The 115,343-nt window shown below is 72.3% G+C and carries 92 protein-coding genes (1 of these 92 cut by a window edge); 59 read left to right on the plus strand and 33 right to left on the minus strand.

Features of this window, described 5'->3' with window-relative positions; translation table 11 throughout:
- The 9 genes from ACIPWA_RS00510 to ACIPWA_RS00550 form a co-directional block, all read right to left on the minus strand.
- Window positions 1-362, minus strand: the start of a protein-coding gene (locus tag ACIPWA_RS00510) for a dihydrodipicolinate synthase family protein (RefSeq protein ID WP_400287662.1). 793 nt of this gene lie to the left of the window's left edge; the window shows 362 of its 1,155 coding nt (coding positions 1-362); it begins with the start codon at window positions 360-362; its stop codon lies off the left edge, out of view.
- Window positions 362-1,468, minus strand: a complete 1,107-nt coding sequence (locus tag ACIPWA_RS00515) for an NAD-dependent epimerase/dehydratase family protein (protein ID WP_400287664.1) — start codon at window positions 1,466-1,468, stop codon at window positions 362-364. The genes ACIPWA_RS00510 and ACIPWA_RS00515 overlap by 1 nt, the downstream gene beginning before the upstream one ends.
- A gap of 5 nt (window positions 1,469-1,473) precedes the next feature.
- Window positions 1,474-2,406, minus strand: a complete 933-nt coding sequence (locus ACIPWA_RS00520; protein ID WP_231907789.1) for a carbohydrate ABC transporter permease — start codon at window positions 2,404-2,406, stop codon at window positions 1,474-1,476.
- Window positions 2,403-3,407, minus strand: a complete 1,005-nt coding sequence (locus ACIPWA_RS00525; RefSeq protein ID WP_225220737.1) for a carbohydrate ABC transporter permease — start codon at window positions 3,405-3,407, stop codon at window positions 2,403-2,405. Before ACIPWA_RS00525 ends, ACIPWA_RS00520 begins: the two co-directional genes overlap by 4 nt.
- A 78-nt stretch (window positions 3,408-3,485) precedes the next feature.
- Complete coding sequence (locus ACIPWA_RS00530) at window positions 3,486-4,757, minus strand: ABC transporter substrate-binding protein (protein WP_354509394.1); 1,272 nt, start codon at window positions 4,755-4,757, stop codon at window positions 3,486-3,488.
- A 156-nt stretch (window positions 4,758-4,913) separates the two neighbouring features.
- Window positions 4,914-6,221, minus strand: a complete 1,308-nt coding sequence (locus ACIPWA_RS00535; RefSeq protein WP_400287668.1) for a Gfo/Idh/MocA family protein — start codon at window positions 6,219-6,221, stop codon at window positions 4,914-4,916.
- Between the two features lie 744 nt (window positions 6,222-6,965).
- Window positions 6,966-9,227: a peptidase C14 gene (locus tag ACIPWA_RS00540; RefSeq protein ID WP_400287670.1), complete on the minus strand. Its 2,262-nt coding sequence runs from the start codon at window positions 9,225-9,227 to the stop codon at window positions 6,966-6,968.
- Window positions 9,228-9,289: 62 nt separating this feature from the next.
- Window positions 9,290-11,569 (minus strand): peptidase C14, encoded by a 2,280-nt coding sequence (locus tag ACIPWA_RS00545; protein ID WP_400287672.1) that lies wholly within the window; start codon window positions 11,567-11,569, stop codon window positions 9,290-9,292.
- 412 nt (window positions 11,570-11,981) lie between these two features.
- Complete coding sequence (locus ACIPWA_RS00550) at window positions 11,982-13,043, minus strand: GNAT family N-acetyltransferase (protein WP_400287674.1); 1,062 nt, start codon at window positions 13,041-13,043, stop codon at window positions 11,982-11,984.
- 286 nt (window positions 13,044-13,329) lie between these two features.
- On the opposite strand from ACIPWA_RS00550, the gene ACIPWA_RS00555 reads away from it, so the two are divergent.
- Window positions 13,330-13,881, plus strand: a complete 552-nt coding sequence (locus ACIPWA_RS00555; RefSeq protein ID WP_400287676.1) for a hypothetical protein — start codon at window positions 13,330-13,332, stop codon at window positions 13,879-13,881.
- Window positions 13,878-14,369, plus strand: coding sequence for a hypothetical protein (locus tag ACIPWA_RS00560; RefSeq protein ID WP_400287679.1), 492 nt, complete (start codon window positions 13,878-13,880; stop codon window positions 14,367-14,369). The genes ACIPWA_RS00555 and ACIPWA_RS00560 overlap by 4 nt, the downstream gene beginning before the upstream one ends.
- 19 nt (window positions 14,370-14,388) lie before the next feature.
- Here the strand turns inward: ACIPWA_RS00560 and ACIPWA_RS00565 are convergent, their stop codons facing one another.
- Window positions 14,389-15,117: a GntR family transcriptional regulator gene (locus ACIPWA_RS00565; protein ID WP_068709127.1), complete on the minus strand. Its 729-nt coding sequence runs from the start codon at window positions 15,115-15,117 to the stop codon at window positions 14,389-14,391.
- Between the two features lie 220 nt (window positions 15,118-15,337).
- Here ACIPWA_RS00565 and ACIPWA_RS00570 point away from each other — a divergent pair, with 220 nt between their 5' ends.
- From ACIPWA_RS00570 to ACIPWA_RS00610, 9 genes are all read left to right on the plus strand, one after another.
- Window positions 15,338-17,086, plus strand: coding sequence for a hypothetical protein (locus ACIPWA_RS00570; protein ID WP_400287681.1), 1,749 nt, complete (start codon window positions 15,338-15,340; stop codon window positions 17,084-17,086).
- Complete coding sequence (locus ACIPWA_RS00575) at window positions 17,083-17,901, plus strand: SDR family NAD(P)-dependent oxidoreductase (RefSeq protein WP_400287683.1); 819 nt, start codon at window positions 17,083-17,085, stop codon at window positions 17,899-17,901. Before ACIPWA_RS00570 ends, ACIPWA_RS00575 begins: the two co-directional genes overlap by 4 nt.
- On the plus strand, window positions 17,898-19,346 hold the full coding sequence (locus ACIPWA_RS00580; RefSeq protein ID WP_400287685.1) for an enolase C-terminal domain-like protein: 1,449 nt from the start codon (window positions 17,898-17,900) through the stop codon (window positions 19,344-19,346). The genes ACIPWA_RS00575 and ACIPWA_RS00580 overlap by 4 nt, the downstream gene beginning before the upstream one ends.
- Complete coding sequence (locus ACIPWA_RS00585) at window positions 19,343-20,215, plus strand: SDR family NAD(P)-dependent oxidoreductase (protein WP_068709133.1); 873 nt, start codon at window positions 19,343-19,345, stop codon at window positions 20,213-20,215. The genes ACIPWA_RS00580 and ACIPWA_RS00585 overlap by 4 nt, the downstream gene beginning before the upstream one ends.
- A gap of 83 nt (window positions 20,216-20,298) precedes the next feature.
- Complete coding sequence (locus ACIPWA_RS00590) at window positions 20,299-20,631, plus strand: ArsR/SmtB family transcription factor (protein ID WP_056649628.1); 333 nt, start codon at window positions 20,299-20,301, stop codon at window positions 20,629-20,631.
- Window positions 20,628-21,380, plus strand: a complete 753-nt coding sequence (locus ACIPWA_RS00595; protein WP_068709174.1) for a cation efflux transmembrane domain-containing protein — start codon at window positions 20,628-20,630, stop codon at window positions 21,378-21,380. The genes ACIPWA_RS00590 and ACIPWA_RS00595 overlap by 4 nt, the downstream gene beginning before the upstream one ends.
- A gap of 111 nt (window positions 21,381-21,491) precedes the next feature.
- Window positions 21,492-21,989, plus strand: a complete 498-nt coding sequence (locus tag ACIPWA_RS00600) for a DUF1269 domain-containing protein (protein ID WP_068623844.1) — start codon at window positions 21,492-21,494, stop codon at window positions 21,987-21,989.
- 142 nt (window positions 21,990-22,131) lie between these two features.
- Complete coding sequence (locus ACIPWA_RS00605) at window positions 22,132-22,752, plus strand: hypothetical protein (RefSeq protein ID WP_400287689.1); 621 nt, start codon at window positions 22,132-22,134, stop codon at window positions 22,750-22,752.
- A gap of 21 nt (window positions 22,753-22,773) precedes the next feature.
- Window positions 22,774-23,853, plus strand: coding sequence for a fatty acid desaturase family protein (locus ACIPWA_RS00610; protein WP_139107612.1), 1,080 nt, complete (start codon window positions 22,774-22,776; stop codon window positions 23,851-23,853).
- A gap of 63 nt (window positions 23,854-23,916) precedes the next feature.
- Here the strand turns inward: ACIPWA_RS00610 and ACIPWA_RS00615 are convergent, their stop codons facing one another.
- The 5 genes from ACIPWA_RS00615 to ACIPWA_RS00635 form a co-directional block, all read right to left on the minus strand.
- Window positions 23,917-24,585 carry a response regulator gene (locus ACIPWA_RS00615; RefSeq protein WP_068623714.1) on the minus strand — a complete coding sequence of 223 codons (669 nt, stop codon included), beginning with the start codon at window positions 24,583-24,585 and terminating at the stop codon, window positions 23,917-23,919.
- Complete coding sequence (locus ACIPWA_RS00620) at window positions 24,582-25,823, minus strand: sensor histidine kinase (protein WP_400287692.1); 1,242 nt, start codon at window positions 25,821-25,823, stop codon at window positions 24,582-24,584. The genes ACIPWA_RS00615 and ACIPWA_RS00620 overlap by 4 nt, the downstream gene beginning before the upstream one ends.
- 7 nt (window positions 25,824-25,830) lie before the next feature.
- Window positions 25,831-26,418, minus strand: a complete 588-nt coding sequence (locus ACIPWA_RS00625) for a hypothetical protein (RefSeq protein ID WP_400287694.1) — start codon at window positions 26,416-26,418, stop codon at window positions 25,831-25,833.
- A 202-nt stretch (window positions 26,419-26,620) separates the two neighbouring features.
- On the minus strand, window positions 26,621-26,974 hold the full coding sequence (locus ACIPWA_RS00630) for a nuclear transport factor 2 family protein (protein WP_068709141.1): 354 nt from the start codon (window positions 26,972-26,974) through the stop codon (window positions 26,621-26,623).
- Between the two features lie 154 nt (window positions 26,975-27,128).
- Window positions 27,129-27,896 (minus strand): SDR family NAD(P)-dependent oxidoreductase, encoded by a 768-nt coding sequence (locus ACIPWA_RS00635; protein WP_068623721.1) that lies wholly within the window; start codon window positions 27,894-27,896, stop codon window positions 27,129-27,131.
- 90 nt (window positions 27,897-27,986) lie between these two features.
- Between ACIPWA_RS00635 and ACIPWA_RS00640 the strand changes: the two genes are divergently transcribed.
- Window positions 27,987-28,991, plus strand: coding sequence for a C-terminal binding protein (locus ACIPWA_RS00640; protein WP_400287696.1), 1,005 nt, complete (start codon window positions 27,987-27,989; stop codon window positions 28,989-28,991).
- 50 nt (window positions 28,992-29,041) lie between these two features.
- Window positions 29,042-29,899: a fumarylacetoacetate hydrolase family protein gene (locus ACIPWA_RS00645; RefSeq protein ID WP_400288429.1), complete on the plus strand. Its 858-nt coding sequence runs from the start codon at window positions 29,042-29,044 to the stop codon at window positions 29,897-29,899.
- 122 nt (window positions 29,900-30,021) lie between these two features.
- Here ACIPWA_RS00645 and ACIPWA_RS00650 read toward each other — a convergent pair whose 3' ends face one another.
- On the minus strand, window positions 30,022-30,891 hold the full coding sequence (locus ACIPWA_RS00650) for an SMP-30/gluconolactonase/LRE family protein (RefSeq protein ID WP_400287698.1): 870 nt from the start codon (window positions 30,889-30,891) through the stop codon (window positions 30,022-30,024).
- A 321-nt stretch (window positions 30,892-31,212) separates the two neighbouring features.
- Between ACIPWA_RS00650 and trpS the strand changes: the two genes are divergently transcribed.
- Window positions 31,213-32,355, plus strand: coding sequence for a tryptophan--tRNA ligase (trpS, locus tag ACIPWA_RS00655; RefSeq protein WP_400287700.1), 1,143 nt, complete (start codon window positions 31,213-31,215; stop codon window positions 32,353-32,355).
- A 196-nt stretch (window positions 32,356-32,551) separates the two neighbouring features.
- On the opposite strand, the gene ACIPWA_RS00660 is transcribed toward trpS, so the two are convergent.
- Window positions 32,552-34,507, minus strand: coding sequence for a phosphoenolpyruvate carboxykinase (GTP) (locus tag ACIPWA_RS00660; RefSeq protein ID WP_400287702.1), 1,956 nt, complete (start codon window positions 34,505-34,507; stop codon window positions 32,552-32,554).
- A gap of 137 nt (window positions 34,508-34,644) precedes the next feature.
- Here ACIPWA_RS00660 and ACIPWA_RS00665 point away from each other — a divergent pair, with 137 nt between their 5' ends.
- Window positions 34,645-36,144, plus strand: a complete 1,500-nt coding sequence (locus ACIPWA_RS00665) for a helix-turn-helix domain-containing protein (RefSeq protein WP_400287704.1) — start codon at window positions 34,645-34,647, stop codon at window positions 36,142-36,144.
- 79 nt (window positions 36,145-36,223) lie between these two features.
- Here ACIPWA_RS00665 and ACIPWA_RS00670 read toward each other — a convergent pair whose 3' ends face one another.
- On the minus strand, window positions 36,224-37,522 hold the full coding sequence (locus ACIPWA_RS00670; RefSeq protein WP_400287706.1) for an alpha/beta fold hydrolase: 1,299 nt from the start codon (window positions 37,520-37,522) through the stop codon (window positions 36,224-36,226).
- A 95-nt stretch (window positions 37,523-37,617) separates the two neighbouring features.
- On the opposite strand from ACIPWA_RS00670, the gene ACIPWA_RS00675 reads away from it, so the two are divergent.
- Window positions 37,618-38,010, plus strand: a complete 393-nt coding sequence (locus ACIPWA_RS00675) for a hypothetical protein (RefSeq protein WP_400287708.1) — start codon at window positions 37,618-37,620, stop codon at window positions 38,008-38,010.
- A 60-nt stretch (window positions 38,011-38,070) separates the two neighbouring features.
- On the opposite strand, the gene glpK is transcribed toward ACIPWA_RS00675, so the two are convergent.
- The 3 genes from glpK to ACIPWA_RS00690 form a co-directional block, all read right to left on the minus strand.
- Window positions 38,071-39,588, minus strand: a complete 1,518-nt coding sequence (gene glpK, locus ACIPWA_RS00680) for a glycerol kinase GlpK (protein WP_056649659.1) — start codon at window positions 39,586-39,588, stop codon at window positions 38,071-38,073.
- A gap of 142 nt (window positions 39,589-39,730) precedes the next feature.
- Complete coding sequence (locus tag ACIPWA_RS00685; protein ID WP_068623731.1) at window positions 39,731-40,492, minus strand: MIP/aquaporin family protein; 762 nt, start codon at window positions 40,490-40,492, stop codon at window positions 39,731-39,733.
- Between the two features lie 212 nt (window positions 40,493-40,704).
- Window positions 40,705-42,453 carry a glycerol-3-phosphate dehydrogenase/oxidase gene (locus ACIPWA_RS00690; RefSeq protein ID WP_068623733.1) on the minus strand — a complete coding sequence of 583 codons (1,749 nt, stop codon included), beginning with the start codon at window positions 42,451-42,453 and terminating at the stop codon, window positions 40,705-40,707.
- A 240-nt stretch (window positions 42,454-42,693) separates the two neighbouring features.
- On the opposite strand from ACIPWA_RS00690, the gene ACIPWA_RS00695 reads away from it, so the two are divergent.
- A complete protein-coding gene (locus ACIPWA_RS00695) occupies window positions 42,694-43,698 on the plus strand; it encodes a sugar-binding transcriptional regulator (protein WP_056649669.1) in 1,005 nt (334 codons plus the stop codon).
- 37 nt (window positions 43,699-43,735) lie between these two features.
- On the plus strand, window positions 43,736-44,263 hold the full coding sequence (locus ACIPWA_RS00700) for an amino-acid N-acetyltransferase (RefSeq protein ID WP_056763127.1): 528 nt from the start codon (window positions 43,736-43,738) through the stop codon (window positions 44,261-44,263).
- 51 nt (window positions 44,264-44,314) lie between these two features.
- Here ACIPWA_RS00700 and ACIPWA_RS00705 read toward each other — a convergent pair whose 3' ends face one another.
- Window positions 44,315-45,271: an HhH-GPD family protein gene (locus tag ACIPWA_RS00705; protein ID WP_400287712.1), complete on the minus strand. Its 957-nt coding sequence runs from the start codon at window positions 45,269-45,271 to the stop codon at window positions 44,315-44,317.
- Between the two features lie 122 nt (window positions 45,272-45,393).
- On the opposite strand from ACIPWA_RS00705, the gene ACIPWA_RS00710 reads away from it, so the two are divergent.
- Window positions 45,394-46,242: a hypothetical protein gene (locus ACIPWA_RS00710; RefSeq protein WP_400287714.1), complete on the plus strand. Its 849-nt coding sequence runs from the start codon at window positions 45,394-45,396 to the stop codon at window positions 46,240-46,242.
- 419 nt (window positions 46,243-46,661) lie between these two features.
- Here the strand turns inward: ACIPWA_RS00710 and disA are convergent, their stop codons facing one another.
- Window positions 46,662-47,747 (minus strand): DNA integrity scanning diadenylate cyclase DisA, encoded by a 1,086-nt coding sequence (gene disA / locus ACIPWA_RS00715; protein WP_056649680.1) that lies wholly within the window; start codon window positions 47,745-47,747, stop codon window positions 46,662-46,664.
- Between the two features lie 76 nt (window positions 47,748-47,823).
- Window positions 47,824-49,320 carry a DNA repair protein RadA gene (radA, locus tag ACIPWA_RS00720; RefSeq protein ID WP_056650016.1) on the minus strand — a complete coding sequence of 499 codons (1,497 nt, stop codon included), beginning with the start codon at window positions 49,318-49,320 and terminating at the stop codon, window positions 47,824-47,826.
- Window positions 49,321-49,440: 120 nt separating this feature from the next.
- Here radA and ACIPWA_RS00725 point away from each other — a divergent pair, with 120 nt between their 5' ends.
- The 22 genes from ACIPWA_RS00725 (at window position 49,441) to ACIPWA_RS00830 (ending at window position 90,873) form a co-directional block, all read left to right on the plus strand.
- Entirely contained in the window at window positions 49,441-49,995 is a 555-nt protein-coding gene (locus ACIPWA_RS00725; RefSeq protein ID WP_400287717.1) for a potassium channel family protein, read from the plus strand.
- Window positions 49,996-50,238: 243 nt separating this feature from the next.
- Entirely contained in the window at window positions 50,239-54,807 is a 4,569-nt protein-coding gene (locus ACIPWA_RS00730; RefSeq protein ID WP_400287719.1) for an Ig-like domain-containing protein, read from the plus strand.
- Between the two features lie 195 nt (window positions 54,808-55,002).
- Window positions 55,003-58,245 (plus strand): family 43 glycosylhydrolase, encoded by a 3,243-nt coding sequence (locus ACIPWA_RS00735; protein WP_400287721.1) that lies wholly within the window; start codon window positions 55,003-55,005, stop codon window positions 58,243-58,245.
- Window positions 58,246-58,368: 123 nt separating this feature from the next.
- Window positions 58,369-59,058: a hypothetical protein gene (locus ACIPWA_RS00740; protein ID WP_400287723.1), complete on the plus strand. Its 690-nt coding sequence runs from the start codon at window positions 58,369-58,371 to the stop codon at window positions 59,056-59,058.
- 125 nt (window positions 59,059-59,183) lie between these two features.
- Entirely contained in the window at window positions 59,184-60,041 is an 858-nt protein-coding gene (gene proC, locus ACIPWA_RS00745) for a pyrroline-5-carboxylate reductase (RefSeq protein WP_068623749.1), read from the plus strand.
- A complete protein-coding gene (locus ACIPWA_RS00750; protein ID WP_400287726.1) occupies window positions 60,038-61,108 on the plus strand; it encodes a LacI family DNA-binding transcriptional regulator in 1,071 nt (356 codons plus the stop codon). Before proC ends, ACIPWA_RS00750 begins: the two co-directional genes overlap by 4 nt.
- 164 nt (window positions 61,109-61,272) lie before the next feature.
- Window positions 61,273-62,886: a xylulokinase gene (locus ACIPWA_RS00755; protein ID WP_400288431.1), complete on the plus strand. Its 1,614-nt coding sequence runs from the start codon at window positions 61,273-61,275 to the stop codon at window positions 62,884-62,886.
- A gap of 22 nt (window positions 62,887-62,908) precedes the next feature.
- Window positions 62,909-63,739, plus strand: a complete 831-nt coding sequence (locus tag ACIPWA_RS00760; RefSeq protein ID WP_400287728.1) for an L-ribulose-5-phosphate 4-epimerase — start codon at window positions 62,909-62,911, stop codon at window positions 63,737-63,739.
- Between the two features lie 93 nt (window positions 63,740-63,832).
- Entirely contained in the window at window positions 63,833-65,341 is a 1,509-nt protein-coding gene (gene araA, locus ACIPWA_RS00765) for an L-arabinose isomerase (RefSeq protein ID WP_400287729.1), read from the plus strand.
- Window positions 65,342-65,897: 556 nt separating this feature from the next.
- Window positions 65,898-66,887: an ABC transporter substrate-binding protein gene (locus ACIPWA_RS00770; RefSeq protein WP_056649699.1), complete on the plus strand. Its 990-nt coding sequence runs from the start codon at window positions 65,898-65,900 to the stop codon at window positions 66,885-66,887.
- Between the two features lie 148 nt (window positions 66,888-67,035).
- Window positions 67,036-68,574 (plus strand): sugar ABC transporter ATP-binding protein, encoded by a 1,539-nt coding sequence (locus ACIPWA_RS00775; RefSeq protein ID WP_068707522.1) that lies wholly within the window; start codon window positions 67,036-67,038, stop codon window positions 68,572-68,574.
- Window positions 68,571-69,713: an ABC transporter permease gene (locus ACIPWA_RS00780; protein ID WP_082848774.1), complete on the plus strand. Its 1,143-nt coding sequence runs from the start codon at window positions 68,571-68,573 to the stop codon at window positions 69,711-69,713. Before ACIPWA_RS00775 ends, ACIPWA_RS00780 begins: the two co-directional genes overlap by 4 nt.
- A complete protein-coding gene (locus ACIPWA_RS00785) occupies window positions 69,710-70,819 on the plus strand; it encodes an ABC transporter permease subunit (protein WP_231907654.1) in 1,110 nt (369 codons plus the stop codon). The genes ACIPWA_RS00780 and ACIPWA_RS00785 overlap by 4 nt, the downstream gene beginning before the upstream one ends.
- Window positions 70,820-71,080: 261 nt before the next feature.
- The gene (locus tag ACIPWA_RS00790) at window positions 71,081-74,977 is read left to right on the plus strand and encodes an alpha-L-arabinofuranosidase C-terminal domain-containing protein (protein WP_400287733.1); all 3,897 of its coding nucleotides are present in this window, start codon (window positions 71,081-71,083) and stop codon (window positions 74,975-74,977) included.
- A gap of 334 nt (window positions 74,978-75,311) precedes the next feature.
- The gene (locus tag ACIPWA_RS00795) at window positions 75,312-80,189 is read left to right on the plus strand and encodes a family 43 glycosylhydrolase (RefSeq protein WP_400287735.1); all 4,878 of its coding nucleotides are present in this window, start codon (window positions 75,312-75,314) and stop codon (window positions 80,187-80,189) included.
- 145 nt (window positions 80,190-80,334) lie between these two features.
- On the plus strand, window positions 80,335-83,130 hold the full coding sequence (locus ACIPWA_RS00800; protein WP_400287737.1) for an immunoglobulin-like domain-containing protein: 2,796 nt from the start codon (window positions 80,335-80,337) through the stop codon (window positions 83,128-83,130).
- Window positions 83,131-83,300: 170 nt separating this feature from the next.
- Window positions 83,301-85,577 carry a glycoside hydrolase family 127 protein gene (locus ACIPWA_RS00805; protein WP_400287739.1) on the plus strand — a complete coding sequence of 759 codons (2,277 nt, stop codon included), beginning with the start codon at window positions 83,301-83,303 and terminating at the stop codon, window positions 85,575-85,577.
- 89 nt (window positions 85,578-85,666) lie between these two features.
- A complete protein-coding gene (locus ACIPWA_RS00810; protein ID WP_400287741.1) occupies window positions 85,667-87,631 on the plus strand; it encodes an Ig-like domain-containing protein in 1,965 nt (654 codons plus the stop codon).
- Window positions 87,632-87,849: 218 nt separating this feature from the next.
- Window positions 87,850-88,503 (plus strand): TetR/AcrR family transcriptional regulator, encoded by a 654-nt coding sequence (locus tag ACIPWA_RS00815; protein ID WP_400287743.1) that lies wholly within the window; start codon window positions 87,850-87,852, stop codon window positions 88,501-88,503.
- Complete coding sequence (locus tag ACIPWA_RS00820; RefSeq protein WP_068623769.1) at window positions 88,490-89,266, plus strand: ABC transporter ATP-binding protein; 777 nt, start codon at window positions 88,490-88,492, stop codon at window positions 89,264-89,266. Before ACIPWA_RS00815 ends, ACIPWA_RS00820 begins: the two co-directional genes overlap by 14 nt.
- A gap of 95 nt (window positions 89,267-89,361) precedes the next feature.
- Complete coding sequence (locus ACIPWA_RS00825; RefSeq protein WP_354509501.1) at window positions 89,362-90,093, plus strand: ABC transporter permease; 732 nt, start codon at window positions 89,362-89,364, stop codon at window positions 90,091-90,093.
- A 195-nt stretch (window positions 90,094-90,288) separates the two neighbouring features.
- Window positions 90,289-90,873, plus strand: a complete 585-nt coding sequence (locus tag ACIPWA_RS00830) for a hypothetical protein (protein WP_400287745.1) — start codon at window positions 90,289-90,291, stop codon at window positions 90,871-90,873.
- Window positions 90,874-91,044: 171 nt separating this feature from the next.
- Here ACIPWA_RS00830 and ACIPWA_RS00835 read toward each other — a convergent pair whose 3' ends face one another.
- Window positions 91,045-91,716, minus strand: a complete 672-nt coding sequence (locus tag ACIPWA_RS00835; RefSeq protein WP_056649726.1) for a potassium channel family protein — start codon at window positions 91,714-91,716, stop codon at window positions 91,045-91,047.
- A 72-nt stretch (window positions 91,717-91,788) separates the two neighbouring features.
- The gene (locus ACIPWA_RS00840; RefSeq protein WP_056649729.1) at window positions 91,789-93,165 is read right to left on the minus strand and encodes a TrkH family potassium uptake protein; all 1,377 of its coding nucleotides are present in this window, start codon (window positions 93,163-93,165) and stop codon (window positions 91,789-91,791) included.
- Window positions 93,166-93,438: 273 nt separating this feature from the next.
- Between ACIPWA_RS00840 and ACIPWA_RS00845 the strand changes: the two genes are divergently transcribed.
- Both ACIPWA_RS00845 and ACIPWA_RS00850 read left to right on the plus strand, forming a co-directional pair.
- Window positions 93,439-94,635 (plus strand): acetoin utilization protein AcuC, encoded by a 1,197-nt coding sequence (locus tag ACIPWA_RS00845; RefSeq protein WP_248948275.1) that lies wholly within the window; start codon window positions 93,439-93,441, stop codon window positions 94,633-94,635.
- 221 nt (window positions 94,636-94,856) lie between these two features.
- Window positions 94,857-94,955 (plus strand): 30S ribosomal protein bS22, encoded by a 99-nt coding sequence (locus ACIPWA_RS00850; RefSeq protein ID WP_003792170.1) that lies wholly within the window; start codon window positions 94,857-94,859, stop codon window positions 94,953-94,955.
- A 155-nt stretch (window positions 94,956-95,110) separates the two neighbouring features.
- Here the strand turns inward: ACIPWA_RS00850 and ACIPWA_RS00855 are convergent, their stop codons facing one another.
- Window positions 95,111-95,920 (minus strand): HAD family hydrolase, encoded by an 810-nt coding sequence (locus tag ACIPWA_RS00855; protein WP_056649733.1) that lies wholly within the window; start codon window positions 95,918-95,920, stop codon window positions 95,111-95,113.
- Between the two features lie 105 nt (window positions 95,921-96,025).
- Here ACIPWA_RS00855 and ACIPWA_RS00860 point away from each other — a divergent pair, with 105 nt between their 5' ends.
- Both ACIPWA_RS00860 and ACIPWA_RS00865 read left to right on the plus strand, forming a co-directional pair.
- Window positions 96,026-96,394 (plus strand): glutaredoxin family protein, encoded by a 369-nt coding sequence (locus ACIPWA_RS00860; RefSeq protein WP_400287749.1) that lies wholly within the window; start codon window positions 96,026-96,028, stop codon window positions 96,392-96,394.
- Window positions 96,395-96,489: 95 nt separating this feature from the next.
- The gene (locus ACIPWA_RS00865; RefSeq protein ID WP_400287751.1) at window positions 96,490-97,194 is read left to right on the plus strand and encodes a redox-sensing transcriptional repressor Rex; all 705 of its coding nucleotides are present in this window, start codon (window positions 96,490-96,492) and stop codon (window positions 97,192-97,194) included.
- Between the two features lie 162 nt (window positions 97,195-97,356).
- On the opposite strand, the gene ACIPWA_RS00870 is transcribed toward ACIPWA_RS00865, so the two are convergent.
- Window positions 97,357-97,908, minus strand: coding sequence for a YceI family protein (locus tag ACIPWA_RS00870; RefSeq protein WP_056649743.1), 552 nt, complete (start codon window positions 97,906-97,908; stop codon window positions 97,357-97,359).
- A 215-nt stretch (window positions 97,909-98,123) separates the two neighbouring features.
- Between ACIPWA_RS00870 and ACIPWA_RS00875 the strand changes: the two genes are divergently transcribed.
- The 7 genes from ACIPWA_RS00875 to ACIPWA_RS00905 all read left to right on the plus strand — a co-directional run bounded on the left by ACIPWA_RS00875 (window position 98,124) and on the right by ACIPWA_RS00905 (window position 105,271).
- Window positions 98,124-98,630, plus strand: a complete 507-nt coding sequence (locus ACIPWA_RS00875; protein WP_068623779.1) for a MarR family winged helix-turn-helix transcriptional regulator — start codon at window positions 98,124-98,126, stop codon at window positions 98,628-98,630.
- Window positions 98,631-98,722: 92 nt separating this feature from the next.
- On the plus strand, window positions 98,723-99,412 hold the full coding sequence (locus ACIPWA_RS00880; RefSeq protein ID WP_056649749.1) for a histidine phosphatase family protein: 690 nt from the start codon (window positions 98,723-98,725) through the stop codon (window positions 99,410-99,412).
- A 52-nt stretch (window positions 99,413-99,464) separates the two neighbouring features.
- The gene (locus ACIPWA_RS00885; protein WP_400287754.1) at window positions 99,465-100,109 is read left to right on the plus strand and encodes a TlpA family protein disulfide reductase; all 645 of its coding nucleotides are present in this window, start codon (window positions 99,465-99,467) and stop codon (window positions 100,107-100,109) included.
- Window positions 100,110-100,178: 69 nt separating this feature from the next.
- Window positions 100,179-100,952 carry a cytochrome c biogenesis CcdA family protein gene (locus tag ACIPWA_RS00890; protein WP_400288434.1) on the plus strand — a complete coding sequence of 258 codons (774 nt, stop codon included), beginning with the start codon at window positions 100,179-100,181 and terminating at the stop codon, window positions 100,950-100,952.
- A complete protein-coding gene (gene resB / locus ACIPWA_RS00895) occupies window positions 100,952-102,862 on the plus strand; it encodes a cytochrome c biogenesis protein ResB (RefSeq protein WP_400287756.1) in 1,911 nt (636 codons plus the stop codon). The genes ACIPWA_RS00890 and resB overlap by 1 nt, the downstream gene beginning before the upstream one ends.
- Window positions 102,859-103,824, plus strand: a complete 966-nt coding sequence (ccsB, locus tag ACIPWA_RS00900) for a c-type cytochrome biogenesis protein CcsB (protein WP_068623782.1) — start codon at window positions 102,859-102,861, stop codon at window positions 103,822-103,824. The genes resB and ccsB overlap by 4 nt, the downstream gene beginning before the upstream one ends.
- A gap of 151 nt (window positions 103,825-103,975) precedes the next feature.
- Window positions 103,976-105,271: an LCP family protein gene (locus ACIPWA_RS00905; RefSeq protein ID WP_400287758.1), complete on the plus strand. Its 1,296-nt coding sequence runs from the start codon at window positions 103,976-103,978 to the stop codon at window positions 105,269-105,271.
- Between the two features lie 47 nt (window positions 105,272-105,318).
- On the opposite strand, the gene ACIPWA_RS00910 is transcribed toward ACIPWA_RS00905, so the two are convergent.
- A complete protein-coding gene (locus tag ACIPWA_RS00910; RefSeq protein ID WP_400287760.1) occupies window positions 105,319-105,819 on the minus strand; it encodes a PLD nuclease N-terminal domain-containing protein in 501 nt (166 codons plus the stop codon).
- Between the two features lie 141 nt (window positions 105,820-105,960).
- Between ACIPWA_RS00910 and ACIPWA_RS00915 the strand changes: the two genes are divergently transcribed.
- Window positions 105,961-106,263 (plus strand): DUF4229 domain-containing protein, encoded by a 303-nt coding sequence (locus ACIPWA_RS00915; RefSeq protein ID WP_400287762.1) that lies wholly within the window; start codon window positions 105,961-105,963, stop codon window positions 106,261-106,263.
- Here ACIPWA_RS00915 and ACIPWA_RS00920 read toward each other — a convergent pair.
- Both ACIPWA_RS00920 and ACIPWA_RS00925 read right to left on the minus strand, forming a co-directional pair.
- On the minus strand, window positions 106,260-107,129 hold the full coding sequence (locus tag ACIPWA_RS00920) for a 1,4-dihydroxy-2-naphthoate polyprenyltransferase (RefSeq protein WP_056649771.1): 870 nt from the start codon (window positions 107,127-107,129) through the stop codon (window positions 106,260-106,262). The genes ACIPWA_RS00915 and ACIPWA_RS00920 overlap by 4 nt on opposite strands.
- A 10-nt stretch (window positions 107,130-107,139) precedes the next feature.
- Window positions 107,140-108,372, minus strand: coding sequence for an AMP-binding protein (locus ACIPWA_RS00925; RefSeq protein WP_400287765.1), 1,233 nt, complete (start codon window positions 108,370-108,372; stop codon window positions 107,140-107,142).
- Between the two features lie 70 nt (window positions 108,373-108,442).
- Here ACIPWA_RS00925 and ACIPWA_RS00930 point away from each other — a divergent pair, with 70 nt between their 5' ends.
- A complete protein-coding gene (locus ACIPWA_RS00930; protein ID WP_400287767.1) occupies window positions 108,443-109,516 on the plus strand; it encodes a DUF3048 domain-containing protein in 1,074 nt (357 codons plus the stop codon).
- On the opposite strand, the gene ACIPWA_RS00935 is transcribed toward ACIPWA_RS00930, so the two are convergent.
- The gene (locus ACIPWA_RS00935) at window positions 109,509-110,180 is read right to left on the minus strand and encodes an RBBP9/YdeN family alpha/beta hydrolase (protein ID WP_400287769.1); all 672 of its coding nucleotides are present in this window, start codon (window positions 110,178-110,180) and stop codon (window positions 109,509-109,511) included. The two genes, ACIPWA_RS00930 and ACIPWA_RS00935, sit on opposite strands and share 8 nt — an antisense overlap.
- Before the next feature lie 174 nt (window positions 110,181-110,354).
- Between ACIPWA_RS00935 and ACIPWA_RS00940 the strand changes: the two genes are divergently transcribed.
- Entirely contained in the window at window positions 110,355-110,603 is a 249-nt protein-coding gene (locus tag ACIPWA_RS00940; protein WP_056649781.1) for a hypothetical protein, read from the plus strand.
- Window positions 110,604-110,652: 49 nt separating this feature from the next.
- Here the strand turns inward: ACIPWA_RS00940 and ACIPWA_RS00945 are convergent, their stop codons facing one another.
- Window positions 110,653-111,618, minus strand: coding sequence for a 1,4-dihydroxy-2-naphthoyl-CoA synthase (locus ACIPWA_RS00945; protein ID WP_400287771.1), 966 nt, complete (start codon window positions 111,616-111,618; stop codon window positions 110,653-110,655).
- 54 nt (window positions 111,619-111,672) lie between these two features.
- Here ACIPWA_RS00945 and ACIPWA_RS00950 point away from each other — a divergent pair, with 54 nt between their 5' ends.
- From ACIPWA_RS00950 to menD, 4 genes are all read left to right on the plus strand, one after another.
- The gene (locus ACIPWA_RS00950) at window positions 111,673-111,813 is read left to right on the plus strand and encodes a hypothetical protein (protein ID WP_157257542.1); all 141 of its coding nucleotides are present in this window, start codon (window positions 111,673-111,675) and stop codon (window positions 111,811-111,813) included.
- Window positions 111,813-112,421 (plus strand): TetR/AcrR family transcriptional regulator, encoded by a 609-nt coding sequence (locus ACIPWA_RS00955; RefSeq protein WP_082618361.1) that lies wholly within the window; start codon window positions 111,813-111,815, stop codon window positions 112,419-112,421. The genes ACIPWA_RS00950 and ACIPWA_RS00955 overlap by 1 nt, the downstream gene beginning before the upstream one ends.
- 112 nt (window positions 112,422-112,533) lie before the next feature.
- Window positions 112,534-113,529, plus strand: a complete 996-nt coding sequence (locus ACIPWA_RS00960; protein ID WP_400287774.1) for an o-succinylbenzoate synthase — start codon at window positions 112,534-112,536, stop codon at window positions 113,527-113,529.
- Window positions 113,526-115,343 carry a 2-succinyl-5-enolpyruvyl-6-hydroxy-3-cyclohexene-1-carboxylic-acid synthase gene (gene menD, locus ACIPWA_RS00965; protein ID WP_400287776.1) on the plus strand — a complete coding sequence of 606 codons (1,818 nt, stop codon included), beginning with the start codon at window positions 113,526-113,528 and terminating at the stop codon, window positions 115,341-115,343. The genes ACIPWA_RS00960 and menD overlap by 4 nt, the downstream gene beginning before the upstream one ends.

Consider the following 115,343-nt stretch of genomic DNA (forward strand, 5'->3'; position numbering starts at 1 on the left):
TGGGCCTCGGCCACGGCCTGGGCCGTCGGTCCCGAGGCTCCGGCGACCTGGACGAGCGGGCGCGGGCCGGTGACCGAGGATCCCGCGGGCGCGTTCCCGCCCGTCGTCTCGCGCGAGACCTCGGCCGCCATCTCGAGCACGGGCCGGTACAGCCCGACGTCGCGGATCTCGAACTGCGTCGTGTGCACGCCCACGGCCACACCGCCGGCCCCGGCCGCGTGGTAGTACCGCGTCAGGGCGCGCTGGCGGCGTTCGTCGAACCGGCGGTCGGCGGTCAGCGCGAGCGGCTGGGCCGGGATGACCGTGCCGGCGCGCAGGAGAGCGAGCGAGTCGGGCTTCATGGCGAGGGCGGTCGAACCCATCAGAACTTCCCGTCGCGCACGGTGAACTTGGTGGCCTTGCCGCTCGTGGGCAGTCCCGCCGCGAGCCACTGCGCCTGCCAGTCGACGAGCGTGCGCAGCGAGACGTCGGGGTAGCCGAACAGCTCGTGGCACAGGCTCGCGTCGTTGAGCAGGGCCGTCCCGGCCTCCTCGCCCCGGAACGAGACCTCGCGGCCCAGGCCCGCACCGAGCAGCCCCGCGAGGCGACGCACCGACGCGGTCTCCGGGCCCGTGAGGTTGACCGTGAACGCGGGGGACGACGCGTGGCCGAGCGCGCGCAGCGCGACCTCGTTCGCGTACCCCTGCCACACGACGTTGACGTGGCTCGTCGTCAGGTCGACCGGTTCGCCCGCGAGGAGGGGCGCCGCGACGTCGCACAGCACGCCGTAGCGCAGGTCGACCGCGTAGTTGAGGCGGATGTTCGCGACCTTGGTGCCGCGCGTGAGGGCCGCGTGCTGGAACAGGCGCTCGCGCCCGAGGCAGCTCATGGCGTACTCGCCGACGGGCCCGGTCGGGTCGTCCTCGGAGCAGCCGCCCGAGGACACAGGCACGAGCGGGTAGACGTTCCCGGTCGAGAAGGCCGCGATGGTCGAGTCCGCGTAGCGGCGCGCGACGTCGCTCACGAGCGCGGCGTTCGCGGCCCACGCGAGCGAGGGGGCCGACGACGTGCCGAACTTGGCGCCGACCATGTAGACGACGTCCGCGCCGTCGGGCAGGCCGGCGAGGACGGCGGGGTCGCCCGTCATGAGGTCCGCCGTCACGACGTTCACGCCCGCGTCGCGCAGGTGGTCGGCCTGGGCCGGGTCCGACCAGCGGGAGACTGCGTGGACCGCGTCGCCGGTGCGGCCCGCGGCGTCGAGCGCGCGTCGCGCGAGGACCGTGAGGCTCGGGCCCATCTTGCCGCCCGCTCCCAGGACGACCAGGTCGCCCGAGCGGGCGGCCATGTCCGCGACGAGCGCGGGCGAGGGGGTGGTGAGCAGGTCCTCGAGCTCGGCGAGCGACGAGGGACCGGCGGGACGCCCGACGGCGGAGTCGCCGGCAGGAGCGACGGCGGCAGCGGGCAGAGGGCTGGGTGAGGTCGAAGACACGAGTGCTATCCCTTGATTCCGGACATGGTGACGCCCTCCTGGAAGTAGCGCTGGGCCACGAGGTAGGCGGCGAAGATCGGCACGAAGGAGATGGTCGCGCCGGCGAGGATCATGTTGAGCGGCACGTCCTGCTGCTGCAGCGACGCGATACCCACGGTGAGGGTCCAGTGGTCGGTGCCCTGGCCCATGATGAGCGGCCACAGGAAGTCGTTCCAGTGCCACAGGAAGACGAACGTGCCGAGCGTCGCGAGGATCGGCTTGCACAGGGGCAGCACGATGCGCGTGAAGATGCGCCACTCGGACGCGCCGTCGAGCTTGGCGGCCTCGAAGAGCTCGTCGGGCATGTCCATGATGAACTGCCGCATGAGGAACACGGCCTGCGCGTTCGCGAGCGTCGGCAGGATCAGGCCCCAGTAGGTGTCCAGGCCGCCGACCTGCGCCATGAGGATGAAGGTCGGGATCAGGGTCACGTGGTACGGGACCATGACCATCGCGAGGAACGACCAGAACATGGCCTCACGGCCCGGGAACTTCTTCTTGGCGAACGCGTAGCCCGCCATCGCGGAGAATGCGAGGACCAGGACCACCGAGACGACCGAGTAGATGAGCGTGTTCCCGAACCAGGTCCAGATGTTCCCGGCACCGAGCACGCGCTCGTAGGCCGCGAAGCCCAGGTTCGTGGGGATGAGGCTCTGCGGGAACTGGATCGCCGCCGCAGGCTTGAGCGAGAGCACGACCATCGCGTAGAAGGGGAAGATCGTGACGACCGCGGCGAGGCTCAGCACGACGTACCGCACGATCTTGCCGCGCAGCGTCAGGTCCATGCCCGAGCTCTTGCTGCGCCTGCGGCGCACCTTGGGCGTGAGGTCGGTCGGGCTGGTGGTACCGGCAGCGGTCCCGGGGTGCCCCGGGGTGCCGGGGGTGGCGAGCGTGGTCACTTGTCCCTCCCGATGAGGCGACGCTGCACCAACGCAACGACGATGGTGATGATGAACAGGGCGACGCCGAGCGTGCTGGCGTAGCCGAGGTCGAAGTACTTGAAGCCCTGGTCGTAGATCTGGTAGACGAGGCTGTAGCTCGCGCGGGCGGGCCCGCCGCCCGTCATGGTGTAGACCAGGTCGAAGATCTGGAACGACGCCGTGGTCTCGATGACCGCCAGGAAGAAGAGCGTGGGCTTGAGCTGCGGCATGATGATGTGCCAGAACCGGTGCCAGGCGTTCGCGCCGTCGAGCGCCGCGGCCTCCTCGAGCTCGCGCGGCAGGTCCTGCATGCGGGCCAGGAGGATGAGCATCCCGTACCCGAAGCGCGACCAGATCGAGACCAGGGCCAGCGCGGGCAGGACCAGGGTCGTGCTGCCGAGCCACGAGTCGGTCGACAGGCCGATCAGGCCCATGAGCTGCGACCACGGGCCCCCGGTCGAGAAGACCCAGGTGAACACGGTCGCGGCGAGCACGAGGCTCGTGACCACGGGCAGGAAGAACACCGAGCGGTAGAAGCCCGACCCGCGGAACGAGCGGCGGACCAGGAGCGCCATGAACGTCGAGATCGCGAGCGACAGCGGCACGATCAGGACGCTGAGGATCAGGGTCACGCGCATCGCGGACCAGAAGATCGGGTCGTTGACCATGCGCTCGAAGTTGTCGAGGCCGGTCCACGTGGCCGTGTCCCCGATGGTGTAGTCGAAGAAGCTCAGCCCCACGCCGGCGATCGCCGGTCCGAACCGGAAGGCCAGGAAGAGCAGGAAGGCCGGGAGCGCGAAGAGCAGGCCGATACGGGCCTCACGGCGGGCCATGGTGCGGCGGAACGTCGAGGGGGCCTTGCTGCCCGACGGGCCCGAGGGCCCACCGGACGCGCTCCGCGCGACGGGCGTGGCGCCGTCGGGCAGCGAGCCCTGGACGCCTGTCCCGAGGACGTCTCCGGACGGGGTGGTTGCTGTCATGAGGTTCTTCTCCTTCGCCTCACCGGGCCGGGGGCCGCGTCAGCGGCGGCCTCCCGGCCCGGTGGGTGTGGTGCGAGATCAGCCGAGGAGCGGGTTCGCGGCGGCGGCCGCGTCCTTCATGGCCTGCTCGGGGGTCTTCTGACCGATGAGCGCGGCCTGGATCTCCGGGGCGAGGATGCCCATGACCTCACGGGACTTCTCGTTGAGGTCGCCGGAGGTGGTGGCGTCGAGCGTGGCCTCGAGGGCCGCCATGGTCGCGTCGTCGCCGTACAGGCCGGTCTGCGAGGTGTACGGCGTGAACCAGCCCGCGGCCTTCGCGTACTCGGCCGACGCCTCGGGGCGCGTGGCGAACGCGAGCCACTTGCCCGCAGCGTCCAGGTTCTCGGCCTTCTTCATGAGGGCCAGCGAGCCGACCGTGCCGTAGCCGATCGACTCGGCCTCCTTGAGGGAGGGGAGCACGACCGTGTTCTCCTCGCCCCAGAAGCTCGCGACGTCGCCGGGGCCCTGCTGCCACGTGCAGGCGATCTTGCCCTGCGCGGTACGGGTCTGCTCGAACGCCGGGATCGTCGTCAGCAGGTCCTTCTCGACGAACCCGCCCTCGGCCAGGTCGGTGACGAACTGGAGCGCCTCGATGCCCTCGGGGGAGTCGAACGCGACCTCGGTGCCGTCCTCGGAGAACACCGAGCCGCCCGCCTGCCACAGCAGCGGGTAGAACGACTCGTTGAGCGTCGCGTCGACCGCGCCCCAGTAGTTCGTGACGTCGTAGCCGGCGTCCTTGAACTTCGGGGCCAGCGCCATGAGGTCGTCCCACGTGGCCGGGTAGTTGCCCGACTCGCCGATCGCGTCGAACGCCGCGGCGTTGCACACGAGCGGCTTCGAGTTCATGATCAGCGGCGCGCCCATCATGGCCCCGTCGATGCTCACCGACTTGGCGGCGTTCTCGCGCAGGTCGCCCGTGTTGTCGGTGATGTAGTTGTCGACCGCCGCGAGGGACTTCGCGTACTTGGGGAGCTGGTCGGGGATCAGGTAGACGACGTCGGGGCCCTTGCCACCCGCGATGCCCGTCGCGAGCGTCTCGTCGCGGCCGGCCCACGGGTAGATCTCGACCTTGACGTCGACGTCCGGGTTCTCGGCCGTGAACTCGGCGATCTGCTCGTCCCAGAACTTCTTGTGGGCCGCCTCGTCGGCGATGACGGGGTAGGTCCACATGGTCACCGAGCCCGAGGCCGCGCCGTCCGAGGGGACGGGGGTCGAGCTGCCGGTCGTGCCGCCACCGCTGCACGCGGTGAGGGCGCCGAGGCTGGCGATCGCGGCGATCGCGGTCACCACGTGCTTCTTCGGCATGGTCATTTTCGTGCTCCTTTGACGTCGAACGATGACTACCGTGCTGGATGCTTTCTGGATGTTTCGGGGGTCGTGCGGTGGTGCTTCGGGTGCTTCGCTGCTCCCTGCGAGGTGCTGCTTCGGTGTCCGGGCGGCTGCTGCCCGCCCGGACGGGACGTGCTGCTAGCGGGCCGGGACCTCCACGACGGTGCGTGAGTGTCTCGACTCCTCGGCCGCGAACACGGCGAGGTGGCTCTGGAGGGACTCGACGGCGCCCGAGCGGACGTGCGACGCGTCGCCCGTCGCGACCGCGCGCACGAACGCGTCCATGACGCCCGAGTCGCCGCCGCCGTGGTCGTCGGCCGCGTTGGTCGCGCCGTGGTGACCCGAGTCGTGGGCCGTGACCGAGCCGTCCCGGAAGTCGGTGACCCGGATCTTCTCGCCGTCGCCGTCGAGGCACCCGTGGGTCCCGAAGATCTGCGTCTTGCGGTGGTCCTGCTCCGAGAAGGCGGTCATGGTGAACGTCGCCGCTCCGCCGCCCTCGAGCTCCATCGCGACGACCTGGTGGTCCACGACGTCGTTGTCCGAGGCGTAGACGCACCGCCCGTAGTCGCCCGTGCGCAGCGCCTCGACCACCGAGGCCTCGTCGGTGCCGTCGGTGACGACCGTGACGGGCCAGATCGGTCCCTTCTCGCGCAGCGTGCCCAGGTACAGGCGGGGAGCCGAGTACGGGCACGTCGGCTCGAGCGGGCAGTCCAGGCAGCGGTCCGCAGCGCCCTCGGGACGCTCCTCGGGCCGGAAGTGCTTGAGCGAGCCGAAGCTCGCGACCGTCGTGATCCGCTTGCCCGTGACGTAGCGGATCCAGTCCAGGTCGTGGCTCGACTTGGCGAGCAGCATGGGGCTCGACGTCGTCTCCGAGCGCCACGGTCCGCGCACGTACGAGTGCGCGTCGTGCCACCAGCCGACCGGCTCGAGGTGCTGCACGTTGACGACCTCGCCCAGGACGCCCGAGTCGACGACCGACTTCATGAGGTCCGTGTACGGCATGTAGCGCATGACGTGGCACACGCCGAACAGGACGCCCGAGGCCTCGACCGCGTCGACGACGTCGCGGCACTCCTCGGGGCTCGGTGCGAGCGGCTTCTCGACCAGGATCGCGTAGCCCTGCGCCGTGAGCGCCACGACCGGGTCGCGGTGCTCACGGTCCTGGGTCGCGACGATGACCATGTCGGCGAGGCGGGCGGGGGCGCCCGTGGTCTCGTCGCCCGCTGCGACCAGGGACTCCCAGTCCGTGAACTCCGCGACGGGGGCGGCGTCGGGGTTCGCCGCTGCCGAGCCGGACGCCACGAGCGAGCGCTGGAACGGGCGCGGGTCGGCGACCGCGACCAGGCGGGCACGGTCGGGGTGCGCGGCGATCCAGCGTGCGTAGGTCTGACCACGGTTGCCGGCGCCCACGAGGGCGACGGTCACGGGTGCATCATTGCGGGTCACGAGCGGTCCTTGCTTCGTTGCGGGGGCTGCGGGGAGAGCGGGTGGTGCGGTGAGGGGCCGGGCGAGGACGGCTTCATTTGCTATTTGCTATAGCAACTATGACAGATGATCCTGCGCCCTGACAGCCCGTCAGGTCAACTTGCGACCGAGTCGTTATCTTTCGTGCGGTCTGGGACCGGGCTCGACCGGGGTGGAGGCGCGGGTCTTCCAGCCGGCCTCCTTCGTCGGCCTCCCGCCAGACCCGCCACGACCCGCGCCCCCACCCCGGTCGAACCCTCCGGGCCGCCGTGAGGGCTCCTCTGCCCGGGACCTTCCTCCGAGGCTCACGGGGTCGGTCGTGAGGGTCGACGGCTCGGTGCCGAGCACGAGGTTGCGGTCGTTTTCCCGCTGACAGCGGCCGCAACCTCGTGGTCGAGGGCGCGGAACCTCGTTCTCGGCGCCGGAGGTTGGTCGCGCCGGCCTTGCTCTCGGCAGCCGCCCACCGCATGGTCGACGACCGGGCCGAGACCGACGGCTGCCGCTGCCACCGGGCCGGTCCGCCGGTGCCGAGCACGAGGTTGCGGTCGGTATCCCACGGAGAACGACCGCAACCTCGTGGTCGAGGGCGCGGAACCCCGTTCTCGGCACCGGAGGTCGGAGGCCGGCAGCTCGGTGTGGTGAACGTCCCGTCGCTGCCCTGATGCCCGTGCGACGCCGGCCGCACCCCTCGTGCTGTCGGGGTGCGGCCGGCGGGACGGGCAGGGGTCAGACCACGAGCGTGCCCGTCGTCGAGACCGTCGGGCCGTCGGACGGGATCGCGACGCGCTGCACGCCGCTCTCCACGTTGCCCGAGTGCAGGAGGTAGGACCCCGTGCCGAATGCGCCGTCGGCGAGCTGGAGGCGACCACCCGTGAAGGTGGAGCCCACGGCCGACCATCGATTCATACCTGCGTCTAGCTTCACGTGACCAGTGTCACCCGTCGGAGCGGTGGATCGTGCACCGTCCAGGTTCCAGGTGACCGGCTTGTCCGCCTTCGCCCGGCTCAGGAAGGTGCCGCCCGCGGGCGATCCCTCGAGCCGGGCCCCGTCGCCGACCCGGATGGTCTGCTCGGCGGCGCCCGCCGCGACGACCGCGACGTTGCGCACCACGCCGCCACGGATCGTCAGGTCTCCCGAGGCCGTCACGGTGCCCTTGCCCTCGGCGGCCTCGAGCGTGCACTGGTCCAGGACCACCGGCCCCGAGCCCGCGAACGACGCACCCTCCAGCCCGTTCAGCGTCGTGCGGACCAGGTGGACCGGGTTGGTCACGGTGGCCTGCGTGATCGGCGTACCCGGCAGCACGTTGAAGCGCGAGCCCTCGATGACGTTGGGACGCTTCGAGCGGCTCGACGCCTGCGAGACGATCAGGGTGTCGTCTGCCTGGCACCCGCGCAGCTGGACGCCGTCGGCGTTGACCCACAGCATGCCCGAGCCCGCGAGGCCTTCCTTGCGGATGACCTGGACGTCCTCGAGCGTCAGGTCGGTGACCTTGACGCGCGCCACGAACCACGAGCACACGTGCTTGCTGACCGTGATGCGCTTGGCCGACGAGCCCCACGCCGCACCCGAGTTCGCGAACGTCATGAGCCCCGAGTTCCCGACGTACGTCAGGTCGTGCTCGTACTGGCCGTGCGTCACGAACGGGCCCTGGTCGTCGCCGTCGCCGTGGCAGTTCTCCACGAGGCCGTACGCCGAGGCCGTCCAGTCGTTGAGGTGGCGGCAGTTCGAGGTGTGGCAGTCGGACACGTGCCCGTACAGGCAGTAGATCTGCTGCGTCAGGTAGCCCGCGCCGCCCCACGTGATCGAGGCCGGGTTGGCGAGCGAGCAGCGCGACGTCGTGAAGAACGTCGACCACCGTCGCATGACCAGGGGCCAGAACGTCGCGACCCCGTGCACGTTCTCGACGTCGCAGCTCACCGCGTACTCGAACGCGAGCGGGTGCGATCCCGTGTACTGGTCGCCGCCCGCGACGCCCACGAACGACAGGTTGCGCACGTGCACCTGCTGCACGGGCTCGACCTTGGTCCACGTGAGCGTGCGCCCCGCGGCGAGCTCCCAGCCGTTGAGGTAGTTGACGCGCACGTGCGTCGCGTCGACGATCTGCGTGACCTGGACCTGGAGCTGCAGCTCGCGCTCCCACTTGCCCGCGAGCGCGTTGACCTCGAGCGCGTACCACTCGCCCACGGCGTACTGCGAGGAGTCGGCGACCTCGAAGTCGTCGCGCAGCTCGGGCATGACGGCCGTGAGCTTGTTCGTGCGGACGTCGTCGGTCACGGTGCCGCGGAAGAACAGGACGGCCGCGAACGGGTCGTCCTGCCCGGCCTTCTCGATGCCCTCGGTCGTCATGGTGTGCCCGCCGAAGTCGAGCTCGAGGTGCGAGCGCGTGAACCGGTGGCGGCGCACGAAGTTGAGGTCGGAGTGCGCCTCGATGCGGCTCACGGTCGGGTCGTTCACGAGCGCGTCGAGCGCGTCGTCGGCCGGGGTGTCCTTCCCGAACAGCCCGAACCAGCGGAAGTCGGCGGTGCCCGTGTGGAGCGTGTGCCATCGCCCGCGGCCGGCCGCGCCCAGGTCCTTCGGCGCGAGCACCGTGCCGCCGTTCGCGGCCGCCTCGCTCTTCGCGTCGTAGCGGACCAGGCGCGCCGCACCGTCACCCGGCGTGGCGTGGCCGAGGAGCTGGACGACGGTCCCGTCGTCGATCTTCTTGGCCTTCCAGCCCACGAGCTGGGCGACGGACGTCGCGACGAGGACCTCGTCGTCGGGCTCGTCCTTCTTCATGGGCAGCACGCCCGACGGCGCCGCGGCAGCGGGCGTGCCGGCTGCGGCCGACTGCGTGCCCATCAGGGCGCCGGCGGCCACGAGGCCGCCGATCCCGGCGACGCGCAGCAGGTTGCGGCGCGAGGGGGCCTCGACCGTGGGGGCCTGGAGGGGCGAGGTCGGTGCCGTCGCCGGCCCGTCGGGGGTCTGTCCGGGCGTGAGGAGGTTCGTCATCTGCAGAGGCCTTTCATCAGGGGTGCTTCCGGGTGGGCAGGGAGGGGGAGTGCTCGTGCGGTTCACAGCGCGAGGGGGTCGGTGACGAGGACGTGGTCGCCCTCGGGGAAGCCGGTGCGGTCGACGCCCTGCTCGACGCAGCCTGACTGGAGCACGCGCGTGGCCGGGGCCAGGTCGTACCGGCCGCCGCTGAAGCGCGTGCCGACCGCGGTCAGCGCGTCGGCGCCCGAGGTCAGTGCGACGTGCGCGGTGGTCCCGCTCGTGGCGAGCGTCGCGCCGCGCAGGTCCACCTGGACCGTGCCCGGGCCCGCAGCCCGCGAGACCAGGGCGCCTGCCGTCGTCGTGCCGGAGAGCTCCGCCCCGCGGACCGTGAGCCTCTGGTCGCGGACCCCGCTGAGCTGGATGCCCGTACCGGTGAGCGTCCCGCCGCTGATCGTGACGTCGGCCGACCCGACGAGCGCGGGGGCCGCGGGGGAGGCCTCGTCGGTCGAGCCGACGAACGTGCAGTCGGTGAACGTCACGGGCCCCGCGCCGCGCAGGATCGTGCCGTCGAACCCGGTGAAGCTCGTCCGGACGAAGTGGACCGGGTTCGCGACCGGCGTCTGGTGCAGCACGCTGGCGACCGGCAGCGAGAAGTGGCAGTCCTCGATGACGTTGGGCCGCTTCGACAGGTTCGACCGCTGCGCGACCGCGAAGAACGACGCGGTGCACCCGCGCATCTGCACGCCGTCGGCGTTGACCGTGAGGCTGCCCTGCTGGTCGAACGTCGAGCGTGCGACCACGTGCACGTCCTCCAGCGTCAGGTCCGTGATCTTGGTGCTGACCGTGAACCACGAGGCCACGTGCTGCTTGACCGTGATGCGCTTGGCACTGATGCCCCACTGCGCCCCCGAGTTGGCGATGTCCATGAGGCCGCTGTTGCCCTGGAACACCAGGTCGTGCTCGTACTGGCCGTGCGTCGTGAACGGGTTGCCGCCCTGGTCGTCGCCGTCGCCGTGGCAGTTCTCGACGAGGCAGTAGGCCGAGGCCGTGAGGTCGTTGAGGTGGCGCGCGTTGTGCGAGCGGCAGTCCGCGACGCGTCCGTACAGGCAGTAGATCTGCTGCGTGAGGTAGCCCGCGCCGCCGTAGAAGACCGTGGGCGGGTTCGCGACCGAGCAGCGCTCGGTCGCGAAGAACGTGTTCCAGCGGCGCATGATGACGGGCCACCACGTCCTGGAGCCGTGCACGTCCGAGACGTCGCAGCGCACCGCGAACTCGTACGCGACCGGGTGCGAGCCGCTGAGCTCGCGGTCGTCGGGCAGCTCCCCGTCGAGCGGGCCGTCGTAGGGGCCGGCCCCGACGAACGTCATGTTCCGCACGTGGACCTGCTCGACGGGCACGACCTTGCGCCACTCGAGCACGCGGCCCGGGGCGAGCTCCCAGCCGTTGCGGTAGTTGACGCGCACGTGCGCCGCATCGACGACCTCGGTGACCTGCACGAGCCGCTGGAGCTCGCGCTCGTCGCGCCCGCCGCCCGGCCGGGGGTCGACCTGCACGGTCCACCAGTCGCCGACCGCGAACGCGGTCGAGTCCGCGACCTCGAACACGTCGCGCTGGTCGGGCATGGTCTCGACGAGCGTGCGCTGCTGGGTCACGTCCGTCACGGTCCCCTGGAAGAACATGACGGCGCCGAACGGGTTGTCGTGCGCGTTGCGCTCGATGCCCTCGGTCGTGATCGTCCGGCCGCCGAAGTCGAGCTCGAGGTCGGAGCGCGCGTAGGTGTGGCGGCGCACGAAGTTGAGCTCGGTGTGCCCTTCGATGCGGCTCACGGTCGGGTCGTTCACGAGCGCGTCGAGCGCATCGTCGGCGCTGCCCGTGCGGGCGTCGGCGCCGAAGATCCCGAACCAGCGGAAGTCGGCCGTGCCGGTGTGGAGCGTGTGCCACCGCCCAGGACCCAGCCCGGCCGCACCGAGGTCCTGCGGCGCCAGCACCGTGCCTCCGTTGGGGGTCGCGGTGCTCTTCGCGTCGTAGCGGACGAGGCGTGCGGCGCCGTCGCCGGGGGTCGCGTGGCCTAGGAGCCGGACCACGGTGCCGTGGTCGATCTTCTTGGCGCGCCAGCCGACGAGCTGGGCGACCGACGTCGCGACGGTGAGCTCGTCGTCGGGCTCGCTGTCCTTGCCCAGGCCCAGCGGCGAGGCGAGCGCCGCGGGCGCCGTGCTCGTGGACAGCGCGAACGCGGTCGCGGCCAGCGCGCCCATGCCAGCGACGCGCAGCAGGCCGCGGCGCGAGGGGGCGGTGGTGTCGGAGTCGGGGGAGAGGTGTGGCGCTGCCGCGCTCTCGCGGGCAGTCAGGGGGGTCTTCACGTGGGTCACCCTTCGGACGAGTCGATGAGACGGGTCCGTTCAGGCGTGGCCGACGCGCGGCAACGGGGGAGTGCGGGTGGAGTCCGCCGGGCCGGGGCTGCGGTGACCGGGGACGGGAGTGCGAGGGAACGGTTCAGGCTGTGTGCGGCAGGCCGCGACAGCAGGATGGATGCGCTTCGTTGCGTCCGGATGAATCGGGCATTTCCCGGAGATTAGGCCGGTGCTATAGCAATGTCAAGAGGTTGATGACGAGCCGCCAGGTCCGTCGGGTCCTTCCGGGGCGCGTTGCTGACATCGGTACGGTGCCCGCATCGAGATGCGGGCCACGGGGGTGGGGTCGACCTCCTCGACCCCCGCTGGCCGCATCTCGGTGCGCGTCCCTCGTCGGGCACGACGGCGGGCGCCCCCTGCCTCACAGGTAGTCGCCGGGCCAGTGGAAGCCGGCGGCCGGGCCGCTCGTCGCGGCGCGCAGGGCGTCGATCTCCGCCGCTCCGCGAAGGACCGGACGCAGCATGCCCGTCGCGTCCGACGTCGTCTCGCGGCCCTCGGTGGCCAGGAGCGCATCGGTGAGGACCGTGGTCGCCGGGATGCGCGGCAGGCGCACCTCGGCGCGGGTCGCGCCGCGCTCGCGGGCCAGGGCTCGGGCCGCTCGTGCGAGCGCCTCGACCGCCGACGTGTCGTCGGGCCCGACGGCGAGCTCCCGCACGCGCAGCGTCTCACCCTCAGTCTCCACGACCAGGTAGCCCGCGATCGCGCCGTCGGGGCGTCGGGCCGTGAGGAGCTCGGCCGCCGAGTACCAGAGGGGGATCCGGCGCTGCCAGTGCGCGGCCGTGCGGCGCGTCGTCACGGGGGCGGCGTGGAACGCGTCGTGGAGGGCGGCGAGGTCCTGCCACGGGAGGTCGGCGCTCCAGGCGGGGAACGTGGTGGGGGTGGCCGAAGCTGCGCGCGCCGCCCCCTCGTGGCGGACCGCGAGCCTGGTCGCGCCCGGCTGCCCGGCCGGGCCCGGCTGCCCGGGGCGAGCGGCGCCGTCGGGCCGGAGCGGACCCGAGATGACGGGGACCTCGAAGGTCTCCCAGCCGCTCGGGCGGTAGACGCCCGGCGTGCCGGTGAACAGCAGCGAGGCGTCCATGCCCGCGGCCTCCATGCGCTCGACCGTCGCGGCGAGCGCGAGCCGCACCAGGCCGCGCCCGCGCACGTCGGGCGCCGAGGCGACGTTCGCGATACCGCCCACGGTGAGCGTGGTGGCTGCCCCACCGGGCCCGGGAAGGCCCACGAGCGTGCGCGGGCTCCAGCAGACCGAGGCGACGACGCGGTCCGGCTCTGCGCCCGTCCCTGGGAGGACCGCGACGATCGTGCGGTCGAGCCGGTCGGCGTCGGTCTCGTAGACCGGGACCATGAGCGGGGCGTCGAACGCCGCTGCCCACAGCGTGTACAGCGACGGGACGTCGGCGGGGGTCGCGGTGCGGAAGTCCATGGGGCTCCTCGATGAGCCTGCGGGATGTCGTCGCAGGTGGGGATGGGTGCGTGAGGCGGTCCAGGTACGCCTGGCCCTGTCGGCTTGACGCTTTGCTATAGCAAGAATAGTCTCGCAACCACGTTCTCGAGTGAACGATGCACGGCAACGAAGCACGTGCGAGGTCGGGCTGGACCTCGCACGACGTGTCCATCCCTCGACCGTCCCGACCCGCACCGACGCGAGCCGTCCCTTCGCTGCCCCCACCCCTGTTGACGGGGTGTGCCCGGCACGCCACAGTGCTCCCATGATGAGGACCACCGTCGACGCCGCCTCGCTCCTCGCAGCGACCGAGGCCAGGCGTCGCGCCCAGCGACGCGCCACGTCCCTCCCGCTCACGGGGACGGCCGCAGGGCTCGCCGTCCTCGCCGTGTCCCTCTGGAGCGACCCCTGGAGGTTCTGGCCGGGGGTGCTCGTCCCGTCCCTCGTGTACCTGGTGTTGTGGGTCGTCGCCGCGCGTCGCACGAGGCGCGGACCGGCGTGGGCGACCGAGGGCAAGGACCGGTACGGCGTGGTCCTGCTCGTGCTCGTTCTGCTGGCGTACTTTTCGGGTCCGATGATGCTCCGGTTCGCCGGTCCTGCCGTCGTGCTGGGCATCGGGTTGCTCCTGCTCGACGGTCGCACCGGGAACCCGTTGCTCCGGGGCCCGGGGATCGCGCTGGTCGTGACGAGCCCGATCGTCGCGCTCGTCCTGTACCGCGCACAGGGACCGCTGCTCCTGGTGCTCGCGGTCGGGTGCGGTGCGCTCGCCCTCGTGGCGTCCCGGCGGGAGGCCGCGTTGCTGTCGGAGCGCGCGTGAACGAGCTCGGCATCCGCACGGTCATGGAACCGACCGACCCCGGGACGCTGGCGTACCGCGACGAGTGGACCGTCGACGGCGAGACGCTCACCCGGCTCGTCGATCGAGTGTCCCTTGCGGAGGGGCCGGGAGCGCTCGCGGCCCCGTTGGTCGACCCGAGCCCGTTCCTGCCGGCCACCGCGTCGGAGTACCTCGACGTGCTGCTCGGCGGCGGAGCCCCCGACGACGTGAGCGTCTTCGCCGACGGTCGTGTCCCGCTGCTCGTCTGCCCGGTGTGTGCGGACCTCGGGTGCGGCGCGGTGAGTGCGCGGCTCGTGATCGGTCAGGGTGTCGTCGAGTGGCGCGACCTCGGCTGGCAGGTCCCGGGCGACCGTGCCGACGAGGGGGTCGAGGACGTGCCGTTCACCCCGCCCGTGCACCTGGTCTTCGCGCGTGACGCGTACGAAGCGCTGGTCGGCCGGCTGCTGCTCCGCTACCGGCCGACCTGACCCCGGCCGGCCCGCGGCGTCAGCGCGCGGCCTCGACGGCCACGGCCCCGGTCGCGGCCCCCGGAGCAGGGCTGGCCTCTGCCTCGCCCTCCTCGGTGTGGCTCTCGAGCCGCGCCGCGGCCTCGCCGATGTGCTCGGCCATGACGGTCCGCGCCCGCTCGGGGTCGCCGCTCGCGATCGCGTCGATGATGAGGTTGTGCGTCTCGGCGTGCGCGACGCGCGCCTCGGGGTCCAGGGCCACGTTCGCGGCGCGCAGGAAGCCCGTGATCCGGGAACGGAGCTGGGACGTGATGGTCATGAGCATCCGGTGGTCGGCGAGCTCCCAGAGCTGCTCGTGGAAGCGTCGGTCCAGCTCGAACACGCGGGCCGAGCTGCCGCGCTCGGCCGCGTCGACCATCTGCTGCACGGTCTTGCGCAGGCGGGCCTCGGTCTTGGCGTCCCACTCGGCCTGCACGCGCACGACGACGAACTGCTCGAGCAGGGTGCGCAGGCTCGAGATCTCCTCGAGGTCGCGGCTCGTGAGCGCGGCGACGCGCGCCCCGCGGTGGGGGAGGCGCTCGACGAGCCCCTCCTCGGTGAGGCGCGTGAGCGCTTCGCGCACGGGGATGTGGCTGGTGCCGAGGCGTTCGGCGAGCTTGCGCTCGACGAGTCGTGACCCGGGGGCGAGGTCGCCGCTGAAGATCGCCTCTCGCAGCTCGACGGTCACGCGGTCGGCGACGTTCAGGTCGGGCACGCTCTTGAGCGCCATGGGTTCTCCGTAGTGTTCTGCGGTCCGATCCGGGAGGGTGCCCCGAAGGATAGCGGTCGGCGAACCGGGCCCGGCTGCTCGCCCGCGGTGCGTTGTCGGGGCGAGGTCTGCGCGGGGCGCACCGTTGTGCCACCATCGAGGCGAAGGGCCACCGGACGGCTTGCCCCCTCACTACATGCTATAGCATTCGAGGGTTCACGCACAGGCTCGAGGAGGATCCATGGTGTCCCTGCACGACCAGGTGAAGGTGCCTGGTTTCCGCGGTCTGGCAGGTGTCGCACGCCGCGACGTGACGCCACCGGTGGGCATCCGCGCCCGCAACTGGGGTCCGGCCGACTGGAACGCCTCCCGGGGCACCCACCGCGCGATGACCCTCACCGCGATCGCCCTCGCCGAGGAGCAGGCGCCCGGCTCGGGCGTCTCGCCCGCGCGCCGCACGCCCGACGGCGCACCTCGCCCCGCGTCAGGAAGCGTGCCCGACGGCGCCGCTCACCCCGAGCGCACCGGCGCGCCCCGGACCGACCCTCTGGTCATGATCACCGTGGACGCCACGTGGTGGCGCCGCGTCGACGACGAGCGCGGCGTCCGGGACGCGGTCCTCGCGGGCCTCGGCCTGCCGCCCGAGCGGCTGCTCATCTCGTTGTCCCACACCCACGCGGGCCCGGTGCTGTGCAGCCACGACGCCGACCTCGAGGGCGGCGAGCTCGTCCCCGCCTACCTCGAGCGCCTCGCGGCGCAGGCCGTCGACGCGGGCCGCGAGGCCGTGGCCACGCTCGCCCCCGCGACGCTCGAGTGGACGACGGGACGGTGCTCGCTCGCGGCGGACCGCGAGCTGATCCTCGGCGCGGGCGGGTCGCACGGCGAGCCCGTCGACACGGGGCCCGCCGCGTCCGGTGCCGCGACGTCCGCCGGTTCCGGCGCCACCGCGGACGTCACCGAAGACTTCGGGCTTCCCGTGATCGGGTTCAACCCGTCGGTCCCGCGCGCCGCCACGGACGACACGGTCGTGATCGGCCGGCTCAGCCGGGTCGGGCCACACACCGGGCACGACCACCCTGCACCGACCGGGCACGACCACCCGCCGTCGACCGCCGACGCGAGCCGCTGCCCCGCCTGCGCGGCCGCCCGCGAGCCCCTGCCGACCACGATGCCTCTCGCGACGATCGTCAACTACGCGTGCCATCCCACGACGCTCGCGTGGCAGAACACCCTGGTCTCCCCGGACTACGTGGGCGCGATGCGCGACCTCGTCGAGGAGTCGACCGGGGCCCCCGTCGCGTTCTTCCAGGGCGCCTCGGGCGAGCTGGCCCCGCGCGAGCAGTACACGGGGGACGTGGCGGTCGCCGACCGGCACGGTCTCTCGCTCGGGCACGCGGTCCTCGCGGCGCTCGCCGAGCTGCCGCCGCCGGGCACGGCCCTCGAGCTCACGCACGCCGTGCAGTCCGGAGCACCGCTGGGCATGTGGGAGCCGCGCCCCGTCGAGGGCTCGCGCGTCCTGCGCGCGGTGAGCGACGCCGTCGTGCTGGACCTGCGCGACCTGCCGAGCCTCGCGCAGATGGAGGCCGAGTGGGCCGACATCGACCCGCGCAGCCGCGACGAGCGGCTGCGCCGCGCGCGCAACCTGCGCGACGGCTACGTGACCGGCCCGACCGTCGAGCACCCCACGTGGGTGTGGCAGATCGGCGACGGGTTCCTCGTCGCGCACCCGGGCGAGGCGTACTCGCGCTTCCAGCGCACGGTCCGCGAGCACGCGGGTGACCACCCCGTGGTGGTCGCGAACCTGACCAACGGCCCGGGCTTCGTCTACCTGCCGACCGACCAGGCCTACGTGCGCGGCGCCTACCAGGCGTGGCAGTCGCCGCTCGCGCCCGGTTCGCTCGCGCGGCTCGAGCAGCACGCGAACCACCTCATCGACACCCTGGCGGCGACGACGCCGGCACCAGCGCAGACTTCCACGGAGGAACAGTGAGCATCCCCAGCACCAGGACCACGACCGGCACCCCGGCCGGCACCCCGCTCCGCACCGCGATCGTCACGGGCGGCGCGGCCGGCATCGGCCGACAGATCGCCGAGCGGCTCGCGTCCGACGGCTACCGCGTGGTGTGCGCGGACGTCGTCCAGCACGACCTGCCCGCGCTCGACCTCGTGGCCCTGCCGGCCGAGCCGAGCCTGGTCTGGATGCCCCTCGACGTCACCGACCACGCGGCCGTGGGGGCGGCGTTCGACGCTGTCGCCGCCGCGACGGGCACCATCGACGTCCTGGTCAACAACGCTGGGATCCAGCGCCACCGCGGCATCGAGGACCTGAGCTGGGACGAGTGGAAGGCCGTGGTCGACGTCAACCTGCACGGCGTCTTCACCTGCCTCCAGGCTGCGGGCCGGCACATGCTCGCCGCGGGCCGCGGCGCGATCGTCAACATCTCGTCGGTCTCGGCGCGCGGCTCCGCGGGCCGGGCCCCGTACTCGACGACCAAGGCGGCCGTGATCGGCCTGACCTCGACCGCGGGGGCCGAGTGGGCCGCGCGCGGGGTACGGGTCAACGCGGTCGCGCCCGGGTACATCGACACGGGCGTCTTCCGCCAGGGCGTCGCGGCCGGGACGCTCAAGGAGGAGACGATCCTCGCGCGCATCCCCGCGGGCCGCCTCGCCGACGCCTCGGAGATCGCGAACGCCGTGAGCTGGCTCGTGTCGGACCAGTCGCAGTACGTGATCGGCCAGACCCTCTACGTCGACGGCGGGTTCATCATCGACTACGGCGTCCCGCTCGCGAAGAAGCCGGAATGACGAGCCGAGCCATGAGCCGGGGCGGGTTCGCACGCATCACCGACGTCCGCACGTCGACGACCGTCGTCGCCCTGCCGCAGCCCTTGCAGCTCGGGGCCATGACGGTCACGCGCCGCGAGTACGTGGGGGTCCAGGTCCGTGCGCTCCTGCCCGACGGCGCCGAGGTCACGGGTGTCTCCTACGCCCTGACGCGCGAGGCGCCCATGGCCGAGATCGTCGAGCGCCTCGTCGCACCGCACGTCGTGGGCCGCGACCTCCCGGTCGACGACCCGGCCGCAGGGGTGCGCGCGGCGTGGGACGCCGCGCTGCGCGGATCGGCGATCGTGGGGCGGGTGGGCCTGGTCCGCCGGGCGATCGGGCTGGTCGACGTCGCCCTGTGGGACGTCGCGGGCAAGGTCGCAGGAGTCCCGGTGTGGCGGCTCCTGGACTCCGACAGCGCCGCGCGCGTCCCGTCCTCGGCTCACGGTGCGTACGGCGCGGCCGTGGTGCCCGACGACGGCACGGGCGTCGGTCCGTCGACCCACCCTGACCTGCGGGCGGGCGAGGGGGCGTCCGGCCCGGTCGCGCCCGCGGCCCGCCCGGCGATCCTGGTCGCGGCCTACCCGACCCCCGGTCGCACGGCGCGCGACGTCGCCGACGAGGTGCTCGACCGCGCCCGCGAGGGCTGGCCGCTGCTCAAGATCTCCCGTTCTCCCGACCGCGACCTCATGCGCGGCCTGCTCGCGAACCTGCGCGACGAGCTGCCAGGAGCGACGGGCCGGGAGACGGAGGCGGGCCGCAGCGGCGTCGTCGTGGACGTCGGCTTCGGCTGGCGTGACGCGGACGACGCGCTCGCCGACCTGGACGCGTGGGGGATCGGCGGTCCCGCAGGGGCCGGAGCGCCTGCGCTCGCCTGGCTCGAGGACCCCGTGCTGCCCGAGGACGCCGACGGCGCCGCGCGCATCCGTGAGGTCACGGGACTGCCGCTCGCGATCGGCGACGAGGTCACGGACCCCGAGGTCTTCGCGCGGCTCGCTGCGCTCGGCGCGCTCGACGTGGCGCGCGTGGACGTGGTCGGGATCGGTGGCATCACCGCGGCCGACCCCCTGGTCCGGTCCTGGCAGGACGCGGGGCTCGTGACGTCGAGCCACGTGTACCCCGAGGTCAGCGTCCACCTGGGGGGCGCAGCGGGGATCGGGGTCGAGACGTTCGAGCGCTCGCCGCAGGGCAACCCCTACGACCCGGCGCCGCTGCTCGTCGAGGGCGGGCCGACGTTCTCGGACGGCACGGCGCTGCCGCCCGAGGCCCCCGGCCTGGGCTTCACGCTCTCGCCCGCGTACTTCACGTTCGAGACCGAGCCCTCGCGGCCGAGCGTGCGGTCGGCGTCCGGGATCGGCCCCGGGACGACGTCCACCACATGCTCGACTGACGGCAACCGCATGCTCGACGACCAGGAGGAGCCATGACCGACCCGACCAGCACGCCCGGTGCGGGCTCCGCCGTCGGGCCGGACGACGTGCGCGCCGCGACCCGCAGCGTCGTGGTGACCGGGAGCGGCAAGGGCATCGGCCGCGCGATCGCCGCGCGGCTGACCGCCGACGGGTGGGCCGTCGTCGGGCTCGAGCGGACCCCCGGCTCGGGGACCGTCGAGGAGGGGATCTGTGCGGCCGTCGTGCTCGCGGACTCGCGCGACCGCGAGGCGCACCGCGAGGCCGCGCGCGTCGCCCGGACCCTCGCGCCGCTCGCGGGCTGGGTCAACAACGCGGGCATCACCCAGACCACCCCGCTGCACGCGATGGGCGACCCGGGACGGGCCGAGGCGATCGAGCGCACGGTGCGCGACGTCGTCGAGATCAACGGGCTGGGCTACCTGTGGGGGGCCGCCGCGGCGGTCGAGGCGTTCACCGACCAGGTGAGCGGCGGGTCGATCGTCAACGTCGGCTCCATCCACGGGCGGTCCTCGTTCGTCGACCACGCGGCCTACGAGCTGACCAAGGGCGGGATCGACGCCCTCGCGCGCAGCGTCGCGGTGACGTACGGGCGCTACGGCATCCGGGCCAACACGGTCGCGCCCGGCGGGGTCCGCACGCCGCACCTCGACGCGCAGATCGCGAACGCCGCCGACCCGGCGGCCGAGGAGCGCGGGCTCGCCGAGGGCCCGCCGCTCGGGCGCATCGCCGAGTCGTCGGAGATCGCGGCCGTGGTCGCGTTCCTGCTGTCGGACGAGTCGTCCTACGTGTCCGGGCAGTCGATCGCGGCCGACGGCGCATGGACCGCGTCGTTCGGCACGCTGCCGCACGACGCAGAGCTCGACGCGCGGTACGGGCTGGGGTGAGTCGACCGGGAGGACCCTGACGACCCGGCTGCCTTGGCGGTACACCATTTTCTGGATTCAGGATTCCGTGTACTGTCCTGTCCATGGAGACCGTCACCCTCACGCACACCGCGGCGCTCGCGCGGCTCGGGCACGCGCTGTCCGACGAGACGCGCACGCGCATCCTCCTGACCCTGCGTGAAGCGCCCGCGTACCCCTCGGACCTGGCCGACGCCCTGGGCGTCTCGCGCCAGGTCATGTCGAACCAGCTCGCGTGCCTGCGCGGGTGCGGGCTCGTCGAGGCGATCCCCGACGGCCGTCGCACCTGGTACCGGCTCGCCGACAGCCACCTCGCGCCCGCGCTCGACGACCTGCTCCGGCTCGTCGTCACGGTCGACCCGACGTGCTGCTCGCCCGACGGGTGCACCTGCTCATGACCTCGGTGTCGATCGGCCCCCGCCCGCCCGCGGGCCTCGCGCCCGCCCGCAGGGCCCGCCTCGAGCGTCGCGTGCGCTGGATCGTCACGGCGACCATCGCCTACAACGTGGTCGAGGCGGTCGTCGCGATCACGGCCGGTCGCCTCGCGTCCTCGGCCGCGCTCGTGGGCTTCGGCCTCGACTCGGTCGTCGAGGTGCTGTCGGCCGCAGCCGTCGCGTGGCAGTTCGCGGCCCCCGACCCGCACCGTCGCGAGCGCACCGCGATGCGCCTCATCGCGGTGTCGTTCTTCGGTCTCGCGCTGTTCGTCAGCGTCGACGCCGTGCGCACGCTGCTCGGGGCATCCGACCCCGACCACTCGACCGTCGGGATCGTGCTCGCGGCCGTGAGCCTCGTGATCATGCCGTTCCTCTCCTGGTTCGAGCGGCGCACGGGACGCGAGCTGGGGTCGGCCTCGGCCGTCGCGGACTCGCGCCAGACGCTCCTGTGCACCTACCTCTCGGCCGTGCTGCTCGTGGGCCTGCTGCTCAACACCACGCTGGGCTGGACGTGGGCCGACCCGGTCGCGGCCCTCGTCATCGCGGCCGTCGCGATCAAGGAGGGCGTCGAGGCCTGGCGCGGCGACGCGTGCTGCTCGCCCGTCGCGGCGCTGCACGCCGAGGGAGAGGGGGCTCCGTCGTCGGGCACGGACGCGCGTGCCGCGGGCGGCGCGACGCCCGACGGCGACGGGTGCTCGTGCTGCGCCGACTGACACCGGTCTCCGATGGCGGCCCCGGGGAACCGCACCTACGGTCGAGGAGGACCCGCGCCCGGACCGGGACGGCGTCCTCCGAGAACCGACGACGACGGAACGAGGCTTGTGGTGGCAACACTGACGGTGTGGAAGTTCGAGACTCCTGAAGGCGCACAGCAGGCGGAGGACGCGCTGCTGGGGCTGCAGAAGCAGGAGCTCATCCAGGTGCAGGACGCGGCGATCGTGTCGTGGGAAGAGGGCAAGAAGAAGCCCAAGACGCACCAGTCCAACAACACGACGGGCATCGGCGCGCTCGGCGGCGCGTTCTGGGGCCTGCTGTTCGGGATCATCTTCTTCATCCCGCTCATCGGCGTCGCGATCGGTGCGGCCTCGGGCGCACTGGCCGGCTCGCTGACCGACGTGGGGATCGACGACGACTTCATCGACTCGGTGCGGTCCAAGGTCACGCCGGGCACGTCGGCGCTGTTCGTCATGACGTCGGGGGCCGTCATGGACCGGGTCCACGAGGCGCTCAAGGCGCAGGGCATCCACGGCGAGCTCATCCAGACGAACCTGTCGGCCGACGAGGAGGCCAACCTGCGCGCGGCCTTCGACGACGCGGTCTGAGAACCTCCGCACGCGCGAGACGCACGGCCCCGGTCCTTCGCGGACCGGGGCCGTCGTCGTGCCCGGCGAGGCGGCCCGACCCACACGCAACCTGCACCGGCGAGGACCCGTCGGCGCACCCGATGAGGCGTAGCGTCGAACTATGCCTGGCAACGAGACGCACGGACCGGCTGCACCAGGGCGCGGCGGGGGACAGGGCGCGCTCACGACGCTGCCGGAGGACGTCGAACGCTCGGTCGCCGAGCGTGAGGACGACGCGGCGGCACGCGACTGGGATAACGAGGGCGGGCACGAGCGAGGGCACGTCGGCGAGAACGCGCACGCGCTCGGCCACGACCCGGAGCAGCCACCCGACCCCGACGCCCTCCGGCTGACCGGTGTCCTGGCGACCGCTCTGCCCCCGGAGCTGGGGACGGCGCGTGAGCCGGTCGCCTACACCGTCCCTGCGGTGTTCTCGCGCCGCGTCACGCGCGAGGAGCAGGACGCGATCGAGAGCGACGACGTCCGACGACGCCTCGCCGGCGCGGGATACGAGGGCGTCGAGCTGACCGTCTCGGACCGTCGCCTGCTGATCGGCCACACGAGCCTCGCCGCGCTCCGGAGTGGCCTCGCCCGCGAGATCGCCGGCGTCCTGCGTGATGTCAGCCGGGACCTCGTCGCCGAGCACGACCGCCTGGCCGCGGAGGTCGCGGACCTGCAGCGAGAAGAGGATCGACGCGCCGGTGCCGTCCTCGTGGAGGCGGACGAGATCCGCTTCGAGTGACCCCGGAGCGATGAGGACCCCATGGACGTGGCGCCGACAGACCTCCCGAGGGCGCGGCCCGTCGCGCGTCGGGTGACGAACGAGTACTCCACCCTGGCCCGGCTCGTCCGTGAGACCGGGCTGCTCCGACGGCGGTACGGCTACTACTGGACGCGGCTCGTCCTGGCGCTGCTCGCCTTCGCCGGGATCTGGGTCGCGGTCGCCCTCGTCGGGAACTCGTGGTGGCAGCTCGTCGTCGCCGCGGCCATGGCCGTGGTCGTCACGCAGATCGCCTTCCTGGGCCACGACAGCGCGCACCGGCAGATCTTCCGTTCGCGCGGGTGGAACGACTGGACGGCCCGGGTCCTCGCGGGCGGGTTCGTCGGCCTGAGCTACGGCTGGTGGCGCACCAAGCACGAGCGCCACCACTCGGCCCCCAACCAGGAGGGCGAGGACCCCGACATCTCGCCCGGAGTCATCTCGTTCACCCCCGCTGCCCTGGCGGCGAGGACGGGGTGGCGCGCGTGGCTCGCCCACCACCAGGGGTGGTTCTTCTTCCCGCTGCTGACGCTCGAGGGGCTGAACCTGCACGTCGCGAGCGTGCGGACCGTGCTGCGCAAGGACGCCGTACCGCATCGAGGGGTCGAGGCGCCGCTCGTCCTGGGGAGGCTGGCGGTCTACGTGGGTGTGCTGTTCGTGCTGCTGCCACCGGGCAAGGCCGCCGCCTTCCTGGGGGTGCAGCTCGCGCTGTTCGGCGTGCTGCTCGGCGGGTCGTTCGCCCCGAACCACAAGGGCATGCCGATCGTGCCGCGCGACATGACGCTCGACTTCCTGCGGCGCCAGGTGCTCATGTCGCGCAACGTGCGCGGCGGGTACGCGGTCGACGCCGTGATGGGTGGGCTGAACTACCAGATCGAGCACCACCTGTTCCCGAGCATGCCCCGGCCCAACCTCAAGAAGGTCCAGCCCATCGTGCACACCTACTGCGAGTTCGCGGGCGTGCCCTACACCGAGGTGGGTCTGTTCCGGTCCTACGGGATCGTGGTGAGCTACCTCAACCACGTGGGCCTGCGCGCTCAGGAGCCGTTCACGTGCCCGCTGGCGGCGTCGCTCGGGAGGTAGTGCGCACCCCGGTCCCGCGCGCCCGCGCCGAGACCGGACGGAGGGACGCCGGAGCGCCTCTGCCTACGAGCGCACGAGCGTGATCGCCTGCGCGCGGTCGCGGACCTCGAGCTTGGTGAAGATCGCGTTGATGTGGGTCTTGACGGTCGTCATGCCGACGAAGAGCCGCTCGGAGATCTCCGAGTTGCTGAGCCCCTGCCCCACGAGCTCCAGGACCTCGCGCTCCCGGGCGGTCAACGCGGGGAACCGGCGGGACAGCGGCAGCGAGGCTGCCGGGGCCGAGACGGTCCCCACGGGGCGTCCTCCGGTCAACGACCCGACGAGCACCTCGCTGACGGCCGGGGCCAGGAGCGTCTGACCGAGCGCGACCGTGCGGATCGCGTTCGCGACCTCGGCGCGTCCGGCGTCCTTGGTGAGGTAGCCACGGGCCCCGGCACGCAGGGCGCCGAGGATCGACGCGTCGTCGGCGTGGGTCGTCAGGACGAGCACGGCCGTGGCCGGGTGCTCGGCGAGGATCTGGGTCGTGGCCTCGACCCCGTCGACTCCCGGCATGCGCAGGTCCATGAGGATCACGTCGGCGTGCAGGGCCGCGGCGAGCCGCACGGCCTGCCCGCCGTCGGAGGCCTCGCCCACCACCTCGAAGTCGGGGACGAGCGACAGGACCGTGACCAGGCCGTCCCGGACGATCGCCTGGTCGTCGACGACCAGGAGCCGGATACGTTCGCCGTTCATCGCAGGGTGACGGCGACCGTGACGGTGAACGTCTCGGCGCCGTCGTCGACGTGGACCTCGCCGCCGAGCGGGAGGGCGGCGACCCGGGCGCGCATCCCTGCCAGTCCGTGACCGGCCCCTGACTCGGCGAGGGACGGATGCGGGCCGGGCGCGCGGGGAGTGGTGAGCGTGAGGAGCACGCGAGCATCGTCCCAGACGATCGCCGCACCGACGGGCATCCCGGGAGCATGCTTGCGCGCGTTGCTGAGCCCCTCCTGCAGCGCCCGGTGGATCGCGGCCGACTGCTGGTCGTCGAGGGGGCGAGGATCGCCCGACTCGACCAGGCTCACGGTGCCGCCGAGCTCTCGGTGGTCGGCGAGGAGCGCGGCGAGGTCGTCCTCGGGAGTCGCGAGGGTGCTGACCACGGAACGCGCCTCGCGCAGGCCCGACGCGGCCAGCCGGCGTCCGGCCGAGACGCGGGACGCCGCCCCGGCCACGTCCCCCACCTCGAGCAGCGCCTCGATCGCGTCGAGCTGGACGACGAGACCTCCTAGGCTGTGCGCCAGGACGTCGTGGATGTCCCGGGCGATCCGGGCGCGCTCCTCGAGAGCCGCGGAGCGGACGCGGTCGTGCGCGGCGACGAGCCGCTCGGCCGCGAGAAGCTGGGAGCCGGCGGTCGCGATGCGCGACTGCCGACGGCTGAACCCCAGCGTCGCTGCGAGCACGAACACCGCGACCATCCCCAGGACGAGCACCGCGGGGAAGTCGCCGCGGACGACCAGGAACACTCCCTGGAGTGCGACGGCCGTCGCGGCGAGACCGATCCCGTAGCCCAGAGGGCGTGCGGGTCGACCGATCGCCATGACGACGGCCGCGAAGGCGGGGGCGATCGTCAGGCCGCCCGTGGGCACCACGACGAGCGCGCCGCAGACCGTCATCACGAGCTCGGCCGCCGTGACGACGCCGACGCGTCGCAGCGGGACGAGCACGCGGACGACCCAGGCGGTGACCGCGACCAGCCCCAGCCACAGGACCAGGGACAGGGGAACCTGAGCGGGCGGCCGCACGAGCTGGGTCACGAGCACGTAGGCGACCACCGCGGCCCCGGCAAGGTTGAGGATCTGCCCGGTCCGGCTGTGCCCGGTGTCGGCCGCGAGGACCTGCTGCCGCAGGGCGTCGGTGGTGTCGCCACGGGGCGTCACGGAAGAGGCCTCGGTGAGAGTCGCGGGAGAGTCCCCGGCGAGAGCGGGCGTGGTCATCCGACCATCATGCGACCTGTGCGGGAGCGCGGAGTCCCGCACCCCGATCGGCGGACGCAGCGTGCTCGTGCTCGACGCGCCCTGCCCGTGCGCTCACGACCAGGACACGGGCCGCCCGGTTGGCCGCGAGGAGCAGCAGGATCACCCCGACCGAGGCCGCGAGGTGCGCGCCGGCGGCGCCCGCGAGCATGCCGGTCACGAGGCGTGCGACGACGAGCGCGATCCACAGTGCCAGTGCTGCCCAGCCGGTGCGGGCCTCGAGCGTCGCCCCCGCGGCGACCGCTCGGGCCCGACGGCGGGCCGCCGCCCCCGGGGCAGACGCGCGGGCGAGGTCGATCGCCCGGAACGAGGTCATCACCCCGATCAGGGCGCCGACGCCGACCGAGACCACGAGCTCGCTCGCGACGACCAGCAGGTCGAGTCCTGTCGGTCGGACGGTGATCGCGGACGAGAGGGACAGCAGACCGACCGCGCCCAGGATCGCAGGGAGCGTCCACATGCGCGCCGAGACCGCGCGCCAGGTCGTCTGTCGGTAGCCGAGCCAGCAGAGGACGGCGACGGCGATCAGTGCGGGCTCGAGGTTCTCGGGGTTCACGGAGGGCTCCTGGGCTGAGGTGGGACGACGCCCTCAGCCTGCTCGGGCCGAGCGCCCGTGCCCACGGCCCGTGGGTGGAGATCCGGGTGGAGATCCCGGCCGTGGCCGGGTGGAGGTGCCCCCTGTGTCGTCACCGTCCGAGCAGAGCGAAGCCCGGTCGATCAAGGGGGGTGACCGACCGGGCTCCGCGTTCGTGGGGGCGTCAGGCCTTGAGCATGCTCGCCCGGGTGATGACGCCGTCGAGGACCTCGAAGGTGGCGATGGTCTCGCCCGACCCGTTCGAGGTCGTCACGATCTCGCGTGCGACCACCCATCGTTCACCGTACGTCACCGAGGCATCGATTGTGCAGTGCACATCTCCGGTTGCAAGGCGGGGACCGTAGAAGGCGCGCAGCGCGTCCTTGCCGACGATCGGCTCGGGCGTGACGCCCACGACCACGGTGTCCTGCGCGTAGGTCGCGAGGAACCGTTCGAGGTCGTGCGCGTTGAACGCGGCGACCTGCTCGGTGACCACGGCGTGGGCCGTCTCGCTCGGGGGTGCGGTGCGCTCGGTCATGCGGTGCTCGTCTCGTCGTGGTCGTCGGGTGGGTGGTGCGAGGCTGTCGTAGGTGCTCGTCGCCGCGGCGGGGGCCCTGGGGGAGGAGCGGCCCGACGGCGGAGCGCGCCCCGCGCTGTCGGGTCCGGCGCGGGTCCGGCCCTGTCGTGCCGGGTCAGTCGATCCGGACGCCGCCGTTGATGTCGTACGTGGCTCCCGTGACGAACCCGGCCCGTGGGGAGGCGAGCGACGCGATGACCCACGCGACGTCGTCGGGCGTGCCGAACCGGCCCAGCGGGATCGAGGACGTCAGGGCCGCGCGACCCACGTCGTCGAGCTGGTTCGTGATGTTGCTCGTGACGGGGCCTGGCGTGACCGCGTTGGCGCGGATCCCCTCGGCGGCCAGGAGGCGCGCGAAGCTGCGCGTGATCGCGAGGAGCGCACCCTTGCTCGCGGCGTAGTGCACCCCGGTCTTGAGCGCGCCCTGCTGGCCCGCGATCGAGGCCACGTTGACGATGCTGCGGTCGACGGGAGGCTCGCCCTCGGGGGCTGCGGCGGCCCGCAGGAGAGGGAGCGCCGCGCGGGAGAGGACGAACGTGCCGCGCGCGTTGGTCTCCATGACGGCGTCCCACTCGTCGAGCTCGATGTCGTCGAGCGCGCGGTACGGGCACATGCCGCCGTTGTTGACCAGGACGTGGAGCATGCCCCACTGCCGGTCGACCCGCGTGACGAGCTTCTCGACCGACGCGACGTCGCGCAGGTCGAGGCGCGAGACGTGGCACGTCGCGCCGAGCTCGGTCGCGAGGTCCGCGGTCGTGCGCGCCCCGAGCTCGTCGTGGGCGTAGGTGAGCCAGAGGTCGTATCCGTCACGGGCGAGCTGGAGGGCGGTCGCGGAACCGATCCCGGAGCTGGCGCCCGTGATCAGCGCAAGTCGTCGAGCCATGGGCCAAACGCTATAGCAAATTGTGGGGAGCGCAAGCACCTGTCCATGCACGCTGGCTCCGGGTTGCTAGATGCTATAGCATTTCTGCTCATGAACCCCGACACCGTCGTCATCACCGACTGCGACCTCCCGGGCACCGCCTGCGAAGACACCGTCACGGCCGCCGGCCTCGGTGTCGTGCGCGGGGCGGCCCGTAGCGAGGACGCCGTCATCGACCTCGTCCGCGACGCCGCGGCCGCAGGCGCGACCCCGTCCGCCCTGGTCGTCCAGTGGGCGCCCCTGACCGCCCGAGTCCTCGACGAGATCGAGGGCGTCCGCTTCATCAGCCGCATGGGCATCGGCTACGACATGGTCGACGTCGCCGCTGCGACCGAGCGCGGGATCGCCGTCGCGAACACCCCGACCTACTGCATCGAGGAGGTCGCGTCCCACACGGTCGCGATGGTCCTCGGGCTGAGCCGAGGGCTGGTCAGCTACGACCGTGCCGTGCGCAGCGGGGTCTGGGCAGCGACCGCCCCGCGACCCATGGCCGCGCGCCTGTCCGCGACCACGGTCTCGGTCATCGGCTACGGCCGGATCGGCTCGCTCGTGGCGCGCAGCTGCGCGGCGCTCGGCTACCGCGTCCTGGTCCACGACCCGTTCGTGCCCGACGTCGACGTCGCCGCGGCCGGCTACCTGCCGGTATCGCGCGAGCAGGCCATCGCCGAGGCCGACGTGCTGAGCCTGCACGCCCCGCTCAGCGAGGCCACGCGGCACCTGCTCGACGCGTCGTCGATCGCGACCATGAAGCCGGGCGCCGTCGTGGTCAACACGTGCCGTGGCCCCCTGATCGACGAGGAGGCGCTGGCCGACGCGCTCGAGGGGGGCCACCTGGGGGCTGCGGCGCTCGACGTGTTCTCGCACGAGCCGCTGCCCGCGGACTCACGCCTGCGCACGCTCGACCAGGTGCTGCTGAGCCCGCACGCCGCCTGGTTCTCGCCCGAGGCCATGGCCGACCTGCCCGTGCACACCGCGCAGAACGCGATCGAGTTCCTCGCGGGCCGTCCCGTCGGCTCGATCGTCAACCCGGACTACGCGCGCGCCCTGGCACGCTGACGTCCTGTTTCATCCCTGAAGACGACCTCCTGGAGCACCCCGTGCAGCACGTGCAGCTCATGCGCCTCGGCCTCCCCGGCCACGAACGTCCCGTCGTCCGCACCGCGGACGGCACCACCTACTCGCTCGACTCCTTGACCCGCGACGTCGACGGCGAGTTCCTCGCGGCCGACGGGATCGCGCGCACCCGGGCCGCCCTCGAGGCGGGCGAGCTGCCCGTGGTCGTGGACGCCGACGCGCTGCGGGTCGGGGCCCCGGTCGCCCGGCCCACGGCCGTGGTGTGCATCGGCATGAACTACGCCGCGCACGCGGCGGAGTCCGGCTCCGAGCCGCCGACCGTCCCGATCATCTTCTGGAAGCACTCCAACACCGTGGTCGGCCCCGACGACGACGTGCTGCTGCCCCCAGGGGCCCAGAAGGTCGACTGGGAGGTCGAGCTCGCGATCGTCATCGGGAAGAAGGCCCGATACCTCGCCTCGCCCGCGGAGTCCGCGGCGCACGTCGCCGGGTACACGGTGTCCAACGACGTGTCCGAGCGCGACTACCAGATGGCCGTCTCGGGCGGTCAGTGGTCCAAGGGCAAGAGCTGCGAGACCTTCAACCCGATGGGTCCCGCTCTCGTCCCGGCCGACCAGGTCGACGCCACGAACCTGCGCCTGCGCTCGTGGGTCAACGGCGAGGTCCGCCAGGACTCGTCGACGGCCGACATGATCTTCGACGTCGACTTCCTCGTGTGGCACCTGTCGCAGTACATGGTGCTCGAGCCGGGGGACGTCATCAACACCGGGACGCCGCAGGGGGTCGCGCTCTCGGGCCGCTTCCCCTACCTGGTCGACGGCGACGCCATGGCCGTCGAGATCGAGGGCCTGGGCCGCTGCGAGCAGAAGGTCCGCGACGCGGTCGTGTGACGACCTGAGGCTCGGCCGTGCGTCCGTCACCGGTCGCCCGGGCGTGCTCTGCGCAGCGAGGCGGGAGAGGTGCCGGCGTCCACCGGCCCCTCTCCCGCCTCGCTGCGCAGGGCGCCGCGTGCCTACCCCGCGAAGGGCAGGACCGGCAGCCCCTCGACCCCGGGCACCACGCGGAACACCGACCCCGCGTCGAGCTCGGGCTCGAACGGCTCGCCGATCATGAGCCGCGAGGTGGTGATGTACAGCTCGTCGAGGTCCACGCCGCCGAACGTGCACGCCGTGACGTGCGAGGCGGGCAGCTCGACGATCTCGGTCAACGAGCCGTCCGGGGCGTAGCGGCGCACCGCGCTGCCGCCCCACAGCGCGACCCACACGCCGCCCTCGGCGTCGACCGTGAGCCCGTCGGGCAGCCCGTCCTCGCGCGGGATCTCGACCAGTGCCCGACGGTTCGCGAGCGGCTCGTCCGCGCCCGGGTCGTAGTCGAACACGTCGACGCGGCACGTGAGCGTGTCCACGTAGTACGCGAGCGTCCCGTCGGGGGAGAAGCCCAGCCCGTTCGAGCACGTGACGCCCGACAGCACGAGGCGAGCGGCGCCGTCGGGCTCGACGCGGTACAGGGCGCCTGCGCCCGCGCGGTCGTCGAACGGCATGGACCCCGCGTAGAACGCGCCGTCCGGGGTCGCCGAGCCGTCGTTGAGGCGGACCGTCGGGTCGCTCCACAGCTCGGGGAAGGGGCGCACGGGGGAGTCGGGGGACTCGTCGTCCACGAGCGCGAGCCCACGCTCCAGCCCGACGACGTAGCCTCCCCGGGAGCGAGGGCGCACCATGGTCGCGTAGTCGCCCACGTGGCGTCGGGCCACGGTGGCGTCGGGCTGGAGGGTCAGGAGGTCGCCGGCCATCATGTCGACGAACCGCAGCCCGCCCCAGGTCGGGGACCACACAGGCCCCTCGCCGTGGTGGGCGACGGGACCGGTGATGTTCTCGGCACGCATGGGGCTATTGTCCCGGACCCGGGAACCGGTGCAGGACGGGCTGCGTCGGCTCCTGCGCCAGAGCCGTCGGACGATGCCGTGAACCGAGCGCGGCGACGTACCCGGGGACGGGTGTGATCGACCCGGGCGGTCCGCTCGGCAGCGCACCGGTGCTCTGCCCAGGGGCGTCGGGAGTAGCCTTGAGCCCATGACAACGCGCAACTGGTGGTGGCTGCCCTCGCAGCCGTGACCAGTCGTGTCCCCGAGCTGCCCTGCGTGCAGCCCGGGTCGGCCCTCCGTCGCCTCCGGCGAGCGAGGGCGGCTCCTGAACCAAGGAGCATCATGACCCTCACCACCGCGACCCACGCCGCAGCCACGACCCCTGCCCAGGGGACCCGTCCGCCCGAGGCGGGCTCCGCCGTCGGGACCCTCGACGCGGCCCGTGCCCGCAGCCTCGAGGTCGAGGCGCGGATCGCTGCGAACCCCGCGGAGTTCCGCGTCCTGACGGGCGAGCGACCGACGGGAGCGCTGCACATCGGGCACTACTTCGGGACCATCGCGAACCGCGTGCGGCTCCAGCAGGCAGGCGTCGAGGTCTTCCTGATCCTCGCCGACTACCAGGTCATCACCGACCGCGACGAGGCCGGAGACCTGCGCGGGACGGTGCGCGAGATCCTGCTCGACTACCTGGCGGCCGGGATCGACCCGGACCGGACCACGGTCTTCGCGCACAGCGCCGTCCCCGCGCTCAACCAGCTCCTGCTGCCGTTCCTGAGCCTCGTGAGCGTCGCCGAGCTCGACCGCAACCCGACCGTCAAGGCCGAGACCGCGGCCACGGGCGGGCGGGCCATGAGCGGGCTCATGCTGACCTACCCCGTGCACCAGGCCGCCGACATCCTGTTCTGCCACGGCAACCTCGTGCCCGTGGGGCAGGACCAGCTGCCGCACCTCGAGATGACGCGTACCGTCGCGCGACGCTTCAACCAGCGGTACGCCGCCGCTAACCCGTACTTCCCCGAGCCCGACGCGCTGCTCGCGCCCTCGCCCACGATCCTCGGGACCGACGGGACCAAGATGAGCAAGAGCCGCGGGAACACGCTGCCGCTCGGGGCGAGCGAGGACGAGACGGCCCGGTGGGTCAAGCGGGCCAAGACCGACGCGGAGCGGGTCATCACCTACGAGCCCGACGCCCGGCCCGAGGTCGCCAACCTCCTGACGATCGCGTCGCTGTGCACGGGGCGCACCCCCGAGCAGATCGCCGACGAGATCGGGTCCGCGGGGGCCGGGAGGCTCAAGGTGCTCGTGACCGAGGCGCTCGTCGAGCACCTGCGCCCGATCCGCGCGCGGCGTGCGGCGCTCGCGGCGGGCGACGGACCCGACGTGCTCGACATCCTCGCGCGCGGCAACGCGCGGGCCAACGAGATCGCCGACCGCACGCTCGAGGACGTGTGCGGGCTCATGGGCATGGTCTACCGCCGAGGGTGACGCGTGCTCCGGCCGAGGGTGACGTGAGGGCCCGCCGACGGTGACCAGTCCGCCCGCCGAGGGGACATCAGGTGTCACCGTCGGCGGCCGGGTGCGTCACCGTCGGCGGGCGGGGTGGTCACCCTCGGCGAGGAGGGGCCCTTCTCGCCCGGGTCCGCGTCTCGCACCGGTCCGCGTCCTCACACGAGTCCGAGGCTCACTCGGCCCCGAGCCGCGACCGCAGACGCGCCAGCTGTGCCCACAGCTGGTCCGGGACCCGGTCGCCGAACGTGTCGAAGAACTCGCTCGTGAGCTCGGTCTCCGCGAGCCACGACGCGGCGTCGACCTCGAACAGCGCCTCGAGGGCGCCCTGCGGGAGGTCGAGCCCGTCGACGTCCAGCGCACCCTCGGCAGGCAGGAGCCCGACGGCGCTCGTCACCGCACCCGCGTCAGTCCGCAGGCCGCGGGACCGGTCGACCTGCTGGGCGATCCACTCGACGACGCGCGAGTTCTCCCCGAACCCGGGCCACAGGAACGAGCCGTCGGCCCCCTTGCGGAACCAGTTGACCTGGAAGATCTTGGGTCGCTTGGCCGGGTCGAGCCCTGCCCCGACGCTCAGCCAGTGGGCCCAGTGGTCCGCCATGTTGTACCCGCAGAACGGCAGCATCGCGAAGGGGTCGCGGCGCAGCTCGCCCAGCGCGCCCTCGGCCGCGGCGGTGCGCTCGGACGAGATGGTGGCCCCCATGAACACGCCGTGCTCCCAGCTGTAGGCCTGGGCGACGAGCGGCACGTTGGTCGCGCGGCGCCCGCCGAAGACGATCGCGTCGATCGGGACGCCCGCCGGGTCCTCCCAGGTGTCGGCGATCGTGGGGCACTGGGCGGCTGCGACCGTGAACCGGGAGTTGGGGTGCGCGGCGGGCGTGCCTGCGGCCCCGTCGGCGGGCGTCCAGTCGTCACCGCGCCAGTCGATCAGGTGCTCGGGGGCCTCGGGGGTGAGCCCCTCCCACCAGACGTCGCCGTCGTCGGTCAGGGCGACGTTGGTGAAGATCGTGTCGCGGGCGAACGTCGCGACCGCGACCGGGTTGGTGTCGATGCCCGTGCCGGGCGCGACGCCGAAGAACCCTGCCTCGGGGTTGATCGCGCGCAGCGTCCCGTCCGGACCGGGGCGGAGCCACGCGATGTCGTCGCCGATGGTCTCGACCTTCCACCCCGGGACGGTCGGCTGGAGCATCGCGAGGTTCGTCTTGCCGCACGCCGAGGGGAACGCCGCGGCGAGGTGGTAGGCGCGCCCCTCGGGCGACGTGGCCCGGATGAGCAGCATGTGCTCGGCGAGCCAGCCCTCGTCGCGTGCCATGGCCGAGGCGATGCGCAGCGCGAAGCACTTCTTGCCGAGCAGGGCGTTGCCGCCGTACCCGGAGCCGTACGACCAGATCTCCCGGGTCTCGGGGAAGTGCGCGATGTACTTGGTGTCGTTGCAGGGCCACGCGACGTCCTCGTGGAGGTCGACCGAACCGTCGGGGCGGTCGACCACGAGCGGCGCGCCCACCGAGTGGACGGCCGGCACGAAGGGCGCGCCCGCGTCGATCAGGGCCAGGACGTCGCTGCCGACCCGCGTCATGACGCCCATGCTCACCACGACGTACGGGGAGTCGGTGACCTGGATGCCGACCTGCGAGATGGGGCCGCCGACCGGTCCCATCGAGAACGGCACGACGTACATGGTCCGACCCCGCATCGAGCCGTCGAACACCCCGCGCAGCTCGGCGCGCATGACGTCGGGCTCGCGCCAGTTGTTGGTGGGCCCCGCGTCGGCCTCGTCCTGCGAGCAGATGAACGTGCGGGACTCGACGCGGGCCACGTCGCTCGGGTTGGACCGGGCGAGGTAGCTGCCCGGTCGCAGCTCGGGGTCGAGCGGCAGGAGCGTGCCCGCGTCGACCATGAGGTCGATCAGCCGCTGCTTCTCGGCCGCGGACCCGTCGCACCACACGACCGAGTCGGGCTCGGTCAGGTCGGCGATCTCGCGGACCCAGGCGCGCCGGTCGCGGTCCGCACCGACGGCGGATCGGGCACCGGGGCCGAACGCCGCACCGGCCAGGGGCGTGGCGAGCACGTCGGGCAGCTCCTCGGCGAGGGCGGCGAGGTGGGTGCGGCGAGGGTTGGCGGTCACGGTCATGATCGGGTCTCCGGTCCTGGGCGGGGGCGTTCGCCCGGTGGGCGTGTGTCCTGCTGTTTCCACCTTCGACCCGGAACGGCGCAGTTTTCCACCCAGAACGCTGTCAAGAATTGCGGTTCTTGACATAGAGTCAAGGAATGGCCGTCGACGAAGACCGCAAGATCCCCACGACCCCCGAGGTCCTGGCTCCCGCGACCACCGACCTCATCACGCTGGGCCGCCGGATCCGCTGGTTCCGGACCGGTCGGGAGCTCACCCTCGACGCCCTCGGTGCGCAGGTGGGGACCACCGCGAGCCTCCTGTCGCTCATCGAGAACGGCAAGCGCGAACCCCGGCTCTCGCTGCTCCAGGCGCTCGCGGGCGCGCTCGACGTCACGGTGACGGACCTGCTCGCGGACGAGCCGCCGTCGCGCCGGGCCGCGCTCGAGATCGAGCTGGACCGCGCCCAGCGCGGCCCCCTCTTCGCGACCCTGGGGCTGCCGTCGGTCAAGGCCTCCCAGAAGCTGCCCATGCCGGTCCTGGAGAACCTCGTGGGGCTGCACGGCGAGCTCGCCCGGCGCGCGTCGGAGGCCATCGCGACGCCCGAGGAGGCGCGCCGCGCCAACACCGAGCTGCGCCTCGAGCGCCAGTCGCGCAACAACTACATCCCCGAGCTCGAGGACCTCGCCGAGGAGATGACGCGCCGGGCCGGCTACCGCGTGGGTGCGCTCACCCACCGCACCGTTGCTCGCATGGCCGAGCAGCTCGGCTTCACGCTGCTCCACGTCGACGACCTGCCGCACTCGACCCGCACCGTCACGGACCTGCGCAACGGCCGCATCTACCTGCCGCCGGCCTCGATCCCCGGGAGCCACGGCCTGCGCTCGCTCGGTCTGCAGGCCATCGCGCACCGCGTGCTCGGGCACCAGCGGCCCACGTCGTACGCGCACTTCCTGCGCCAGCGCGTCGAGATCACCTACTTCGCGGCGTGCTGCCTCATGCCCCAGTCCGCAGCGGTCGAGTTCCTCGAGCAGCGCAAGAAGGAGAAGGACCTCGCGGTCGAGGACTTCCGCGACGCGTTCGGCGTCTCGCACGAGGCCGCGTCGCAGCGCTTCACGAACCTCGCGACGTCGCGCCTGGGCATCCCCGTGCACTTCATGCGCGTGGGCGACGACGGCGCGCTCTACCGCGGCTACGCGAACGACGGTCTGCCGTTCCCGGCCGACGTCACGGGGGCCATCGAGGGGCAGCTGGTCTGCCGCCGGTGGGCGGCACGCGAGGCCTTCGCGCGCCGCGACCGGGCGACCGAGTCCTACCAGTACACGGACACCCCGGCGGGCACGTTCTGGTGCAGCACGCAGACGGGCACGACGACGATGGGCGAGTTCTCGATCACGGTCGGGGTCCCGTTCGCCTCGGCCAAGTGGTTCCGGGGACGCGAGACGACCGCGCGGCGCGCCTCGACCTGCCCCGACGAGGCCTGCTGCCGCCGGCCCCAGGCCCAGCTCGCGCGCCGCTGGGAGGACGTCGCGTGGCCCAGCGCGCGCATGCACCAGCACGTGCTGTCGGCCCTGCCCTCGGGGTCGTTCCCCGGGGTCGACGCCTCGGAGGTCTACGCGTTCCTCGAGAAGCACGCGCCGACGCCCGGCGCGGAGTGAGGTGGGCCGGGCCGGCGCTCGCCCTGCCTGCCCTGGCCCGCCCACGTCGCGCCCGCCTCGCTGACGGCGTCGCACGCCGTCACACGTCGCGCAGCGGCCCGCCCTGCTGGTCGACGAGCGGCAGCAGCCGCTCCAGGACGTCGCCCGTGCGCAGCCCGTCGTGCTCGAACTCGTTCGTGACGAGCGCCTGCACGTTCCCGACGCGCGAGGCCGTGTTCAGCGACAGGTGGGCGTCGACGAACATGTCGTCGTAGTAGACGGCCGCAGCGACCGGGACCTCGTTGGCCGCGAGCACGTCCAGGTCGTACAGCACGGTCCACTCCTCGCGGCGGGCCAGCTCCTCGGCCGCCCCGCGGAACGCGCGGAGCCCCGCGATCTCCTCGAACATCCAGGGGTAGATCATCTCGCCCGTGAAGAGCAGCGGCCGGGCCTCGGGGGAGAACTCCGGGTGCTCGGCGCGGACCCTCTCGGCGGCCCAGCCCGTGGCCCCGTGCCCCGAGGCGTAGATCGACTCGTGCAGCACCGCGTACAGCGGGTTCGTCCAGTACGAGGTCAGGTCCCGGACCTCGCTGAGGAACGTGTCGCTCAGGTCCTCGTCGTCGTGGTCGAACGCCTCGTCGAGCAGCCAGTGGACACGCTCGAAGCCCGGCTTCATGCCGAAGTCCATACCGAGCGTCTGGAGGCGTCGCACCGAGAGCGTGTCGCCGTCGGGCAGCGTGACGTCCCCCACCGCGATCCTGTCCGCGATGCGCGCGAGGCGTGCGACGTCGTCGGGGAAGCGCGACGCGAAGCGAGCGTTCTTGGCCGCGGTGCGCGGGTAGGTGCGGCGGTAGACCTCGGTCGCGTCGGCCTCGAGGCCTGCGAGCCCGCCCGTGACGTAGCAGGCCGAGAGGCCCTCGGCGGCGCGTGACAGGTACGTGAGCGTGAGGAAGCCGCCGTAGCTCTGCCCGAGCGACTCCCAGCGGCGACCGCCGAACAGCGTGCGGCGCACGTGCTCGGCGTCGGCCACGATCGAGTCCGCGCGGAAGTGCGAGAGGTACTCGGCCTGCGCGGCCGCGTCGCCGATCGCTGTCAGGTGGCGCCCGCGCACGGCCGAGCTGCGGCCCGTGCCGCGCTGGTCGAGCAGGATCACGCGGTGCGTCGCGAGCATGGTCCCGACCCACCCCTCGGGCCCGGTGGGCCGTGGCCCCTTGCCGCCCGGGCCGCCCTGGAGGAACACGAGCAGGGGCAGGTCCTCGCGCCGCCGGACCGGGTCGACCAGCTCGCGCACGAAGACCGTGATCCGGCGCGAGTCGGTCTCGTCGAACCAGTCGAGGGGGACCTCGACCACGTGGTCGGTGACGTGCATCCCGGGGATCGTGCAGCTCACGGAGGTCATGGCGACGAGCCTATCGAGCGCGAGCCGGTCCTGGAGGCTGGGTGTGTCGGAGGCGATCCGTAGCGTGCGACCTCAGGATCGAGAAGGAGGAAGGCATGAGCTACGACATCGCCGTGTTCGCCACGGAGACCGTGGACGACGACGGGTTCGAGGCATGGTTCGAGGAGCAGGCCGAGTGGGGTGAGGACCACGACTACACGGACCCCGCGGTCACGTCCGTCGCCCTCCGGACGTTCTACGACGCGCTGGCCCAGGAGTTCCCACCGATGAACGGACCGGACGCCGACGAGGACGTCGACGATCCCCGCCTGGCCGACTACTCGATCGGGCGCGAGCTGCTCTACGTCGCGTTCGGCTGGTCCCAGGCACGCGCGGCGCAGGCGGCGTGCCTGCGCATCGCTGCGGTGACCGGGGTCGCGGTCGGCCTCGTGAGCGACGACGGGCGCATCGTCCGACCGGGCGACACGCCGGAGCCGGTCGGTCCCTGACACGCCGGAGCCGGCGTGACCTGTGAGGTCACGCCGGCTCCGGCGAGGCTGCGAGAAGGACTACTTCTCGACGTCCTCGTCGACCCAGTCGAGGGTCTTGCTCACGGCCTTCTTCCAGTTGCGGTAGAGGCGCTCGCGCTCGCCCTCGTCCATCGACGGGCTCCAGCGCTTGTCCTCGGCCCAGTTGGCGATGACGTCCTGCTCGCCCTGCCAGAACCCGACCGCGATGCCCGCGGCGTACGCGGCACCGAGCGCCGTCGTCTCCGCGACCTTGGGCCGCACGACGTCCACGCCGAGCTGGTCCGCCTGGAACTGCATGAGCAGCTCGTTCTGCACCATGCCGCCGTCGACGCGCAGCTCGGTGAGGTCGACGCCCGAGTCCGCGTTCATGGCGTCCAGGACCTCGCGGGTCTGGAACGCGACGGCCTCGAGCGCGGCGCGCGCGATGTGGTTCTTGTTGACGTAGCGCGTGAGGCCCACGAGCGCGCCACGGGCGTCGGAGCGCCAGTGCGGTGCGAACAGACCCGAGAACGCGGGCACGAAGTACGCGCCACCGTTGTCGTCGACCTTGCGGGCGAGCCACTCGACGTCGGGCGCGTCCGAGAACATGCCCAGGTTGTCGCGCAGCCACTGGATGAGCGAGCCCGTGACGGCGATCGAGCCCTCGAGCGCGTAGCGGGCCGGCTGGTCGCCGATCTTGTAGCAGACCGTGGTCAGCAGGCCGTTCTCGCTCATGACCTTCTCGGTGCCCGTGTTGAGCAGCATGAAGTTGCCCGTGCCGTACGTGTTCTTGGCCTGCCCGACCTCGAAGCACGCCTGGCCGAACGTCGCGGCCTGCTGGTCGCCCAGGATGCCCGCGATCGGGACGCCGGGGAGGAGCCCGCCGGGGCGACCCTTCCCGTAGACCTCGGAGGACGACTTGATCTCCGGGAGCATCGAGAGGGGGATGCCCATGTCGGCCGCGATGTCCTCGCGCCAGCTCAGGGTGTCGAGGTCCATGAGCATGGTGCGCGACGCGTTGGTCACGTCGGTGACGTGCACGCCGCCGTCGACGCCGCCCGTCATGTTCCACAGGACCCAGGTGTCGGTGTTGCCGAACACGAGGTCGCCGGCGTCGGCCGCCTCGCGGGCGCCCTCGACGTTGTCGAGGATCCACTTGACCTTGGGACCGGAGAAGTACGTCGCGAGGGGCAGGCCGACGATCGCCTTGTACTTCTCGGGGCCTGCCTCGCCGCCGAGCTCGTCGACGATCTTCTGGGTCCGGGTGTCCTGCCAGACGATCGCGTTGTAGACGGGCTTGCCCGTCTTGCGGTTCCACACGACCGCGGTCTCGCGCTGGTTGGTGATGCCGACCGCGGCGATGTCGGTGTAGGTCACGTTCGCGCGGGTCAGTGCGAGACCCACGGCCTCGCGCACGTTGTTCCAGATCTGCTCGGGGTTGTGCTCGACCCAGCCGGCCCGCGGGAAGATCTGGTCGTGCTCGAGCTGGCCGGAGGAGACGATCTCCCCGGAGTGGTTGAAGACGATGGCCCGGGAGCTGGTGGTTCCCTGGTCGATGGCGAGAACGTAGTCGGCCATGGTGTGTCAGTCCTTCACGTCGGTGTGGTTGAGCGGGTGCCGCGCTGCGCGGCGGGAGTTCACGAAGGGTCGCCGTGCCCGACGGCGGGTGGTCGCGTGACCGGGGCGGGTCGCCCCGTCCCGGTCACGCGGAGGGAGCAGGTCAGCCCCAGGCTGCCCCGAGGAGGCCGGCGAGCACGCCGCCGACGAGGGGACCGGCGACCGGGACCCACGAGTAGGCCCAGTCGCTCGAACCCTTGCCCTTGATGGGCAGGAGGGCGTGGGCGATGCGCGGGCCGAGGTCACGAGCAGGGTTGATCGCGTACCCGGTGGGACCACCGAGGGACGCACCGATACCGACCACGACCAGCGCGACCGCGAGCGGGCCGAGGCCCGAGGGGGTGTTGCCGGACGCCACGACGAAGAACACGAGCACGAAGGTCGCGATGACCTCGGTGATGAAGTTCCAGCCGTAGGAGCGGAGCTCGGGGCCGGTCGAGAAGACCGCGAGCTTGGTCGCGGCGGGAGCGTCCTCGTCGAAGTGCTTCTTGTAGGCGATGAACGCGAGCACGGCACCGACGATCGCACCGATCATCTGCGCGCCGAAGTACATGAACATGTTGCTCACGGTCGGCTCGATCGTCGCGGTGACCATCCCCTCGGGGCCGGTGACCGAGTAGAAGGGGCGGTCCGCGGTGAACAGACCGATGGTCACGGCCGGGTTGAGGTGAGCCCCCGACTTGTAGGCGACGTAGACACCGGTGAAGACGGCAAGGCCCCATCCGAAGTTGATGAGGAGCCAGCCGCCGTTGAAGCCCTTGGTCTTGGGGAGGATCACGTTGGCTACGACGCCGGCGCCCATCAGGATCAGGGTCGCGGTGCCGAGTATCTCGGACCAGAAGGCGTTGAGGAGGAGTGTGTCCATCAGCTTCTCTCTTTCTTGGTGGACTTCGTTGTCGCAACCACCCCGGCGCATCCGTGCGGCGGGGCCCCGGTGTGCGCCGCGAGGTGCGCACCCGTGAGGTTGAGGGTGTGCCGGCCCCGACGTCGCCCGGCGCGAGCCGAGCGGGCCGGGGACCGGCGGATGAAGTTGTTCTCGGGGAGCCCGGGGCTCCGGTGGTCAGGAAGGCAGGTGCGTCAGGAGGCGTCGAGCGGCTTGAGCGGTGCGACGTCGTCTGCTGCGAGGCGCGTGCGCTCGGCCGTGGCGTCGTCGGGCTCCTGCTCGGCGGCCTCCTCGGCTCCGGCGCGTGCCGTGTAGGAAGCGATCTCCGCGGCCTTCTGCTCGTCGGTCCAGCCGAGGAGCGGGGCGGCGATGTCGGCGATCTCGGGGAGTGCGCCGAGACCGCGGTCGAGCACCTCGTAGTTCAGGCGCGTGCGGTGCAGCAGGAGGTCCTCCAGGTGGAGGGCGCCCTCGTGGCTCACGCCGTAGCTGATCTCGGCGCGCAGGTACGCGGGCGCGTGCTCGAGCGGCTTGGCGAGCGAGGGGTCGGCCTGGCACAGCGCGACGATGTCGCGCAGGTTCGAGCCGTAGCGGTGGAGCAGGTGGTCGACCATCTGCGGGGTCCAGCCGAACTTCGAGGCCCACGGCCGCGCCTGGCGCCGGACCGCGTCGAGGCCGACCGCACCGAGCAGCGGGATCTTGTCCGTGATCGACGGCAGGGCCGCGGCACGCTGGCCGATCGCGAAGTCGACCGCGTCCTTGGCCATGACCCGGTACGTCGTGAGCTTGCCGCCCGCGATGACCGTGAGACCCGGGGTGGGGGAGGCCGTGGTGTGCTCGCGAGAGACCTTGGCCGAGCTGGTGCCCTCCTTGGTGCCGGGCTGGAGCAGCGGGCGCAGGCCCGCGTAGGTCCCGATGATGTCGTCGCGCGTCAGGGGCTGGGCGAGGACCGCGTTCGCGTGCTCGAGGATGTACTCGATGTCCGCGGACGTGGCGACCGGGTGCGTGAGCTCCTGCTCCCAGGGGGTGTCGGTCGTGCCGATGACCCAGTAGCGGGACCACGGGATGATGAAGAGGACCGACTTCTCGGTCTGCAGGATCAGGCCGACCTGGCCCTTGATGCGCTCGCGCGGGACGACGATGTGGACGCCCTTCGAGGCCAGGACGCGCAGCCCGCCGTCGGTGCCGGCGAGGGCCTCGGTGTCCTCGGTCCACACGCCCGTCGCGTTGATGACGGCGCGGGCGCGGACCGTGATGCGCCTGCCCGTCTCGAGGTCCTCGAGGATCGCGCCGTTGACCGCGCCCGTCGAGCCCTTGGTCAGCTCGACGACCTGGGTCCGGGACGCGGCGTGTGCCCCGTAGGAGGCCGCGGTGCGGATCAGGGTGGAGACCAGGCGTGCGTCGTCGACCGAGGCGTCCCAGTACTGGACGGCACCGATCGCGGCGTCGTGCGCGAGGTCGGGGAACTTGCGCTCCATCTGCTTGCGCGAGAGGTGGCGGTGCAGCGGCAGCGCCCGCTTGCCGGGGGCCATGCTCGCGAGCGTGTCGTACAGCGCGATCCCGGCGCCGACGTAGGCACGCTCCCACACGCGGTGCTCGAGCGGGTACAGGAACGGGACGGGGCGCACGAGGTGCGGCGCGAGGTCCTTGATGAGCAGGTCGCGCTCGGTCAGCGCCTCGTGGACCAGGTGGAAGTCGAGCATCTGCAGGTAGCGCAACCCGCCGTGGACCAGCTTGCTCGACCGGCTCGACGTCCCGGAGGCCCAGTCCTGGGCCTCGACGATCGCGGTCGAGAGGCCACGGGTCACGGAGTCGAGGGCGATGCCCGCTCCGGTCACGCCTCCGCCGATCACGAGGACGTCAAGCTCCTGGTCCGCACTGGTGCTCGCCTCGAGCGCTGACAGCGCCTGCTGGCGAGACTCTGCGGTGAGTCTGCTGGAAGTCATCCGATGGCCTTCTCTCGTCGTCGAACTGGTGCATCCCGAGGGACACAGCGGGAACTACGTCTCACTGTGACGTTCCCACGGGTGTGCGTCCCGCGCTAGCGGTACGACCCGGTCCCCGTGCGGGCACCGTTCCGTGGCACAGCGCTGTCGAAATGCCGCTGCACGTATTAACGTCAACATGTCAGGAACGTTCGCGCAAGCGCAGTGCACAAACGTGCAACAGTGGTGGGAGACCGGCAGATGGCGGATCGGGAGCAGGACGTCCTGCGGGCGGCCTCGATGTACTACCTCCAGGACATGAAGATGGAGGCGATCGCGAAGCACCTGAGGACCTCGCGGTCGACGGTCTCGCGGCTGGTCAAGAAGGCCCGTGAGACAGGTCTGGTGGAGATCACGCTCCGGCCAACGCAGAGTCGGGCGCCGGGGCTGGGCGCGCACATCTCGGCCACGTACGGCATCGACGCCTACGTCGTGCCCGTCCCAGACTCGACGCAGCAGGTCGACCGGCTCGACCAGGTCGCCCTGACGACCGCACGGCTGCTCGGCTCGTGGTTCGACTCCGACATGATTCTCGGCATCGCGTGGGGCACGACGCTCGCGGCGATCTCCCGGCACCTGAGCCGCAAGCCGACCCGAGGGTCCGCCGTCGTGCAGCTCAACGGGGCCGCGAACACCCGGACCTCCGGGGTGCACTACGCGGGTGACCTGATCGCCGGGTTCGGCGAGGCGTTCGACGCGCACGTGCACCATTTCCCAGTCCCCGCGTTCTTCGACTACGCCGAGACCAAGCAGGCGATGTGGCGCGAGCGGTCGGTCCGGCGCGTGCTGGACGTCCAGCGGCGGGCCGACGTCGCGCTGTTCTCCGTGGGCGCCGTCTCGGGTGGCGTCCCGAGCCACGTCTACTCGGCGGGCTACCTCGAGCCCGAGGACATCGCGGTGCTCGACGCCGAGGGGGTCGTGGGGGACGTGTGCACGGTGTTCCTGCGGGCCGACGGCACGTACCGTGACATCGCGCTCAACGAGCGCGCCACGGGCCCGGGGCCCGACGAGCTCCGGCGGATCCCGCAGCGCATCTGCGCGGTCGCGGGGGACAACAAGGTCGCGCCACTGCGCGCGGCCCTGCGCGCCGGGGTCGTCACGCACCTGGTCGTCGACGAGATCACGGCGTCGCACCTGATCGAGCAGGAGACGGGGCGGATCGCGGTCGCGCGCACACGCAATGAGAGTATGCATTCGGGTGCATGATTACGCATCGGGCCGCGTCGCGGCGTAGATTGGGCGCGTGACGAGCACCTCGACCCCCACCCTGACGCTCCGCCCTGCCCTCCCGGCGGACGTGCGGGCCATCCGCGGGCTCGTCGAGCCCTACGCGCAGGCCCGCATCCTCCTGGCCAAGGAGATGGTCGGCTACTACGAGGCCGTGCAGGAGTTCGTCGTCGCGGACGTGGGGGAGCCGGGCGCCCCCGAGGTCGTCGGGTGCGGCGCGCTGCACGTCATGTGGGACGACCTCGCCGAGATCCGCACGCTCGCGGTCGACCAGGCCTGGCGCGGCCACAGGGTGGGGCACCAGCTCGTGGTCGAGCTCCTCGACCGCGCCCGCGCCCTGGGGCTCCGACGGGTCTTCTGCCTGACGTTCGAGGTCGACTTCTTCCGCGCGCACGGGTTCGAGGCGATCGACGGGACGCCCGTCTCGCCCGACGTCTACGCCGAGCTCCTGCGCTCGCACGACGACGGCGTGGCCGAGTTCCTCGACCTCGCCCGCGTGAAGCCCAACACGCTCGGCAACACGCGCATGCTCATCACGCTCTGAGGCGCCCCGGGCGTTCGCCGCCCGGAGTTCGTCGTCCGTTGTCCGGCGGGCTCAGGCCGGGAGACGGTAGACGTCGCCGTCCTGCTCGAGCAGCCCGTCCTCGACGAGGCTCGCGACGCACCTCCCGAGCTGGGCGGCGTCCGGCCACAGTCCCGCGACCGCGTCGCGGTGCACCGGACCGTCCGCCGCGCGCAGCGCGCCCATGACCCGGCCCCGCGCCTGCCGGTCGGTGCCCTCCCAGGCCTGGGTGCGCCGTCGGGCAGCGTGCTCGTCCGGCGGGCTGCCCGCCGCACGCCACGCGCACAGGTCCGCGACCGGGCACTCGTCGCAGCGCGGCGAGCGCGCCGTGCACACGAGCGCGCCCAGCTCCATCGAGGCCGCGGCCCACAGGGCCGCGTCGTCGTCCTCGGTCGGCGCGACCAGGGCCGCGAGCCGGCGCTCGGCCGCGGTGTACGACGGCGCAGGCAGCGCCGTCCCCGACACCGCGCGCGCCAGGACGCGCCGCACGTTCGTGTCGACGACGACGGCCCGCCGACCGTGCGCGAACGCCGTCACCGCCGCGGCCGTGTACTCGCCGACGCCCGGAAGCGCGAGCAGCTCGTCCGCGTCCTGCGGGACGCGGCCCCCGTGCCGTTCGACGACGGCGCGCGCACAGTCCTGCAGGCGCAGCGCGCGGCGCGGGTAGCCCAGGCGCCCCCAGGCGCGCAGCACGTCGGCCGTCGAGGCCGCGGCCAGGTCCGCGGGCTCGGGCCAGCGGTCCATCCAGGCGCGCCACGCGGGCTCGACCCGCACCACGGGCGTCTGCTGGAGCATGACCTCGCTGACCAGGACGCCCCAGGGGGAGCAGTCGTCGCGCCGCCACGGCAGGTCGCGGGCGTTCGCAGCGAACCATCGCCCGACGACGTCGCGCAGGTCCGCGTGCGGGTCCGGGGCGGGGAGGCTCGCCAGGGCGGCGCGGGTTCCGGTGCGGGGAGCGGCGGCGTCGAGCGTGGTGGAGGAGAGCGGCATGATCCGACCATTCTCGCCGATGCGCGAGGGCGCGGTGTGGCAGTGACCGAACCGTCCCGCGCGGGACGTACCGTTGCCCCAGCGCGGGAACGCCCCGCGCCGACCGTCGAACGGAGCCGCACGTGAGCACGCCGCGAGGCACCCGGCCACCGACCGGGGCGACCCCGGTCCAGGGGCGCCCGGCCGACGGGGCGGGCGGGACGTCGTCGGGCAGGCCCACCTCCCGGACCCTGAGGGTGCGGCGGGTCGTCGCGCTCGTCCTGCTCGCGGTGATCGTCGTCGGCGTCGTGATGCTCGTCAAGGCGGCGATCGCGTTCGGCACCGGGCTGCTCGCCGACGAGCCCCAGGGCAAGGTGGCACCACCCCCGCCGCAGGCCGTCGCGACCGGCGGCTACAAGAAGTGCGAGGTCAAGGACCTCACGCTCGGGCTCACGGTCTCGAAGGCCTCGTACGCCGACGGCGAGAACCCGTCCTTCTCGCTCACGCTCACGCACGTCGGCCGGCGGCCCTGCTTCGTCGACTCGTCCCCCGCCTCGCTCGAGCTCGTCGTGACCTCGGGCCAGGACCGCATCTGGTCGTCGGTCGACTGCCCGCCCGCCAAGAAGGTGCTGCTCATGGCCCCCGGCGACGCGTATCCCCAGACCGTGGACTGGGCCCGCGTGCGGTCGGCGGCTGAGTGCCCCGCCGACCTGCCGGCACCCGGAGCAGGGGACTACAGCGCGGTCGTCGCGTCGACCGAGGTGGCCGGGCTGACGAGTGCGCCCGTGGTGTTCACGCTCCTCGCGCCGCCACCGCCGCCGGTCGAGACGCCGCCCGCGACCGAGGCGCCCGTCGACGGGGCGGTGCCGCCGGCCGACGGGGCGGTGCCGCCCGCTGAGGGAGACCCGGCTGCTACCGGGGAGACTGCTCCGGCTGACGGGACTGCTCCGGCTGACGGAGCGGTTCCTCCCGCTGACGGGGCGACTCCGTAGCGCTAGGCGGCTCGCGAGCCCACGCCCACGCCCGGGGTGCCGACTGCTGTGCCCCCGTGCGACGCACCCTGCCTGCGACGTCCGCGCTGTCCGCCCGGCCTACGCCACCTGGGCCGTTGCGTTCGATGCTCGGTTGTCAGAGCTGAGCCGGGGTATGCACCGGCTCGCTTCTGACTACTGGTCGGGTGGTCGGGTCCGCGGACTGGCGGCGGGTCGGGGCTGGGGGAGTTGTCAGAACTGGGCCGGGGTATGCACCGGCTCGCTTCTGACAACTGGTCGGGTGGTCGGGTCCGCGGACTGGCGGCGGGTCGGGTCTAGTGGAGTTGTCAGAACTGGGCCGGGGTATGCACCGGCTCGCTTCTGACAACTGGTCGGCTGCGGGCTGCCGACCAGAAGAGATCCCGCAGCCACACTCGGTCCTAGACGTACCGCTCGAGGATGCTCGACTCCGCGAGCCGTGACAGGCCCTCACGGACTGCCCGAGCCCGCTGCTCGCCCACGCCGTCCACGGCCATGAGGTCGTCGATGCTGGCCGCGAGCAGCTTCTGCAGTCCGCCGAAGTGCGTGACCAGGCGGTCGATGATGGTGCCCGGCAGGCGGGGGACCTTGGAGAGCAGGCGGTACCCGTGCGGTGCGACCGCGGCGTCGAGCGCCTCGCCACCTCCGGGCAGCTCGAGGACCCGGCCGATGATCGTGAGATCGAGCAGCTGAGTCTGATCCAGGGCGGCAAGCGCGTTCTTGACGTCCGCGAGCGAGCGCTCCTTGCGGCTGAGCTCGACGTAGTCGCGGATCACGGACTCGCGGTCCGAGCCGATCCCGCCGATCAGCTCGTCGAGCTGGAGAGCGAGGAGACGACCGTCGGTGCCGAGCTCGACGACGTAGCCGGCGATCTCCTCGGAGATGCGGCCCACCATCTCGAGGCGCTGGACCACGGCGCACACGTCGCGGACCGTGACGAGGTCCTCGATCTCGAGGGCGGACAGCGTCCCGCTGACCTCGTCCAGTCGGGCGCGGTAGCGCTCGAGCGTCGCAAGGGCCTGGTTGGCGCGCGACAGGATGGTGTCCGAGTCCTCGAGCACGTAGCGCAGGCCGCCGACGTAGAGCGCGACGATCCGCATGGACTGGCTCACCGAGATGACCGGGAAGCCGCTCTGCTTGGCGACGCGCTCGGCCGTGCGGTGACGCGTGCCGGACTCGGTGGTCTCGATCGTGGGGTCCGGGAGGAGCTGCACGGCCGCGCGCAGGATCCGGTTCGCGTCGCGGTCCAGGACCACGGCGCCGTCCATCTTGGAGAGCTCGCGCAGCCGGGTCGCCGAGAAGCCGACGTCCAGCACGAACCCTCCCGAGCACATGGTCTCGACGACCTTGTCCAGGCCCAGCACGATCAGTGCGCCCGTTCGACCTCGAAGGATGCGCTCGAGCCCGTCGCGGAGCTCGGTACCGGGGGCCACTGCGGCGAGGGTCTCCCGGAGCAGGTCGTCAGGATGCACAGGGGAGTTGGCCACGTGGGCATCTTACGCTGCCAGGTTGTCTCAGGGGCAGGAAAACGCCGTTCGGGGACAACTGGAGGTCACGATGGGATCACGGTTGCCCGACGTCGAACCGGGAGCGCTCCTGCTGCGGGGGCAGGTGGCCGCCGCGCGCGAGCTCGACGGCCTCTCCCAGGTGCTGCGCCGGCAGGACCGTCATGCCCGCCGGAGGTTTGGGAGACGACCCGTGCGGCACCACGGCCCGGGTGAAGCCGAGCCGCGCGGCCTCGGCGAGCCGGCGGTCGAGTCCTGCGACCGGCCGGATGTCCCCGGCCAGCCCGACCTCGCCGATCGCGATGGTTCCCGGGGGCATGACCTGGTCCTCGCGCGCGGAGAAGGTGGCCAGAGCGATGGACAGGTCTGCCGCGGGCTCGCTGACCCGTGCGCCGCCGATCGTCGAGACGTACACGTCCTGGTCGACGAGTCGGACCCCGGCGTGCCGGTGCATGACCGCCAGGATCATCGCGAGACGGCTCGAGTCGATCCCGCTCGTGGTGCGCCGCGGGTTGGCCAACGAGCTGGGGACCACGAGCGACTGGATCTCGAGGGCGAGGGGCCGGCGGCCCTCGAGCGTCACGGTGATGCACGTGCCGGGCACGCCGGCCCCGGAGTGCGAGAGGAACAGCCCGCTGGGGTCGGCCAGCCCCACGATGCCCGTCTCCGAGAGGTCGAAGCACCCGACCTCGTCCGTGGGGCCGTAGCGGTTCTTGATCGCGCGGACGAGGCGCAGGCGCGAGTGCCGGTCGCCCTCGAACTGGCACACGACGTCGACGAGGTGCTCGAGCGTGCGGGGGCCGGCGACCGAACCGTCCTTGGTCACGTGCCCGACGAGGATGACGGGCAGGTCGCGCTCCTTGGCCGCGGCGATCAGCGCGGCGGCGACCTCGCGCACCTGGCTCACGCCGCCGGGGGCGCCGTCGACCTGGGCCGAGGCGATGGTCTGCACCGAGTCCACCACCAGGAGGTCCGGGTCGGTCGCCTCGATGTGCCCCAGGACCGTCGCGAGGTCCGTCTCGGCAGCGAGCAGCAGGCCAGGGGCGAGCGCCCCGACACGCTCCGCGCGCAGCCTGACCTGCCCGGCCGACTCCTCGCCGGTGACGTACAGGACCGTGCGGGGCTTCGGGGCGGGGCGAGGGGCGTCCTCCGGGGACACGGCCTTGTCGCTCACCCCGGCCGCGACGTTGCTCGCGACCTTGAGCAGGAGCGTCGACTTGCCGACGCCCGGCTCCCCGGCGAGCAGCACCACGGCCCCCGGGACGATCCCGCCGCCCAGCACACGGTCGAACTCCGCGACCCCCGTGGGCGTGGCCCGCGCGGTCTCCACGTCGATCTCGCCGATGGGGCGGGCGGGGGAGCGTGTGGGCGCGACCGCCGCGGTGCGCGGCCCTGCCGACGCTGCGGCCTCCTCCGTGACGGTGCCCCACTCCTGGCACTCGCCGCAGCGACCGACCCACTTGGCCGTGGTCCAGCCGCACTCGCCGCAACGGTAGGCGGGCCGGGCCGGGCGCTTGCTCGCGGCGCGCGAGCCCGCGGAGGTCGATGTCGTCACGGGCGCCACGCTAGCGACAGGCACCCACACGCACCGACACGCACCGCGTGCCAGCACGCAGGGCCAGGGAGTGCACGGTGTCCGGTCGCGCGCTGAAGCGCGGCTGCTCATCATGTACCCATGCGACGGCTCCGGAAGGACAGCCCGTGGTGGACAATCATCACCACCCTCGGCTCGCTCGCGGCGTGCCTGCTCCTCTTCTACGGCGTGCCCCTCGGGGACTCCGAGCGCGAGTGGACGCAGATCCTGTTCTTCGTGGTCGGGTTCGTCGGGCTCTGCTACCTCGTCACGTTCCAGGTGCGCCGCCAGCTGCGTGCGGGCCGTGAGCCCAGCGTGCGGGTCCAGTCGGTCGTCGGGCTGCTGTCGCCCATCATCATCTTCTTCGCGATCGCCTACTACCTCCTCGCGATCCACAGCGACGCGGAGTTCGTCGGGATCGAGACGCGCACCGACGCCCTCTACTTCACGGTCGTCACGCTCGGGACCGTCGGGTTCGGGGACATCCACCCGGTGGGGCAGGCGGCGCGGGTCGTCACGATGGTCCAGATCCTGTTCGACCTCGCGGTCATCGGCATCCTCGTCGCGGTCGCGACCCAGCGGCTCGAGTCGCGCGCACGGTGGCGTGAGGCCCACGGCGAGCCCGGCGAGTCCGCGGCCGGACCTCACGAGCGCTGACGCAACGACGCGGGGCCCGCCGAAAAATCACACCGGCAAAGTTTCGGCGCCGAGCGCCGTTGCGACGCTCTCGAGACGCTCTTCCAGCGCATCGCCGCAGGTCACAGCCTGGGCAGGGGTGCATGTGAGCGCTCATATCAAGCGGGCCGAACCGGACCAATCACCGAAAACCATTGCGTTCAGCGTTTCTGTGTGCCATCTTTCCGGGGACCGAACCATCTCGACGAGGAGAGGTGTACGCCCGTGAAGAAGCGAGCGACCAGACCCCAGCACGTCCCGGGCGGCAGAGCCCGGCTGACGATCGCGAGCACGTTGACCCTTGCCGTCGCCACGACGGGACTCATCGTCCCCTCGCTGGCCCAGGCCGCTCCGAACGCGGACGTGGGGTACCCCGTGTTCAGCGGGGACGCGAAGCCCGTCCCTACGGAGGGGACCGGCTACCACGTGCGCAACCAGCTCCAGGCGATCTTCGACGCCGACGTCGCGGCCGGAGCCGGGAGCGGGACCGACAAGGATTTCTGGATCGACAAGATGCTCGCCCGCACGGGCAACACGCCGGGCGGCTCGAACGGTGACGCGAACCAGTGGCTGTTCAGCCGTGGCCGTGCGGTCTTCATGAAGACCCACCAGCCCGCCACGCTCGGTTTCGGCGGAGAGGTCGCGTACTGGGAGTCGCTCGCGGGCGGCCAGGGTGCGTACACCATCACGGTGAACGTCAACGGGTCGAACGTGACCCTCACCGAGGACGCGTCGGCCCGCAAGCAGACCCCCAGCTACTGGCGCAGCACGTTCAACAACACCGCACAGGGCCTGCGCGTGGTGCAGACCAAGTTCATCACCGACGCCAACGTGGCCGTCACGAACCTCACCGTCTCGAGCACGAACGGCACGGCCAAGCAGGTCCGGATCTCGGCCGCGTCGTCGTTCGCCAAGACCCCCGAGGGCGACGAGCTCACGGGCTCGGTCCAGGCGTTCAACAAGCTGACCACGGTCTTCCCGCGCCTCTCGGGAGACGGCTTCTCCCCGGCCGACGGCGCGATCACGCGCACGCTCGACGTCCCGGCGACGGGCTCGGCGAGCACCAAGGTCCAGCTCGGGTTCGTCACCGAGGAGATCCCCGAGTCGCGCACCGACTACGACGCGTTCCGCGCGGCGACCCCGGGGGCCGCCTACACCGCGCACGTCACGGCCTACAACCAGTGGTGGGCAGACAACGTGCCCTACCTGGACACGCCCGAGGACAACATCGACAAGACGCTCTTCTACCGCTGGTGGCTGATGCGCTTCAACTTCCTCGACGCGAACATCCCGGGCAACGACTTCCAGTTCCCCACCTCGATGGAGGGCGTGCTGGGCTACAACAACAACATCGTCCTGACCACGGGCATGTTCATCGACGACCTCAAGTACTTCCGTGACCCCGTCTACTCGTACGGCCCCTGGGTCTCCGCGGGCGAGGTCGCCAAGAGCGGCAAGTACGTCGACAACCCGGGTGACCCCGCGAACTGGTCCAACAGCTACACGCAGTACATCTCCGAGGCCGCGTGGCGCTCGTACCAGCTGCACGGCGGACCGACCGTGATCGCCCAGAACCTGGCGCAGTACGCCGAGCGGGACGTCAAGGACCTGCAGGCGTCCTTCGACAACGACGGCAACGGCCTCATCGAGTACAACTGGGGCGCCATGACGGGCAACGACGCCGACGCGGTGTCGTTCCACTGGCGCGCGGGCAACATGGACCGCACCGAGAACGCCTACCTGTACTCCAACGCCAAGGCGTCGGCCGCGGCCTACCGGACCGCGGGCAACGAGACCAAGGCGGCCGAGATGGACGCCTTCGCCGCGCAGATCAAGGCAGCCGTCCTGGAGTACCTCTGGGAGCCCGCGCGCGAGACGCCCGACGAGGTGGGCCTGAAGGGCAACCTCCTCAAGCACCGTCACGTCGCGACCGACGCGCTGGTGCCGTGGAAGGAGATCAACAACTACTACCCGTTCAGCGTGGGCCTCATGCCCAAGCCGGGTGACGCGGACTACGACCAGCCGTACGTCGAGGCCCTGCGTCTCTTCGCGGACGACGAGCAGTACCCCGTCTTCCCGTTCTTCACGGCCAACCAGGCGGACCAGGCGGCCTACGGCGGACCGGGCAGCAACAACTTCTCGGTCATCAACTCGACCGTGTCGTTCCGGATGCTCTCGAGCGTCCTGCGCGACTACCCGAACGACTACGTGGACGCCGAGCTCTACAAGAAGCTCCTCTACTGGAACGCCTGGTCGCACTACCAGAACAACGGCGACAACCGGTACCCGGACCAGAACGAGTTCTGGTCGAACGGCACGGCCGACCCGCAGAACATCGGCTACCGCTCGTGGATCCACCACACGATCCTCGGCACGACGAACTTCACCATGATCGAGGACGCGATGGGCCTGCGCCCGCGCTCGGACGACAAGATCGAGCTCGCCCCCATCGACATCGACTGGGACCACTTCACGGTCAACAACGTCCGCTACCGCGACAAGGACCTCACGATCACGTGGGACGCCCCGGGCGGCGAGAAGCACTACGGCGCCGACGTCCCCGAGGGGTACTCGGTCTTCCTCGACGGTGAGCTCGCGTTCACGGTCGACGAGCTCGCGCACGTGACCTACGACCCGTCCACGGGCACGGTCGACGCCCCCGCCGGCGTCAAAGTGACCACGGCCGAGCAGCGGCAGGTCCAGGCTCCGCAGGACGTCGTGTTCGCCGCGGACGCCCGCGTCGTGGACATGATGGCCAAGGCGGGCGCCGACGTCTCCCCGGCCTCGGCCGGCTCGACGAACCTCGCCCAGGGCAAGCCCGTCTCGGCCTCGTTCTCCGCGAACGGCCGTGGTCCGGCGGGTGCCGTCGACGGCACGACGGTCAACGAGCCCTTCTGGGGCACCGCGGGCTCGCCGAACGCCAAGGACTCGCTCGAGGTGGACCTGGGCTCGGCCCAGAAGGTCGACGACGTGCGCGTCTACTTCTACCGTTCGTCCTCGACCGCGACCGTCGCGGGCTACTCGGCCCCGGCTCTCTACACGGTCGAGTACCTCGACGGGACGCAGTGGAAGCCCGTGCCGGCGCAGTCGCGCGCCCCGCTGTTCCCGCAGGGCAACTTCAACCACGTGCAGTTCCCCGAGGTCACGACCTCGAAGCTCCGCGTGACCGTGACCCACGCGGCGGGCACCAGGACCGGCATCAAGGAGGTCCAGGCCTTCTCGACCGGGGTCGAGGCGCCCGCCTCGACCAACCAGGCGCCCAAGGCCGACGCGTGGACGGACTCGACGTACAACCAGGCCGGCTCGGCCCGCCTGCTGGGCACCGCCCAGGACGACGGTCTGCCGAACGGTCAGATCACGTCGGGCTGGTCCGTCGAGGCGGCTCCCGAGGGCGGCAGCGCGGTGTTCGACAACCCGAAGGCCACGACGTCGGTCGTGCGATTCACGAAGTCCGGCGCCTACACCCTGCGCCTGACGGTGTCGGACGGTGAGCTCACCTCGACCAAGGACGTCGTCGTCCAGGCGACCGCGCTCTCGGACGGCGAGATCAACGTCGCCTCCACGGCCACCCCGACCGCGGACTACACCGCGGGCTGGAACAACGTCGACGCCGTCAACGACGGCAAGCCGTCGTTCTTCACGGGAGGTGCCGGCACGGACCTGTGGGGCACCTGGTCGGGCTCTCGCCCGGAGAGCCGTTGGTTGCAGTACGACTTCGAGGCCCCGGTCCGGGTGGACAAGGCGTCGATCGACTTCTGGACCGACACGACCACGGGGGGTGACGGCGTGGCCGTGCCCAAGGCGTGGAAGCTCCAGTACTGGGACGCGGCCGGAGGGGGCACGTGGAAGGACGTGACGAACCCGTCGGCGTACGGCACCGAGCGCCTCAAGACCAACGAGGTGACGTTCGACGCGGTCACGACGAGCAGGCTGCGCGCCGTCTTCACCGCCCTGCCCAACGCAGCGGGCACGAGCAACTCTGCCGTGGGTGTGTCCGAGTGGCGCGTCTTCGCGGCTCCCGCGGTCTCGGCCGCGGACGTCCACGTGCGGACCGCCGTCGGGACCCTGCCCCAGCTGCCGGGCACCGTCGCGGTGACCTACGCGGACGGCTCGGTCGTCGAGAACGGTGTCGCCTGGGGCGCCGTGGACGCGGCGCAGGTCGAGCAGATCGGCGACTTCACGGTCCAGGGCTTCGTGTCCGGGACGACCCTGGTCGCCCAGGCGACCGTCTGGGTGCGTGGCCCGGACGCCGTCCAGATCAACACCATCGCCGACACCGCGGTCTCGACCGGGGTCGGTACGGCGCCTGTCCTCCCGGCCACGGTCACGGTCCAGTACAACGACGGCTCGCAGCAGAGCGGGATCGTCGTGACCTGGGACGCGGTCGAGCCCGGGAAGTACGCCAAGGACGGCACGTTCGAGGTCACGGGGGCGGTCGAGGGCACCGACAAGCGGGCCAGGGCGACCGTCACGGTCGGCACCGGCGAAGGCCAGCCCGAGCCGGACGTCGCGGTCACGGTGACCGCGAGGTCGCAGTGCGTGGGCAAGGTCGCGGGGCTCACGGTCCGGGTCGTGAACGACGAGGAGGTCCCGGTGGACGTCAAGGTCACGACGCCGTTCGGCGCCAAGACCTTCGTCGGCGTGGCGCCGGGCAAGTCCGCCAGCCAGACCTTCAGCGCCCGCAAGGACGCGATCGAGGCAGGGACCGTGAGCGTCGTCGCGACCGCGACGGTCGACGGCGCCCAGGTCACGACCGAGGTCGAGCAGGCGTTCGACGCCGTCAGCTGCGGGTAGCCAGCGAACGACCGTCGGGGGCGGCGGCTGCAAACGCCGCCCCCGACGGTGCCAGACCGCGCACCCCGGGGGAGAGGGAACCCTCGGGGTGCGCGCCCCTCATCTCCTGCCCGCCCGGGTGGCGCTCGCGGAGGACACGCCGACGTGTCCCTCCGGTCGCCCGGCGAGGGTGGGCCGAGCAGACCGGAGAGCACCGTGAGCCCCACCAGATCGTTCCTCGAACCACCGCGCAGGACCGCGCGCGGTGGCCCGTCCGTCACCGCGGCAGCGGCCGTCGTGGCCGTCGTCGCCTCGACGGCGTTCGCGCTCGGCGCGGGTCAGGCCACCGCGGCCACGCAGCCCGACGGCGGAGCACCCGTCCCGCAGGTCGCCGCGGCCGCGGCGTCGTACACCTTCACGAGCCCCCACAACCCGATCCTGGGCGACGGCTCGTACTACTCGGCCGACCCCGCACCGCTCGTGGTGCCCGCAGGTGCGCCGGGCAACGACACGGCCTCGGACCAGCTCTACGTCTACACGGGGCACGACGAGGCGGGCCCGACCACGAACGACTTCATCATGAACGAGTGGGGCGCGTTCGTGACCGACGACGCCCTGGCCACGGGATCGACGGGCGAGTGGACGCACCACCCGTCGCTCATGCGTCCCGAGCAGGTCTTCTCGTGGGCGACCCCGGGCCGGGCCTACGCGGGCCAGGTCGTGCCCGGCGCCGACGGCCGCTACTACTGGTACGTGCCGGTGCACGAGGCCGCGAGCACCGCGGAGGACAAGTTCGGGATCGGGGTCGCGGTCTCCGACTCGCCGACCGGCCCCTGGACGGACCACGTGGGCGCGCCGATCATCTCGCAGAAGGTGCCCACCGCGAACACGATCCACAACATCGACCCCACGATCCTCGTGGACGGCGAGGGCGCGTCGCAGAAGGTCTACGTCTACTGGGGGAGCTTCGGCAACCTCCGCATGCTCGAGCTCGGCCAGGACATGAAGACCCCGGTGGGCTCGGTCACTGCCGTGAGCGGCCTGACGGGATTCTTCGAGGGGGCGTGGGCCTTCGAGCGCAACGGGACCTACTACATGGCGTACGCGGGGAACAACGCCGGTGCGACGTCGTCGTGCACCCCGGCGAACTACCACGCGTGCATCGGGTACGCGACGGCCGCGTCGCCCGCCGGCCCGTGGACGTACCGCGGGACGATCCTCGACCCGGTCTCCTCGACCACGAGCCACCCCGGGATCGTCGAGTACGACGGCGAGTGGCGCCTGGTCTACCACACGGCCGACGCGGTGGGCGGGAACCACTTCCGTCGTTCGGTCGCGATCGACACGCTGCGCTGGGACGACTCCCGGTCCCCGGCCCGGATCGAGAAGGTCGTGCCGACGCCGGCCCGCACGGCCGACCGGACCCCGCGCGCGAACGTCGCGCAGGAAGCCCGGGTCACGGTGTCGAACGACCCCGTGCCCACGCAGTACTGGATCAAGGCGCTCAACGACGAGATCGTGCGCCCGAACCCCCTGCCCCCGGACATGTGGGGCACCTGGACGGGGAACAACCCGGCCCAGCAGTGGGTCCAGTACACGTGGGCCACGCCCGTGCGGGTGAACGGCTCGCAGATCGACTTCTGGAGCGACCAGCCGCAGGGCACGGGCGTGGGCGTCGCGGCTCCGGCCGCGTGGCGCATCCAGTACTGGGACGCGACCGCGGGCGCGTGGACCGACGTCCGCAACCCGAGCGCCTACGGGACCTCGACCAACGGCTTCCAGAGCACGACGTTCGACGCCGTGACCACGACCCAGCTCCGTGCCGTCCTGGACGCCTCGACCAACGGCAGCACGTTCTCGGGCGTCGCGGTCGAGGAGTGGAAGGTGCTCGCGGCCCAGCCCGCCGCGATCGACGGGCCGGCCCTGACGGTCGAGATCGGCGAGGCCGAGCTGCCGGGCACGGTCACGGCGACCTACCTCGGCGACCCCGACGAGACGCTCGCGCTCCCCGTGTTCTGGGACGCGGTCGACCCGTCCTCGGTGGCACAGGCGGGGACCTTCACGGTCGAGGGCTCGGTGCTCGGCTATGCCGCCGGGCGGGTCACGGGCACCGTGACCGTCGTGGACCCGGCCGACACCGAGGGGGACGAGACGGCCCCGGAGGTCACGTTCTCGGTCAGCGGCTCGTCCGGCACGAACGGGTGGTACCGCTCCGACGTCACGGTCCGGGTCACGGGCACCGACGACGGCGGGAGCCGGGTCACGCTCGCCACGCGGGTCGACGACGCCGCGTGGTCGAGCACACCGAGCGTCCGGTTCGTCGACGTCGCGGTGGGCGGCGACGGCCGGCACGTCGTGGCCGCGCGCGCCACGGACAACGCAGGGAACGTCTCGACCGAGAGCACCCAGACCGTCGCGATCGACCGCACGGCTCCTGTCAGCACCGGGGTGCTCGACGAGACCGCCCGCACGGTCACGGTCACCGCGACCGACGCGACGTCCGGAGTGGCGCGCATCGAGTACATGGTCGGGACCGGCGCGTGGACCGAGTACACCGGTCCCGTCGCCGCCCCGGACTCGAACAAGCACGACGTGTCGTTCCGGGCGATCGACGCGGCCGGCAACGCCGGGACGGCCCAGCGCCTCACGATCGCGGCCGATGTCTCGGGTCCCTTGACCGGCAACGTCGCGCCCATCGCGACGCCGAGCGCGTCCTACACCGCGGGCTGGAACTCCCTGGGCGCGATCAACGACGGTCTGGTGCCGAGCAACCCGAGCCAGGGCCAGCTCTGGGGCACGTGGTCGGGCGAGCGTCCCGGGAGCCAGTGGCTCCAGTACGACTGGGCCCGGCCGATCGTCCTCACGGGGGCCGAGATCCAGTTCTGGCAGGACTCCCCGCAGGGGACGGGCAACGGGGTGGCCCAGCCCGCCTCGTGGTCGCTGCAGTACTGGGACGCCTCGGGACAGGGGTCGTGGAAGGACGTCGCGAACCCCTCGGGCTACGGCACGAGCACCACGGCGCTCAACACCGTGACGTTCGACCGGGTCACCACGTCCCGGCTGCGCGCCGTGATCCACGCGGACGGTGACGGGACGAGCTACTCGGCCGTCGCGGTCTCCGAGCTGCGGGTCATGGCCGACGACCCGGGCACCGGTCCCGGGGCGCCCGAGGTCGCCGTGAGCGTGACGGCGACCCCGAGGTGCGTGGGCGGTACCGCGCAGCTCGCGGTGCGGGTCGTCAACGACGAGCCCGCACCGGTCTCGGTGCAGGTCCGGACACCCTTCGGCACCAAGTCGTTCGTCGGGGTCGCCCCGGGGAAGTCCGCGGCGCAGACCTTCTCGGCCCGCTCCGCCGGTGTCGAGGCGGGGGTCGTGACGGTGGTCGCGACCGGGCAGGTCGACGGCGAGGACGTGACGAGCACGTCCGAGGTGCCCTTCGCGGCCCTGGCCTGCGGCTGAGGCGACCACCGCGGCCCGGCCCCCCGCCGGGCCGCGGCGGTCGACGCTTCCGCGCGGCTGCGCGGTCACCGGCGTGGCACGCCATAGGCTGGCGCGAGCACCGGTCGGATCGAGGGGAGCGTCATGAGCCAGCAGACGGGTCGGCAGCGCCCGGCGTCGCAGGACGGTCCGGGTCTGCGGGACAGCAGGCACGGTCGCGCGCCCTCGTCGGCCGTCTATGCCCGACGGCGCCTCGTCGCCCTGGGCGTGCTGCTCGCCCTGCTCGCGGGCGTCGTGGGCTTCGCGGCTCTCGTGTGGCCGGGGTTCGCCCGGGCGGGCGAGGCCGAGGTGCCCGCGGAGGTCACGGTCACCGAGGCGCCGCCGACCCCCACGATCGAACCGGTCGAGCGTTCCGCCTCGACCGAGTTCGCCGAGGTCCTCCCGGACGCCGTCCTCCAGTTCGCGCTCCGGTCGGAGGCGCTGACCGACGCGTACGGCGACGCGGGGGCGATCGAGGGGCACGAGCTGAGCTACGCGGACGGCGAGGGTGACGCGGCGAGCACCGTGACGGTCCTCGCGGGACAATGGGGCAACGACGACGAGGCAGAGGTGGCCTACGACGAGCTGCTCGAGGCCGCGGTGGCTGCGGGGGGCGAACCCACGACCACGGGCGACGTCGAGGTCGACGGCAAGCCCGTGGGAACCTATGCCGTCACCCCGGTCGCCGCGGCAGCCGGGACGGCGACCGTCACCTGGCGCAACGGCACGGCCGTGCTGCAGGCGACGGGACCCGTCGACCAGATCGAGAAGTTCTACACAGCGTTCCCGCTGTAGCCCGCGAGGGGCCGCTGCGTCGGACGGTCCGACCGACCGGCCGACGCCGCGCGGGCCTCCCACGGAGGGCTGCAGGAGGGCCGGCCCACCGGGCCGGGACGCACGACCAGGAAGCAGGAACAACGATGTCCACGACGACCCACCAGGTCGACAGCCCCAGCAGCCCCACCCGTCTCGCGGTCCTCGGGACCGGCGTCATGGGCGAGACCGTGCTCGCCGGAGCCCTCCGTGCGGGGTGGCAGCCCGCGGACGTGGTCGCGACCGTGCGTCGCGCCGAGAGGGCGCAGGAGCTCGAGGGGCGCCACGGCGTCACGACCACGACGGACAACACCGCCGCGGTGCGCGAGGCGGGTCTCGTCGTGGTCGCCGTCAAGCCCAAGGACGTCGCGGCGCTGCTCGCCGAGGTCTCGCCCCACCTGGGCGAGGGGACCGTGGTGGTGAGCGTCGTCGTCGGGCTCTCGACGCGCTTCTACGAGGACCGGCTCCCGGCCGGGACTGCGGTGGTGCGCGTCATGCCGAACACTCCCTCGGTCATCGGCTCGGGTGTCAGCGCTGTCAGCGGCGGCGCCGCAGCGGGTGACGACGACGTGACCCTCGTCGAGCGGCTCCTGAGCCGTACCGGGCTCGTGGTCCGGGTCGCCGAGAAGGACCAGAACGCCGTGGCCGCGCTCTCGGGCTCCGGGCCCGCCTACGTCTTCTACGTCGTCGACGCGCTCGCCGAGGCCGGGGTCCTGCTGGGCCTGACCCGCGCCGTGGCGCTCGAGCTCGCGACCGCGACCGTGCTGGGATCGGCCCGGATGCTCGACGAGACGGGCGAGCACCCGGTCATCCTGCGTGAGCGCGTCTCGTCGCCCGGCGGCACCACGGTCGCCGCGCTGCGCGCGCTCGACGACGGCGGCGTCAGGGCCGCGTTCCTCACGGCGCTCGAGGCCGCGCGCGACCGCTCGGAGGAGCTCGCCGCAGCCCTGGAGGCGCAGGCATGAGCGCCGACGTGGGGCGCACACGACCCCCCGCGATGTCGGACGTCGCCGAGCTCGCGGGCGTCTCGCACCAGACGGTCTCGCGGGTCCTCAACGACCACCCGAGCGTGCGCCCGCAGACGCGCGAACGGGTCCTCGACGCGATCGCGACGCTCGGGTACCGGCGCAACAGCGCGGCGCGCGCGCTCGTGACGGCGCGGTCCGGGACCATCGGCGTGGTCACGACGGGCTCGGCGCTCTACGGGCCGACGAGCACCCTCATCGCGGTCGAGGGCGCGGCGCGCGAGGAGGGGTACTTCGTGTCGGTCGCGACGATCCGTCGCTACGACGCCGAGACCATGCACACGGTCCTCGAGCACTTCATGGCCCAGGCGGTCGAGGGCATCGTGGTCATCGCGCCCCAGACGGACGTCGCGGCCGCGGTCGACTCGTTCCGGGCGCCCGTGCCGATCATCCTCATCGCGGCCCGCGAGCCGAACGAGGTGCACGCGGGTGCGCCCGGGACGGGGGCCGCGAGCATCCTGCCCATCGCGGTGGACCAGCGGCTCGGTGCGCGCGTCGCCACCGAGCACCTGCTCGACCTGGGGCACCGCTCGGTGGTCCACCTCGCCGGCCCGCTGGACTGGTTCGACGCGCGCGAGCGTGCCAAGGGCTGGAACGACGCGCTCGCCGCCCGGGGCGTCCCGGAGATCGACCGCGAGATGATCCGCTGCTCGTGGTCGTCCGACGCGGGCTACGACGTCGGTCGTGACCTCGCGCGCCGGGTGGCGGACGGGAACGGGCCGACCGCGGTCTTCGCGGGCAACGACCACCTCGCCCTCGGTGTGCTCCAGGCCTTCTGGGAGGCCGGGGTCGTGGTCCCGCGTGACGTGTCGGTCGTCGGGTTCGACGACGTCGAGGGCTCGGCCCACTTCATCCCGCCGCTCACGACGGTCCGCCAGCCCTTCGCCGAGCTGGGCCGGCGCTGCATGGGGCTGCTGCTCGACGCGTTCGCCGGGTCCACGCGCGAGCCCACCCAGATCCCGCCGGACCTGGTGGTCCGGGCGAGCTCGGGACCGCCGAGCGCCTGAGGCAGGCGCGGGCCCACCGGAAGGTGGTGCCGTACTGCGCCGCCCGCGGACACCGTCCGCCCCACGAGGTTGCACCGAGGGGTTGGCCACCACTCTGTGTGAGCGCTAACATTCAGAGAGCAGGACAGAGCATGGCGCGACGACGCGACGAGGAGAAGACAGCAATGGTGCAGCAGGACAGGGTGGACGACCTCCGCGAGGCGGTCGCCACCGGGAACACCGCGCTCGGGATCGAGCTCGGCTCGACCCGGATCAAGGCGTGCCTCGTCGGCCCGGACGGGACGCCCCTCGCGAGCGGCAGCCACGAGTGGGAGAACGAGTACGCCGACCGCACGTGGACCTACTCGCTCGAGTCCGTGCGCGAGGGCATGCAGCACTGCTACGCCGAGCTGGTCGCCGACGTCGAGCGCCGCTACGGGGTGCGCCCCACGACGTTCGGCGCGATCGGCGTCTCGGCCATGATGCACGGCTACCTCGCGTTCGACGCGCAGGGCGAGCTGCTCGTCCCGTTCCGGACCTGGCGGAACACGACCACGGGCAAGGCGGCCGCGGAGCTCTCCGAGCTGTTCGACCACAACATCCCGCTGCGCTGGTCCGTCGCCCACCTGTACCAGGCGATCCTCGACGACGAGCCCCACGTCGCGCAGGTGGCCTCGCTCACGACGCTCGCGGGCTACGTCCACCGGATCCTCACCGGGCGCTCGGTGCTCGGTGTGGGCGACGCCTCGGGCATGTTCCCCGTCGACCCGACGACGCGGACCTACGACCGCCGCATGCTCGCGCAGCTCGACGCACTCGTCGGGGTACGACGGCCCGGGCTCGTGGTCGAGTCCCTCCTGCCCGAGGTCCTCGTCGCCGGGCAGGACGCCGGGAGCCTGACGGTCGAGGGCGCGGCCTGGCTCGACCCCAGCGGCGCGCTGCAGCCGGGCGTGGCGCTGTGCCCGCCCGAGGGGGACGCCGGCACGGGCATGGTCGCGACGAGCTCGGTCGCCCCGCGCACGGGCAACGTCAGCGCGGGCACGAGCATCTTCGCGATGGTCGTGCTCGAGCACGCGCTCGCGACCCGCCACCACGAGCTCGACCTGGTCACGACCCCCGCGGGCGACCTCGTCGCGATGGTCCACTGCAACAACGGGGCGAGCGAGCTCGCGGCCTGGGCCGACCTCTTCGGTGAGCTCACGGCCGCGCTCGGGACGCCCGCCGCGGCCGACGACGTGTTCGGCGCGCTCTTCCGCGCCGCGCTCGACGGCGAGGCCGACGGCGGCGGGCTGCTCGCGTACAACTATCTGTCGGGCGAGCCCATCACGGGCCTCGAGGAGGGGCGTCCGCTGTTCGTCCGCACGCCCGGCAGCCGGCTGACCCTGGCCAACTTCATGCGCGCGCAGGTCTACAGCGCGTTCGGCACGCTCGCCCTCGGCATGCGCGTGCTCGACGGCGAGGGCGTCGCGCTCGACGCCATGTTCGCGCACGGCGGGATCTTCCGGACCGAGGGCGTGGCCCAGCGGCTCCTCGCCGCGGCGATCGGCGCCCCCGTGACCGTGGGACGCACCGCGGGGGAGGGCGGGGCCTGGGGCATCGCGCTGCTCGCGGCCTACGCGCGCGCCGTGGCGGCCGGCGACGAGCAGACCCTCGACACCTACCTCCGCGAGCACGTGTTCGCCACGGCCGAGCTCGACACCGTCGCCCCCGACCCGGACGACGCCGCGGGCTTCGCGGCCTACCTCGACCGCTACGACGCCGGGCTCGCGGTCGAGCGCGCGGCCGTCGACGCGCTCTGACCCCGACGAAGGAGAACCACCCATGAGCACCCTTCCCGCGACGACCGACGCGACAGCGCCGGCCGAACCCGCTGCTCAGGCGGGATCCACCGCGCCGACCGGCCGCACCGTCCCCGCCCACCTGCGTGCCGCGGTCGACGCCGCCAAGGAGCGCGTCGCGGCGCTGCACGCCGAGCTCCCCCGGTGGGAGCTCGTGGTGTGGACCGCGGGCAACGTCTCCGAGCGCGTGCGCGCGGGGGACGTCGAAGGCCCAGACAGCACAGGGGGCGCGGCAGGCACCGGCGCCACCGACGGCCTCGGTGACCTGCTCGTCATCAAGCCGTCCGGGCTGTCGTACGACGACATCACGCCCGGGTCGATGGTCGTGTGCGACCTCGACGGGAACCTCGTCGAGGGAGACCGGGCGCCGTCGTCGGACACCGCGGCGCACGCCTACGTCTACCGCCACATGCCCGAGGTCGGGGGAGTGGTGCACACGCACTCGACGTACGCCACGGCCTGGGCCGCGCGCGCCGAGCCCGTGCCGTGCGTCCTGACGATGATGGCCGACGAGTTCGGCGGGGACATCCCGGTCGGCCCGTTCGCGCTCATCGGGGACGACTCGATCGGGCGCGGCATCGTCGAGACGCTGCGCGACTCGCGCAGCCCCGCGGTGCTCATGCGCAACCACGGCCCGTTCACGATCGGCAAGGACGCCCGCTCGGCGGTCAAGGCGGCCGTCATGTGCGAGGAGGTCGCCCGGACCGTGCACGTCAGCCGCCAGCTCGGCGACCCGACCCGGATCGAGCAGTCCGACGTCGACTCGCTCTACGCGCGCTACCAGCACGTCTACGGGCAGCAGCCGGCGCGCTGACGGGCCACCGGCGCGCACCCCGCACGACCAGCAGCACAGCGGCTCCGCACCGACGCGAAGACCGTTCCCACCGACACGAGAGATGTGGACCTTATGAGCAAGCCCTACGCGGACCGCGAGATCTGGTTCCTCACCGGTAGCCAGGACCTCTACGGAGACGAGACCCTGCGTCAGGTCGCCGAGCAGTCCCAGGAGGTCGCGCGCGCTCTCGACGCGTCGCCCGACGTCCCCGCGAACGTCGTCTGGAAGCCCGTCCTCAAGGACTCGGCCTCGATCCGGCGCGCGATGCTCGACGCCAACGCGGACGACCGCGTGCTCGGCGTCGTGACGTGGATGCACACGTTCAGCCCCGCCAAGATGTGGATCACGGGCCTCGACGCGCTGCGCAAGCCCCTGCTGCACCTGCACACGCAGGCGAACGTCGAGCTCCCCTGGGACTCGATCGACATGGACTTCATGAACCTCAACCAGGCCGCGCACGGCGACCGCGAGTACGCGTACATGGCGACGCGCCTCGGGGTGGCGCGCACGACGGTCGTCGGTCACGTCTCCAACCCGGCCGTCACCGCACGCGTGGGCTCCTGGGTGCGCGGCGCCGCGGGCTGGGCCGCGACGCACGAGCTGCGCCTGGTCCGCTTCGGCGACAACATGCGCAACGTCGCGGTGACCGAGGGTGACAAGACCGAGGCCGAGCTGCGCTTCGGTGTGAGCGTGAACACGTGGGGCGTCAACGACCTCGTGGAGGCCGTCGACGCGGTGTCCGACGCCGATGTCGACGCCGTCGTGGCCGAGTACGAGAACCTCTACGACGTGGCCCCCGAGCTGCGCAAGGACGGCGACCGGCACGCGTCGCTGCGCTACGCGGCCCGCCAGGAGATCGCGCTCGAGACGTTCCTCGAGTCGGTCGGCGCCAAGGCCTTCACGACCAACTTCGAGGACCTGGGCGACCTGCGCCAGCTCCCCGGCATCGCGGTCCAGCGCCTCATGTCGAAGGGCTACGGGTTCGGCGCCGAGGGCGACTGGAAGACGGCCGTGCTCGTCCGTGCCGCCAAGGTCATGGGCGAGGGGCTGCCCGGCGGCGCCTCGCTCATGGAGGACTACACGTACGACCTCACGCCCGGCAGCGAGAAGATCCTGGGCGCGCACATGCTCGAGGTCTGCCCGTCCCTGACGACGTCGACCCCGCGCGTGGAGATCCACCCGCTCGGGATCGGCGGCAAGGAGGACCCGGTCCGCATGGTGTTCGACGCCGACCCCGGCGTGGGCGTCGTCGTCTCGCTCGCGGACATGCGCGACCGCTTCCGCCTCACGGCCAACGTGGTCGACGTCGTCCCCGCGAGCGCCCCGCTGCCGCACCTGCCGGTCGCGCGCGCCGTGTGGGAGCCGCGCCCCGACTTCGCGACGTCCGCCGAGGCGTGGCTCACCGCGGGCGGTGCCCACCACACGGTGCTCTCGACCGCTGCGGGGCTCGATGCGTTCGAGGTCTTCGCGGAGATCGCGCGCACCGAGCTGCTCGTGATCGACGAGGGCACGACGCGCCGCGGCTTCCGCGACCAGGTGCGCTGGAACCAGGTCTACTTCCGGGTCGCGCAGGGGCTCTGACCGCCCGTGCGGCCCGGTGGTCGGGCCCTGTGCGGCCCGGCCACCGCGAGGAGGCCCCGACGGGCCCGACGGCCCGTCGCGGCCTCCTGCCGCGGCCCCCGCGGCCTACCCGCCGTCCTGCCCCTGGGGGGTGCAGGGCGGCGGATCGGCCCGGCGGGGTCGGTGTCGGGGGCGCCACCGGGTGGGCGCTCTGCCCGCCGGCGCTCCCGACGCCCGTCGTCGTCCCGTGCGGACCTCGCGCCGCCCGACTCCGCGCCAGCCCGCGCGCCCGCGGCGTCTCCGACGCGGCACGAGGATCGGACGCCGGGGCAAAGGTCCAGGTCTCCGCGCTCTTTCGAGACCGGCGTCACCTCTCGTGATGGAAACGTGACCCTCAGGACTTCCAACTTCCGCGTGTGAGCGCTAACATCTCTTCCCAGGGGGTGTGAGCGATCACATCTGAACGTGAGCGGAGCAGCTCGACAACCGAAGACGCACGACCACGAACCAACAGCCCAACGACGGGCCGACGTGGTCCCGGCACGGCGCCGAGGACCGCATCTCAAGGAGGAGAACCATGTTCAACAAGTCCACGGCACGCGTCCGTCTCACGGGCATCCTGGCCGGTGCAGCAGTCCTCGCCCTCGCTGCGTGCAGCGGCGGCGGGACCGACTCGGCCGACAGCACCGACGGCGCGGGCGGCGGCAGCGAGAACATCCGTGTCGGGTTCTCCCAGCTCGGGGCAGAGAGCGGCTGGCGCACGGCCAACACCGAGTCGGTCAAGGCCAACCTGACGGCCGAGAACGGCATCGACCTCACGTTCGTCGACGCGCAGCAGAAGCAGGAGAACCAGATCAAGGCCCTGCGCGACTTCATCGACCAGGACGTCGACGTCATCGCGTTCTCCCCGGTCATCGAGACCGGCTGGGACGAGGTCCTCCAGGAGATCAAGGACGCCGAGATCCCCGTCGTCCTCGTGGACCGCACGGTCGACACCACGGTCGAGGACCCCTTCGTGACCTGGATCGGCGCGGACTTCACCGCCGAGGGCGTCACGGCCGGCGAGTGGGTCGCGGAGAACGCTCCCGACGCCAAGATCTTCGAGCTCCAGGGCACCATGGGCTCGGGCGCGCAGACCAACCGCCAGGAGGGCTTCCGCTCGGTCGTCGAGGACCAGATCGTCGGCGAGGCGACCGGTAACTTCACGCGCGCCGAGGGCAAGGCGGCCACCGAGGCCGCGCTCCAGGCCTACCCCGACATGAACCTCATCTTCGCCCACAACGACGACATGGGCCTCGGCGCCATCGAGGCCATCGAGGCCGCGGGCAAGGTCCCGGGCAAGGACATCCAGATCGTCACGGTCGACGGCGTGCACGACGGCCTGACCGCTCTCCTCGAGGGCAAGTTCAACTTCGTGGTCGAGTGCAACCCGGCCTTCGGCGACCAGCTCCTCGAGCTCATCAAGCAGGTCGCAGCGGGCGAGGACGTCGAGAAGGAGACCATCGTGGTCGACCAGGCGTTCGACCAGACCATCACGCAGGAGATCATCGACGCCCGCTCGTTCTGACGAGCAGCACCTGACGGCCCGCCCGGTCGCCGCCCCACGCGGCGCGGCGACCCGGGCGGGCCGCACACACCGCGCGCGGGGACGTGCACCACGTCCCCGCCGGCCGGTGCCTGAGCTCCAGCACCTTCCCCAGGACGGAAGAACAACCATGTCAACGACGACCGCCGCCACCGCGGCGCCCGTGGTGGAGATGACCGGGATCACCATCGAGTTCCCGGGCGTCAAGGCCCTCGACGGCGTCGATCTCACCCTCCGCCCCGGTGAGGTCCACGCCCTGATGGGTGAGAACGGCGCCGGCAAGTCCACCCTCATCAAGGCCCTCACGGGGGTCTACCAGATCGACGCGGGACGCATCGTGGTCTCCGGTGCCGAGCACCGGTTCACGCGGACCCGCGACTCCCAGGACGCGGGCATCAGCACCGTGTACCAGGAGGTCAACCTCTGCTCGAACCTCTCGGTCGCCGAGAACATCATGCTCGGGCACGAGATCCGGTTCGGCCCCTTCATCAACTGGCCCGCGACGCGCCGCAAGGCCCGCGAGTACCTCGCCCTCCTCAACCTGGACATCGACCCCTCGTCGGCCCTGTCCTCCCACTCGATCGCCGTGCAGCAGCTCTGCGCGATCGCGCGGGCCATGGTCGTCGACGCGAAGGTCCTGATCCTCGACGAGCCCACCTCGAGCCTCGACAAGGCCGAGGTCGCCGAGCTCTTCGACGTGATCCGCTCGCTGCGGGACAAGGGCGTCGCGATCCTCTTCGTGTCGCACTTCCTCGACCAGATCTACGAGATCACCGACCGCCTGACCATCCTGCGCAACGGTCGCCTCATCTCCGAGCACCTGACCAAGGAGCTGCCGCGGATGGAGCTCATCTCCGCGATGATCGGCCGGTCGAGCGAGGCCCTCGCGGACGTCGAGGCGCGCGCGCACCGCGTCGTCTCCGAGCACGACGAGGCCCCCCTGCTCCAGGCCGTGGCCCTGGGCCGTGACGGCTCGGTCGAGCCCTTCGACCTCGACGTGTACGCGGGCGAGATCGTCGGCGTGGCGGGCCTGCTCGGCTCGGGCCGCACCGAGGTCGCCCGCCTGCTCTACGGCGCCGACAAGGCGGGCAGCGGGAAGCTGACGTTCGACGGCACGACGCGCGGCGCGGCCCCCCTGACCTCGATCAAGCGAGGCGTCGCGTTCTCCTCGGAGGACCGCAAGAAGGAGGGCATCATCGGGGACCTCACGGTCCGCGAGAACATCGCCCTCGCGATGCAGGCGAGCCGCGGCCCGTGGCGCCCCATCCCGGCCAAGGAGCTGGACGCGGTCGTCGACCGCTACATGAAGGCGCTCAACGTCTACCCGGCGAACCCGAACATGCTCATCAAGAACCTGTCGGGCGGCAACCAGCAGAAGGTCCTCCTGGCCCGCTGGCTCGCGACCGCGCCGCGCCTCATCATCCTCGACGAGCCCACGCGCGGCATCGACGTGGGTGCCAAGGCCGAGATCCAGCGGCTCGTCGCCGAGCTGGCCGCCGACGGGATGGGCGTCGTCTTCATCTCGTCCGAGCTCGACGAGGTGCTGCGCCTGAGCCAGCGCGTCGTCGTCATGCGTGACCGCCAGAAGATCGGCGAGATCACCAACGGACCCGACGTCACGTCCACCACGATCCTCGAGACGATCGCAGCGAGCGGGAGCGCATCATGAGCACGACCACCACGACCCCGTCGACACCGTCGGCGTCGCCGCCGGTGTCCGGCAGCCCCGCACCGCGGGGTGCCCAGGGCGCGCTGCGCCGTGTCACGCACCACCACCTGTTCTGGCCCGTCGTCGCCCTGGTCGTCATGCTCCTCGCGTGCGGCCTGCGCAGCCCCGGCTTCCTCGACGTGACGATCATGGACGGCCACCTGTTCGGCCAGCTGATCGACATCATGCGGGCGAGCGCGACCCCGCTCCTGCTCGGCATCGGCATGTGCCTCGTGATCGCGACGGGCGGGATCGACCTCTCGGTCGGCGCCGTCATGGCGATCTCGCTCGCGGTGTCGCTGACCTACATCGACGCGAGCGGCACGGGGGGCACGCTCAGCACGGCGCTCGCCGCGGTCGCGATCGGCCTCCTGGTCGCCGCGGTGATCGGTGCGTTCAACGGCTTCCTGGTCACGGTCCTGGGCATCCAGCCGTTCATCGCGACCATGATCCTCATGGTCGCGGGCCGCGGCATCGCGATGCTCATCACCAAGGGCCAGATCACCACGACCACGAGCCCGCCCTTCAAGTCGATCGGCTCGGGCTTCATCCTGGGCATCCCGACCCCCGTGGTCATCGCCGGGGTCGTGTTCGCCCTGGTCGCGCTGCTGGTGCGCCGCACGGCACTCGGCATGCTGGTCGAGTCGATCGGCATCAACCGCGAGGCCAGCCGGCTCGCGGGCGTCCAGTCGCGCAACATCACGTGGTTCGTCTACCTGCTGTGCGGCCTGCTCGCCGGGCTCGCGGGCATCGTCTACGGAGCCCCGACCATGGCGGCCGACGCCAACAACATCGGCCTCATGAAGGAGCTCGACGCGATCATGGTCGTCGTCCTGGGCGGCACCAAGCTCGACGGCGGCAAGTTCAGCCTCGCGGGCGTCGTGGTCGGTGCGCTCCTGCTCTCGACGCTCGAGCGAGCCGTGGTCATCTTCCACATCAGCTCGCAGATCACGCCGCTGTTCAAGGCGCTCGTGCTGATCATCGTGTGCATCGCGGCCTCCGAGCGGCTGCGTTCGCTCCTCGCGTCCCGACTACCGAGGAAACGCCCCACCCTGGGCGCGGGCACGGCGACCACGAGCGCGAAGGGGGCAGCAGCGTGAGCACCGTCCAGACGGCGCCCCGGGCGTCCAAGAACCCCCAGCAGGGCAAGGGCCCGCGCGGAGGCCACGACACGGGCTTCGTCGCGCGCCTCATGACCAACCCCGTGGTCCGCAAGCTCTCGGACCGCCGGCTCCTGCCCGTCACGGGCACGCTCGTGGCCCTCGCGGTCATCCTGATCGTGGGCCAGGCGCGCTACAGCACCGACCGCCGCGACTTCCTGAGCATGCGGCTCTTCTCCAACCTGCTGGTCGACAACTCGTACCTGATCGTCCTGGCGATCGGCATGACGTTCGTGATCATCACGGGCGGGATCGACCTGTCGGTCGGTGCCGTGGTGGCCCTCGTGGGCCTGGTCGTGGCCAAGCTCCTGATCGTCGGGGCGCCGCTCCCCGTGGTCCTGGTCCTGGGCGTGCTGATCGGCACGACGTTCGGCCTGCTGATCGGCGTGATGGTCCAGTACTTCGACATACAACCCTTCATCGCCTCGCTCGCCGCGATGTTCCTCGCGCGCGGCCTGGCCAACGTCGTGAGCGTCCAGTCGCTCGCGATCAAGGACGAGGGCTTCGCGGCCCTGGCCTCGTGGAAGATCAAGTTCGGCGAGGGCCGTGAGGCCTGGAGCATCAACCTGAGCATGGTCATCGCGTTCGTGGTCCTGCTGATCGCGATCTACCTGCTGCACTACACGCGCTTCGGTCGCACGGTCTACGGGCTGGGCACGGGCGACAACGGCACGGCCGTGAACCTCATGGGCCTCAAGGGCAGCTCGACCAAGGTGTGGGTCTACGTGATCAGCGGCACGTGCGCCGGGATCGCGGGCATCCTGTTCGCCCTCTACACCAAGTCGGGCTTCAACCTCACGGGCATCGGCATGGAGCTCGACGCGATCGCGGCGGTCGTGATCGGTGGCGCGCTCCTGACCGGCGGCGGCGGGTTCGTCCTGGGGTCGGTCGCGGGCGTGCTCGTGTACGGCCTGATCCAGGTGCTCATCGCCCGCGAGGGCCTGGACTCCTGGTGGACCAAGGTCTTCATCGGCGTGGTCCTGCTCGCGTTCGTCCTGCTGCAGCGGGCCATGACGTTCCGTCAGGGACGCGGCAGCGCCACCTAGCGCCCGTCCAGCACCACTGCCTCGCGCGGGTCGGGCCTGGAGCCGGACCCGTGCGAGGCACCACAGCCCGGTCCGTCGAGGCAGACGGACCGAGAACGGCCCGGAGGTGGCACCCTCCCGGTCGAGCCGGTCCCGGCTGGTACCCGGGGCCGGCTCGGACGACCGGGAGGGCGCACCCGCCGGGTTGACCCGTACAGCAATGGAGCGCACGGGCTGCACCCGGCATCGCTCCTTTCCTCGTTGCAGCAAGGTTGGAGCACTGTGATCATCTCTGATTCCCCTGCCCGCAGTACATCCCGCGGCAGGACGGCACGACCGTGGGCGGCCTCCGTCGCGGTCCTCGCGCTGGGGGCGACGACCGCCCTCGCGGTCACCCCGGCGGCCTTCGCGGCCACCGAGCCGGTCCTTCCGGCGGGCGCCTGGGTCGACCAGTTCGACACGGCCGAGCTCGGCTCGGCCTGGGACGTCGTCAACCCGGTCCCGTCGGCGTGGTCGCTCGCGACGACGCCCGGGTCCTTGACCCTGACGTCCCAGACGGGCGACACCTACCAGGAGGCGAACACCGCGAAGAACGTCTTCATGGTGGACGTCCCCGTGGGCGACTTCACGGTCGTGACCAAGGTGTCGGCCCCGGTCGGCAAGGTTTACCAGGGCGCGGGCCTCATCGCGTGGAAGGACATGGACAACTACGTCCGTGCAGGTCTGACGTACGTGGGCAGCCTGTCGCCCTCGGCGCGCGCGATCGAGCTCGACAACGAGACGGGCGGGAAGTTCACGGCCGCGTCGTTCACCGACCGTGCGGGCTCGACGGGCGAGACGCTGCGCATGCAGCGCACCGGTGACACGCTCGCGGTGTCCTACTGGGACGCCACCGCGGGGGACTGGAAGCCCGCGGGCTCGACGACGGTCACGTTCGACGTCACCCAGGTCGGCCTCTACGCCCTCGCGGCGCAGGACGGCTCGACGCACGCCGCGACGTTCGACTACGTCGCGGTCGACGCGGCCGAGGGCCAGGACGTCGTCCCGACGGGCACGTTCTCGCTCGACGGCCCGGCCGACCACAAGCACCTCGTCCTGACGGACACGGGCCTGTCGTTCGTCGCGCAGCGCCCGGCGTCGCCGCTGGGCCTGGTGGCCACGGCGGTCGCCGGCGGGCCCGACGGCGCCGCGACGCTCGCGCAGGCGGGCACCGGTCTGCCGGTGGTCGTCGCGAGCGACGGGCGGATCACGCTCGGGGCCGCCGACGCCGCCCCGGCCCAGGTGCGGCTGACCGACGTGGGCGGCGGCAAGCTCGCGCTGCGCGTGCCGGGCGCCGCTGCCGGGGAGTTCGCGGGGGTGCGCGCCGCGGACGGAGCCCTGGTGCTCGGCGCCGAGGACGCGGCCGTCAGGCTCACGCTCACCGCGCTGTCGTCGGCCGAGCACACGCTCGCGATCGACGCCGCGGGCGAGACCGTCGAGATGAGCGACGACCTGTACGGCATCTTCTACGAGGACATCAACTACGCCGCGGACGGCGGGCTGTACGCCGAGCTCGTGCGCAACCGCTCGTTCGAGTTCAACTCGTCGGACAACTCGTCCTTCACGGGGCTCACGGCCTGGGAGCGGGTCAACCGCAACGGCGGCACCGCGACCACGACGGTGGTGACCGACGCGCAGCGCCTCAACGACAGCAACCGCTACTACCTCCGGCTCGACGCGACCGCGGCCGGCGCGGGCGTGCGCAACGCGGGCTTCAACACGGGCCTCTTCCTCGAGAAGGGCCAGAAGTACGACTTCACGGTGTGGGCGCGCTCCGCCGTCGGGCAGGACCTGACCGTGCAGGTGGAGAACGCCGCGGCGGGGACCACCTACGCGACCGGGAAGGTGACCGTCGACGGCACCGACACCTGGAAGAAGTACTCGGTGACCCTCACCGCGACCGAGACCACCTCGGCCGGGCGCCTCGCGGTCCTCGCGGGGGCCGCAGGCACCGTGCGCCTCGACATGGTCTCGCTCATGCCGCAGGACACCTGGGTCGGGCCGGTCAACGGCAAGACCCACCTGCGCAAGGACCTCGCCGAGAAGATCGACGCCATGAACCCGCAGTTCCTGCGGTTCCCGGGCGGCTGCGTGACCAACGCGGGCACGTTCGACACCTACCTCGAGAGCAACGGCACCGACCGCCGGCGCACGTACCAGTGGAAGGAGACCATCGGGCCGGTCGAGGAGCGGGCCACGAACTGGAACTTCTGGGGCTACAACCAGTCGTACGGGATCGGGTACTACGAGTACTTCACGTTCGCCGAGGACCTCGGCGCGACGCCCCTGCCCGTCCTGTCGGTCGGCGCCAACGGCTGCGGCAGCACCATCCCCGAGATGAAGGACGACGTCCGGATCCAGCGCTGGGTCCAGGACACGCTCGACCTCATCGAGTTCGCCAACGGTGACGTCACGACCGAGTGGGGCGCGGTGCGCGCCGAGCTCGGCCACCCCGAGCCGTTCGGCCTGAAGTACCTGGGCCTCGGCAACGAGGAGAACACCAAGACGTTCGAGGCGAACTTCCCGAAGTTCAAGGACGCCGTGCGCGCCGCGTACCCGGACGTCCAGATCATCTCGAACTCGGGTCCGGACGACACGGGCCAGCGGTTCGACGAGCTCTGGGAGTTCAACCGTGCGCAGGAGGTCGACCTGGTCGACGAGCACTACTACAACGACCCGAGCTGGTTCCTCGAGAACGCCGACCGCTACGACGACTACGACCGCGAGGGCCCGCACGTGTTCCTCGGCGAGTACGCGTCGCGCGGCAACACGTTCTTCAACGCGCTGTCCGAGGCCGCCTTCATGACGGGCCTCGAGCGCAACTCCGACGTCGTCGAGCTCGCGTCGTACGCGCCGCTGCTCTCCAACGAGTCGTACGTGCAGTGGTCGCCCGACGCGATCTGGTTCGACAACGACGAGTCGTGGGGCACGCCCAACTACTACGTCCAGGAGCTGTTCGCGAACAACGTGGGTGACGAGGTCGTCCCGTCGGTGCACGGTGCCGACGCCTCCGCCGAGCCCGCCCTTGACGGGGGCGTCTTCCTGTCCACGTGGTCGACCAGCGCGTCGTACGACAACGTCAAGGTCACCGACAACGCGAGCGGCGACGTCCTGTTCCAGGACGGGTTCGACGACGCCACCCAGTGGTCTCCCGTGACCGGGACGTGGGCCGCGCAGGACGGCGTCTACACGCAGTCCTCGACGTCCGTGACGGACGCGCGCTCGATCGTCACGGGCGCGTACGCCAAGGACTGGAAGAACTACACGCTCGAGCTCGACGCCCGCAAGATCGCCGGGTCCGAGGGCTTCCTCGTGGGCTTCGCCGCGGGCGGCCCGAACGACTACTACTGGTGGAACATCGGCGGCTGGAACAACACCCGCTCGGTCCTCCAGCGAGCTGATGGCGGCAGCGCCGCCGAGGTCGCCGCGGTCGAGAACAAGAGCGTCGAGACGGGCCAGGGCTACAAGGTCAAGGTCGTGGTCCAGGGCAGCACCATCGAGCTCTACCTGGACGGCCAGCTCCAGATCTCGTACGAGCAGCCCGCCGCGAAGTCGCTCTACCAGGTCGTCACGCGCGACGAGGAGTCCGGCGACCTCGTGGTCAAGGTCGTCAACCCGACCGCGACCGCGGCGGACACCGCCGTGACGGTCGCGGGCCAGGAGATCGCGGCCCAGGCCACGGTCACCGAGATGGTCAGCGCGCCCACGGACACCAACACCAAGGCGAACCCGCGGGCGATCGTGCCCGTCGAGCGGACCTGGGACGGGGCGTCCAACGCGTTCGACTACACGTTCCCGGCCTACTCGGTCACGTTCCTGCGCCTGCAGGCGGCCGGCACCGAGGCCGAGCCCGTGGACCTCGCGGTCACGGCCAAGGCGCAGTGCGTCGCGGGCCGCGCGAACCTCTCGGTGCGTGCGGTCAACGGCGAGGACGAAGCCGTGACCGTGGCATTCACGACGCCGTTCGGGACCAAGACGTTCGCGTCGGTCGCACCCGGCAAGAGCGCGTCGCAGTCGTTCAGCTCGCGCGCGGTCTCGGTCCCTGCGGGGACCGCGACGGTCGTGGGCACGATCGGCACGGGGCCGGGGGCCCGCTCGACCACGTTCGACGTCGAGTACCCGGCCACGACCTGCGGCTGACGACCGCACCAGCTCCGCCGGGGTCGCGGGACCACCTCGCGGCCCCGGCGTGACCCCTCCGGTCCACCCGGGCCGGTGACAGCACGAGCACGACCTGCAGCACCTGCACCACCCGCACCACCCGCACCACAAGGACGCGGGGGACCGTCGGGCCGGCACGACCGGCCCGACGGTCCCCAGCAGGGGGCGCTCAACGACGAGACGGCGAGAGGCCACGAACCACATGACCACCCGACACGACCCGGCGCAGACCGCGCCCTCGGCCCGACGGAGGGCCCCCCGCGGGGCGAGAGGCGCCCTCGGGGGCGCGCTGAGCATCGCTCTGCTCGCCCCGATGGCCCTGGCAGGACCGGCAGCGGCCCTGGCCCCGGCCCCCGCACGCCCGACGACGGCGCTCGCTCCGGCGGTGCCGGCCGCCACCGAGACGAGTGCCACAGAGGCCCCCACCCCCACGGCCGACGGCCTGAAGCTCTGGTACAAGCTCGACGAGCTGAGCGGCACGGTCGCCCACGACGCCTCGGGCTCGGGCCGTGACGGCACGCTCGTCGGCGGCGGAGACTGGACCGACGGGCAGGGGCTCACGTTCGGCGGCTCGAGCTACGTGGACCTCCCCGACGACCTCCTGGCCGGCTACTCGGCCGTGACGGTCAGCGCCGACGTGTGGATCGACTCGTCGCTGAGCGGCAACTACTTCTTCTACAACCTGGGCAACACGGCCGTGGGCTCACCGCAGTCGGGCAACGGCTACCTCTTCTCCTCGGGCAACGCGAACTACCGGGCGTCGGTCTCGAACGCCGCGTGGAGCGCCGAGCAGAACACGGCCAAGTCGCCCTCCGCGGCCCTCGCGCGCGGTGTCTGGAAGACCGTTACCTACACGCAGGGTGCCGGCACCGGTCGCCTCTACGAGGACGGCGCGCAGGTCGGGGTCAACACGGCCGTGACCCACACGCCGGGCTCGATCGGCAACGGGAAGACGACCGCCAACTACCTCGGCAAGTCCGCCTACGCGGCCGACAACCTCTTCAAGGGGCGCATCAAGGACTTCCGCCTCTACGACCGCGCGCTCACGGCCGCCGAGGTCGCCGACCTCAGCACCGCGAACGCCGCGGCGTCGCTCTCCGCCGACGTCAGCGCCCTGTCCCTCGGGGACACGAGCGCCGTGGCCAAGAACCTCACGCTGCCCGCGAAGGGCACGGGCGGCTCGACCGTCACCTGGGCGACCTCGGACGCGAGCGTCGTGACGTCGTCGGGCGTCATCACCCAGCCCGTCGGTCAGGCGCACACCGCGACCCTGACCGCGACGCTCTCGCTGCGCGGCCAGAGCGCCACCAGGACGTTCGACGTCACCGTGGTGCCCGGCACGGGCGACCAGGGCGTCGTCGACGCCGCGGCCGGCGCGCTCGAGGTCAAGAACCTCGACGACGTCCGCGGCAACCTCACGCTGCCGACCACGGGAGCAGAGGGCACCACGGTCACGTGGGCCACCACGGCACCCACGGTCGTCACGCCGTCGGGCGAGGTCACGCGACCCGCGCACGGCCAGGCCGACCAGACCGTCACGCTGACCGCGACGGTGAGCAAGGGGCAGGCCACGGCCACGCGCGCGTTCGACGCGACGGTCCCCGCGCTCCCCGAGCAGCAGGACTACGCGGGCTACCTGTTCTCCTACTTCATCGGTGAGGGCTACGCGACCGGCGAGCAGGTCTACTTCGGCCTGAGCAAGGGCAACGACCCGCTCAAGTACCGGAACCTCAACGACAACCAGCCCGTGCTGACGTCGAGCCTGGGGGAGACGGGCCTGCGCGACCCGTTCGTCATCCGTTCTCCCGAGGGCGACAAGTTCTACCAGATCGCGACCGACCTCAAGATCCACGGCAACGGCAACTGGGACGCGTCCCAGCGCACGGGCTCCAAGTCGATCATGGTCTGGGAGTCGACAGACCTCGTGAACTGGACCGACCAGCGCCTCGTCCAGGTCTCCCCGGAGACCGCGGGCAACACCTGGGCCCCCGAGGCCTACTACGACGCGACGATCGGCGCGTACGTCGTGTTCTGGGCCTCCAAGCTCTACGAGGAGGACGACCCGGGCCACACGGCCAACACGTACAACCGCATGATGTACACCACGACCCGCGACTTCTACACGTTCACCGAGCCGCAGGTGTGGGTCGACCCGGGCTACTCGGTCATCGACTCGACCGTGATCGAGCACGACGGCGAGTTCTACCGCTTCACCAAGGACGAGCGGAACAACACGTCCACGACGCCGTGCTCCAAGTTCGTGCTGGGCGAGAAGGCGAGCGAGCTGCGCTCGCTGAGCTACGACTTCATCACCGACTGCATCGGCAAGGCCAACTCGCTCGGCGGCGGCATCAACCAGGGCGAGGGCCCGACCATCTTCAAGTCGAACACCGAGGAGAAGTGGTACCTGTTCATCGACGAGTTCGGCGGCCGCGGCTACGTGCCCTTCGAGACGACCGACCTGAACGCCGACGAGTGGAAGATGTCCACGGGCTACGAGATGCCCTCGCGCCCGCGCCACGGCACGGTCCTGCCCGTGACGCAGACCGAGTACGACGCGCTGCTCAAGGGCTACCAGCCGGACGCGTTCGTCGAGTCGGCGCAGGACGTCACGGCCGTCGTGAGCGTCGGTGACGCGCCGGTCCTGCCGGCCACGGTCGCCACGCGCACCGCAGCCGGCACGACCACCCAGACCGCCGTCACGTGGGACGCGATCGACCCCGCGAGCTACGCGCAGGCCGGGACCTTCGAGGTCACGGGCTCGCTCGGCGCCGGCGTGAGCGTGCGTGCCAAGGCCGTCGTGACCGTGGTCGAGGGCGACGTCCCCGTCACGGGCCTGGTGGTCTCACCCACCTCGACGCAGGTCACGGTCGGATCGGCACGCTCGCTCACCGCGATCGTGACCCCCGCCAACGCCACGGCCCGCACCATCACCTGGACGAGCGCCGACCCGTCGGTCGCGACCGTCGTCTCCAACGGGCCCTCCGCGGGCACCGTGCGCGGCGTCGCGGCGGGCAGCACGACCGTGACCGCCACGACCGCGGACGGGTCGCGCACCGCGACCGTCACGATCGACGTGACGAAGGAGATCCCGGGCCTGGTGGTCCAGTACCGCCTGGACGAGACGAGCGGCACGCAGGCCGTGAACTCGGCGCCGAGCAGCGCCGTCGGTCCCGCGACCGTCGTGGGCGGGGCCGCCCGCAACGGCACGGACGGCGTGCGTCTCGACGGGGTCGACGACCACGTCAAGCTGCCCAACGACGTGCTCAAGGGCCTGACGGAGATCACCGTCTCGCTCGACGTGCGCATCGACACCGCCCAGTCCACGCCCTACTTCATCTACGGCCTGGGCAACACGAGCGGGTCGAGCGGCAACGGCTACCTCTTCACGACGGGGGACGCGTACCGCACGGCCATCGCCTCAGGGAACTACACGACCGAGCAGAACACGACCAAGGGCTCGAACCTCGCCCGCGGCGTGTGGAAGCACCTGACGTACACGCAGTCGGGCACCACCGGCACCCTCTACGAGGACGGGATCCAGGTCGCGCGGAACACCAACGTGACCACGACCCCCGGATCGATCGGTAACGGCACCACGGTCGCGAACTACATCGGCCGCTCGCTCTACTCGGGCGACAAGTACCTCAAGGGCGACGTCCGCGACTTCCGCGTCTACGACCACGCCCTGAGCGCCGACGAGGTCAAGGACCTCGGTCAGGACCACTCGGCCGTCACGGGGGCCGAGCTCGCCGAGCTCAAGGTCGCCGCGATCGTCGACGGCGGGTCCAGCACGGTCACGCTCCCGGTGGTGCCCGGCACGGACCGCTCCGCGCTCGCGCCTCGCCTGGTCGTGTCCGACCGTGCGACCGTGACGCCCGCCAACGGCTCGGTCCAGGACCTCACGCAGCCCGTGACCTACACCGTGACGGGCCCCGACGGGGCCGCGCGCACGTGGACCGTCCAGGCCAAGGAGATGCGCAGCCCGGTCCTGCCGGGCCTGTACGCGGACCCGAACATCGCGGTCTTCGACGGCGTGTACTACATCTACGCGACCACCGACGGCACCCCCGGCTGGGGCGGCAAGGACTTCTACGTGTGGAAGTCGACCGACCTCGCGAGCTGGGAGCGCTCGGCCGAGCCGTTCCTCACGCTCGACGGCGCAGCGGGCGACGTCCCGTGGGCCACGGGCAACGCGTGGGCGCCGACCATCGTCGAGCGCGACGGGAAGTACTACTTCTACTTCTCGGGGCACAACCCGACCTACAACCGCAAGACGATCGGTGTCGCGGTCGCGGACAGCCCCGAGGGGCCCTTCACCGCGCAGCCGACGGCCATGATCACCAACGGGGAGGCCGTCACGACGGGGCAGGCGATCGACCCGGCGGCGTTCGAGGACCCGCAGACCGGCACGTTCTACCTGTTCTGGGGCAACGGCAGCAACGCGCCGCTGTACGCCGAGCTGAACGACGACATGGTCTCGGTCAAGCAGGACACCATCACGAAGTTCGGTGGTCTGACGAACTTCCGCGAGGGCCTGTTCCTCAACTACCGCGAGGGGACCTACCACCTGACCTACTCGATCGACGACACGGGCTCGGAGAACTACCGGGTCGGGTACGCGACGTCGACGAGCATCGACGGGCCGTGGACCTACCGCGGCGTGATCCTCGAGAAGGACGTGTCCCAGGGCATCCTCGGGACCGGGCACAGCTCGATCGTCCAGGTCCCCGGGACCGACGAGTGGTACATCGCCTACCACCGCTTCGCGATCCCCGGCGGTGACGGGAACCACCGCGAGACGACCATCGACCGCCTCACGTTCGGCGAGGACGGGCTGATCCAGAAGGTCGTCCCGACCCTCGAGAGCGTCCCGCCGCTCGACGTGACCGAGCCCGCGCAGGTCGAGGTCGACGTCACGGTCGCGCCCAAGTGCGTGGCCGGCAAGGCCGCGCTCACGGTGCTCGTGAGGAACACCGAGGAGGTGCCCGTCGACGTGGTCGTCACCACGCCGCTCGGGACCAAGACCTTCCTCCAGGTCGCGCCGGGCAAGCTCGCGTCCCAGACGTTCTCGGCCCGTGCGGTGACGCTCGCGGCCGGGAAGGTCACGGTCACGGCCCAGGCCGTGCTCGACGGCGCCCCGGTCACCACGGCCTACGACGTCACCTACGCAGCGACCAGCTGCGGCTGACCTGCTGGTCGCCGCCGAGAAGTGAGTAGATGCCCCAGTTCTGGGCGCAGGAGGGGCATCTACTCACTTCTCGGCGAGGGCGCCGACGGCGCCCGCCCTGCCCGCACCACCCGCACCGCCGCACCACGAACCGAAGGAGCACATCGTGAGAAGAACCAGGGGACGTCTCGTTGCAGCGAGCGTCGCCGTCGCCCTGACCACCGGGCTGACGACCACCGCTGTGGCAGCCGCCGATCCCGTCCTGCCCGAGGCCGGGCTCGTCGCCTGGTACAAGCTCGACGAGGCGAGCGGAACGTCGGCCGCGAACTCGGCGCCGGGCTCGACCTTCGGGGCCGCCACGGTCAACGGGGCCGCGCGCAGCGCGAACGGCATCACGCTCGACGGGGCCGACGACCACGTCCGGCTCCCCGACAGCCTGCTCAAGAACCTGACCTCGGTCACGGTCGACCTCGACGTCCTGGTCGACACGGCCCAGGCCACGCCCTACTTCATCTGGGGCATGGGCAACACGAGCGGCTCGAACGGCAACGGCTACCTGTTCACCACGGGCAACGCCTACCGGACCGGCATCGCGTCCGGCAACTGGTCGACCGAGCAGAACACGACCAAGGGCACCAACCTCGCGCGCGGGGTCTGGAAGCACCTGACCTACACGCAGACCGGCACGACCGGGACCCTCTACGAGGACGGCGTCCAGGTCGCGCAGAACACCGCGGTCACCACGACCCCCGCCTCGATCGGCGCCGGGACGACGACCGCCAACTACATCGGCCGCTCGCTCTACTCGGGCGACAAGTACCTCAAGGGCCAGGTCCGCGACTTCCGCGTCTACGACCGGGCGCTGCCCGCGAACGACGTCGCGGCCCTCGCGCAGAAGACCTCGGCAGCGGCCGCGGGAGCCGACGCCGCCGCGCTCGACCTGGGCGACACGAGCGCCGTCACGAGCAACCTCACGCTCCCGGTCACGGGCGCGCAGGGCTCGACCATCGCGTGGGCGACCTCGCACGCGGACGTCGTGACGTCGTCGGGCAAGGTCACCCAGCCCGCCGCCGGGCGGCCGGCCGCGAGCGTGACCCTGACGGCCTCGGTCACGCGCGGCGCCGTGACGCTCCCGCGGACCTTCACCGTGGTCGTCCCCCCGGCGCTCGACGACGCCCAGGCGGCCGCCTGGGACGCGCAGCACGCCGTCGTGACCAACATCGCCGACGTCCGTGGCAACCTCACGCTCCCGACCAAGGGTGCGCAGGGCTCGACCCTGACGTGGACGTCCTCGGCGCCCGGCACCGTGAGCGACACGGGAGTGGTGCACCGCCCCGCGCACGGCGCGGGCGACACCGAGGTGACCCTCACGGTCACCGCGACCAAGGGCACCGCGACCTCGACCCAGCCACGCACCGCGACGGTCCGCCAGGCCCCCGAGGCCCAGGAGCCCGCGGCGTACTTCTTCCCCTACTTCAAGGGTGAGAGCACGGCCGACGGCGAGGAGATCTACTTCGCCGCGAGCCAGGGCAACGACCCGCTCAAGTGGCAGGAGCTGAACGACGACAAGACCGTCCTGCGCTCGGGCCTGGGGGAGAAGGGTCTGCGCGACCCGTTCGTCATCCGCTCGCCCGAGGGCGACAAGTTCTTCCTCGTCGCGACCGACCTCAAGATCTACGGCGGCAACAACTTCGGCAACGCGCAGGAGCGCGGCTCGCTGAGCCTCATGGTCTGGGAGTCGACCGACCTCGTGAGCTGGTCCGACCAGCGCATGGTCAAGGTCTCGAGCGACTACGCGGGCAACACCTGGGCCCCCGAGGCGTTCTACGACGAGGCCGCGGGCGAGTACGTCGTGTACTGGGCCTCGGCCCTCTACCCGACGACCGACAGCAGCGACCGCAAGATCGCCACGAGCTACCAGCGCATGATGTACGCCACGACGCGTGACTTCGTGACCTTCAGCGAGCCGCGGATCTGGGTCGACAACAAGCGCGGCACGGGCCTCGGCATCATCGACGCCTCGGTGACCAAGGTGGGCGACACGTACTACCGCTTCATCAAGGACGAGAAGTACATGACGGTCCGGAGCGAGAAGTCCACGGACCTGCGCGCCACGAGCTGGGACCTCATCACCGAGAACATCGGCGTGGGGCAGCCCAACGGCTACGGCGGCACCTTCACGGCGGGCGAGGGACCCACGGTCTTCAAGTCCAACACCGAGGAGAAGTGGTACGTCTTCATGGACCAGCCCAGCTACCACGGCGGCAAGGGCTACGTCCCGTTCGAGTCGACCGACCTCGACTCGGGGGTCTGGACCAAGTCCGAGCCCGCGACCCTGCCCGTGAGCCCTCGCCACGGCACGGTGCTCCCGGTCACGCAAGCCGAGTACGACCGCCTGCTCGCGCACTACCAGCCCGACGCGTTCGTGGCCTCGGCCGCCCCGGTCACGGTCACGACGGCCGCGGGTACCGCGCCCGTCCTGCCGGCCACGGTCGCCGCGACGTACGGCGACGGTGCGACCAAGGACCTCGCGGTCACGTGGGACGCGGTCGACCCTGCGTCCTGGGCGCAGGCCGGCACGTTCGCGGTCAGCGGGTCGTTCGGCCCGTCGATCACGACGCGGGCCACCGCCACGGTCACCGTGACGGCCCCCGTCGACCCCGAGCCCGAGCCCGACCTCGTGGTCGAGGTCTCGGCCACGGCGAAGTGTGTCGCGGGCAAGGTCGCCGTGTCGGTGCGTGCGGTGAACGGTGAAGACGTGCCGGTCGACGTCAAGGTCGCCTCGGCGTTCGGGTCCAAGTCGTTCGTGGGCGTGGCGCCGGGCAGGTCGGCGTCGCAGTCGTTCGCGACGCGTGCGGGCTCGGTCGAGGCCGGGGTCGTCACGATCACCGCGAGCACGACGGGCGCCTCGCCCGTCACCGCCACGTTCGAGGCGCCGTACGCGGCCCTCGACTGCGGCTAGCACTTCCGGGCCGGGCGGGGGCGACGTGCCCCCGCCCGGCCCGGACAGGGCCTGACCGGCAGTGGGCGAGGTTTCCCTCCTGCGCCCGTCGTCTGCTCGATGCCACCGGCGGTCGGGTCCTGCAGCACCACCAGCTCGAAGAATCGAAACTCGATGAGGAGTGACACGACATGTCAGAGCACGACTCGACCTACTCGCGCCGATCCGTCCTACGGCTCGGCGCGCTGACGTTCGGGGCCGCAGCCGGTGCTGCGACCCTTGCCGGAGCAGGAGGGAACCTCGCGGTCGCGGCACCAGCCGTCGCCGCACCGGCACCGTTCGTCAACCCCGCCCCGCCGGTCAGCCGGCGCTTCCTGCAGTCGCTCGACCGCAGCGTCGCCCTCGACGGATGGACGGCACAGCCGTTCTCGATGTCGCAGGTCACGCTCGAGCCGAGCGTCTTCACGCGGGCGCAGGACCAGGCGCTCAACCTCGCCCGGGCCTACCCGGTCGACCGGATCCTCGCGGTCTTCCGTCGGACCGCAGGGCTCGACACCAAGGGGGCCAACGCCCCCGGCGGGTGGGAGGGGTTCGGGCACGCCAACGAGGACGCCTGGGGTCCTGACGACTACCCGGGCCGCGCGAACACCCAGACCGCGAACCTGCTGCGCGGTCACTACGCTGGCCACTTCCTGTCGATGGTCGCGCTCGCCTACGGGAGCACGGGCGAGGCCGTCTTCAAGGACAAGGTCGACGCGATCGTCGCGGGGCTGGGCGAGGTCCAGGCCGCGCTCGCGGCCACGGGCCGCTACAGCCACCCGGGCTTCCTCGCCGCGTACGGCGAGTGGCAGTTCAGCCAGCTCGAGAAGTACGCGCCGTACGGCGAGATCTGGGCGCCGTACTACACGTGCCACAAGATCATGGCCGGACTGCTCGAGGCCTACCACCTCACGGGCTCGGCCCAGGCGCTCGAGATCGTCACGTCGATGGGCGAGTGGGTCCACAGCCGCCTGAGCAAGCTCCCCGCGGACCAGCTCGAGCGCATGTGGGCCATCTACATCGCGGGCGAGTACGGCGGCATGAACGAGGTCATGGCCGACCTCCACCAGATCACCGGTCGTGAGGACTTCCTCGCGACCGCGAAGCTGTTCGACCTCAACGCGCTCGTGAACGCCTCGGCCGCAGGCACCGACACGCTCAACGGCAAGCACGCCAACCAGCACATCCCGCAGTTCCCGGGCTACCTCAAGGTCTACTCGCACACGCACGAGCAGAAGTACTTCGACGCCGTGAAGAACTTCTGGGGCATGGTCGTCCCGGGGCGCACCTACGCGCACGGCGGCAACGGCGAGGGCGAGCTGTGGGGCCCCGCGAACACCGTCGCGGGGGACATCGGCACGCGCAACGCCGAGACCTGCGCGACGTACAACATGCTCAAGGTCTCGCGCCTGCTCTACTTCCACACGCTCGACCCGAAGTACATGGACTACTACGAGACCGGGGTGCTCAACCACATCCTGGGCTCGCGCAAGAACGCCGAGTCCTCGACGAGCCCCGAGGTCACGTACATGTACCCGGTCCACCCCGGCGCGCGCCGCGAGTACGACAACACGGGCACGTGCTGCGGGGGCACGGGCCTCGAGAACCACGTCAAGTACCGCGACTCGATCTACTTCCGGTCGGCCGAGGACGCCCCGGGCAACCCCGTGCTGCACGTCAACCTCTACGTCGCCTCGACGCTCGACTGGTCCGAGCAGGGCTTCGAGATCGTGCAGCAGACCGAGTACCCCAAGGTCGGGGCGAGCACGCTCGTGGTCAACGGCTCGGGTCCGCTCGACCTGCGGCTGCGGGTCCCGCGCTGGATCCAGCGCGGGTTCACCGTGAGGGTCAACGGTGAGGCGCAGGACCTCGCGGCCACGCCCGGCACCTACGTCACGGTGAGCCGCACGTGGACGAGCGGCGACCGCGTCGAGATCTCGATGCCGCTCTCGCTGCGCGTCGAGCCCACGATCGACAACCCGGCGATCCAGGCCCTGCACTACGGACCGGTGGTCCTGCTGGCCCGCAGCGCGGCCACGAAGTTCCTCAAGCTCTCGCTGTACGCCAGCATGCGGCTCGACGGGAGCCTGGACACCGCGGCCAAGGCGCTCGGGGACAACGTGTTCCAGCTCGGCGACCTGACCTTCGAGCCGGCGTACTCGGGTGGCAGCGCGCTCTACCACATGTACTTCGAGCGCTCCGAGCCCAGGATCGTGTTCGCGGGCACCGACTCGGGCGTGGCCAACGCGCGCCGCGCCAACGGCACGTCGTTCCTCGACGTCGTCTGGGCCGAGGGCTCGTTCGCGGACCGTGCGGCGTTCCTGGCGACGGTCCAGCGCACGGCCGAGACCTTCGTGGCCGAGGGCCTGCTGACGCGCCGCGACAGCCAGAAGGTCCTGGTCGCGGCAGGCAAGGCGAAGATCGCGTGAGCGCCCACGAGGGGCGTCGCGACGCGGCGCCGGACAGCACGCACAGGCACGACGCAACGGGCCTGCGGGCCCCGGGACGAGGGACGGTCATGGCACGAGCAGGACGAGGGGCGGCCGGGTTCTCCCGTCCGCGACGGTGGACGGCGGCGACGCTCGCGGGCGTGCTCGTGGGGGCCGGGGCGCTGGGCGGCGCGGGGATCGCGGTCGCCGCGGTGGGCTCTTCCCTCCCGGCCGTGACGGCCGCCGCGGAGGCTCCGGCCAACGTGGCCCTCCTCGGCACTCCCGAGGCGAGCTACACCGCGAGCTGGCACGCGATCGACGCCGTCAACGACGGAGAGGTCGCGCACACCGGCTCGTACGACAAGGCGTGGGCCACGTGGGACGGCAACCGCCCCGCGACGCAGTGGCTCGAGTACGCGTGGGAGGCGCCCGTCCGGATCGGCCGCTCGGTCCTGTCGTTCTGGTCGGACGGCGAGGGGGCCAACGGCGACAACGTCCGGGTCCCGGGGTCGTGGAAGTTCCAGTACTGGGACGAGGCGACCTCGACGTACAAGGACGTCGTCAACCCCAGCGCCTACGGGACGGCGCGCCTCGCGCCGAACGAGACGACCTTCGAGCCCGTGACCACGACCAAGGTGAGGGCGACGTTCAACGCGCTCAAGGGAGCCACGGTCGCGACGTACTCGGCCGTCGGGGTCACCGAGTGGGAGCTGTGGGGCACGGGCGGCACCGAGGAGCCCGAGCCGGTCGACCCCAACGCGCCCATCGACGTCTCGCCCGTGCACGTCCCCACGCTCGTGGGCGAGCTGCCGGACCTGCCCGAGGACGTCGACGCGATCTACGAGGACGGGCGCGTCGCGTCCGTCGCTGTCGACTGGGCCGACGTCACGGCCGAGCAGGTCGCCGAGAAGGGCAGCTTCGGCGTCACGGGGGTGGCCGAGGGGATCGTCGAGCCCGTCCAGGGCACGGTCTACGTGCGCGACGGCGAGCCCGGCGACGTGACCGAGGTCGACTACGTGAGCGTCGTGACCCTCGCGGGCACCGCGCCGACCTTGCCGTCGAGCGTCACGGCCGCGTTCGAGGACGGCTCGCGCGACAGCCGCACGGGCGTCGAGTGGGACGCCGTCGAGCCGTCGCAGTACGCCGAGGCGGGCGGGCTCTTCTTCGTGGAGGGGGACGTCGAGGGGACCGACCTGCCGGCCGAGGCGACCGTGTTCGTCGTGGCCCCGGACGACGCCGAGGACACCATCGCACCCACGGTCTTCCTGTCGGTCGAGCCGGGGCCGGCGACCTCGGGCTGGTACGTCGAGCCCGTGCGGGTGACGGTCGCGGCGAGCGACAACCGCGACCCGGCCCCCGCGGTCGAGGTCTCGGTCGACGGCGGTGCCTGGGCCGCGTACACGGGTCCGGTCACGGTCGACACGGACGGGGTGCGCACGGTCGCGGCCCGCGCGACCGACGCGTCCGGCAACGTGGGCGAGGCCACGCGCGAGCTCAAGGTCGACGCGACCGCGCCGGTCACGGTCGCCACGGTCAAGAACCTCGGGTCGAGCGTCGAGGTGACGCTCACCGCGACGGACGCCGGGTCGGGCGTGGACCGGATCCAGTGGGAGGGCCCGGGCACGTTCTGGGGCACCTACCAGGAGCCGTTCACGCGTGCCCTGACCGAGGAGCCGCAGGTCATCGAGTTCGCGGCGACCGACGCCGCGGGCAACCAGGAGGTCCGTCAGCGGATCGAGCTGCCCGCCCTGGGCGAGCCCGAGCCCGACCTCGCGGTCGAGGTCTCGGCCACGGCGAAGTGCGTGGCGGGCAAGGTCACGGTCTCGGTGCGTGCGGTGAACGGTGAGGACGTGCCGGTCGACGTCAAGGTCGGCTCGGCGTTCGGGTCCAAGTCGTTCGTGGGCGTGGCGCCGGGCAGGTCGGCGTCGCAGTCGTTCGCGACGCGTGCGGGCTCGGTCGAGGCCGGGGTCGTCACGATCACCGCGAGCACGGGTGGTGACGACGGCACCTCCGCGACGTTCGAGGCGCCGTACGCGGCCCTCGACTGCGGGTGACCGGCTGACCCGATGACCGCCGCGGGGCGAGGCGGTGCTGTCTCGTCCCGCGGCTGCCCCGCGCCGTGCTCTGGCCGGCCGGTGCACCGGGGCCCACGCCCGGTCCGCCGCGACGTCTCCTTGCGTCGCGGCGGACCGGGCGTCGTCGTCCTCTCCCGCCCGACGCCGCAGCGCACCCGGGAGCGCGGGTGCGCTCCGCCGTCGGGCAGAATCGAGGCATGAGTGCTGGTGCGGTGCGGCGGGGCCGACGGCCCGCGGGCGAGGACACCCGGGCGTCGATCGTGGCCGCGGCGCGCGAGGAGTTCGCCGCCAAGGGCTACGACGCCGTGAGCATGCGCGGTGTGGCACGCGCGGCCGGGGTGGACCCCGGACTGATCCGGCACTACTTCGACGGCAAGGGCGAGCTCTTCGCGGCCTCGCTCGTCCCCGCGGTCGCGGACCCGCAGGCGCTCGCGGGCCGGTTCGCCGAGGGCGGGATCGAGGGCCTGGGGGAGCGGCTCGCGCGGACCGTGCTCGCGGTCTGGGACGCGCCCGACGGGCAGGTCCAGCTCCGGCTCGTGCTGTCCGGGCTGCTGTCGGCCGACGGGCACGTGCAGGAGCTGCCGCGCTATCTCCAGCGGACGGTGTTCGACCAGGTCGCCGCGCTCCTGCCGCGCGAGGTCGCGGCGCGGCGCGTGGGGCTGGTCGCGAGCCAGGTGCTCGGGGTGCTGGTCGCCCGGCACCTTCTGCGCCTCGAGCCCGTGGCGTCGATGTCCCCCGACGAGCTGGTGCGGTCGATCGCCCCGACGATCCAGCGGTATCTCGAGGGCGTGGACGAGGGTCTTGCGCCGGGACCTCCCGAGGAGCAGAATTCCTCACATGGGGAATACTGACCCGGTCATCAGCGTCCGCAGCCTCCGCGTCGACCGCGGCGGGACCACGGTCCTGCACGGGCTCGACCTCACGGTTCCTGACCGTCAGATCGTCGGCCTGCTCGGGCCGAGCGGCAGCGGCAAGACCACGCTCATGCGCGCGCTCGTCGGGGTCCAGCAGATCACGGGCGGCGAGGTCGAGGTCCTGGGCCGCGCGGCCGGCGACCCCGTGCTGCGGCGCCAGGTCGGGTACGTGACCCAGTCGCCCAGCGTCTACGCGGACCTCAGCGTGACCGAGAACCTGCGCTACTTCGCGACGATCCTGGGCGTCGGTCCGCGCGACGTCGCGCGCGTGACCGACGCCGTGGACCTCGCGCGGCACGCCCGGCGCCGGGTCGGCACGCTCTCGGGTGGTGAGCGCTCGCGGGTCTCGCTGGCGGCCGCGCTGCTCGGAGACCCGCAGCTGCTCGTGCTCGACGAGCCGACCGTCGGGCTCGACCCCGTGCTGCGCCGCGACCTGTGGGACCTGTTCGCGCGCCTGCGTGACGCCGGGACCTCGCTGCTCGTGTCGTCGCACGTCATGGACGAGGCGACGCGCTGCGACCGGCTCCTGCTCCTGCGCGACGGTCGCCTGCTCGCGGACGACACCCTGCCGGGCCTGCTCGAGCGCACGGGCGCCCACGACGTCGAGCACGCGTTCCTGCGCCTCGTGGAGGAGACCCCCGTGCCCGACGGCGCAGCGGCCGCCAGGAGTCCGCGTCACCTCGGAGGGGAGGCGTCATGAGCGCGCACGACGCACGGGAAGCGGCGACGCTCGCGACGGGTACGTCGAGGCGCGAGGGCGAGCGCGCAGCCCCGGTGCGGCACGCACCCCGTGCCCTGAGCCCGGGCCTGACCCTCGCGACCGCGGGCCGGGTCCTGCGGCAGATCCGCAACGACCCGCGCACCATCGCGCTGCTCGTCGTGCTGCCGTGCGTGCTGCTCGGGCTCATCGCCTGGATGTTCGACGGGACGCCCGTCCTGGACCAGTTCGGCCCCATCCTCGTGGGGCTGTTCCCCATGATCATCATGTTCCTCGTCACGAGCGTCACGACGCTGCGCGAACGGCAGTCGGGGACGCTCGAGCGCCTCATGACCATGCCGCTCGGCAAGGGCGACTTCGTGGGCGGGTACGCGCTCGCGTTCGCGCTCCTCGCGACCGTGCAGGCCCTGGTCGTGGTGGCGTTCGCGGTGTGGGTGTGCGGCATGGACGTCGCGGGGCCCGTGGGCCTCGTGGTGCTCGTCGCGGTGCTCGACGCGATCCTCGGGTCGTGCCTGGGGCTCGCAGCCTCGGCACTGGCCCGCTCGGAGTTCCAGGCCGTGCAGCTCATGCCCGTGGTCCTGTTCCCGCAGCTCATCACGTGCGGCCTGCTCATGCCGCGCGACGAGATGCCCGCGGTGCTCGAGGCCATCAGCCGCGTGCTGCCCCTGACGTACGGCGTCTCGGCGCTCCAGGACGTGGCTGCGGGCGGCGGGTTCGCCGACGTCCGCGGTGCCGTCGCGGTCATCGTCGGGTTCATCCTGGGCGCGATCGTCCTGGGGACGCTCACGCTGAGGCGCCGGACCGCGTAGGCCTGGCCGGGAGGCCTCAGCGCCGCCTCTACCACGGTTCGCCGAATCTCACCCGCTGAGGCGCCCGCAGGGGCCCCAGGACGTGGGAGGATGGGCGCGCTCGGGGGCGCGAGGCGACAAGGGAGTGCGCAAGTGCGGATCGTGGACCCGCGGGCTCGAGCCCGCACGTTCGCAGGGGCTGTGGCAGGACTGGTCGTGGCAGGCGGGATCGTCCTCGGAGGGCTGCCCGCGGTCGCCGCTCCGCCGGTGCCGGTCGGGGACCACGGACCGGAGGGCGTGAGCCTGCAGGTCGGCATCACGGGGATCACCACGCTCTCCGCGGTCGACACGGTCGCGGAGAACCCCGTCCCGGGCGGGACGCTCGTCGTCCGGGGTCAGGGATTCGTGCCCTTCGTGACGTACGACGTGCACCTCCACTCGACGCCCACGTTCCTCGGGACCGTGACGGCGCGCGCCGACGGGACCATCGAGCTCGTCACGACCATCCCGCTCTCGACGATCCCCGGACCCCACTACGTCGTGGTGACCGACCCCGTGAGCGGAGCCTCGGTCCGGTCGGCGTCGTTCGACGTCCGCAGCGCCGTCGGCGGAACGGACGGCGGTGGAACGGGCGGAGGGACGACCACGGGCAACGGCACGACGGCCGAGGGCGGGACCCCCGGCACGGTTCCCGGCCCGCTGGCCTCCACGGGCGTCACGGTCGTGGGCACCCTGGCGATCGCCGGTGGCCTCGTCGCGGGAGGCGCGGCCCTGAGACGGCGCCGGACCCGCGCGAGCTGAGCGACGTCGTCGGGCCTGCGTGCCCTCGCGGCCCCAGGACCGGTCCGCCGGCGCCGGCACGTGACCCGGACGACGAGACGTCGATCAGTCGTCAGAAGCCCACCGGGACATACCCCGGTGGGCTTCTGACATCTGATCGCTCGGTGGGGAGAACGCGTGCCCCGTGCGTGGCTACGGACGCGCCGCGAACCGCTCGAGCAGCTCCGCGTGCCCCGAGACGATGAGCAGGTCGTTCGCGGAGATGCGCGTGGTCGGCTCGGCGTAGACGAAGTCCTGGCCGGGCGACTTCACGCCGATGATGGTCACGCCGTAGCGGTCGCGGACCTTGGTCTGCTCGATCGTGAAGCCCTGCGTCTCCTTGGGTGGCCGCATCTTGACGATCGTGAAGCCGTCCTCGACCTCGATGTAGTCGAGCAGCTTGCCCGAGACCAGGTGCGCCACGCGGCTGCCCGCGTCGGCCTCGGGGAACACCACGTGGTGCGCGCCGATGCGCTGCAGGATGCGCCCGTGCTCGGCCGAGATGGCCTTGGCCCAGATCTGGGGCGTGCCCAGGTCCACCAGGTTGCCCGTGATGAGCACGCTCGCCTCGAGCGAGGTGCCCACGCCCACGACCGCGACCGGGAAGTCGCGCGCGCCGAGCTGCTCCAGGGCGGTGGGGTTCGAGGCGTCGGCCTCGACGAGGGGGATGCGGCCCGACCACTGCGCGATGAGCTCGGGCGAGCGCTCGACCGCGAGCACGTCCTGGCCGAGCCGGTCGAGGGTCGCGGCGATCGCGGAGCCGAACCGGCCGAGCCCGATCACGAGCACGCCGGCGTTCTTCTCGGGGGCCTTCTTGTCGGGCACCTGGGGACCTTTCGTCGGGAGAGGCGGGCCGGCCGTGAGCCGGGACCGCGCCAGGGGGAGCAGGGGGCGGGGTCAGCCGATGATCGGGCGTTCCTCGGGGTAGCGGATCACGCGGCGCCGGTCGCGCAGCGCGAGTGCCGCCGCGAGCGTCATGGTCCCGGTGCGGCCGATGAACATGAGCACGACGAGGACGTACTTGCCGGCGGTCGGGAGGTCGGCCGTCACGCCCGTCGAGAGGCCCACGGTCGCGAACGCCGAGATGGTCTCGAAGAGGATCACGTCGAGGGTCCAGCCCGTGATCTCGAGCAGCAGCAGGCTCGCCACGAGCACGGCCGTCGCGCCGATGAACGACACGGCCACGGCCAGGCGCAGGGTCTCGCGCGGGATGCGCCGACCGAACGCCTCGAGGTCGCGGTCGCCGCGCGCCTCGGACACGATCGCGAGCAGCATGACCGCGAGCGTCGTGACCTTGATGCCGCCCGCCGTCGAGGCGCTGCCGCCACCGACGAACATGAGCGCGTCGGTGATGAGCCAGCTCGACTCGTGCATGCCGTTGATGTCGATCGTCGAGAAGCCCGCGGACCGTGGCATGACCCCGGCGAACAGCGACGCGAGGATCTTCTCGTTGAGGCTCAGCGGGCCGAGCGTCTTGGCGTTGGTCCACTCGAACGCCGCGAACAGGACCACGGCCACCACGACCAGCACCGCGCTCGTGGTGAGCGTCAGCTTGGTGTGCAGGTTCCACTTCGAGGCGCGCCGCCGGTTGCGCATGATGTTGAGGATCACGGGGAACCCCAGCGAGCCGATGAACACGCCGATGATGATCGGCATGAGCAGCATCCAGTCGCCCACGTAGGGGGTCAGGCCCTCGGCCGTGGGGATGAAGCCCGCGTTGTTGAACGCCGAGATCCCGTAGAACAGGCCGTGCCAGGCGGCCTCGCCGAACGTCTCCTCGAGCACGATGAAGCGCGGCAGGAGCAGCAGCGCGATGAGCAGCTCGATGCTGGTCGAGGTGATGATGACGACGCGCACGAGCGAACCGACCTCGCCGAGCCGGGTCGTCTTGGTCTCCGAGGCCGTGAGCAGCTTCTGCGTCAGGCCGATGCGCCGCGAGACGGCCATGCCGAGGATCGAGGCGAGCGTCATGACGCCCAGACCACCGATCTTGATGCCCACGAGGATCACGACCTGCCCGTACGTGGACCAGTAGGTTCCCGTCGGGACGACCACGAGGCCCGTGACGCACACGGCCGACGTCGCGGTGAAGAGCGCGTCGATCAGCGGCGCCGACTTCCCGGACGTCGTGGCCCAGGGGGCCATGAGGAGCAGCGTGAAGAGCGAGATCACCGCCGCGAAGACCGTGACCGCGAGGCGGGCCGGGGAGTGGCGGGCGAGGCGGTCGACCAGCTCTCGTCCTGCGAAGAAGCGCCCGGAAACCCCCTGGGGCATCGGTCCTCCGTCTCGCTGTCCGTGCGTCCTCGTCCGGGTGGACGGGTGGCGGGGGAGGCCCTTGCGGGGTCGTCCGGTCGCCGTGCGTGCCGATGTGTCGCCCAACTCTGCCACAGGACGGCCCCTGCCCACCGGCTGAACCGCGTGGCGCCGTCGGGCCGTGCGGGCGCTACCGTGTTTCCTGCCTGCCGCCGACACCGTCGCGTGCCGCGGTACGGGCCGTGCGACGGAGCACCCGCCGTCCGGACGAGGACCACCGACCGAGGAGCGCACGTGACCGGAACCGACACCGTGCCGTTCGTCGCGCAGGTCGTGTGGAGCCCGGACCTGCTGGGGTACGACTTCGGGCACGGACACCCCATGTCCCCGACGCGTCTGGACCTGACCATGCGCCTGGTGCGCGCGCTGGGTCTGCTCGACGCCCCGGGGGTCGAGGTCGTCGGGACGTCGCCGGCCACCGACGAGGTGCTCGACCTGGTGCACGACCCGGCATACGTCGCCGCGGTGCACGCGGCCTCGGAGCAGGGGGTGGAGAACGCCGCGCTGGGGCTGGGCACCGAGGACGACCCGGTCTTCGCCGGGATGCACGAGGCCGCGGCACGCATCCTGTCCGGCTCGTACGAGGCCGCGGGCGCGGTCTGGTCGGGGCACGCGCTGCACGCCGTGAACATCGCGGGCGGCATGCACCACGCCCAGCGCGGGGCAGCGTCCGGCTTCTGCATCTACAACGACGCCGCGGCGGCGGTCCGGCGCCTCCTCGACGACGGCGCCGAGCGTGTCGCGTACGTCGACCTGGACGCGCACCACGGCGACGGCGTCGAGTCGATCTTCTGGGACGACCCGCGCGTCCTGACGGTCTCGGTCCACCAGAGCGGCGCGACGCTGTTCCCCGGCACGGGCCACGCGACGGACACGGGCGGCGCCACGGCGTCGGGTACCGCGGTCAACCTCGGCCTGCCGCGCCGGACCGACGGCTCGCGCTGGCTGCGGGCCGTCGACGCGGTGGTCCCGCCCGTCCTGCGCGCGTTCCGGCCGCAGGTGGTGGTGTCCCAGCACGGCTGCGACGCGCACGGTCACGACCCGTTGAGCGACCTCGACGTGAGCATCGACGCCCAGCGCACGGCCGTGCGCTGGATCCACGAGCTGACGCACGAGCTCGCCGAGGGGCGCTGGGTCGCCCTGGGCGGCGGGGGCTACTCGGTCACGTCGGTCGTCCCGTTCGCGTGGTCCAACGTCGTCGCGGAGGTCGTCCACGCGCCCGTGGCGCCGTCCACGCCCGTGCCGGTCGCGTGGCGCGACCACATCACCGCGGTCGCTCATCGCGAGACCGCCGCGCTCATGGGGGACGGCGAGGTCGCGTTCACGTCGTGGGGGCGGGGCTACGACCCCGAGGACGAGGTCGACCGCGCGGTCGTCGCGACGCGCAAGGCCGTGTTCCCGTTGCTGGGACTGGACGCGCACTTCGACTGAGGCGGTCCGGGGAGCCCCGGAACCGGGCGGCGGGCGAGCGCCCGCCAGGGTGTCCCGCCCCCCGCCCGACGACGTCACCCTCGCTCGATTTCTGGCGACAGGCTGGGAGCAGGTAGGCTAAGGGACGGACTTTTTCTCGTGTTGGTCGGTTCCCGATCAGCCGTGGACCACCATGATCGGGGCGATCCCGATCGCACACCGATCCAGCATTGTGAGGACCCATGGGCTCCGTCATCAAGAAGCGCCGCAAGCGTATGGCCAAGAAGAAGCACCGCAAGCTGCTTCGCAAGACGCGCCACCAGCGTCGTAACAAGAAGTAGCAGCGCGGCGCGTTCACGCGCCGGTTGCCGCAGGAGCCCGGAACCCCTCAGGGGTGCCGGGCTCTTCGCATGCCCGGGATCGTCGCGGGCTCCAGGACTGCCGCAGGCCCCGGATGGTCGGGTCCCTGCCGGCCGCCAGACCGGGGAGCAGCGGGTCAGAGGCCGGTGCGGCCCTTGAGCGAGCGCCGGATCGAGCGCATGACGAGCCCGAGGACCCAGGCCGCCCCCGCCCAGCTCGCGGTCTTGAGCCCCCGGTTCGCGACGCGTCGGCGCCGGCCGCGGAACTCGCGGATGGGCCACCCGACGTCCTTGGCGTGGCGACGCAGCCGCGTGTCCGGGTTGATCGCGCACGGGTGGCCCACGGCCTGCATCATGGTGACGTCGTTGAGCGAGTCGCCGTAGGCGTAGGAGGCCGAGAGGTCGATCCCGTGGCGCTCGGCGAGCTCGCGCACGCCCGCGGCCTTGGCCCGGCCGTGCATCATGTCGCCCACGAGGCGGCCCGTGTAGAGACCGTCCTCGTGCTCGGCGACCGTGCCGAGCGCCCCGGTGGCCCCGAGCCGCCGGGCGATGAGCTGGCCGATCTCCAGAGGGGTCGCGGACACGAGCCACACCTGGTGACCGGCCGCGATGTGCTCGTCGAGGAGCTTCTGGGTCCCGGGGAAGATCCGCAGGGACAGGACCTGGTCGTAGACCTCCTCGCCGATCGCGACGACCTCGGCGACCGAGCGGCCGGCGATGAGGTCGAGGGCCCGGGAGCGGACCTGGTCGATCTGGCGCTTGTTCTCCCCGAGCAGGAGGTACCGGGCCTGGTGGAACGCGAACGTCACGAGGTCCGGGGTGGAGAAGAAGCCGCGCTGGTACAGCGCCCGGGCCAGGTGGAACGAGCTGGCGCCCCGGATGATGGTGTTGTCGACGTCGAAGAAGGCCGCCGTCGGATGGGTGGACCCAGGTGCAGACGTCGGCATGCCGTCCACTCTATCGGCGCCCGCCGACGCCCGCCGACGACCCGCGCGCCTCAGGACGCCGGGCACCCGGACGGACCTTCTGTCCGGGATGCGTAGGCTGGGGGAGTGAGCACCGCAGAACCCGCCGCCGGACATGCCACAGGTCGAGCCGCAGGACCCGAGGCAGTGGCCGAGGCGCTCGCCCCGGCCGCCCCTCCCCGGGCCGTGCCTCCCCTGCCCCCGCGCGTCGTGCTCTACGGGCGCGACGGGTGCCACCTGTGCGACACGGCCCGCGAGATCGTCGAGGCGGTGTGCGCCGAGCAGCAGGTCACGTGGACCGAGGTCGACGTGGACGACGACCCGACCGGTGTGCTCGCGTCCGAGTACGGCGACTACGTCCCGGTCGTGACCGTGGACGGGGTCCAGCAAGGGTTCTGGCAGGTCGACGGCGCACGGCTCGCCAAGGCGCTCGCCCGGCGGCGCGTCAGCGGCTGACGTTCCGCGTTCGGGGCCAGAGCCTGAGATGATCCGAGAAAGCAGCACAGCGAGGTCGTCAACGACGACGACATGACGAGGTATGGGTGGTACGAGTGGCTGAGACCCTGGGGGACACCGGCATTCCTGGCGCGACGGTGACACGTCTGCCCGCCTATCTGCGGGCGTTGCGCGACCTGGAGGGACGCGGCGTGGAGACCACGTCGTCGACCGAGCTCGCCGAGCTGGCCGGGGTCGGTTCCGCACAGCTCCGCAAGGACCTGTCGTTCCTCGGGTCGTACGGGACGCGCGGCGTGGGGTACGTGGTGGACTCGCTCGCGACCTACATCACGTCGGCGCTGGGCGTGACCGACGAGCACCGGATCGCCATCATCGGTATCGGTAGCCTGGGCCACGCGCTCGCGAACTACTCGGGCTACGGGACCCGCGGCTTCGAGGTAGCGGCCCTGCTCGACGCGTCGCCCTCGGTCGTGGGCACCGAGGCGGCGGGCCTCGTGGTCGAGCACGTAGACGCGCTCGAGGAGGTCATCGCCCGCGAGAACGTCACGATCGTCGTCCTGGCCACGCCCGCGCACGTCGCGCAGGACGTCGCCGAGCGCGTCGTCGAGGCAGGGGTCCGCGAGATCCTCAACTTCGCGCCTCGCGCCCTCCAGCTGCCCGACGACGTGATCGTGCGGTCCGTCGACGTGGGCAGCGAGCTGCAGATCCTGGCCTTCCACGCGCAGGCACGAGCACTCGCGAACCGTCCCCCGGGCGAGCCCGCTCCGGACGAGGACGACGACGAGGGCGCCGGAGCCTAGGGCACCCCGACGGGCGGCGAGCCGACCGCGCGGGCACCTCCCGCCGTCGGGCCCCGTGCGCACCTCGCCCGGACAGCACAGGAGCCGGCGACCCGTGACGGGTCGCCGGCTCCTGGCGTACCGGCCGCGTCAGGACGCGGGGGCCGGTCGGGGGCGAGAGGCTCAGGCCTGCTTGATCGCCGAGAGGTCGAGCGCGATCTTGATCTTGTCGCCGACGAGCACGCCACCGGCCTCGAGGGCCACGTTCCAGGTCAGGCCGAACTCCTTGCGGGAGATCTCGGTCTCGGCCTCGAACCCGGCGCGCGAGTTGCCGTAGGCGTCGACGGCGGTGCCCGTGAACTCGGTCTCGAGCTTGACCGGCTTGGTCACGCCGTTGATGGTCAGGTCGCCCGCGATGACGAAGTCGTCGTCGTCGGCCTCGACGGCGGTCGAGACGAAGTTCCAGGTCGGGTTCTTCTCGGCGTCCCAGAAGTCGGCCGACTGGAGGTGGCCGTCGCGGCCCGCGTCACCCGTGTTGACCGACTTGGCGTCGATCGCGGCGACCACGTTGGAGGACTCGACGTCGTCACCGATGGTGATGTTGCCGTCGGCGATCGCGAGCGAGCCGCGGACCTTGGAGATGCCTGCGTGGCGGACCGTGAAGGTCGCCTGCGAGTGCGAGGGGTCGATCGCGTAGGTGCCTGCGGTCAGTCCGGAAGGAAGGTTCGTGGCCATGGGTGTCTCCTGAGAGGTCGAGTTGCGTTGCGTCAGGCGCGCCGTCGACGTGCCATTAGTTGAAGATTCAACTTCATACGAACGCATCAACGCAAGCCCACCGCCCTCTATTCCCCGAGGAGGGCACGAGTTCTCCCTGGACCGGCCACCACCCCCGACGATGGGAGAATGGGGCCGTTGTTCACACGGAGGGGGCGTGACGGATGAAGGAAGAGATGACGGCTCAGCAGGACCAGCACGCCACCACGGTGCACGACACCTCCTGGCTCGACGACGACCAGCAGCGCTACTGGCGCTCGTTCCTCGACGGCTCGGCGCGGTTCGTCGAAGCCCTCAGCAGGGAGCACGAGGACCTCTCGAGCCTGACCCTCGGTGAGTACGAGCTCCTGGTCCGTCTGTCCGAGGCGGCCGACCACACCCTGCGCATGTCCGCGCTGGCCGACGGCCTGGCCCGCTCCCGCAGCCGCGTGACCCACACGGTCCACCGCATGGAGCAGCGCGGGCTCGTGCGTCGCGCCGCGAGCGTGGGTGACGGACGAGGTGTGAACTGCGTCATGACGGAGGCGGGGTACGCCGAGCTCGTCGCGTCGGCCCCGGGCCACGTGACCGCGGTCCGTCGCTACCTGGTCGACGTCCTGACCCCGGCGCAGCTGCGCAACCTCGGCGAGGCCATGGAAGCGGTCGCCGAGGCGTGCCGGGTCGTGGAGCCGCACGAGCAGTAGCCAAGACCCAGGCGCGCCGGGCGGCGAGGTGTGGCCCGGAGCACCCCGGGCACGTGCACCGCGCGGGCCAGATCTTTGGGAGACTGGTCGGCATGGTTGCAACCACGGTCCACCTCATGCGTCACGGTGAAGTCTTCAACCCGGACGGCATCCTCTACGGGCGAATCCCCGGGTACCACCTCTCCGAGCTCGGGCACACCATGGCGCGTCGCGTCGCGGGGCACCTGTCGGGCAAGCCCGCGGAAGGCGCACCCGCACTGCCCGACGACGGCGCGCACGAGCCCTTCGACGTCGCCCTGGTCATCGCGTCCCCGCTCCAGCGCGCGCAGGAGACCGCGACGCCCGTCGCCGAGGCCTTCGGCCTGCCGCTCGGGACCGACGAGCGGCTCATCGAGGCGGGCAACCACTTCGAGGGGATGAAGTTCGGCGTGGGCGACGGCTCGCTGCGCCACCCCGGGCACTGGCCCTACCTCTGGAACCCGCTGCGCCCGTCCTGGGGCGAGCCCTACAAGGAGCAGGTCGCGCGCATGCACGCCGCGATCCACGACGCCCGCGCGCAGGCCGAGGGGCGCGAGGTCGTGCTCGTGAGCCACCAGCTCCCCATCTGGATCTCGCGGCTGGCGTTCGAGGGCAAGCGCCTGTGGCACGACCCGCGCAACCGTCAGTGCTCGCTCGCGTCCCTCACCTCGTTGCGCTTCGACGGCGACCGCCTCGTCGGGATCCACTACACCGAGCCGGTCGCGGACCTGCTGCCGGGGGCCGCGAAGGTCTCCGGAGCGTGACCCACCAGGGGTTTCTCAGGTTGTGCCCAGGCAGGTGGGAGACAGTGCTGCCATGATCCACCCCTTCCGTGCCCGGCACGGTCGCGCGCCCGCACCCGGGCGTCGCACCGCCGGTCGTCCTGCTCTCGTCCCCGTCGCGATCGTCTCGCTCGGCCTGGTCCTCACGGGCTGCGCCCAGGAGTCGGGCGCCACGAGCCCCGACGACGTCGTGGGTCAGGGCTACGTCTCGGGCGACGGCTCGGTCAAGACGTGGGACGTGTCGGACCGTGACGACCCCGTCGTCCTGACCGGCACGGACTTCGAGGGCAACGCGATCGACACGAGCGAGTGGGCCGGCGACGTCGTCGTGCTCAACACCTGGTACGCGTCGTGCGCGCCGTGCCGGGCCGAGGCGCCGGACCTGGTCGCGCTCGCGAACGACCGCGCGGACCAGGGGGTGCGCCTGCTCGGGATCAACAGCACCGACGACGCGGGCGCCGCGCTCGCGTTCGAGCGCACGTTCGAGGTGCCCTACCCCTCGATCGAGGACACGCGCGGCGAGACGATCGCGACGCTCGAGGGCTCGGTGCCCATCCAGGCGGTGCCCACGACGGTCGTGCTCGACCGCGAGGGGCGTGTCGCCGCACGCATCATCGGTCGCGCCGAGGGCTCGACCCTCACCGGGCTCGTCGACGACGTCCTCGCAGAGGACGCCTGACCCGTGAACCCTCTCTCCTTCGCCGGTGACGTCGGCACCACGTTCGCCACCACGGCGTTCAGCGGTTCCATGCTGCTGGCGGTGCCGGTCGCGCTCCTCGCGGGGCTCGTGTCCTTCGCGTCCCCGTGCGTGCTGCCGCTCGTCCCCGGGTACGTCGGGTACGTGAGCGGGCTCGCCGCGGCCAACGCCGGCGCCACGTCGCGCCAGGCGGGCGGCAGCGGCGGTGGGGGTGGCGGTACTGCCGTCCGGACGGTGCGCGCCCCGGGCCGGTGGCGGGTCGCCACCGGCGTCGGGCTCTTCGTGGCCGGTTTCACGCTCGTCTTCGTCCTGCTCATGGTCGCCGCCGGTGCGGTCGGCGTGCACGTCAAGCAGTGGGAGGACGTCATCACGCGCGTCATCGGGGTCTTCGTGATCCTCATGGGCTTCGCGTTCATGGGCGCCATGCCGTTCCTCCAGCGCGACCGTCGGCTGCACCTGAGCCCCACCGCGGGGCTGTGGGGAGCCCCCCTGCTGGGCGTCGTGTTCGGCCTGGGCTGGGCCCCGTGCATCGGCCCGACGCTCACCGCCGTCATGGCGCTGTCGCTCGACGAGGCCACCGCGGGTCGCGGCGCGATCCTGGGCATCGCGTACAGCCTGGGCCTCGGCGTCCCGTTCCTGCTCATCGGGATCGGCCTCGAGCGGTCCAAGAAGGCCGTGGCCTTCCTGCGGCGCCACCGGCTCGCGATCATGCGCATCGGAGGCGGCATGCTCATCCTCATCGGCCTGGCGCTCGTGACCGGCGTCTGGGGCACCTGGACCTCGCGCCTCGGCGGGCTCATCACGGGCTTCGAGACGGTGATCTGATGAGCGACAAGGACCTCTACCGCCCCGAGGGCATCGACGACGCGTTCAGCCACCCCGAGCCCGAGGCTCGCCCCTCCGAGGGCGAGGCGCCCGCCGAGACGCGAGCGACGCCGTCGGGCAGCTCGAAGCGCGCCCCGCGCGCGACCGGACCCGACGCCGCGACCCCGGACACTGCCGGAACCGCGCGCAGCGGCGAGGCCGGCACGCCGCAGCTCCCCTCGCTCGGCCTCCAGGGCTCCCTGCGCTGGGTCTGGCGCCAGGTCACGAGCATGCGCGTCGCGCTCATGCTCCTCATGCTGCTGGCCGTCGCGGCCGTCCCGGGCTCGGTGCTGCCGCAGCGTCCGCAGGACCCGGCCGCGGTCCTGACCTACCTCCAGGACAACCCGCGCACGGGGGAGTGGCTCGACCGGCTGGGCTTCTTCGACGTGTACGCGTCGGTGTGGTTCTCCGCGATCTACATCCTGCTGTTCGTCTCGCTCGTGGGCTGCATCCTGCCGCGCACCAAGGCGCACCTGCAGGCCGTGCGCAACCGCCCGCCGCGCACCCCGCGACGGTTCGACCGCTTCCCCGCCAAGGCCGAGACCACGAGCACGGCGACTCCCGACGAGGTCGTCGAGGCGGCCGCCGCGCACCTGCGCGGCCGGTTCCGCCGGCTGCCCACGTTCCGCGTGGACGTCTCGACCGAGCCGGCCGACGTGGCCCGCGGGCTGCCCGAACGACGGACCGTCGCCGCCGAGCGCGGCTACCTGCGCGAGTCCGGCAACCTGCTGTTCCACCTCTCGCTCCTGGGCCTGCTCGTCTCGGTCGCGACCGGACAGCTCCTGCACTTCCGTGGGCAGGCGATCATCACGGAGGGGCGCGGGTTCGCGAACGCGGTCGTCGACTACGACACGTTCGAGAACGGCTCGCTGTTCCGGCCGAGCTCGCTCGTCCCGTTCTCGATGACCCTCGACTCGTTCGACGCCGAGTTCGCGATGGACCAGGTCGCGTTCGCGCAGTCGCGCGACTTCACGGCCAACGTCACGGTGCGCAACCCCGACGGTTCCTCGCAGGAGGAGCAGATCAAGGTCAACCACCCGATCGTGGCCGGCGGGGCCAAGATCTACCTGCAGGGCAACGGCTACGCGCCCGAGGTCACCATCCACGACGCCGACGGGCAGGTCGCGTTCGCGGGCCGTGTCCCGTTCCTGCCCGAGGACACCATGTACACCTCGCGCGGGGTCATCAAGGTGCCCGACACCTCGCCCGGACTCGACCAGATCGGCCTCGTCGGCTACTTCCTGCCCACGGCCGAGGTCACCGAGGACGGGGCTCGCTCGATCTTCCCGCAGCCGGCCAACCCGCTGCTGGTCCTCGAGGTCTACCGGGGCGACCTGGGCCTCGACGACGGGCTGCCGCAGAACGTCTACCGCCTCAACACCGACACGCTCACGGCGTCGGTCGACGAGACGGGAGGCCGCGTCCAGGTCCTCGTCGCGCCGGGCGAGACGGTCGAGCTGCCCGACGGGCTGGGCACCCTGACGTTCGCCGAGGGGCCGGTCGCGCGCTACGTGGCGCTCGACATGCGGCACGACCCGGCGCTCGTCTGGATCCTCGTGTTCGCGCTCGGCGCGCTCGGCGGGCTGGCCGTCTCGCTCTTCACACCGCGCCGCCGCGTGTGGTTGCGTGTGTGGAGCGACGAGGTGCCCGACGGCGAGACGTCCGCGCGGCGTACCGTCGTCACGGTCGCGGGGCTCGCCCGCGGCGACGACGCAGGACTCCAGGGAGAGGTCGACCGCGTGGTCGAGTCGCTCCCCGGGATCGAGCACGCGACCGAACCCCCCGACGAACGACCCGCCGCACGCGACGGGTCCTCCCCCCGAACCACCGGGCCGGCTCGCGCCGACCGACCACGAAAGGCTGACCGATGACCGTTGCCGAGCTGAGCTCCGACCTGGTGTGGGCGGCGGCGACCGCGCTCACGGTCGCGTTCATCGCCTTCGCGATCGACCTGTCCCGGCTGGGGGCCAAGGAACCGGTCGCCGAGCCAGCCGCCGCCGACGCCTCCGGTGACGCCGACGCCCCCGTCAGGGTCGCGGTCGCGACCCCCGCCAAGCCCGTCTCGCGCAAGGCCGCGGGCATCGGCATCTCGACGGGGTGGCTCGGCACCATCCTGCTCCTCGCCGCGATCGTGACCCGCGGGATCGCCGCCGGCCGCGCGCCCTGGGCCAACATGTACGAGTTCACGCTCGTCGGCGCGTTCGTCGCGATGGCGGTGTTCCTCGGGGTGAGCCTGCGGCGCGACGTGCGCTTCCTCGGCGCGTTCGTCACGGGCCTCTCGGTGCTGTTCCTCGTGGTCGCCCAGAACTCGTTCTTCCTCGACGCCACGGGCGTCCAGCCCGCGCTCCAGTCCTACTGGCTAGTGATCCACGTGGGGGTCGCGATCATCGCCACGGGCATCTTCACGGTCGCGTTCGTCATGTCGGTGATCCAGCTCCTGCGCGACTCGCGCGAGAACGGCAACGCGTTCCTGGGGCATCCCGCCTGGCGCTGGCTCGACACCACGCCCCGACCCGCGCAGCTCGAGGCGCTGAGCTTCCGCCTCAACGCGGTCGCGTTCGTCCTGTGGACCTTCACCATCATCGGCGGCGCGATCTGGGCCGAGCACGCCTGGGGCCGCTACTGGGGCTGGGACCCCAAGGAGGTCTGGAGCTTCGTCGTGTGGGTCGTCTACGCGGCCTACCTGCACGCCCGCACCACGCGTGGATGGTCCGGACGACGTGCGGCCTACTTCGTGATCGTGGGCTACGCGTGCGTGCTGTTCAACTTCACGGGCGTCAACCTGATCTTCAACGGCAAGCACTCGTACTCGGGTATCACGACCCAGGAGTAGCAGGCCTGCCCCGGGCTGCCGGGGGTCGCGCAGGGCCGTCCCGCCGAGCGGGGCGGCCCTGTCGTGCGCTCGTCGGCCTTCACCGGATCTCGACACGGCCCGCGCCGTGGATGCCGGGTCCCCACAGGTGACCTCGCTAGAGTCGGCGCTCGTGACCAGCGAACGTGGTGGGGGGACGTGGCTCGAGGGCGACCGCGGGGCCGGTGCGAGCCGGGAGCCTCTACGCGGCGACGTCCCGTGGCGGGGGCAGGTCCGTCACGCGGCTGAACGTCGTGAGCGCCGGTGGCTGCGCGTCGTCGGCCTCGTGACGACCGCGGCGCTTGCCTTCGGCGTGTCAGGGGCCACGGCGCTCGTCGTGAAGTCGCTCGCGAACGTCGACCAGGTCGACACCAGAGAGCTCGTCGCACCCGAGGCGTCCCGCCCGCCCGTCGCGACCCCGGACCCCGAGGACCCCCTCGCCGGGCTGCCCGTGAACCTCGTCCTCATCGGCTCGGACGACCGGTCCGGGGTGAACGAGGCGATCGGCGGGGCCGAGGACGGCATGCGCTCGGACACGACGATGCTGCTGCACGTCTCGGCCGACCGGTCGCGCGTCGAGCTCGTCTCGGTCCCGCGCGACCTGATGATCCCGATCCCCGCGTGCACGGTCACGGGAGGGGGGACGACCGAGCCGTCCTCCCGGTCGATCTTCAACTCGGCGTTCTCGCGCGGCTGGAACGCGGGCCAGGACCTCGCCTCGGCCGCGACGTGCACGCAGATGACCGTCGAGCAGATCAGCGGGGTGCGGACCGACGGGTTCCTGGTCGTCGACTTCGCGGGGTTCCAGACCATGGTCGACGCGCTCGGCGGCGTGCCCATCTGCATTCCCGAGGACATGGACGACGAGGACGCGAACCTGCACCTCACCGCGGGAGACCACGTCCTGTCGGGGCCTGAGGCGCTCGCTCTCGCGCGAGCACGGCACGGGCTGAGCGACGGCTCGGACACCTACCGGATGGGACGTCAGCAGGCGTTGCTCGCTGCTCTCACGAAGTCGGTGCTGAGCAAGAACGTCCTGACCGACCTCCCGAGCCTGATCAGGTTCCTGGACGCCGCGACGAGCTCGCTCACGATCAGCGGGGGCGTGGACCTCAAGGGGCTTGCGTTCTCGCTGCGCTCGGTGCGCGCGGACGCGGTCACTTTCCTGACGATCCCGTCGGGTCCCCAGCCGTCCAACCCGGCTCGTGTCGTCCTGAGTGACGAGGCCGCGGACGTGTGGGCCCGCCTGGCCGCGGACGAGCCGGTCGTGCCCGAGACGCCCGTCGAGCCGCAGACCCCCGACTCGGCCACGGTGCCACCCGTCGACGCCACGACGATGACGCCCTCGCCCGAGGCGCCGGTCGACCCGCTCGCCGACCGGCTGCCGGGCGAGGCGATCACGTCGGCCGACGCCCAGGAGACGTGCTGAGCACAGCGGGGCTCCTGGTGACGCAGCCGGTGCGGGCTGGTTCCTCGCTAGGACGGGTCGTTGCTGCCCGACGACGGCGCGTCCGGCGCGCTGTCCGTCTCGCCCGTCGAGCCCTTGCCCGGGGATCGCGGCTCCTGCTCCCGCTCGTCCTCGGCAGCACGGGGGGCGTGACCAGGAGCCGTGCCCGAGGCAGTCGCCGACCCGGACGCGGAACCGTCGTCGCGCGCCTCGCGACGACGCTGCTGCTCGAGCTTCCACAGGAAGTCCGGGTCGTCGTCAGGAGCGACCGGCCCGCTGCTGCGGCGCCGTGACCCTCCGGCCCCCGGGCGGCGGGGCGAGCCGACGCCGCCCGCGGCGGCGTGGCGCGAGCGCTGCGTGCGGGAGACCAGGATCCAGGCGAGCGGACCGACGAACGGCAGGAAGATGATCATCACGATCCACAGGCCCTTGGGGATCCCGCTCCGGTCGTGCTCGTCGCTCGTGGCGCAGTCGGAGAGGGCGTAGACCGCGAGGCCTACGGCGAGCAGGGTCAGCAGGACGCGGGACATGCCCCCAGCCTATGCGTCCGGGGCAAGGACGTGTCCAGGCTGCGACCTTCCGGGCGTCGGGACGGGCGGCGCTCGTGCCTTCCCCCGTCGTGAGGCATGTCGCCCCGGGCTCCGCGGGGCGCCTACCCTGGAGGGGTGCCCATGGTCATCTACTCCGCCCTGCGCCTCGCGATCTTCGGGGTGCTCTTCGTCGTGCTCTACGCCTTCGGCCTCGGCCACTGGGTCGTCTGCGCGGTCCTCGCGGCCGTGCTCGCCCTGCTGGTCTCCTACCTGACGCTGCGGGGCCCGCGCGAGCGCGCTGCGCAGTACCTCGCGGACCGCGCCGCGCACCGCCGGGCGACCGGTGAGCAGTTCTCGCGGGCGGTCGAGGACGACGCAGCGTTCGAGGACGCCGCGGTCGACGCGGCCTCCGACGAGACGCACTCCCGCCGGACGGACGGCTAGAGCGCGAGCCCCAGTCCCAGCAGCACCCCGTACCCGAGCTCGAACATGCCCGTGCCCGCGAGGACCGGGACCAGCAGGGGGCCGCGCGCCCCGGCGAGCACCGGGAGGGTCAGCAGCACCGCGGGCAGCAGCAGGAGCAGCACCAGCAGGGACCACGGTGCGGCGAACGCGCACACCACGGCCAGCAGGATCGGCACCCAGATCATCGCGACGTAGGCGCGCCGCGCCCGGAAGTCCCCGAGGCGCACGGCCACGGTCCGCTTCCCGGCGAGCACGTCGGTGGGGATGTCCCGGACGTTGTTGATCATGAGCAGCGCGCACGCGAGCAGCCCCACGGCCACGGCGCCCACGCCTGCGACCCAGGTGATGCGGCCGGCCTGCGTGTAGGTGGTCCCGAGGACCGCGACGAGCCCGAAGAACACGAAAACCCCGACCTCGCCGAGACCGCGGTAGCCGTAGGGGTTCTTGCCTCCCGTGTAGAACCAGGCCGCGGCGATCGCGACGGCTCCCACGGCCAGCAGCCACCAGTGCCCCGTGAGGGCCACGAGCCCCAGACCGAGGACCGCCGCCACGCCGAAGCACACGAAGGCCGCGTTGCGGACCTGCGAGGCGAGCGCGGCCCCCGACGCGGTCAGCCGCATGGGGCCCACGCGGTCGACGTCCGTGCCGCGCACCCCGTCCGAGTAGTCGTTCGCGTAGTTCACGCCGACCTGCAGCGCGAGCGCGACGCCCAGCGCGAGCAGCGCGGGCCAGAACGCGAACGCGTCGATCTGCGCCGCGGCCCCGGAGCCGACGAGGACGGGTGCGGCCGCCGCGGGGAGAGTACGCAGGCGTGCGCCCGCGACCCATTCGGCAGAGGTGGCCATGGTGCTCCGATCAGTGGGTGGTGCGAGGTGCGGTGCGGGCGGCGAGCGCGGACACGGCCGCCCGGTCGATCTTGCCCGGGCCTCGTCGCGGCAGGTCGTCCACGACGAGCAGGTACCGCGGTGCGGCGGGCGGTCCCAGCGTAGTCGCGACCGCGTGCCGGGCCCGGGTCAGCAGCTCGGCGTCGGGCTCGCCCTCGGGGCCAGGAGTCGCACGGGGCGAGCCTCCGCGGGTCACGACCGCGACGACCGCCTGCCCCCACTCGGGATCGGGGATCCCGACCACGCACACCTCGCCGATGCCGTCCTCGCCCGCGAGCGCACCGGCCAGCACGGCCTCGACCGCGGCCGGGGCGACGTTGACGCCGCCCGAGACCACGACGTCGTCGGCCCGGCCGTGGACCGTGAGCGCGCCGTCCGGGGAGAGCGAGCCGAGGTCGTTGGTGCGCAGCCAGCGCGAGCCGTCGGGGTCGCGCCGGAACACCTCGGCCGTGAGCGCCTCGTCACCGAGGTAGCCCGTCGCGAGGACGGGCCCGCCGATCTCGACGACCCCCGCGTCCCCCGGGGGCAGGACCTGCCCGGACGAGCGCTCGACGACCCGCACCCGGACGCCCGCGAGCGGGACGCCGTCGTACACGCAGCCCCCGCAGGTCTCCGTCATCCCGTAGGTCGTCACGACCCTGGCCCCTGCCCCGCGGGCCCCGGCCAGCAGCGCGGGCGGGGCCGCGGCCCCACCGAGGAGGATCGCGTCGAACGAGCGCAGCGCGGCGAGCGCGGCCTCGCCGTCCGCGGTCCCCTGCGCATGCACGAGGCGGTGGAGCTGGGTCGGGACGAGCGAGACGTAGCGCCGCTCGCCGTCCATGCGCGCGGCGTCCGCGGCGAAGCCCGCGGGCGAGAACGGAGCGTCGAGGTCGGCGGTCACGAGCGGGGTCCCGGCGACCACCGAGCGCAGGACCACCTGGAGCCCCGCGACGTGCGTCGGCGGCAGGGCGAGCAACCACTGCGCGTCCCCACCCAGACGCTCGTGCGTGGCGCGCGCCGAGGCGACGAGCGCGCTCGCGCTCAGCGCGACCTCGCGAGGCAGACCGGTCGAGCCCGAGGTCTGCAGCACCAGGGCCGTACCCTCGGGCAGCGGCCCGCTGAAGGCGAGCGGTGCCGGGGCGACCGCGGGACCGCGCCCGGCGAGGGCGTCGGCGACCGCCGCACGCAGAGCGAGGGCGTCGGAGGGACCATCGGCGCGTGACATCCGTCCAGCGTAGATCGGGTCGTAGGGTGACGAAGAACCGTGGATCGGGCAGGGCGAAGGGCAGGGAACCGTGACGGCAAGGACGCCAGGGCAGGTAGGACGGAACCTCGGGCGCGTCGGGGTGCTGATCGTGGGCGGGCTCGTGCTCGCGGCGTGCAGCGGGGGCCCTGCGGACGTCCCGACGAGCACCGTTCCGGCGACAGCCGGGTCGGACAAGGCGGGCCCGCCCGACCCGGCTGTCCCGCCCGCCTGGCCGCTCACCGGCGTCCCCTCCGACGCGGTCGACGACCGTCCGGCGCTCGCCGTCAAGATCGAGAACCTGCCGCAGGCGCGCCCCCAGACGGGCCTCGAGCAGGCCGACATGGTGTGGGAGGAGGTCGTCGAGGGCGGTATCACGCGGTTCGTGGCCGTCTACCACTCGCAGGCCCCGGAGACGGTCGGTCCCGTCCGGTCGGTGCGTCCCATGGACCCGGCCATCGTCGGGCCGACCCACGGTCTGCTCGCCTTCAGCGGCGGGCAGCCCCCGTTCGTGGAAGCGGTCCGCGATGCCGGGATCCAGACGATCGTGCACGACGACGGCGACGACGGGTTCTTCCTCAAGAAGGGCAAGCGGGCCCCGCACAACCTGTTCGGGACGCCGGCCGACCTCTGGGCGCAGGCCGACGACGACCGCACGGCGCCCCCGACCCAGCTCCGGCACGTCCGGGTCCCGGGGCAGGGCACAGCGACCACGACGGGCGCACCGCTGAGCCTGCTCGACGTGAAGCTCACGTTCGCGAGCCGGGCACAGTGGGTCTGGGACGCCGAGCAGGCGGCCTTCCTGCGCAACGAGGGGACCACGCCGGCCGTGTCGTCCGACGGCACGCGGCTCTCGGCGCAGAACGTCGTGGTGCTCGGCGTCGAGGTCCGCGACACGCAGTTCAAGGACCCGGCCGGGACGCCCGTGCCGGAGACGCTGCTCGTGGGCTCGGGCGAGGGGCTCGTGGCCAGCGGTGGGAAGCACGTCGCCGTGGCCTGGTCGCAGGAGTCGGTCGAGGAGCCGCTCGTCCTCATGGGGCCCGACGGCGAGCCCGTCCTCCTCGAGCAGGGTGTCACCTGGGTCGAGCTCGTCCCGCGCGAGGGCGGGAGCTGGAAGGTCAGCTGACTGGTTGCGGGCCGGCCTCAGGGCCGGTGAGCGTCCACCCGTCGAGCACCGACTCGAGCACCTCGAGCCGGTCGAAGCCCCCGCGCGCGAGGAAGTGCCCGGCGCCGTCGACCACGGTCAGGTCGGCGTCGAGGAGCCGTGCGAGGTCCTCGGTCAGCCGGCGGGGGACCACCGGGTCGTGGTCGGCGCTCAGGACGAGCCGGCGCGCGGTGCGGGCAGCGATCCTCGCCGGGTCGGTCTCGCGGGCGACGAAGTGGTCGACCTCGGGGATCCCGGGGACCTGCTCCACGAAGCCGGCCACGAGCGCGAGACCGCCGAGCCGCCAGTCGTCGTCGCGGGCGGCGAGATGCTGGAGGATGCTGACGCAGCCGAGGCTGTGGCCCACCAGGACCGTGCGCTCGTCGATCCTCCCGACCACCTCGGCGAGCCGCGAGAGCCACGTGTCGAGGTCGGGAGCATGCGAGTCGGGCAGGTCCGGGACCACGACCTCGATCCCGTACGGCGTGTAGCGCTCCTGGAGCGCGCCGAACCAGTGGCTGCCGGCCGTCGCGCCCAGGCCGTGCACCACCACGATCCTGGTCGCCGGGGGAGCCGGGCTCGTGCAGGGTGCCGGTTCCCGGACGGGCGGGCGCGTGGAGGCAACGGCGTCGGTGCGAGGAGTCATGCCCGGAGCAACACCGCAGGTCGGAGCGATGTTCCGGACGGCTCGAGGAGGATGCCGCGTGGCCCCTCCTCCTCGGGGAGGACGGCCCGCTCACCCCTGAGGTGGACCGCCGGGTGCGCAGGTCGAGCCGCTGGACCGATGTGCCTGCACCCCTCCCCACGGGAACGTAGAGGCATGGCAACGATCAACCCCACCCAGAGCCCGTTCGAGCCCACGTCCACGGCCACCCCGTTCCCGCCCTCGATCGCCCCCGCCCGGCCCGTGCTGCGTGCCGAAGAGGACGACGACGAGGACGGCGCGCGGCCGGCCGGGTCGATCGGCCCCGTCGTCGCGTCGATCGTCCTGCTGTTCGGCCTGGCCGTCACCGCGGCGTTCGCCGGCCGCGGGATCGTCGGGCTGCTCAGCGGCTTCATCACGGGCTGACGCGGCGCACAGCGCGCCGCGCCGGCGCCCGTCAGACCGCCGGCACCCGTCAGAAGTAGTACGGGAAGTCGTCCCACTGCGGGTCGCGGCGCTCGAGGAACGCGTCGCGCCCCTCGACGGCCTCGTCGGTCATGTACGCGAGCCGCGTGGCCTCCCCGGCGAAGACCTGCTGGCCCGCCAGCCCGTCGTCGGCCAGGTTGAACGCGAACTTGAGCATGCGGATCGCCTGGGGCGACTTGGTCGCGATGATCCGCGCGTGCTCGAGCGCGAGCCTCTCGAGGTCGGCGTGGTCCGCGACCTCGTTCACGGCGCCCCACTCGTAGGCGTCCTGGGCCGAGTACTCGCGGGCGAGGAAGAAGACCTCACGGGCACGCTTCTGCCCGACCTGCCGGGCGAAGAGCGCCGATCCGTAGCCCGCGTCGAACGAGCCCACGTTGGCGTCGGTCTGCTTGAACCGCGCGTGCTCGCGGCTCGCGATCGACAGGTCCGCGACCACGTGCAGCGAGTGCCCGCCCCCGGCGGCCCACCCGTTGACCACGGCGATGACGACCTTGGGCATGGTCCGGATGAGGCGCTGGACCTCGAGGATGTGGAGCCGCCCGGCCTTGGCGGGGTCGATCGCGTCGGCCGTCTGGGCGTCCTCGCTCGTCGTGTACCGGTAGCCGTCGCGCCCGCGGATGCGCTGGTCGCCGCCCGAGCAGAACGCCCAGCCGCCGTCCTTGGCCGAGGGGCCGTTGCCCGTGAGCAGGACCGTCCCGACGTCGGAGGTCATGCGCGCGTGGTCGAGCACCCGGTAGAGCTCGTCGACCGTGTGGGGGCGGAACGCGTTGCGGACCTCGGGCCGGTCGAACGCGACGCGGACGACCGGGAGGTCGCGCTCGCGCGGCTCACCGTCGACCAGGCCGCGTTCGACGCCACGGTGGTAGGTGATGTCGGTGAGTCCCTCGAAGCCGACGACGGTGCGCCAGGCCTGGGGATCGAACGTCTCGGACACCTGTGCGGGGATGCTGCTCACGACGGCCACCCTAGCCGCCCGGGAGTCGGCGACCGTCGGTGTGGCCTACGGTGTGTGGGTGGGATCGGCGAGATCTTGACGGCGGTGCTCGCGATCGTGTACTTCGGTGAAGCCACGTCTGTGCTCAAGATCCTGCCGCTGGTCCCCGCCGCGCGCGGGACCGACGGCCTCAACCTGTCCGGAGGAAGTCCCTGATGGCTCCAGAGTCCGAGAAGCACGTCCCCCGCAGGCAGGCCCGCGGCACCCAGCGACGCGACCGCATCGTCTCGGCCGCGGCCGAGCTCATCCTGCGGGACGGCCCCGCGGCCGTGACGCACCGTTCGGTGGCCGCCCAGGCCGACGTCCCGCTCGCCGCGACGACCTACTACTTCACGGGGCTCGACGACCTGCTCGGTGCGGCGGGCGAGCAGATCGTCCGTGGCTGGGCCGAGCGGGCCCAGGCGATCGGTCACTCGGTGACCGAGCTGGTCGCCGAGGGCGGCGTCGAGACCCTGAGCACGCGCTCGCGTGCCCTGCTGCTCGTCGACGCGGTGCTGCCCCCGGGGGACCACGGCGAGCTCCTCGGCTTCTACGAGCACGTCGTGAGCGCGGGGCGCAGCCCCGTCCTGGCCGCCGCGTTCGCGCAGGGGCGGGGGGAGCTCGACGTCGTGATCGACGAGCTGCTCGCCCAGCTCGGCGCGCGGTTCTCCGCGGTCCTGCTGATCGCGGTTGTGGACGGTGCCGCGGTGACCGCGCTGTGCGAGGGCCGTGCCGTGCGCGACCTCGCGGTCGAGTGCGTGACCGAGCTGCTCGGGGGAGCCTGACCCGTCCGCCCGCGGTCGGGCCCCAGGCCTGACGGGCTTCCGACTCGCCGGACCCGTGGCCCTGGGGCACCACCGGACGGCCCGGGGCGGCCTCCGGAGATAACCTGTGACCGTGCCCCCCACGCCTCCTCTCCCGCCGCTCGTCGCCTGGTCCACGCCCCTGCGCACCCGATTCCGGGGCCTGGACGTCCGGGACGGGCTGCTCGTGCGAGGAGAGGCCGGGTGGGCCGAGTTCTCGCCCTTCTGGGAGTACGACGACGCCGAGTCCGCCGCGTGGTTGCGTGCAGCCCGGGAGGCCGCGCACCTCGGCTGGCCCGCGCCGGTGCGGTCGAGCGTGCCCGTCAACGTCACGGTGCCCGCGACCGACCCGCAGCGCGCGCACGGGATCGTCCTGGCGTCCGACGGCTGCCGGACCGCCAAGGTCAAGGTCGCCCAGCGAGGCCCCGACGGTCGGGTCGAGCCCGTCGACCACGAGATCGCGCGACTCGAGGCCGTCCGCGACGCGCTCGGACCGGGCGGCCGGATCCGCGTCGACGCCAACGGGGCCTGGACGCTCGACGAGGCCCTGCACCGGATCCCGCTCCTCGACCGGGCGGCCGGTGGCCTCGAGTACGTCGAGCAGCCCTGCGCGAGCGTCCCCGACCTCGCGGCCGTGCGGCGCGCGGTCTCCGTGCCGGTCGCGGCCGACGAGTCGATCCGCCGTGCCGAGGACCCCTTCGAGGTCCTGCGTGCCGAGGCCGCGGACGTCGTGGTCCTCAAGGTCCAGCCTCTCGGAGGGGTCAGGGCCTGCCTCGACCTCGCCGAGCAGGTCGGGCTCCCCGTCGTCGTGTCCTCGGCCCTCGAGAGCTCGGTGGGCCTCGCGGCGGGCCTGGCGCTCGCGGCCGCACTGCCGGACCTGCCGTACGCGTGCGGCCTCGCGACGTCCCAGCTCCTGGCTCACGACGTGGTCGACGAGCCGCTCCTGCCCGTGGGCGGGGAGATCGCCGTGCGGCGCCCCGAGCCCTCGCCCCGGGCGCTCGCCCGCGCCGCTGCCGACCCTGCCACCGGGGCGCGGTGGACCGCTCGGTACGAGCGCGTCGGCGCCCTCCTCGACGGAGCGGCAGCGTGAGCGGCGACCGCCCTGTCCTCCCGCCCGCCCTGGCTGCGGCCCGGCAGATCGTCGAGGGCCTCGTCGCCGACGGGGTGACGGACGTGGTGCTGTCCCCCGGATCGCGCAGTGCGGCGCTCGCGTACGCGCTCGCCGCGGCCGACGCTGCCGGACGGCTGACCCTGCACGTGCGGATCGACGAGCGCACCGCGGCCTTCCTCGCGCTCGGCCTCTCGCGTGGCTCGGCCATCACCGAGGGGCCGGACCGCCTGCGCCCCGTGGCCGTGGTCACGACGTCGGGCACCGCGGCCGCCAACCTGCACCCCGCGGTGCTCGAGGCCCACCACACCGGGGTGCCTCTCGTCCTGGTCACGGCCGACCGCCCGCACGAGCTGCGCGGCACCGGTGCCAACCAGACGACCGACCAGGTCGGTCTCTACGGGGGAGCGGTGCGCCACGCGGTCGACGTCCCGGCCCCCGACGGACGCCCGGGCGAGGCCCGCGACCTCCGCTCCGTCCTGGTGCGGGCGCTCGCGGCCGCGCGCGGGACCCGCTCGCTGTACCCCGGCCCGGTCCACCTGAACGTCGCGTTCCGCGAGCCCCTCGCGCCCCCCGCGGAGCTCGCAGCGCTGCTGTCGGCAGGGCCGGGGGAGGTGCCGGGCGAGACCCGGGCCGACGCGGTCGGGACGTTCGTCGGGGAGGTGAGCGACGTCGTCGGGCCGTACCCGCTCGATCCAGGCCCCGCGACCGTGCTCGTCGCCGGGGACGGGGCAGGGGACGACGCACGGCGCCTCGCCGAGGCGCGCGGCTGGCCGCTGCTCGCCGAGGCCTCGTCCGGGGCCGCAGCCGGGACGCACGCGGTCGCGGCCCACCGACTCGTCCTGGGCGTGCTCGGCGGTCGTGTCGAGCGCGTCGTCGTCATGGGCCGCCCGACGCTCTCGCGGCCCGTCCAGCAGCTCCTCGCGCGCGAGGACGTCGAGGTGCTCGTGGTCGCGCCCGGCGCGGCGCCCTGGCCCGACGCCGCCCGCGCGGCGGACGTCGTCCTGCCCGGCGTCCCGGCCGGGTGGTGGACCGAGCCCGCGGGGGACCGTGCCTGGCTCGACGCGTGGCGCGGCGCGGGCGAGGCGGCGCGCAAGGTCGTCGCCGCGAGCGCCGTGGCCCCCGGCCCGACGACGGCGCTCGCCGTGGCAGCGGCCGTCGCCGAGGCGAGCGGGCCGGGCGACGTGCTCGTGGTCGGCTCGAGCAACCCCGTGCGTGACCTGGACCTGGTCGCCGACTGGGGAGCCTCGCCGCTCGTGCTGGCCAACCGGGGCCTCGCGGGCATCGACGGGACGGTCTCGACCGCGACCGGCGTCGCCCACGTCGCGGCGCGCTCGGGGCGCCGCACGCGCGTGCTCGTCGGCGACCTCACGTTCCTGCACGACGCGGGCGGGCTCCTGCGGGGGCCCCTCGAACCGGCCGCGGACCTCCAGGTCGTCGTCGTCAACGACGACGGCGGCTCGATCTTCGCGACCCTCGAGTACGGGGCGCTCGCGGAGCAGGAACCGTCGACGAGCCGTGCGTTCGAGCGGGTCTTCGCGACGCCGCACGGGGCCGACCTCGCGGCGCTGTGCGCGGGCTACGGCGTGCGGCACCGGCTCCTGACCGACGTCGAGGGGCTGCGCGAGGCGCTCGCGGGACGGCCCCGGGGCGTCGAGGTGCTCGAGGTCCGCGTCGGGCGAGGTGCGCGCCGGACCGAGGGCTCCCGTCTCGCTGCCGACGTGCGGGACGCGGTCCTGCGGGCCGTGCCGCCGGAGCTCCTGCCGGGTGGCGCGGCGCCGTCCGAGGGCGTCTGA

Source organism: Oerskovia enterophila (assembly GCF_044748475.1).
GTDB lineage: Bacteria > Actinomycetota > Actinomycetes > Actinomycetales > Cellulomonadaceae > Oerskovia > Oerskovia enterophila.

Bases quoted from the DNA above. Each gene is read 5' to 3' on its own strand.
- ACIPWA_RS00525 (WP_225220737.1), bottom strand. From the start codon at position 3,407: ATGACAGCAACCACCCCGTCCGGAGACGTCCTCGGGACAGGCGTCCAG.
- ACIPWA_RS00530 (WP_354509394.1), bottom strand. From the start codon at position 4,757: ATGACCATGCCGAAGAAGCACGTGGTGACCGCGATCGCCGCGATCGCC.
- ACIPWA_RS00540 (WP_400287670.1), bottom strand. From the start codon at position 9,227: ATGACGAACCTCCTCACGCCCGGACAGACCCCCGACGGGCCGGCGACG.
- ACIPWA_RS00550 (WP_400287674.1), bottom strand. From the start codon at position 13,043: ATGGACTTCCGCACCGCGACCCCCGCCGACGTCCCGTCGCTGTACACG.
- ACIPWA_RS00555 (WP_400287676.1), top strand. From the start codon at position 13,330: ATGATGAGGACCACCGTCGACGCCGCCTCGCTCCTCGCAGCGACCGAG.
- ACIPWA_RS00565 (WP_068709127.1), bottom strand. From the start codon at position 15,117: ATGGCGCTCAAGAGCGTGCCCGACCTGAACGTCGCCGACCGCGTGACC.
- ACIPWA_RS00570 (WP_400287681.1), top strand. From the start codon at position 15,338: ATGGTGTCCCTGCACGACCAGGTGAAGGTGCCTGGTTTCCGCGGTCTG.
- ACIPWA_RS00580 (WP_400287685.1), top strand. From the start codon at position 17,898: ATGACGAGCCGAGCCATGAGCCGGGGCGGGTTCGCACGCATCACCGAC.
- ACIPWA_RS00585 (WP_068709133.1), top strand. From the start codon at position 19,343: ATGACCGACCCGACCAGCACGCCCGGTGCGGGCTCCGCCGTCGGGCCG.
- ACIPWA_RS00590 (WP_056649628.1), top strand. From the start codon at position 20,299: ATGGAGACCGTCACCCTCACGCACACCGCGGCGCTCGCGCGGCTCGGG.
- ACIPWA_RS00595 (WP_068709174.1), top strand. From the start codon at position 20,628: ATGACCTCGGTGTCGATCGGCCCCCGCCCGCCCGCGGGCCTCGCGCCC.
- ACIPWA_RS00605 (WP_400287689.1), top strand. From the start codon at position 22,132: ATGCCTGGCAACGAGACGCACGGACCGGCTGCACCAGGGCGCGGCGGG.
- ACIPWA_RS00610 (WP_139107612.1), top strand. From the start codon at position 22,774: ATGGACGTGGCGCCGACAGACCTCCCGAGGGCGCGGCCCGTCGCGCGT.
- ACIPWA_RS00615 (WP_068623714.1), bottom strand. From the start codon at position 24,585: ATGAACGGCGAACGTATCCGGCTCCTGGTCGTCGACGACCAGGCGATC.
- ACIPWA_RS00620 (WP_400287692.1), bottom strand. From the start codon at position 25,823: ATGACCACGCCCGCTCTCGCCGGGGACTCTCCCGCGACTCTCACCGAG.
- ACIPWA_RS00630 (WP_068709141.1), bottom strand. From the start codon at position 26,974: ATGACCGAGCGCACCGCACCCCCGAGCGAGACGGCCCACGCCGTGGTC.
- ACIPWA_RS00635 (WP_068623721.1), bottom strand. From the start codon at position 27,896: ATGGCTCGACGACTTGCGCTGATCACGGGCGCCAGCTCCGGGATCGGT.
- ACIPWA_RS00640 (WP_400287696.1), top strand. From the start codon at position 27,987: ATGAACCCCGACACCGTCGTCATCACCGACTGCGACCTCCCGGGCACC.
- ACIPWA_RS00650 (WP_400287698.1), bottom strand. From the start codon at position 30,891: ATGCGTGCCGAGAACATCACCGGTCCCGTCGCCCACCACGGCGAGGGG.
- trpS (WP_400287700.1), top strand. From the start codon at position 31,213: ATGACCCTCACCACCGCGACCCACGCCGCAGCCACGACCCCTGCCCAG.
- ACIPWA_RS00660 (WP_400287702.1), bottom strand. From the start codon at position 34,507: ATGACCGTGACCGCCAACCCTCGCCGCACCCACCTCGCCGCCCTCGCC.
- ACIPWA_RS00665 (WP_400287704.1), top strand. From the start codon at position 34,645: ATGGCCGTCGACGAAGACCGCAAGATCCCCACGACCCCCGAGGTCCTG.
- ACIPWA_RS00670 (WP_400287706.1), bottom strand. From the start codon at position 37,522: ATGACCTCCGTGAGCTGCACGATCCCCGGGATGCACGTCACCGACCAC.
- ACIPWA_RS00675 (WP_400287708.1), top strand. From the start codon at position 37,618: ATGAGCTACGACATCGCCGTGTTCGCCACGGAGACCGTGGACGACGAC.
- glpK (WP_056649659.1), bottom strand. From the start codon at position 39,588: ATGGCCGACTACGTTCTCGCCATCGACCAGGGAACCACCAGCTCCCGG.
- ACIPWA_RS00685 (WP_068623731.1), bottom strand. From the start codon at position 40,492: ATGGACACACTCCTCCTCAACGCCTTCTGGTCCGAGATACTCGGCACC.
- ACIPWA_RS00690 (WP_068623733.1), bottom strand. From the start codon at position 42,453: ATGACTTCCAGCAGACTCACCGCAGAGTCTCGCCAGCAGGCGCTGTCA.
- ACIPWA_RS00695 (WP_056649669.1), top strand. From the start codon at position 42,694: ATGGCGGATCGGGAGCAGGACGTCCTGCGGGCGGCCTCGATGTACTAC.
- ACIPWA_RS00705 (WP_400287712.1), bottom strand. From the start codon at position 45,271: ATGCCGCTCTCCTCCACCACGCTCGACGCCGCCGCTCCCCGCACCGGA.
- ACIPWA_RS00725 (WP_400287717.1), top strand. From the start codon at position 49,441: ATGCGACGGCTCCGGAAGGACAGCCCGTGGTGGACAATCATCACCACC.
- ACIPWA_RS00740 (WP_400287723.1), top strand. From the start codon at position 58,369: ATGAGCCAGCAGACGGGTCGGCAGCGCCCGGCGTCGCAGGACGGTCCG.
- proC (WP_068623749.1), top strand. From the start codon at position 59,184: ATGTCCACGACGACCCACCAGGTCGACAGCCCCAGCAGCCCCACCCGT.
- ACIPWA_RS00750 (WP_400287726.1), top strand. From the start codon at position 60,038: ATGAGCGCCGACGTGGGGCGCACACGACCCCCCGCGATGTCGGACGTC.
- ACIPWA_RS00755 (WP_400288431.1), top strand. From the start codon at position 61,273: ATGGTGCAGCAGGACAGGGTGGACGACCTCCGCGAGGCGGTCGCCACC.
- ACIPWA_RS00760 (WP_400287728.1), top strand. From the start codon at position 62,909: ATGAGCACCCTTCCCGCGACGACCGACGCGACAGCGCCGGCCGAACCC.
- araA (WP_400287729.1), top strand. From the start codon at position 63,833: ATGAGCAAGCCCTACGCGGACCGCGAGATCTGGTTCCTCACCGGTAGC.
- ACIPWA_RS00770 (WP_056649699.1), top strand. From the start codon at position 65,898: ATGTTCAACAAGTCCACGGCACGCGTCCGTCTCACGGGCATCCTGGCC.
- ACIPWA_RS00775 (WP_068707522.1), top strand. From the start codon at position 67,036: ATGTCAACGACGACCGCCGCCACCGCGGCGCCCGTGGTGGAGATGACC.
- ACIPWA_RS00780 (WP_082848774.1), top strand. From the start codon at position 68,571: ATGAGCACGACCACCACGACCCCGTCGACACCGTCGGCGTCGCCGCCG.
- ACIPWA_RS00795 (WP_400287735.1), top strand. From the start codon at position 75,312: ATGGCCCTGGCAGGACCGGCAGCGGCCCTGGCCCCGGCCCCCGCACGC.
- ACIPWA_RS00805 (WP_400287739.1), top strand. From the start codon at position 83,301: ATGTCAGAGCACGACTCGACCTACTCGCGCCGATCCGTCCTACGGCTC.
- ACIPWA_RS00810 (WP_400287741.1), top strand. From the start codon at position 85,667: ATGGCACGAGCAGGACGAGGGGCGGCCGGGTTCTCCCGTCCGCGACGG.
- ACIPWA_RS00815 (WP_400287743.1), top strand. From the start codon at position 87,850: ATGAGTGCTGGTGCGGTGCGGCGGGGCCGACGGCCCGCGGGCGAGGAC.
- ACIPWA_RS00820 (WP_068623769.1), top strand. From the start codon at position 88,490: ATGGGGAATACTGACCCGGTCATCAGCGTCCGCAGCCTCCGCGTCGAC.
- ACIPWA_RS00840 (WP_056649729.1), bottom strand. From the start codon at position 93,165: ATGCCCCAGGGGGTTTCCGGGCGCTTCTTCGCAGGACGAGAGCTGGTC.
- ACIPWA_RS00850 (WP_003792170.1), top strand. From the start codon at position 94,857: ATGGGCTCCGTCATCAAGAAGCGCCGCAAGCGTATGGCCAAGAAGAAG.
- ACIPWA_RS00855 (WP_056649733.1), bottom strand. From the start codon at position 95,920: ATGCCGACGTCTGCACCTGGGTCCACCCATCCGACGGCGGCCTTCTTC.
- ACIPWA_RS00870 (WP_056649743.1), bottom strand. From the start codon at position 97,908: ATGGCCACGAACCTTCCTTCCGGACTGACCGCAGGCACCTACGCGATC.
- ACIPWA_RS00875 (WP_068623779.1), top strand. From the start codon at position 98,124: ATGACGGCTCAGCAGGACCAGCACGCCACCACGGTGCACGACACCTCC.
- ACIPWA_RS00880 (WP_056649749.1), top strand. From the start codon at position 98,723: ATGGTTGCAACCACGGTCCACCTCATGCGTCACGGTGAAGTCTTCAAC.
- ACIPWA_RS00885 (WP_400287754.1), top strand. From the start codon at position 99,465: ATGATCCACCCCTTCCGTGCCCGGCACGGTCGCGCGCCCGCACCCGGG.
- ACIPWA_RS00890 (WP_400288434.1), top strand. From the start codon at position 100,179: ATGCTGCTGGCGGTGCCGGTCGCGCTCCTCGCGGGGCTCGTGTCCTTC.
- resB (WP_400287756.1), top strand. From the start codon at position 100,952: ATGAGCGACAAGGACCTCTACCGCCCCGAGGGCATCGACGACGCGTTC.
- ccsB (WP_068623782.1), top strand. From the start codon at position 102,859: ATGACCGTTGCCGAGCTGAGCTCCGACCTGGTGTGGGCGGCGGCGACC.
- ACIPWA_RS00910 (WP_400287760.1), bottom strand. From the start codon at position 105,819: ATGTCCCGCGTCCTGCTGACCCTGCTCGCCGTAGGCCTCGCGGTCTAC.
- ACIPWA_RS00915 (WP_400287762.1), top strand. From the start codon at position 105,961: ATGGTCATCTACTCCGCCCTGCGCCTCGCGATCTTCGGGGTGCTCTTC.
- ACIPWA_RS00920 (WP_056649771.1), bottom strand. From the start codon at position 107,129: ATGGCCACCTCTGCCGAATGGGTCGCGGGCGCACGCCTGCGTACTCTC.
- ACIPWA_RS00925 (WP_400287765.1), bottom strand. From the start codon at position 108,372: ATGTCACGCGCCGATGGTCCCTCCGACGCCCTCGCTCTGCGTGCGGCG.
- ACIPWA_RS00935 (WP_400287769.1), bottom strand. From the start codon at position 110,180: ATGACTCCTCGCACCGACGCCGTTGCCTCCACGCGCCCGCCCGTCCGG.
- ACIPWA_RS00940 (WP_056649781.1), top strand. From the start codon at position 110,355: ATGGCAACGATCAACCCCACCCAGAGCCCGTTCGAGCCCACGTCCACG.
- ACIPWA_RS00955 (WP_082618361.1), top strand. From the start codon at position 111,813: ATGGCTCCAGAGTCCGAGAAGCACGTCCCCCGCAGGCAGGCCCGCGGC.